Origin of the sequence: Pseudomonas sp. SC11, assembly GCF_047039205.1 — a bacterium.
Classification (GTDB): Bacteria; Pseudomonadota; Gammaproteobacteria; order Pseudomonadales; family Pseudomonadaceae; genus Aquipseudomonas; species Aquipseudomonas boreofloridensis.
Window position 1 is genome coordinate 342800 of the sequence record NZ_CP178183.1, and the last position, 112851, is coordinate 455650.

Consider the following 112851-nt stretch of genomic DNA (forward strand, 5'->3'; position numbering starts at 1 on the left):
CAGCGGTGGTCTCCGGGTCCAGTGCCGAGGTGGCCTCGTCGCACAGCAGAATCTGCGGGTCGTGCACCAGGGCGCGGGCGATGCCGACGCGCTGCTTCTGCCCGCCCGACAACTGCGCCGGATACACCCCATGTTTCTGTTCCAGCCCCACCAGCTCCAACAGCTCGCGGACCTTGCGCTGGCGCTCGGACTTGGCCACGCCGGCCACCTTCAGCGGCAGCTCGACGTTCTGGAACACGGTCTTGGCCGACATCAGGTTGAAGTGCTGGAAGATCATGCCGATGCGTCGGCGCAGCGCCACCAGTTGCGTTTCGTCGAACGGTGCAATGTCCACCTGGTCGATCAGCACGCGCCCATGGCTGGGTTGCTCCAGGCGGTTGATGGTGCGCAGCAGCGACGACTTGCCGGCGCCGCTGCGGCCGATGATGCCGAAGATCTCGCCACGGCGGATGTTCAGGTCGATGCCGTGCAGCGCCGGCTGGCGCTGGCCGGGGTAGGTCTTGGCCAGGCCGATGAAGCGCACGTGGGCCTGGTTCACGTCCGGGCGCAGCGCGTGCTCGCGCGCCCGGGCAGGTTCGCGGGGAGCCAGGGGCGCCCGCAGGGCGTTGGCGCTGCTCATCTCAACCCTCCCAGCCGGCCTGGTACAGGCTGCCATGGGCCTTGTCCAGGGCGGCGCGCACGGCCGGCGAATGCTGGTAGATATCGACGAACTTGGCCAGGCGTGGATCGTCCTTGCTCTGCGGACGGATCACGAACTGGATCACGTATTCCTTGTTCTCCAGGCCGTCGAACAGCAGCGCCGAGGTGGCGTCGAAACTGTTGGCCAGGCGGATGTAGGCCGGGTAGCCCTGCACCAGATCGGCATCGTCGTAGGCGCGCACCAGTTGCACGGCCTCGACCTGAATGATCTTGAGCTTTTTCGGGTTGTCGACGATGTCGGCTTCGGTGGCCTTGTAGCCCACGCCCGGTTTGAGGCTGATCAACCCGGCCTTGGCCAGCAGTTGCAGGCCGCGTCCGCTGTTGATCGGGTCGTTGGCGATGGCCACGCTGGCGCCGTCGGGCAGGTCGGCGAAGCGCTTGTAGCGCTTTGAGTACAGCCCGACGTTATTGATGATGCCCGGCGCGTAGGGCACCAGGTCGAAGCCGGCGGCGGCCTTGGCGTTTTCCAGGAAGGGGATGTGCTGGAAGTAGTTCACGTCGATGTCGCCGCTGTTGAGGCTGACGTTGGGCGCGATCCAGTCGCTGAATTCGATCAGCTTCACCTCGAGCCCTTGCTTGTGCGCTTCTTCGACCGCCGCTTCCAGGGGGATGGCGAACGCGGCGGTGGTGCCGATCTTCAGCGGCGGCTCGGCCAGGGCGGCGCTGGACAGGCCCAGGCTGAGCAGCAGGGCCACGGCGGGCCGGTAGAGTTTCTCAAGCATGGTGCAGGGCTCCGGTCGGGACAGGGTCGGGGAAGCGATGGCGGCTGCCGGGGTGATCGGCCGGCAGGTGCGCGCTGGGGCTGGCGAACAGCTTCTGGCGCAAGGTGCCGTCGGCATAGGCGGTCTTGTAGCGACCGCGACGTTGCAGCTCGGGAATCACCAGCTCGATGAAGTCTTCGTAGCTTTCCGGGGTGACGGTGCGGGTCAGGTTGAAGCCATCCAGGCCGGTCTCGTCGATCCAGCCGATCAACTGTTCGGCGACCTGCTCGGGCGAGCCCACCAGGGTCACGTAGCGCCCGCCCAGGGCGTGCTGCTGCAACAGACGGCGGCGGGTCCAGGTGCTGTCCTGAAGTATCTTGTTGGCCGACTGGATGGCGTTGCCCGGGCCGGCGTGGATCGGCTCGTCGAGGTCGAACGCGGCGAAGTCGATGCCCGTGGAGGCCGCGAAGTGCGCCACCCCGGCCTCGGCGCTGGCATGGCGCAGGTACTCGGCGTGCTTGGCGCGCGCTTCGGTCTCGGTGGCGGCAACGATCACGCTGATGCCCATGAACACCTTGATCGCCTGCGCATCGCGGCCCGCTGCCTGGGCCGCGGCGCGCACCTTGTCGACCTGGGCGCGGGTGCCGGCGTGGGTCTGGCCACCGATGAACACGCATTCGGCATGCTGCCCGGCGAAGCTCAGGCCCCGGCTGGAACTGCCGGCCTGGAACAGCACCGGCGTGCGCTGCGGTGAGGGCTCGCACAGGTGGTAGCCGTCGACCTTGTAGAACTCGCCGTGGTGCTCGACCTTGCGCACCCGTTCAGGCTGCGCGTAGACGCGCCGCTGACGGTCGGCGACCACCGCATCGTCGGCCCAGCTCCCTTCGAGCAACTGGTACAGCACCTCCAGATACTCGTCGGCCTGGTCGTAGCGCCGGTCGTGTTCGGGCTGTTGCGCCAGGCCCATGGCGCGGGCGGCACTGTCCAGGTAGCCGGTGACGATGTTCCAGCCCACGCGGCCCTTGCTCAGGTGGTCGAGGGTGGACAGGCGGCGGGCGAACAGGTACGGCGGCTCGTAGGTGAGGTTGGCGGTGAGGCCGAAGCCCAGGTGGCGGGTCACGGCAGCCATGGCCGAGACCAGTAGCAGCGGGTCGTTGACCGGTAGCTGGATCGACTCCTTGAGGGTGACGTCCAGCGAGTGGCCATAGACATCGTAGGTGCCGACGATATCGGCGATGAACAGGCCGTCGAACAGCCCGCGTTCGAGCAGGCGCGCCAGATCAGTCCAGTACTCGATGTCCTTGTAGTGGGTCGAGGTGTCCCGTGGATGGGTCCACAGGCCGTGGTTGATGTGGCCGACGCAGTTCATGTTGAAGGCGTTGAGCAGGATCTGCCTGGGCATCAGATCGTCCCTCGCAACGGCGGGTTTTCGCGGTTCAGGTAGTAGTTGCCGATGGCGTGGTACTTCCAGCGCACCGGATCGTGCAGGGTGTGCACCCGCGCGTTACGCCAGTGGCGGTCGAGGTTGTGCTCGGCCAGGGTGGCGCGGCTGCCGGCCAGCTCGAACAGGGTGCTGCCGGCCGCCAGGGAAATCTCGGTGCTGATCGCCCGCGCCTCGGCGACCGCAATGGAGGCGGCGGCCACCGAGTCGGCATTAGCGTCACGTTGGGCCCGGTCGAGGGCTTCGCCGGCCCGTTCCAGCAGGGCTTCGGCGGCATGCAGGCGAATGTTCAGGCGGCCGAAAGCATGCAGGGTGAGCGGGTCGGCCGAGGCCTGATCGACGCCGGAGTCGATCCATGGGCGGCTGTGCTGACGGACGAAGGCCAGGGCGTCTTCGACAGCGGCGCGGGCGATGCCGGTGTCGATGGCGGCGTGGAGGATCTGCGCCAGCGGTCCCACCGGGGTCGGCCGTTCGAAGGCGGACTGGAACGGCACGATGTCCTGGGCCTCGACGCGCACGTTCTCGAACAGTACCGAGCCGCTGCCGGTGGTGCGCTGGCCGAAGCCGCTCCAGTCGTCGATCACCTGCACGCCGGGGCTGTCGGCGGGGACGAACGCCAGTTGCTGCACGCCGTCGTCGTCGATCACCGAGGTGGGGATGCGCTGGGCGTAGAGCGCCCCGGTGGCGTAGAACTTGCGCCCGTCGATGCGGTAGCCGTCGCCGTCGCGGGTCAGGCGCGTGGTGCGGTCGTGGGCGGTGCGCGTGCCGAGTTCGGCCAGGGCGTTGCCGAAGCGTCGCCCGCCGAGCACCTCGGCGTAGAGGCGCTGCTGCTGCGCAGCGCTGCCGTTCACCCGCAGCACTTCGAGGGCATAGAAGTGATTCTGCGGAATCTGCCCGAGCGAGCTGTCGGCCTGGGCGATGCGGGCGATGACCTTGGCCAGGGTGACGTTGGACACCTGCGCGCCGCCGTAGGCCTTGGGCACGCTGATGGCCCACAGGCCGGAGCGGGTGAACAGCTCCAGCTCGGCGTGGGGCAGGCGCCGTTCGCGGTCGCGCAGGGCGCTGCCGCCTTGCAGGTGGCGGGCGAGGTCTTCGGCGACGGCCAGGGCCTGGGCGTCGCTGGTGATCAGGGATGTCGTCATGGGGGGCTCCGGGGCGGAGGGCCGCCAAAGCAGCCCTCGGCGAGCGATCAGATCCAGGAATGCCGCGCAGGCAGCGTGCCGTTGAGGTAGTAGGCGCCGACCGCGTGATACTTCCAGCGCACTGGGTCGTGCAGGGTATGCACCCGCGCGTTGCGCCAGTGGCGGTCGAGGTTGAACTCGGCCAGGGTGGCGCGGCTGCCAGCCAGTTCCAGCAGCTTCTCGCTGGCCAGCAGCGCAATCTCGGTGGTCAACACCTTGGCTTCGGCCACGGCGATGGAGGCACGGGCCGCGGCGGCGGCATCCACCGGCCCGGCATCGACCTCGTCCAGCACCTGTGCGGCCTTGCGCAACAGCGCCTCGGCGGCGTGCAGGTCGAGCTTGAGACGGCCGATGTCGGCGATCACGTAGAGGTCATCGCTGGCGCGCTCGACCTTGGCGTCGATCCAGGGCCGCGACTTGTGGCGTACGAAGTCGATGGCGTCGTCGATGGCCGCTTCGGCAATGCCGGCGTCGATGGCGGCCTGGATCAACTGCGAGGCGGCGCCCTGGATGTTCGGGCGCTCGCTCTGGCGCCAGTTGTCGATCACCAGGTCCGCCTCCACCGCGACATGCTCGAGCAGCACCGTGCCGCTGGCGGTGGTGCGCTGGCCGAAGCCGGACCAGTCGTCGACGATGCGCAGGCCGGGGCTGCCGCGGCGCACGAAGGCCAGGCGCTGGCGGCCTTCGTCGTCCAACGCCTTGACCGACACCCAATGGGCGAACAAGGCGCCAGTGGAGTAGAACTTCTCGCCGCTGAGGCGATAGCCGCTACCGTCGCGGGTCAGGCGTGCCTTGAGGGTGAGGGTGTTCTGCGTGTTGCGCTCGGGACCTGCGTTGCCGATGCGCCAGCCGTCCAGCACCGAGCGGTAGAGGCGGGCCTGCTGGGCCGGAGTGGCGGTGTCGCGCAGCAACTGCAGCAGACCGAACTGGTTCTGCGGGATCTGTCCCAGGGCCGGGTCGGCAGCGCTGATCAGGCGGAACACTTCGGCGAGGGTGACAAAGGATACGCCGGGGCCACCGAACGCTTTGGGCACGCTGATGCTGCCCAGGCCCGAGCGGGTGAACTGTTCGATTTCGGCCCACGGCAACTGACGCTGCTGATCGCGCTGCGCGGCCTGAGTCCTGGCGGTGTCGGCCAGTTCGCGGGCGGCCTGCAGCGCCTGGGCGTCGTCGCGCAGGATCGCCGCCGGCAGCAGCCGCGGCATGCTGTCGGTCTCGTGGTTCGATTGACTGTTGGCTTGGCTGGACATCAGTGCCGCTCCCTGGCGGCACTCGACGCCCCGAGCGGGGAGAGAGTGTGGCTGACCATTCCTGAACCTCACGAAGTGAATGCATCGCGTGCAGCTGATCGCGACGGATGAGTGCGGGTCCGGTGGTCCGGTGGATATACCTTATGCGCTTATAAAACCTTTATGAACTAACGCTTTGGAATATGCATAGAAGAGGGGCCTGGTATTCATCGCTGTGCGCGGGCGCCGCTCAATCGCTTGTAGGAGCGGCCTTGTGTCGCGATTGGGACCTCGCAACGGTCCCAGGTTTTCAGCTTCGCCGCTGCCATTGCCGGGACCGCTTTGCGGTCCAATCGCGACACAAGGCCGCTCCCACAAAAAACCGCGCTGGATTCTGGAAGTCATGCGCTGTAGATGAACAACAAACGCATGATTACCCGGTTCCGCCTGCCGTGCCCCGGAAATAAAGCGAGCGCAATCTCGGTGGGGGCCAACTGTCTTTCACCTACCACCGACCCGTGGTCTTGCTCAACTTCTTGGAGTCTGCACGCCCTCGTGGGAGCGGCCTTGCGTCGCGATTGGACCGCGTAGCGGTCCCATGTTTTCAGCTTCGCCGCTGCCATTGCCGGGACCGCTCTGCGGTCCAATCGCGACACAAGGCCGCTCCCACAAAAAGACGCGCTGGATTCTGGAAATCATGCGCTGCAGATGAGTAACAAACGCATGATTACCCGGTTCCGCATGCCGTGCCGAGGAAATAAAGCGAGCGCAATCTCGGTGGGGGCCAACTGTCTTTCACCTACCACCGACCCGTGGTCTTGCTCAACTTCTTGGAGTCTGCACGCCCGCGTGGGAGCGGCCTTGTGTCGCGATTGGACCGCGTAGCGGTCCCAGGTTTTCAGCTTCGCCGCTGCCATTGCCGGGACCGCTGTGCGGTCCAATCGCGACACAAGGCCGCTCCCACAAAAAGACGCGCTGGATTCTGGAAATCATGCGCTGCAGATGAGTAACAAACGCATGACTACCCGGTTCCGCATGCCGCGCCGAGGAAATAAAGCGAGCGCAATCTCGGTGGGAGCCAACTGTCTTTCACCTACCACCGACCCGCGGTTTTGCTCAAATTCATTGGCGTCTGCACGCCCTCGTGGGAGCGGCCTTGCGTCGCGATTGGACCGCGTAGCGGTCCCAGGTTTTCAGCTTCGCCGCTGCCATCGCCGGGACCGCTTTGCGGTCCAATCGCGACACAAGGCCGCTCCCACAAAAAGACGCGCTGGATTCTGGAAATCATGCGCTGTAGATGAACAACAAACGCATGATTACCCGGTTCCGCCTGCCGTGCCCCGGAAATAAAGCGAGCGCAATCTCGGTGGGGGCCAACTGTCTTTCACCTACCAACGACCCGTGGTCTTGCTCAGCTTCTTGGAGTCTGCACGCCCTCGTGGGAGCGGCCTTGCGTCGCGATTGGACCGCGTAGCGGTCCCAGGTTTTCAGCTTCGCCGCTGCCATTGCCGGGACCGCTTTGCGGTCCAATCGCGACACAAGGCCGCTCCCACAAAAAGACGCGCTGGATTCTGGAAATCATGCGCTGCAGATGAGTAACAAACGCATGATTACCCGGTTCCGCATGCCGTGCCGAGGAAATAAAGCGAGCGCAATCTCGGTGGGGGCCAACTGTCTTTCACCTACCACCGACCCGCGGTTTTGCTCAACTTCTTGGCGTCTGCACGCCCTCGTGGGAGCGGCCTTGCGTCGCGATTGGACCGCGTAGCGGTCCCAGGTTTTCAGCTTCGCCGCTGCCATTGCCGGGACCGCTTTGCGGTCCAATCGCGACACAAGGCCGCTCCCACAAAAAGACGCGCTGGATTCTAGAAGTCATGCGCTGTAGATGAACAACAAACGCATGATTACCCGGTTCCGCCTGCCGTGCCCCGGAAATAAAGCGAGCGCAATCTCGGTGGGGGCCAACTGTCTTTCACCTACCAACGACCCGTGGTCTTGCTCAGCTTCTTGGAGTCTGCACGCCCTCGTGGGAGCGGCCTTGCGTCGCGATTGGACCGCGTAGCGGTCCCAGGTTTTCAGCTTCGCCGCTGCCATTGCCGGGACCGCTTTGCGGTCCAATCGCGACACAAGGCCGCTCCCACAAAAAGACGCGCTGGATTCTAGAAGTCATGCGCTGTAGATGAACAACAAACGCATGATTACCCGGTTCCGCCTGCCGTGCCCCGGAAATAAAGCGAGCGCAATCTCGGTGGGGGCCAACTGTCTTTCACCTACCAACGACCCGTGGTCTTGCTCAGCTTCTTGGAGTCTGCACGCCCTCGTGGGAGCGGCCTTGCGTCGCGATTGGACCGCGTAGCGGTCCCAGGTTTTCAGCTTCGCCGCTGCCATCGCCGGGACCGCTTTGCGGTCCAATCGCGACACAAGGCCGCTCCCACAAAAAGACGCGCTGGATTCTGGAAGTCATGCGCTGTAGATGAACAACAAACGCATGATTACCCGGTTCCGCCTGCCGTGCCCCGGAAATAAAGCGAGCGCAATCTCGGTGGGGGCCAACTGTCTTTCACCTACCAACGACCCGTGGTCTTGCTCAGCTTCTTGGAGTCTGCACGCCCTCGTGGGAGCGGCCTTGCGTCGCGATTGGACCGCGTAGCGGTCCCAGGTTTTCAGCTTCGCCGCTGCCATTGCCGGGACCGCTTTGCGGTCCAATCGCGACACAAGGCCGCTCCTACTGGGCCGCTGAAGATTTCAGAACGCATCAAGACAGGGAGTTGCAAGGGGTGTTGCGCCACCTTGGTTCAGTCTTGCGCAGCGGCGGTGCCGAGGAACTTGCGCAGGAACTGGCGGGTGCGCTCGTGCTGCGGGTTGGCGAACAGCGCCTTGGCCTCGCCCTGCTCGACGATCACCCCCTGGTCGAAGAACACCACGCGGTTGGCCACGTCGCGGGCGAAGCTCATTTCGTGGGTGACGATGATCAGGGTGCGCTTTTCCTCCGCCAGGCCGCGGATGGTGGCCAGCACCTCGCCCACCAGTTCCGGGTCGAGGGCCGAGGTGGGCTCGTCGAACAGGATCACCTGCGGCTCCATGGCCAGGGCGCGGGCAATGGCCACTCGCTGCTGCTGACCGCCGGACAGGCGCCGTGGGTAGGCGTCTTCCTTGCCGGCCAGGCCGACCTTGGCCAGCAGTTGACGACCCAAGGCCACGGCCTGCTCGCGCGGGGTCTTCTTGACGATCACCGGCCCTTCGATGACGTTCTCCAGGGCGGTGCGGTGGGGAAACAGGTTGAAGCTCTGGAACACGAACCCGGCCTGCTGGCGCAGACGCCGAATGGCGCTTTGCTGAGCGCTGAGCGGGCGTGCGGCATCGATGTCGATGTCGCCGATGCGAATTCGCCCCGCATCGGGCGTCTCCAGCAGGTTCAGGCAGCGCAGGAAGGTGGTCTTGCCCGAGCCGCTGGGGCCGATGATGGCGATGACTTCACCGGCGGCGACGTTCAGGTCGATGCCCTTGAGCACGGTCTGGCCCTTGAACTGCTTGGTCAGGCCCTCTACGACGATCATCTTCAGTGCTCCTGGTCATGCTGGTTGACGCGCGCTTCCATGCGGTTCTGGAAGTAGGCCAGGACGCTGCAGAGGATCCAGTAGATCATCGCCACGGCCAGGTACATGGTGAACACTTCGAAGGTGCGCGCGGTGATCAACTGCGCCTGGCGGAACAGCTCCGGCACCTGGATGGTCGCGGCCAGGGCGGTGTCCTTGACCAGCGAGATGAAACTGTTGCCCAGCGGCGGCAGGGCGGTGCGCATGGCCTGGGGCAGGATCGCCCGGCGCATGGCCTGGGTGCGGGTCATGCCGATGCTGGCCGCCGCCTCCCATTGGCCCCGGTCGATGGAGGAAATGGCGGCGCGCAAGATCTCGCAGATGTACGCCGCCATGTTCAGCGACAGGCCGATCAGCGAGGCGGGGATCGGATCGAGCTCGATGCCGATCTGCGGCATGCCGAAATAGATCACGAACAACTGCACCAGCAAGGGCGTGCCGCGGAAGAACGAGACGTAGAGCCGCGCCAGCCAGTCCAGCGGCAGCATCTTCGACAGGCGCATCAGCGCCAGGGCGAAGCCCAGCACCAGGCCGAAGAACATACCGCCGACGCTGAGCAGCACCGTGTAGCCCGCGCCCTTGAGCAGGAAGGGCGCGGAGTCGATCACCAGTTGCAGGGTCTCAGGCATCATTGAGTGACATCGGCACCGAAGTATTTCTCGGACAGCTTGGCCAGCGTGCCGTCAGCCTTGAGTGTTTCCAGGGCCTTGTCGATTGCCGCGAGCAGCTCCGGTTCGCCCTTGCGCAGCGCTACGCCGGACTCCAGGCGCGAGAAGGCAGCGCCGGCCAGTTGCGTGTCCTTGGCCTTCTGCGCGTACTCCAGCGCCGCCAGGCGGTCGATCAGGATGGCGTCGATGCGGCCGTTGCGCAGGTCGGCGAACTTGCTTGGATCGTCTTCGTAGGTGCTCACGTCGGCCTTGGGCACGTCCTGCTTGACCCACTGTTCATAGTTGGTGCCCAGACCCACGCCAACCTTCTTGCCCGCCAGGTCCTGGGCGGTCTGGATGTTCAACTGCTCGGCCTTCTTCTTCAGCACCAGCGCCTGGATGCCGGAAACGGTGTAGGGCTCGGAGAAGTCGTACTTCTTCTTGCGTTCTTCGGAGATGGTGACCTGGTTGATCACCACGTCCAGGCGCTTGGATTCCAGCGCGGCGAGGATGCCGTCCCACTTGGTCGGCTGAACCTTGGCTTTGACCCCCAATTGCTTGGCCAGGAGCTCGGCCAGTTCCACTTCGAAGCCCGCCAGCTTGCCGTTTTCGTCGACGAAGCTGAACGGTGGGTAGGTGCCTTCCAGGCCGACATTGATCACGCCTTTTTCCTGGATGGTCTTCAGTTCCTCGCCGGCGAAGGCGGCGTTGAACAGGCCGGCGCCCAGCAGGAGGGCCAGGCTGGCGTTCAGAAGAGGCTTGGTGAGTCGAGTCATGGCTGTTCCCGCACTGTTGTTAGAGTAGGTGGCGACTATAGGGGTGAGCCGTTAGCTCGGGAAATACTAAAAACGAAGCTGTTATTCCGTTGCGCTATTGAGCTGCGCACCGGCGCTGCGGCACTCGGCGCAGAATGGAATAAAGCGGTGTTTTTTCCAAGGGAAGAATTGCCGTAGAGTGATTCGCCTATCATCTGCGCCGATTCATCCGGCCGCCGCCAGCCAGGAGACCACCGTGAGCGAACATCCTTCCACCGGCCATTGGCAATTGCCGACCATCGTCAGCGAGCTGCGCCAGGCCCGTGACCAGTGGCGCAGCCGCAATGGGCGCTGCAGCAACAAGCAGGGCGGTCGCGAGCTGCCGTCGCGCGAGGCGGTGCGCGAGATCCTCGAACAGTTGTGCGGCGCGCTGTTTCCCATGCGCCTGGGCCCGGTGGACCTGCGCGAGGAAAGCGAAGACTTCTATGTCGGGCACACCCTGGATGCCGCGCTCACCTCGCTGCTGACCCAGGCGCGCCTGGAGCTGCGCTATGCGGCGCGGCACGGCACTGTCGACGTCGAGGATGTCGACGCCCATGCCTTGAGCCTGATCCAGGGTTTCGCCGCTGCCCTGCCGCAGATGCGTGTGCTGCTCGACACCGACGTGCTGGCGGCGTATCACGGCGACCCGGCGGCGCGCAGCGTGGATGAGGTGCTGCTGTGCTATCCCGGCATCCTGGCGATCATCCATCACCGTCTGGCGCACCACCTGTACAAAGCCGGCCTGCCGCTGCTGGCGCGGATCAGCTCGGAGCTGGCGCACTCGGCTACGGGCATCGACATTCACCCCGGCGCGCAGATCGGCCCGAGTTTCTTCATCGACCATGGCACGGGCGTGGTGATCGGCGAGACGGCGATCATCGGCGAGCGGGTGCGTATCTACCAGGCGGTGACCCTGGGCGCCAAGCGTTTCCCCAGCGACGAGTCTGGCACCCTGCACAAGGGCCTGGCGCGGCATCCGATCGTCGAGGACGACGTGGTGATCTACGCCGGTGCGACCATTCTCGGGCGCATCACCATCGGCAAGGGTTCAACCATCGGCGGTAACGTCTGGCTGACCCGCAGCGTGCCGGCCGAGAGCAATATCACCCAGGCCAACTTGCAGTTGGATTGTCAGGACAAGCAGTGAGGGATCAGCGGTTCCTGTGGCGATGTGCCTGGAACTGCTGGCGAAAAAGCAAGGTCAATCACTCGCCCGGTCAGCGGCCAACGGTCGCATCGAAGCTCGAACCGTGTTTAACTTGAACGCTTGTTCAATTTAAAACGCTGGTCCGCTGCCGGTGTTCAACAGGAGGATTCCCTTTGCTGAACCCGTTCAACCCGAACCTTTTCACCGCTGTCGAGGTGCGCCGTCCATGAGTGCACCGACCACTTCCCTTGCCAACGGCAAGGTCCGCATGAACCCGCCGGTGTTCTATTTCGCGGCAAGCTTCATCCTTATCTTCGGTCTCGTCGTCATCGCCAACCCCCAGGCGGCGGGCGACTGGCTGCTGGCCGCGCAGAACTGGGCGGCCAACACGGTCGGCTGGTACTACATGCTGGCCATGACCTTGTACTTGGTGTTCGTGGTGGTCACGGCCGTGTCCGGCTACGGCAAGATCAAGCTCGGCGCCGACCATGACGAGCCCGAGTTCAGTTACCTGTCCTGGGCCGGCATGCTGTTCGCCGCCGGCATCAGCATCACCTTGTTCTTCTTCTGCGTGTCCGAACCGCTGACCCACATGCTACAGCCGCCCCAGGGCGAAGCGGGCACGGTCGAGGCCGGGCGCCAGGCCATGCAGATCCTGTTCCTGCACTGGGGCTTGCACGGCTGGGGCGTATTCGCCTTCGTCGGTATGGCCCTGGCGTACTTCGCCTACCGCCACAACCTGCCGTTGGCGCTGCGCTCGGCGCTGTATCCGCTGATCGGCAAGCGCATCAACGGGCCGATCGGCTATGCGGTGGACGGCTTCGGCATCATCGCCACGGTGTTCGGCCTGGGCGCGGACATGGGCTTCGGCGTGCTGCACCTCAATTCCGGCCTGGATTACCTGTTCGGCATCGACCACAGCCAATGGGTGCAGGTGCTGCTGATCGTGCTGATGATGGGCGCGGCGGTGGCCGTGGCGGTCGCCGGGGTGGAGAAGGGCGTGCGGGTGATGAGCGACATCAACCTGTTCCTGGCCTGCGCGCTGCTGCTGTTCGTGCTGTTCGCCGGTCCCACCCAGCACCTGTTCAATACCTTGATCCAGAACCTGGGCGACTACCTGGGCGCCTTGCCGCGCAAGAGTTTCGACGTCTATGCCTACGGCGAGAACCGTGACTGGCTGGGCGGCTGGACGGTGTTCTACTGGGCCTGGTGGATTGCCTGGTCGCCGTTCGTGGGGCTGTTCATCGCGCGCATCTCGCGCGGGCGCACCATCCGTGAATTCGTCTTCGGCGTGCTGCTGATTCCGCTGGGCTTCACCCTGGCCTGGATGTCGATCTTCGGCAACAGCGCCCTGGACCAGGTCATCAATCACGGCATGACCGCGCTGGGCCAGTCAGCCTTGGACAACCCGTCCATGAGCCTGTACCTGCTGCTGGAAACCTACCCCTGGAGCAAGACGGTGATCGCCGTCACCGTGTTCATCAGCTTCGTGTTCTTCGTCACCTCCGCCGACTCCGGCACCGTGGTGCTGTCGACCCTGTCGGCCAAGGGCGGGGACGCCGACGAAGACGGCCCGAACTGGCTGCGGATCTTCTGGGGCGCGATGACCGCGCTGGTCACCAGTGCGCTGCTGTTCGCCGGTAGCATCGATTCGCTCAAGTCGGCGGTGGTGCTCACCTCGTTGCCGTTCTCGTTGATTCTGCTGTGCATGATGTGGGGGCTGCACAAGGCGTTCTACCTGGAGAGCCAGCGGCGCATCGCGCAGATGCACTCCCTGGCGCCGTTCGCCCAGACCCGCCGTGGCCGGGGTGGCTGGCGGCATCGTCTGAGCCAGGCGGTGCACTTCCCATCGCGCGACGAGGTGTACCGCTTCATGGACGACGTGGTGCGTCCGGCGATCGCCGATGTGACCGAGGTGTTCGAGCAGAAGGGGCTGACGCTGATCACCCAGGACGACCCGAGCCATGACAACGTCAGCCTGAAGGTCGGCCACGGCGAGGAACAGCCGTTCATCTACCAAGTGCAGATGCGCGGCTACTTCACCCCGTCCTTCGCCCTGGGCGGGCTGGGCGCGCAGGAATTGAAGAACCGCCGTTACTACCGCGCCGAGGTGCACTTGGCCGAGGGCAGTCAGAACTACGATCTGGTCGGCTACAGCAAGGAGCAGATCATCAACGACATCCTCGACCAGTACGAACGGCACATGCAGTTCCTGCATCTGGTCAGGTAGCACGCGGCGTTGTCGTGGTGAAGGCCTGCGCGGGTCGAGGGTGACCTGCGCAGGTGTTCAGAACGGCGCATCCCCGAGAATCGTCGCGCGGTGCATCACCCGCCGCTGCGGCCGGTAATCGTCCACCGCGTAGTGCTGGGTCACGCGGTTGTCCCAGAACGCCACATCCCCCTCCTGCCAGCGCCAGCGGATGCTGAACTCCGGCCGCGTGGCGTGGGCGAACAGCAGCCTGAGCAGCGCCTCGCTCTCGTGTTCGGCCAGTTCGTTGATGCGCGTGGTGAAGCCTTCGTTGACGAACAGCGCCTTGCGTCCGCTGACCGGGTGGGTACGCACCACCGGGTGCGACAGCGGCGGATGATTGCGCCGGGTGGCTTCCCAGCGTGCCAGGTCCTCGGCTGTGCTGCCGAAGCGCTCCAGCGGAAACGAGCGGGTGAAGTCGTGGGTGGCGCTGAGGCCGTCGAGCAGTCGCTGCAACGGTGCCGACAGTGCCTCGAACGCGGCGATGCCGCTGGCCCACAGGGTATCGCCGCCATAGGCGGGCACTTGCTTGGCGCTGAGCACCGCGCCCAGCGCCGGGGTCGGCAGAAAGGTCACTTCGGTGTGCCAGACGGCGTTGTCGCGCACGTCGGTGACCGCCGTGTCGAGGATCAGCACCTGGGGCGTTTCTGGCACGTTGGGGTAGATCGGGTGGATGTGCAGGTCGCCGAAGTGCGCGGCAAAACGCGCCTGCTGCGCCGGGGTGATGAATTGCTTGCGAAAGAACAGCACCTGGTGCTCGAGCAAGGCCTGTTCGAGGGTATCGCGCTGCTCGGGAGGGAGCTCGCGCGACAGGTCGATGCCGTCGATCTGGGCGCCCAGCGCCGGGCTGAGGGGAGTGAGGGTCAGGCTCATGTCGGGGCTCGCTATGCAGGGGGCGAAGGTCAGTGGCTCTGTCCGTGCCAGGGCACCAGGCGGCGTTGCAGGGCGCGCAGGCCCATTTCCAGGGCGAAGGCGATCAGCGCGATGAGCACGATGCCGAGCACCACCACATCGGTGACCAGGAACTGCGCGGCCGACTGCACCATGAAGCCCAGGCCGCGGGTGGCGGCGATCAGTTCGGCGGCGACCAGGGTCGACCAACCGACGCCCAGGCCGATGCGCACGCCCGTGAGAATGTCGGGCAGGGCGCTGGGCAGGATCACATGGCGAATCAGTTGCGCCCGGCTCGCCCCCAGCGACTGCGCGGCGCGCAGCCGCGCTGGATCGACGGTGCGCACACCGGTGGCCGTGGCGATGGCGATCGGGGCGAAGATCGCCAGGTAGATCAGCAACACCTTCGACAGCTCGCCAATGCCGCACCAGATCACGATCAGCGGCAGATAAGCCAGTGGCGGGATGGGCCGGTAGAACTCGATCAGCGGGTCGAGCACGCCGCGCGCCACGCGGTTGCAACCGATGGCGACGCCGACCGGAATGGCCGTCAGCGTGGCCGCCAGCAGGGCGGCGCCGATGCGCCCGAGGCTGGCGCTCAGGTGCTGCCACAGGCTCATGTCCATGTAGCCCTGGGTCAGCAGCACCCAGCCCTTGGCCAGAATATCGCCGGGCGACGGCAGGAACAGCGGCTCGACCCAGCCGGCGGCCGTCACCAGCCACCAGGCCAGTAGCAGACTGGCCAGGGTCAGGGCGCTGATCCAGCGAGTCGACAGCGCACGTCGTGGGTTGACGGTGGGCGACGCCGAGGCGTGCGCTTTGCCGGTGACCGGCAGCTCCAGCGTACTCATGCGGACTCCTCGCGGTGCACACCGCGTTGGGCGAACACGCGCGACAGCACGTGCTCGCGGGTTTCGATGAAGCGCGGGTCGGACTTGATCGCCCGTGCCGATTCGCCAGCGGCGTAGCGCTGGCCGAAGTCCAGTTGCAGGCGCTCGACCACCCGTCCCGGATTGGGCGCCAGCAGAATCAGGTCGCTGGCCAAGAACACCGCTTCTTCGATGTCATGGGTGATCAGCAGCACCGGCTTGGCCGTGCGCTGCCACACCTGCAACAACAAGGTCTGCATCTGCTCGCGGGTGAAGGCATCGAGGGCGCCGAACGGCTCGTCCATCAGCAACAGCCGTGGGTCGGCGGCCAGGGCGCGGGCCAGGCCGACGCGCTGTTTCTGGCCGCCCGAGAGTTGCCAGGTGCGCCGCTCGGCGAACCCGGCCAGGTCGACCAGGGCCAGCATCTCGCGGGCCTTGGCTTCACGTTGTGCGCGGGGAATGCCGGCCAGTTCCAGGCCAAAGGCGACGTTGCCGAGCACGGTCTGCCAGGGCAGCAGCGCGTCGTCCTGGAACACCACGCCACGGTCGGCGCCGGGGCCGCGCACGGGTTGGCCATCGAGGGTGATGCGCCCGCCGCTGGGCGCGACGAAACCGGCGATCAGGTTCAGCAGCGAAGTCTTGCCGCTGCCCGAGGGGCCGAGCGCGACCAGCAGTTGGCCGGGGGCCAGGGTCAGGTTGATGTCATCCAGCACCGGGGTGCTGGCGCCGGGGTACTGTGCGCTGATGCGCTCCAGTTCGAGCAAGGCCATGGCGGGCTCCGATTGGCGCCGCGTGGCGCCTTCAACTGATCAGTCGGGCAGGTACTGGGCGGTGACGTAGGGCGCGTAGTCCGGCAGCACCGCCTCGACCTTGCCCTGTTCCTTGAGGAAGGCCGCGGTGTGGCTGAGCGCCTCGGTGCTGGGCGCGCCCAGCAGGGCCTTCTGCTCGGCGGCCAGCGGGTAGACGTTGCCTTGCAGCAGGCCAGGGATGTCGGTGGCCTTGGCCCCGGACAACTTGGCCAGCGCGTTCACGTTGTGCGCATCGGCCAGCCAGGCTTGCGGATCCTTGCGATAGTCGGCGTAGGCGTCGAGGGTGACCTGGGCGAAGGATTTGACGATTTGCGGGTGCTGCTCGGCGAAGTCCTTGCGCACGATCCAGGCGTCGAAGGTGGGCGCGCCTTTTTGCGCCAACTCGCCGGAGGTGATCAGCACCTTGCCGGTTTCCTTGGCCACGCCCAGGGCCGGATCCCAGACATAGGTGGCGTCGATGTCGCCGCGCTTCCAGGCGGCGATGATCGCCGGCGGTGCGAGGTTGAGGATCTGCACCTTGGCGGGGTCGATGTTCCAGGCTTTCAGCGCCGCCAGCAGGCTGTAGTGCCCGGTGGAGACGAAGGGCACGGCGACCTTCTTGCCGATCAGATCCTGCGGGGTATCGATGCCCTGGCGCGCGACCAGTGCCTCACCGGCGCCGATCTGGGTGGCGATCAGGAAGGTCTGCACCGGCACCTTGCGGGTGGTGGCGGCGGCCAGCGGGCTGGAACCCAGGTAGCCGATCTGCACGTCGCCGGAGGCCACGGCGGCGATGATGTCGGCGCCGTTGTCGAACTTGCGCCAATCGATGCTGGCGTGGCTGGCCTGTTCGTAGCGACCGGCGGCCTGGGCTACCTTGGCCGGATCGACGGTGGTCTGGTAGGCCACGGTCACGTCGGCAGCCTGGGCGAGACCGCACAGGCTGCCGAGCAGCAAAGTGGCGAACAGGCGCGGCAGGGCAGGGGATGGCATGGGCGAACCTCGCGTCAAGCTGGAAAGAATGACGGCGAGCCTAAATGATCTAAGAATTCAAAAATAAATAACTTTTAAGAATTAGCTTAGGCAGCAATTTTTTGTGCTCGAAGCGGTCATCGAGCCCTTGTGAAATTTTCGTGAAAGGCTAAGCTCTGACGACTTTTGTTCGAATGTGACAGGCAAAGGTTTGCACATAACCTTCAGCGATCAGCCGTCGCGCCGATACAACAAAAGCAGCTGAAGGTTCCATCGTTATTCCGTAATAATCTGATCGTTTCACAAAACGGTCATTTTGGATTTATAGGATTGTCATTATCCTGTAGCGCAGGAAGCCTTAGACCAAAGTCGTGTAATACCCGGTAACGATTGACTTACCGGTCACACCTTGGTGCTAAATCGCTTACCCGGGGTGAGTGGGGCATGAAGATCCCACCGCCTGGAGAGTACAAAAATTAGAACGTAGAGGAGCAAAGCATGTACAAGTCCAGCCTGGCCCTGGCCGTGGCAGTGGGGGTTCTCGCCCAACAAGCAGGCGCCGCCGGCTTCATCGAGGACAGCAAACTGTCCGTCAGCTCGCGCACCATGTACTTCAACAACGACAACCGTGATGGCGGTGCCGACAACCGTGAGTCGGGTCAGGGCTTCAAGCTCGACTACATCTCCGGTTTCACCCAGGGCACCGTTGGCTTCGGCGTCGACGCCCAGGCACTGTGGGGTATCCACCTCGACGGCGGCCGTGGCAAGCACCCGGACAACAGCAGCTTCTTCCCGAGCGACAGCGACGGTTCCTCTGCCAGCCAGTGGGCACGCCTGGGCGCCAACGCCAAGGCCCGCTTCTCCAAGACCGAAGTGCACTTCGGTAGCGCCCTGGCCCCGAACCTGCCGATCCTGGTCTCCAACGACGGTCGTCTGCTGCCACAGACCTTCGAAGGCGGCACCATCCAGTCGAAAGAAATCGACAACCTGACCATCAACGCCGGTCAGCTGACCCACGCCATGGGTCGCGCGTCGAGCAACCGTACCGGCCTGTCGGTCAACGGTGCCACTGCCGACAGCAACAAGTTCCGCTTCGGTGGTCTGGACTACAAGCTCACGCCTGACCTGACCCTGCAGTACTACTACTCGAACCTGGAAGACTTCTACAAACAGAACTTCCTGGGCGCCACCCACGTCTTCAAGATCGCCGACGACCAGTCGTTCAAGACCGACCTGCGCTACTTCGACAGCAGCAGCGACGGCCGCAACGGCAAGGGCGGCGGCTACAACTTCAACAACAACGGTGGCTATGCCAAGACCCCGGGCGAGGTCGACAACAAGACCTGGTCGGCGATCTTCACCTATACCCTGGGTGGTCACGCCTTCCTGCTGGGTCATCAGCGCGTCAACGACGACGGTGGCTTCGTCTGGCTGAACCAAGGCAGCGTTCGCGACGGCAACGGTCGTCCGGAAGGCGCCGGCGGTTCCAGCTTCTACCTGTTCACCGACAGCATGATCAACCAGTTCGCCAAGGCCGGTGAGAACACCACCTTCGGTCAGTACTCCTACGACTTCGCACGTCTGGGCGTACCGGGCCTGAAGGCTTCGGTTTCTTACCTCAAAGGCGAAGACGGCAAGAACGCCAACGGCAACGGCACCTTCAGCGAGTGGGAGCGCGACGCGCGCATCGACTACGTGATCCAGCAAGGTACCTTCAAAGGCCTGGGCGCCACCCTGCGTCACGGTGTCTACCGTGGTACTGGCACCAGCTCGCTGGCCGACCAGGACCAGACCCGCTTCATCGTCAACTACACTTACAACTTCATGTAAGTCGTAGCGACACCCAAGAAGCCTCGCACCCAGCGAGGCTTTTTTATGCCGGCGATTCGATGTGCAAAATAGTTATAAATAAATCGTGATCTATTCTTTTTGTTTTTGTTCGGAAGCAGGCACAGTCGATCCTAGAAGGCCAGACATGCACAGGAGCCGCTTCCATGAGCCTCAAACTTGGCGACATCGCCCCCGACTTCGAACAGGATTCCAGCGTCGGCACCCTGCGCTTTCACGAGTGGCTGGGCGACAGTTGGGGCGTGCTGTTTTCGCACCCGGCCGACTTCACCCCAGTCTGCACCACCGAGCTGGGCCTGACCGCCAAGCTCAAGGATGAGTTCGCCAAGCGCGGCGTCAAGGCCATCGCCTTGTCGGTGGACCCGGTCGATTCGCACCACAGGTGGATCGAGGACATCAACGAAACGCAGAACACGGTGGTGAATTTCCCGATCATCGCCGACGCCGACCGCAAGGTGTCGGACCTCTACGACCTGATTCACCCCAACGCCAGCGATACCCTCACCGTCCGCTCTCTGTTCGTGATCGACCCGAACAAGAAGGTGCGCCTGACCATCACCTATCCGGCCAGTACCGGGCGCAATTTCAATGAGATCCTGCGGGTGATCGACTCCTTGCAACTGACCGACAGCCACAAAGTGGCCACGCCGGGCAACTGGCAGGATGGCGACGACGTGGTGATCGTGCCCTCGCTCAAGGACGAGGAGGAAATCCGCCAGCGCTTCCCTAAAGGGTATCGCGCGGTGAAGCCTTACTTGCGCCTGACGCCGCAACCCAATCGCTGAATTCTCGTTGCACTGCTCTTAGCTATGCAGGGTACTCGGGCCGTTTCGACGGCCCTTTTTTATGGGTAAGTTTCAGTGAAAGTGGTCGCGCACCGCTGTTGTCGTATATCAGATAAAAGAATAAACAAATGAAAAAATATGATTTATGGATATATGACATCGAGTGCTAATGTCGCAGTCATCCCAAGGGGTCCTCCCCGGAAATCCATTCAAGGAATCGTTCAGATGCTGGTTGTTTCAATAGGCGGCAGCCCCAGTACACGATCACGTTCCGGCGTGCTGCTCGAACAGTCGCGCCAGTGGTTGCAGGATCGCGGCGTGGAAGTGGTGACTTTCCAGGTGCGGGAATTCCCTGCCGAAGACCTGCTGCATGCGCGCTTCGACAGCCCCCAGGTACAACACTTCCAGCAACTGGTGGCCCAGGCCGACGGCCTGATCGTCGCCACGCCGGTGTACAAGGCTTCCTTTTCCGGCGCGCTGAAGACGCTGCTCGACCTGCTGCCCGAGCGCGCCCTGGAACACAAGGTGGTGTTGCCCATCGCTACCGGCGGCAGCATCGCCCACATGCTGGCCGTGGACTATGCCCTCAAACCCGTGCTGTCGACGCTCAAGGCGCAGGAAACCCTGCAAGGGATCTTCGCCGACGACAGCCAGGTCGCCTACGCCGACGCCAGCCAGCCTGCGCGCCTGACCGAGCCCCTGCAGGCGCGCCTGCTGGACTCGCTGCAGACCTTCCACGCCGCCCTGGCCCGACGGCCCAGGCCGCTGGCGCCGGGCGTACTCGAAGAACGCCTGATCAGCGCTCGCTGGAGCATCTGAACCCGCTTCACCGTTTCGCCACCTTACTCGCCCGTCAACGAGGCAAGCAGGTGCAACCCGAACCTCATTCGCACAGGAGAGCGCCATGCGCACCGTCCTTTTGCGTCGTGGTCTGGTCGCCCTGTTCGCGGCGGCCGTGACTTTCGGCGTCATTACCCAAGCCCAGGCCGATACCCTGCGTATCGGCTATCAGAAATACGGCACCCTGGTGCTGCTCAAGGCCAAGGGCGCGCTGGAAAAGCGCCTGGCCGAGCAAGGTATCGACGTGCAATGGACCGAGTTCCCCGGTGGGCCGCAACTGCTCGAAGGGCTGAACGTCGGCTCCATCGACTTCGGCGTCACCGGCGAGACCCCGCCTGTCTTCGCCCAGGCTGCCGGCGCCGATCTGCTCTACGTGGCCTACGAGCCGCCCGCCCCGCACAGCGAAGCGATCCTGGTGGCCAAGGATTCGCCGATTCATTCGGTCAAAGAACTCAAAGGCAAGAAGGTGGCCTTGAACAAGGGCTCCAACGTGCACTACCTGCTGGTGCGCGCCCTCGAAGACGCCGGTTTGAAGTACAGCGATATCCAGCCGGTGTACCTGCCGCCCGCCGATGCCCGCGCCGCCTTCGAGCGCGGCAGCGTCGATGCCTGGGTGATCTGGGACCCTTACCAGGCTGCCGCCGAGCAGCAATTGCAGGCCCGTACCTTGCGTGATGGCGAGGGTCTGGTCGACAACCACCAGTTCTATCTCGCCACGCGAGACTTCGCCACGCGGCACCCGGCCGTGATCGGCACGCTCATCGAGCAAGTCCGCGAAGTGGGCCAATGGGCCCAGGCCAACCCGCAGCAGGTCACCGATCAAGTCGCGCCGCTGCTGGGCCTGCCGGCGGACATCACGCTCACCTCGGTCAAGCGCCAGGGCTACGGCGCCGCGCCGCTGAGCCCCGACGTGGTCGCCGCGCAACAGAAGATCGCCGACACCTTCCAGGCCCTGAAGCTGATTCCCAAGCCCTTGAGCATCAAGGATGTGATCTGGACCCCGGCAGCCAAGGTCGCCAGCGCGCCCTGAACCCTGATACGCGCGCCGTAGCGTCGTTACGGTGCCGGCCCCTTTTGAGGAGACCACTCCAATGAGTCTGAACATTTTCTGGTTCCTGCCCACCCACGGTGACGGCAAGTACCTGGGCACCACCGAGGGCGCCCGCGCCGTCGACCACGGCTACCTGACCCAGATCGCCCAGGCGGCCGACCGCCTCGGTTTCGGTGGCGTGCTGATCCCCACCGGTCGCTCTTGCGAGGACTCCTGGCTGGTGGCTGCGTCGCTGATTCCGGTGACCCAGCACCTGAAGTTTCTCGTGGCCCTGCGCCCAGGCATCATTTCGCCGACCGTGGCGGCGCGCCAGGCGGCAACGCTGGATCGCCTGTCCAATGGCCGCGCGCTGTTCAACCTGGTGACCGGCGGCGACCCCGACGAGTTGGCCGGAGACGGCCTGCACCTGAACCATCAGGAGCGCTACGAGGCGTCGGTGGAGTTCACCCGTATCTGGCGCAAGGTGCTCGAAGGCGAGGTGGTCGACTATGACGGCAAGCACCTGCAGGTCAGAGGCGCCAAGCTGCTCTACCCGCCGATCCAGCAACCGCGCCCGCCCCTGTATTTCGGAGGCTCGTCCGAGGCCGCCCAGGACCTGGCCGCCGAGCAGGTCGAGCTGTACCTGACCTGGGGCGAGCCGCCTTCGGCCGTGGCCGAGAAGATCGCAGCGGTGCGCGAGAAAGCCAAGGCCCAGGGCCGCGAAGTGCGCTTCGGCATCCGCCTGCATGTGATCGTGCGGGAAACCAACGCTGAGGCCTGGGACGCCGCCGAGCGGCTGATCTCGCACCTGGACGACGACACCATCGCCCGCGCCCAGGCTTCGCTGGCGCGCTTTGACTCGGTCGGCCAGCAGCGCATGGCGGCGCTGCACAAGGGCCGGCGCGACAACCTGGAAGTCAGCCCCAACCTGTGGGCCGGTGTCGGCCTGGTGCGCGGTGGTGCCGGCACTGCGCTGGTCGGCGACGGCCCAACAGTGGCAGCGCGGGTGCAGGAATACGCGGACCTGGGCATCGATACCTTCATCTTCTCCGGGTATCCGCACCTGGAGGAGTCGTATCGTGTCGCCGAGCTGCTGTTCCCGCACCTGGACGTGCAGCGCCCGGAGCCGGCCAAGGCGGGCGGTTACGTGAGTCCGTTCGGCGAGATGGTGGCCAACGACATCCTGCCCAAATCCGTGTCGCAGAGCTGAGGGGGCGCCTGATGAGTCGTGCAACGTCCTCCACCTTGAGCCAACGCCTGGCGCCTTGGGCGCTGCCGGTGCTGCTGCTGGCGGTATGGCAACTGGCGGTGAGCGCCGGCTGGCTGTCCACGCGCATCCTGCCCGCCCCGAGCGCGGTGGTGGCCGCCGGGGTCGAACTGGTGCGCAGCGGCGAGCTGTGGACCCACCTGGCGATCAGCGGCTGGCGCGCTGCCGTAGGCTTCGTCATCGGCGGCAGCATCGGCCTGGTGCTGGGCTTCATCACCGGATTGTCCAACTGGGGTGAACGCCTGCTCGACAGTTCGGTGCAGATGATCCGCAACGTGCCGCACCTGGCGCTGATCCCCCTGGTGATCCTGTGGTTCGGCATCGATGAGTCGGCGAAGATCTTCCTGGTCGCCCTGGGCACCTTGTTCCCGATCTACCTCAACACCTACCACGGCATCCGCAACGTCGACCCGGCCCTGGTGGAGATGGCGCGCAGCTACGGGCTGTCGGGCTTCGCCCTGTTCCGTCAGGTCATCCTGCCCGGCGCGCTGCCGTCGATCCTGGTCGGCGTGCGCTTCGCCCTGGGGTTCATGTGGCTGACCCTGATCGTCGCCGAAACCATTTCGGCCAACGCTGGGATCGGCTACCTGGCGATGAATGCCCGAGAGTTTCTGCAAACCGACGTGGTGGTGCTGGCCATCGTCCTGTACGCCGTGCTCGGCAAGCTCGCCGACCTGGCTGCACGCGGGCTGGAACGGGTCTGGCTGCGCTGGCATCCCGCTTACCAAGTGGCCAGGAAGGAGGGCGCATGAGCGTGCTCGAGAAGCAACCGCCGCACCTGCTGCGCGGCATTCCGTTGGCGGCCCGGGGCCTGCGCAAGGCATTCGGTCAGCGTGAGGTGCTGCGGGGCATCGACCTGCACATCCCGGCCGGCCAGTTCGTTGCCATCGTCGGGCGCTCGGGCTGCGGCAAGAGCACCCTGCTGCGCTTGCTGGCCGGCCTCGATCAACCCAGTGCTGGCGACCTGCTGGCCGGCGCGGCGCCGCTGGAGCAAGCGCGCGAAGAAACCCGCCTGATGTTCCAGGACGCCCGGCTGCTGCCGTGGAAGAAGGTCATCGACAACGTCGGCCTTGGCCTCAAGGGCGATTGGCGCCCGCGCGCATTGCAGGCGCTGGCGCAGGTCGGTCTGGCGGACCGTGCCCATGAATGGCCCGCCGCATTGTCTGGCGGACAGAAGCAGCGCGTGGCCTTGGCCAGGGCGCTGATCCATCAACCGCGTCTGCTGCTGCTCGACGAGCCACTGGGTGCGCTGGATGCCCTGACCCGGATCGAGATGCAGCAACTGATCGAGCGCCTCTGGCGTGAGCACGGCTTTACCGTGCTGCTGGTCACCCACGACGTCAGCGAGGCGGTCGCCGTGGCCGACCGGGTGATCCTGATCGAGGACGGTGAGGTCGGTCTGGACCTCGCCGTCGACCTGGCAAGGCCCCGGGCGCGAGGTTCGCAGCGCCTGGCCTTGCTGGAAAGCGCAGTGCTCGACCGTGTCCTTTCGGTACCCGGCACCCCGCCGGCACCGGAACCTGTCGCACCTCTGCCCACGCAATTGCGTTGGGCTCACTGAACCCCCGAAGCCAAAAAGAAGGAAGCATCCCATGACCATCAAAGCGATCAACGTACGCAACCAGTTCAAGGGCACCGTGAAAGAAATCCTCGAAGGTCCGGTCTTGTCGGAAATCGACGTGCAGACCGCCTCCGGTATCGTCACTTCGGTGATCACCACGCGTTCGGTCAAGGAGCTGGAACTGCAGGTCGGCAGCGAGGTGATCGCCTTCGTGAAATCGACCGAGGTGTCCATCGCCAAGCTGTGATGCGGGTATCAGGGGCCGCGACGCGGCCCCAGTACTTCAGAAGATACGCTTGGCCAGAAACGGGGGCAGGTAAAGCCCCAGATACGCCTCGAACACCCGCTGGGCCTCCTCGGCCATGCGCGGGGTGATCGCTTCGTGCAACTGCACCGAGCGCGCGTACACCCGATCACTCAACTCCATCGCCAAGGCGAACACATCGACATCCGCCGGCATCACCGGCAGGTGGAAATGCTGGTCGAACACCTTGTGCATCAGCTTGCCCAGCTCCATGTCGTGCTGTCGGTCGGCCTGCACCACTTCGCTCAGTCCATGCTGCGCCAGGATCAACTGCCGCGCGGCGGCGTCCTCGTGATAGATGGCGAGCATGCGCTGCTCGACCAAGCGGGACAGTTCATGCCAGGTGGCGAACCCGTGGCTGTCGATGGGGGCGTTCAGGGCCTCGCGAAAGGCCCGGTGCACATCGGCGGTCAGGGCTTCGAGCAACGCCGGCACGCTGGCGAAGAAGTGATACACCGACGAGGGCGGGATCTGCGCCCGCTCGGCCACGCTGTAGATCGACAGGGCGCCAACGCCGCCGTCGGTCAGCAGTTCGCGCGCCGCGGCGAGGATCGTGGCGATCCTCGCCTGACTGCTGGCGCGCGGTTTGCGGGCGACGGCGGCGCGGCTCATCAGTTGCTGATGGCCAGGATGCTGGCCTGGTAGGCGCCGACGAACAGGTCGAAGTCACCCACTTCCTGCTGCTCCAGGCGCGACTGCTCGGCCAGCGAATCGCGCGCCAGGGTTTCGAACGCTTGCTGGCGTTCGGCTGGCAGCGGCTGCTGGCGGAAGTTGTCGGCGTGCAATTGGCTCTGGCGCAGGGCGAACTTGACGAAGGACTCGTCGTGTTCGGTCATGCGCGCCAGCACTTGGGCGGACGGAGTGAGCTCCGGGTCGTCGACCTTGGCCTGCTGCTCGGCCAGGGCTGTGGCGTGTTCGTCGCTGCCGTGGGCGCGGTCGAGCAGTTCGGCCAGTTGCCCGATGCGGCCGAGCAGCTCGCTGGCCCACGCTTTGAGCGTGATCGGCTGGCCGTCACGCTGCAGTTCCAGACCTGGTCGGCGACCTTCCTTGACCACACTGAGGAAGTTGCCTGAGCACTGGTTGCATTCGCCGTTCTCCAGTTGCGGACTCTCGTCGAGGGCGCAGAACAGCAGGAAAGCGTCGAGAAAGCGCGCTTCGGTGAGGTCGATGCCCACCGGCAGGAACGGGTTGATGTCCAGGCAGCGCACTTCCACGTACTGCACGCCACGCGCGGTCAGGGCCTGGATCGGCCGCTCGCCGGTGTAAGTGACACGCTTGGGGCGGATGTTCGAGTAGTACTCGTTTTCGATCTGCAGGATGTTGGTGTTCAACTGCACCCATTCGCCGTCGACATGGGTGCCGACCTCGACATAGGGCGGGTAGGGCGTGCCGACGGCCTTGCGCAGGCTGTCGGTGTAGCTGGCCAGGTTGTTGTAGCACGGCGTCAGGCCGGCCTGGGCATTGCTCTGATAACCCAGGTCGCTCATGCGCAGGCTGGTGGCGTAAGGCAGGTACAGGGTCTCGCCGTCCAGCTCTTCGAGCTGGTGCGCACGGCCACGCAGGAAGCCTTTGTCCAGGGCCGGCGAAGCGCCGAACAGGTACATCAGCAGCCAGCTGTAGCGCCGGAAGTTGCGGATCAGGGCGATGTAGGCGGCCGACTGGTAGTCGCGGTCGCTTTCGGCGCTGGCCTCGTCCTCGCGCAGTAGGGGCCAGAGCGCTTCGGGCAGCGAGAAATTGTAGTGAATGCCGGCGATGCACTGCATGGTGCGGCCGTAGCGCAGGGCCAGGCCCTTGCGGTACACGTGCTTGAGCCTGCCGATGTTGGAGGTGCCGTACTCGGCGATCGGAATGTCTTCCTCGGCCGGCAGCGCGCAGGGCATCGACGGGCTCCACAGGTACTCGTCGCCCAGTTGGGTGTAGACGAAACGGTGGACCTGCTCGAGGTTGTCGAGCACCTCGGCCGGGTCGGCCAGCGCCGGAGTGATGAACTCCAGCAGCGACTCGGAATAATCGGTGGTGATCTGCTCGTTGGTCAGCGCCGAACCCAGGGCTTCGGGATGCGGGGTCTGGGCCAGACGGCCTTCGGCGGTCACCCGCAGGCACTCGCGCTCGATGCCGTGCAGGCACTGCTTGAGCAGCGGGAGGTGGTTGCCGAGCAAGCTCAGGCGGCGATTGAGGAGGTCGCTCAAGGTGTATTCCTTCACGCGTCGGTCGCCCCGATATGGGGGTAGGGATGACGGTCTACAAGGGTAGGTACAAAGGAACTGGCGTTGTCGCCTGGTTTACGCGGTTCCAGTGATGCAACCGGGGCTTTGCGTGGGCCCTGCGCGCCTTAGGCGCGAAGGGCTGGCAAGCGACCCCAATAGCTCGATGCCAGCAACATACCGCAGTTAACCTTTTGTGAGCTAGAGAACCGCGAAGGTTCCCTGCGCCTTGGCCACTCGCTTGTCGCCCTGGGTTACGTCGGCGTCGACCACCAGGGTGCGGCGCCCGGCATGGATCACCCTGGCCGTGCACAGCACCTCGCCGTCGCTGACGGCGCGCAGGTAGTTGATCTTGCACTCGATGGTTACGCTCTGCTGGTCGAAGCCATGGCTGGCCGAGCAGGCCAGGCCCATGGCGATGTCGACCAGGCTGAAGATCGCCCCGCCGTGCAGCTTCTGGCCGCGGTTGCGCAGCGGTGGCGTCAGCGCCAGGGCCACCGTCGCCACACCCGTTTCCAGGTGCTGCAGACGGCAGCCCAGCAGTTGGCTGAAGGCGCTTTCGACGTATTCCCGAGGCACCTCCATCATTTCTTCTTCAACTGCTTGGCGTTGGCGAACAGCGCCGCCATGGCGTTGTTCGCTGGCTCTGCGCTGACGGTTTCACGCGGGCGCGGGGCCTGCTGTGGGCGGCTGCCGCTCTTGTCGCCCTTGCCGCGTGCGCCGCCACGCTGGCCTTCGACTTTCTCGCCCGGGGTGTCGCCCATGCGCATGGACAGGCCGACGCGTTTGCGCGGGATATCCACTTCCATGACCTTGACCTTGACCACATCGCCCGCCTTGACCGCCTCGCGCGGGTCTTTGACGAACTTCTCCGACAGCGCCGAGATATGCACCAGGCCGTCCTGGTGCACGCCGATGTCGACGAACGCGCCGAAGTTGGTGACGTTGGTCACTACGCCTTCGAGGATCATGCCCGGCTCCAGGTCCTTGAGGTCTTCGACGCCGTCCTGGAAGGTGGCGGTCTTGAACTCCGGGCGCGGGTCGCGGCCGGGCTTGTCGAGCTCCTGCAGAATGTCGGTGACGGTGGGCAGGCCGAAGGTCTCGTCGGTGAAGGTCTTCGGGTCCAGGCGCTTGAGGAAGCTGCTGTCGCCGATCAGCGAGCGGATGTCGCGGTCGGTGCCGGCGGCGATGCGCTGCACCAGTGGATAAGCTTCCGGGTGCACCGCCGAGGCATCCAGCGGGTCGTCGCCGTTCATTACGCGCAGGAAGCCGGCGGCCTGTTCGAAGGTCTTCTCGCCGAGGCGGCTGACTTTCTTCAATGCCGCGCGGGTGGCGAACGGGCCGTTGGCATCGCGGTGCGCGACGATGTTCTGCGCCAGGGTGGCGTTGAGGCCGGAGATGCGCGTGAGCAGCGCCACCGAGGCGGTATTGACGTCCACGCCGACGGCGTTCACGCAGTCCTCGACCACCGCGTCCAGGCCGCGCGCCAATTTCACCTGCGACACATCGTGCTGGTACTGGCCGACACCGATGGATTTAGGATCGATCTTCACCAGCTCGGCCAGCGGGTCTTGCAGGCGGCGGGCGATCGACACGGCGCCACGGATCGACACGTCCAGGTCAGGGAATTCACGGGCGGCCAGCTCGGAGGCCGAATACACCGAGGCGCCGGCTTCGGACACCATGACCTTGGTGATCTTCAGCGCCGGGTATTTCTTGACCAGCTCGGCCACCAGCTTGTCGCTCTCGCGGCTGGCGGTGCCGTTGCCGATGGCGATCAGCTCTACCGAGTGCTTGGCGCACAGCGCGGCCATGATCGACAGGGTGCGGTCCCACTCGTTCTTCGGGGCGTGCGGGTACACGGTGGTGTAGTCCAGCAGCTTGCCGGTGGCATCGATCACGGCGATCTTGCAGCCGGTGCGCAGGCCCGGGTCGAAGCCCAGGGTGGCGCGCGGCCCGGCCGGGGCGGCCAGCAGCAGGTCGTGCAGGTTGTGGGCGAAGACGTTGATCGCCTCGCCCTCGGCGTTGTCGCGCAACTCGCCGAACAGGTCGGTCTCCAGGTGGGTGTAGAGCTTGACCTTCCAGGTCCAGCGCACCACCTCGCCGAGCCATTTGTCGGCCGGACGACCGCGGTTCTCGACACCCACGTGCTGGCCGATCATCACCTCGCAAGGGTGCAGGGTGCCCGGCAGTTCCTCGCCGACCTTCAGCGAGGCGCTCAGCACGCCCTCGTTGCGGCCACGGAAGATTGCCAGGGCGCGGTGCGACGGGGCGTTGCGCAGCAGTTCGTCATGGGCGAAGTAGTCGCGGAACTTGGCGCCTTCTTCTTCCTTGCCCGGCACCACGCGTGCGGTGAGCACCGCTTCGTGCTTGAGGAAACCACGCAGCTTGTCGAGCAGGGCGGCATCTTCGGCGAAGCGCTCCATGAGGATGTACTTGGCGCCTTCCAGCGCGGCCTTGACGTCGGCCACGCCCTTGTCGGCATCGACGAAGCGTGCTGCGTGTTCTTCCGGATTCAGTTGCGGGTCGTCGAACAGGCTGTCGGCCAGCTCGCCGAGGCCGGCTTCCAGGGCGATCTGGCCCTTGGTGCGGCGCTTCTGCTTGTACGGCAGGTACAGGTCTTCGAGGCGGGTCTTGGTGTCGGCCAGGGCGATCTCGCGGGACAGTTCGGGAGTGAGCTTACCCTGTTCCTGGATGCTGGAAAGGATGCTGGCGCGGCGCTCGTCGAGTTCGCGCAGGTAACGCAGACGCTCTTCCAGGTGGCGCAGTTGCGTGTCGTCCAGGCTGCCGGTCACTTCCTTGCGGTAACGGGCGATGAAGGGCACGGTCGAGCCTTCGTCCAACAGGCCTACGGCCGCTTCCACCTGTTGTGGGCGTACGCCCAGTTCCTCGGCGATACGGCTGTTGATGCTGTCCATGAGAACCACCTGACAAATGTGAATGCATGAGGCCGCGGCGGCACTTTTAGCCCGACGGCGCTGGATGAAAGCGGCGCATTATACCGATCGCGTCCGGCTTGCGGTGATAGCGCTGGGCCATGCGCGTGGCGGGGAAGTGGCGCCGGGGGAAAAATCTGCTAACAATGCACACGGCACGCGTTGCAATGGCTACGCCATAATGCGCGGCGATCTCAGAGGAGTTATTGATGACCAGCACCGCAAGCAATGCTGAAGGCGAAAAGATTCTCATCGTGGACGACGATCCGGGGCTGAGCAGCCTGCTGGAGCGTTTTTTCACCAGCAAGGGCTTCCGCGCCCGTGCCGTGCCCAACGTCGAGCAGATGGACCGCCTGCTGGCCCGTGAAGTCTTCAACCTGGTGGTGCTCGACCTCATGCTCCCTGGCGAGGACGGCCTCTCCGCCTGCCGCCGTCTGCGCGCGGCGAACAACCAGATTCCGATCATCATGCTCACCGCCAAGGGCGATGAGCTCAGCCGCATCAAAGGCCTGGAACTGGGCGCCGACGACTACCTGGCCAAGCCCTTCAACCCTGACGAGCTGGTGGCGCGGGTCAAGGCGGTGCTGCGCCGTCAGGCGCCGAGCGTGCCCGGGGCGCCGGGCAGCGAGGACGAGGTCGTGACCTTCGGCGACTACGCCTTGTCGCTGGCCACGCGCGAGCTCACCCGTGGCGACGAAGTGCACATGCTCACCACCGGCGAGTTCGCCGTGCTCAAGGCGCTGGTCATGCACGCCCGCGAGCCGCTGACCCGCGACAAGCTGATGAACCTGGCCCGTGGCCGCGAGTGGGACGCGCTGGAGCGCTCCATCGACGTGCAGATCTCGCGCCTGCGCCGGATGATCGAGCCCGACCCGTCCAAACCCCGGTACATCCAGACGGTATGGGGTGTGGGCTACGTCTTCGTGCCGGATGGAAATGCCGGCAAATGAGCCTCTGCCATGACGCGGCAGGGCGACCCGCAAGGGTCGCCCTGTTTTCGTCTGTGGTCGCCGGCCTTCCTGTTCCCGCTTCGCAGCAGTGCTCCTGATGAAAACGCCCCTCTGGTTTCCGCAAAGCTTCTTCGCCCGCACCTTGTGGCTGGTGCTGATCGTCGTGCTGTTCTCCAAGGCTCTGACCCTGGTTTATCTATTGATGAACGAGGACGTGCTGGTCGATCGCCAGTACAGCCACGGCGTGGCCCTCACCCTGCGCGCCTACTGGGCGGCAGACGAGGAAAACCGTGACCAGATCGCCGAAGCGGCCGGGCTGATCCGGGTCACCGGCGCGGGCGTGCCCGAAGGCGAACAGCATTGGCCTTACAGCGAGATCTACCAGCGGCAGATGCAGGCCGAGCTGGGCGAGGACACCGAAGTGCGCCTGCGTGTGCATGCCCCGCCCGCACTGTGGGTCAACGCGCCGAGCCTGGGCCCGGGCTGGCTGAAGGTGCCGCTGTACCCGCATCCGCTGCGGGGCCAGAAAATCTGGAACGTGCTCGGCTGGTTCCTGGCGATCGGCCTGCTGTCCACGGCGTCGGCCTGGATCTTCGTGCGCCAGCTCAACCAGCCGCTCAAGCGCCTGGTGTTCGCCGCCCGCCAGTTGGGTCAGGGCCGCAGCGTGCGCCTGCCCATCAGCGATACACCCAGCGAGATGACCGAGGTGTACCGTGCCTTCAATCAGATGGCCGAGGATGTCGAGCAGGCCGGGCGCGAGCGCGAGCTGATGCTGGCGGGGGTCTCCCATGACCTGCGCACGCCGCTGACCCGGTTGCGCCTGTCGCTGTCGCTGATGGGCAACGAGAGCGAGTTGAGCGAGGACATGGTGCGCGACATCGAAGACATGGACGCCATCCTCGACCAGTTCCTGGCGTTCATCCGCGACGGCCGCGACGAGCCGGTCGAGGAAGTCGACCTGGAGCACTTGATCCGCGAAGTGGTCGCGCCCTACAACCAGCCTGAGGAGCGGGTGCGGCTGTGCCTGGAGCCGATCCCGCCGTTCCCGCTGCGGCGCGTCTCGCTCAAGCGCATGCTCGGCAACCTGATCGGCAATGCCCTGCACCACGCCGGGCAGGGTGTGGAAGTGGCGGCTTACGTGTCGGGCGACCAGAGCGCGCCCTATGTGGTGCTCAGTGTGCTGGACCGCGGTGCCGGTATCGAGGAGTCCGAGCTAGAAACCATCTTCAACCCGTTCATCCGTGGCGATCGCGCACGCGGTGGCAAGGGGACAGGCCTGGGGCTGGCGATCGTCAAGCGTATTGCGGCGCAGCATGGCGGCAATGTGGAGTTGCGTAACCGCTCCGGCGGGGGCATCGAGGCCCGCGTGCGCCTGCCGCTGGGCCTGTTGTTGCCGCGCAACGCGGTGTGAGGCGGGTTCGCGGCCTGCGCCGCGAACCCTGTGGATCAGCCCTTGCCCTTGGTGCGGGTCTGATTCGGCCCGCCATGTTTCTCCAGATGCTCGATGATCATCCCGGCCACGTTCTTGCCGGTGGTGACCTCGATGCCTTCCAGGCCCGGTGACGAGTTCACCTCCATCACCAGCGGCCCGTGGTTGGAGCGCAGGATATCCACACCCGCCACGCTCAGGCCCATGACCTTGGCCGCGCGTATGGCGGTCATGCGCTCTTCGGGGGTGATCTTGATCAGGCTGGCCACGCCGCCTCGGTGCAGGTTGGAGCGGAACTCCCCTGGCTTGGCCTGACGCTTCATCGAGGCGATCACCTTGTCGCCCACCACGAAGCAGCGAATGTCGGCGCCGCCGGCTTCCTTGATGTACTCCTGGACCATGATGTTCTGCTTGAGACCCATGAACGCCTCGATCACCGACTCGGCGGCCTTGGTGGTCTCGCACAGCACCACGCCGATGCCCTGTGTGCCTTCGAGCACCTTGATCACCAGCGGGGCGCCGTTGACCATCTGGATCAGGTCGGGAATGTCGTCAGGCGAGTGGGCAAAGCCGGTGACCGGCAGGCCGATGCCGCGCCGTGACAGCAACTGCAGCGAGCGCAGCTTGTCCCGCGAGCGGGCGATGGCCACCGACTCGTTGAGCGGATAGACCCCCATCATCTCGAACTGGCGCAACACGGCGCAGCCGTAGAACGTGACCGAGGCGCCGATGCGCGGGATTACCGCATCGAAGCCCTCCAGCGGCTTGCCACGGTAGTGGATCTGCGGCTTGTGGCTGGCGATGTTCATGTAGGCGCGCAAGGTGTCGATCACGACCATCTCGTGACCGCGCTGGATGCCGGCTTCGACCAGCCGGCGGGTGGAATACAGACGCGGATTACGCGAAAGCACGGCGATCTTCATGCAGCACCTGTGACAGGGGGGAGGGTGGCCACGAAGGCCGGTTTGTCCTGGACGTACTTAAGGCCCGGGTTCACTACCAGTTGACCGTGCACCAGCGCCTTCGATCCCAGCAACAGTCGGTAGCGCATGCTCTTGCGACAGGCCAGGGTGAACTCCACCTCCCATACCCGATCGCCCAGTGCCAGCGGCGTGCGGATCACATAGCGGGTCTGGGCGTGGCCGTTGGAGCTCTTGATGGTCTTCATGGTCACCAACGGCGCCTCGCAGCGGCGGTGGCGCAGTTGCACCACCGAGCCCAGGTGCGCGGTGAAGCGCACCCAGGGTTGGCCATCGCGTTCGAACGGCTCGATGTCGGTGGCATGCAGGCTCGAGGTGCTGGCGCCGGTGTCGATCTTGGCGCGCAGGCCTGCCAGGCCGAGGTTGGGCAAGGCGATCCATTCGCGCAGGCCAATCACTGTCAGATGATCAAATGTTTTCAATTAGCACAGCCTGCGAACGAGGTGGTGAACTGTAAGCATCACACGGACTTTTTGCATCCGACAGCTACGGTAGTACAGTTCGGTTAAAGACAGAATTCGAGGTACAGAGATGGCACAAAAGTCGGAAGAAGACGACAAGGTACGCCTGGACAAGTGGCTGTGGGCGGCGCGCTTCTACAAGACCCGCGCGCTGGCCAAGGCGGCCATCGAAAGTGGCAAGGTGCACTGTCGCGGCGAGCGTTGCAAGCCGGGCAAGGAACCTCGGGTGGGCGATGAATTCGTGCTGCGCACCGGATTCGATGAAAAGACCGTGGTGGTCAAGGCGTTGTCGCTGGTACGGCGCGGCGCGCCTGAGGCGCAGACCCTTTACGAGGAAACCGCCGAGAGCCTGCAGCGTCGTCAGCAGGCGGCCGAGCTGCGCAAGGCGGGCGCGGTGGGGATGACCACCGATGGACGGCCGAACAAGAAACAGCGCCGGCAGATTCATCAGTTGCAGGGCAGTTTCGACTAGGCGATTTCACCCGTGCGGTCAGCCGCGCCGTTGGCTTGGCGCGGTTGACCGACAAAACGCGGTTCAGGCGCCGCGAATCACGCTCATGCGTCCAATCAGCGGCAGCTTGCCCAGCAGTCGGAACAGCGGCGCGGTCCAGCGCAACAGCGCCGTGCTGGCCTTGGCCGCCAGCGGCGTGTGTACGGTCCAGCCCAGTGCCAGCACGGCCATGCCCAGCCCGCCGACGTAGTCGTCCTGGCCCCAGTGCGCGCCGGCCACCAGCCGTGGCAGCATGAACAGCGTGGCCAGGGCCCAGATCGCCAGGGCTTGGACCAGGCGTCGGCTGAACAGGCTCATGAACAGTGCCCAGAGCAGCAACACCGAGGCGTGATCGCCTGGGAAGCTCTTGCTCGACCGGTCCTTCAGTTCCCAGTGTTCTTCCAGGTGCGGGTAGTACTGGCTCAGGCGCACGGCGTCGTCGAACACGATCGACGGGCTGTCATGCTGCCAACCGGATGCATCGACCCACTTGGAAAACAGCGCGCGCACCACCACTAACAGCAGCAGGCTGACGAAAAAGCCGAAGAATGCCTGGCGAACCTGAACGGCCTTGAACACCCAGTCGCCCTTGATCAGCAAGGCGAGCAGGATCAGGCCGACGACGATATCGAAGGGCCGCAGGCTGCCCACGGTCCAGATCCAGCGCCACACGGCGTTGTCGGCCAATGGCGTGTTGAGGCTGCGGAACAGCCACTCGTCGAAAGTCAGAAACAGGATCTGGCCAAACGGCCACAACCAGAAACACAGTAGTGCAATAGGCAGAAGGGTGCAGAATGCCAGTGGTCCCCAGGACCACCTTGATTGGAACAGTGGCCGATTATCCATAAAATACCTCGATCGCCAGCTTGAGTTCAGCGCCTTGTGGGCGCTTTCGACGGGCCTTTGTAGGCTCTTGCAATCATTTTGTCATCCTTTTCAGAATATTCAGATAGCCGGGAAACCATGAGCGATTTACCTGACACCGATTTCACCCAACGCTTCCTTTTCGAAGACCGCGACGTGCGTGGCGAATGGGTCTCCCTCGACCACAGCTACGGCGAAGTGCTGGCGCGTCATCCCTATCCGCAGCCGGTCGCCACGCTGCTGGGTGAACTGATGGCCGCCACCTCGCTCCTGGTCGGTGCACTCAAGTTCGACGGCTTGCTGATTCTCCAGGCGCGCTCGCAAGGGCCTATCCCGCTGCTCATGGTCGAGTGCTCGGGCGAGCGCGACATCCGCGGCATGGCCCGCTACGAGGCCGACCAGATCGCCAACGAGGCCGGCCTCGCCGAGCTGATGCCCGACGGTCATCTCACGCTGACCATCGACCCGATCAAAGGCCAGCGCTATCAGGGCACCGTCGGCCTGGATGGCGCGAACCTGTCCGAGTGCTTCACCAACTACTTCGTGCAGTCCCAGCAGTTGAACACCCGCTTCTGGCTCGATGCCTCCGCCGGCAAGGCCCGTGGCCTGTTGTTGCAGCAGTTGCCGCGCGATCGCCAGCCCGATGACGAAGCGCGTGACGAGAGTTGGCAGCATGTAGTGGCCCTGGCCAGTACCCTCAAGGCCGAGGAGTGGGCGCTGGACAACGAAACCCTGCTGCACCGCCTCTATCACGAGGACGCTGTGCGCCTGTTCGATGTCGAGCCACTGCGCTTCAGTTGCAGTTGCTCCCGAGAGCGCTCCGGTAATGCCTTGGTCAGCCTCGGCGAGGCCGATGCCAAGGCGCTGGTCGAGGAATGTGGCGGCACGGTGGAAATCGATTGCCAGTTCTGCAACGAGCGCTATCTCTTCGATGCAACCGATGTAGCGCAATTGTTCGCTGGCGGTGGCACGGACGGGGCATCAGAAACTCTCCACTGAAACGCTTCATCACAGGAGATTCTCCTGTCTAACTGCGCAAAAGCGCAGATACGACAGGAGGGGCCTACTTTTTTTGGGCGTTTCTGGCATAATCCGGCCACTTTTTTAGCTGTAGTAGTTTGAAACAGACCACTACAAAACGTTTGGAGCACTCGGCCTCGGGCCGGATGGGGTATCTCATGACGCAAGCCAACAACACCGTGTACACCGACCTGAGCGTCGACGAGCTGGTGAAACAAGCGCTGTCTCGCAAGGAAGGCGTGCTGGCCGATACTGGCGCACTGGTCGTGGAAACCGGTCACCGCACCGGTCGTTCGCCCGCTGACCGCTTCATCGTCGATGAGCCGAGCACCTCTGCCGCCATTGCTTGGGGCCCGATCAACCGCAAGTTCCCGGCCGACAAGTTCGATGCCCTGTGGGACCGCGTCGAGGCGTTCAACAACGCCCAGGAACACTTCGTTTCCTACGTGCACGTCGGTGCTGCCCAAGAGCACTACCTGCCGGTCAAGATGACCACCCAGACCGCCTGGCAGAACCTGTTCGGCCGCTGCCTGTTCATCACCCCGGAAGACGGCCAGTTCAACCCGGCCGGTCGCGACCAGTGGCAGGTGCTGAACGTCGCCAATTTCGAGTGCGTGCCCGAGCGTGACGGCACCAACTCCGATGGCTGCGTTATCCTCAACTTCGCCCAGAAGAAGGTGCTGATCGCCGGCATGCGCTACGCCGGCGAAATGAAGAAGGCCATGTTCTCGGTGCAGAACTTCCTGCTGCCGGCTGCTGACGTACTGCCTATGCACTGCGCCGCCAACATTGGCGAAGCAGGCGACGTGACCCTGTTCTTCGGCCTGTCCGGCACCGGCAAGACCACCCTGTCGGCCGACGAAAGCCGTTACCTGATCGGTGACGACGAGCACGGCTGGGGCGAGGGCGTCGTTTTCAATATCGAAGGCGGCTGCTACGCCAAGTGCATCGCCTTGTCCGAGAAGAACGAGCCGGTCATCTGGAAAGCCATCAAGCACGGCGCAGTGCTGGAAAACGTGGTCATCGACGAAGCCGGCCATGCCGACTACGCCGACGTCAGCCTGACCCAGAACAGTCGCGCCGCCTACCCACTGGAGCACGTCGCCAAGCGCTCCGAGGCCAACCAGGGTGGCGAGCCGAATGCCGTCATCTTCCTGACCTGCGACCTGACCGGCGTGCTGCCGCCTGTGTCGATCCTGAACAACGAGCAGGCGGCCTATCACTTCCTGTCCGGCTACACCGCGCTGGTCGGTTCCACCGAAATGGGCTCGGGCAGCGGCATCAAGTCGACCTTCTCCACCTGCTTCGGCGCGCCGTTCTTCCCGCGTCCGGCGGGTGAGTACGCCGAGCTGCTGATCAAGCGTATCAAAGGCTTCGGCTCCAAGGTCTACCTGGTCAACACCGGTTGGACTGGCGGTGGCTATGGCGTTGGCAAGCGTTTCAGCATCCCCACTACCCGTGCCGTGATCGCTGCGATCCAGAGCGGCGCGCTGATCGGTGCCGAAACCGAGCACCTGGACATCATCAACCTGGACGTGCCGAAGGCCGTCCCGGGCGTCGACACCGAACTGCTCAACCCACGCAACACCTGGGCTGACCCGGCGGCCTACGACGAGGCCGCCAAAGGCCTGGCCAAGCTGTTCACCGAGAACTTCAAGAAGTTCGACGTCTCCGACGCCATCAAGGCGGCCGGTCCGCAGTTGTAAGCGCGTTCGACGCGACGAAGAGCCGCCCCTCGGGGCGGCTTTTTTGTGACTGGCGAGGGCGCTGCGCGTGCCTCTGGAGTGTCTTCGGGCAAATGTGGGAAGCTTGTTTTCCCGCCACCCGCTTTGGATACCCCATGACCGAGTCCATCCAGCGCAGTGCCTTCTCGCATTTCCACCCCATCCTCACCCGCCCGCAGGACAACGACCACAACGGCCACATGGCCGGCTCCACCGTGCATGCCCTGTTCGAAACCGCCATCCAGGCTTTTCTGGTCGAGCAGGCCGAACTCGACCTGCGTGAAGGCGAGCTGGCGGCGTTGGTGGTCAGTTCGGCGGCCGATTTCTTCGCCTTGCCAGGCTTCCCCGATGTGCTCGAAGTGGCGCTGGGTGTCTCGCGCCTGGGTGGCAGCACCGTCGAGTTCCGTCTGGCACTGTATCGTCCGGGTGAGTCAGAAGCCTGCGCGATGGGCCGAGTGGTGCAAGTGTTCGTCGAGCGCGCCACGGGCCGTGCTGCACCGCTGCCCGAAACCCTGCAATTGATCCTGGCCGGGTTGTCGCTCAATCGTTGAGGCAGATGATGCCCTCGCGGACGGCGAACAGCACCAGTCCGGGGACATCGTGGATCTGCAGGCGGTGCATGATCTGCGAGCGATGGGCTTCGACGGTCTTGACGCTCAGGCCCAGGCCATCGGCGATCGAACGGGTGCTTTCGCCCCGCGCGATCAGGCGCAGGATTTCCAGTTGGCGTGGGGTCAGCGGAGCCTGTGCCGGGCTGGCCGGGCGCTTGCGGTTGTGCTTGAGGGCCTGGCCGATGACCATCGGCAGCACCGTCGATGACAGGTACTGACCGCCACTGCGCAAGGTCTGCAAGGCCTGTTCGAATTCGCAGACCGTAGCGCTTTTGAGCAGGAAACCCTGTGCCCCGAGCTGCAGGCAGTTCATCACATGCTCCAGTTCCGAGCGCGCTGACAGCATCAGCACGCGGCTGCCCGGTACGCGGATGAACAGCTCTTGCAGCACTTGCTGGCGGTTCAGGGTGTCGCTGTTCATGTCCAGCACGACGATTTCCGGCCGCAGCTTTTCCGCCAGGGCCACGGCGCTCATGGCATCGCTGGTGTCGGCTACGACGGCGTATTCCTTCTTCTGTTCGAGCAGGGCGCGCAGGCCGGCGCGGAAAAGGGGCGAGTCGTCGGCAAGCAGGATTCGGCAAGGCATGGGTCAAGGCCTGTTTCGCAAGGGAAGGGGGGCGGCAGGCCTGCTCGATCCACAAGCGCACTGCCGCGCGGGAGCGCGACCAGTCCTTGTCTGCCGTTCGATGCGGCAGTGCTGTTCATCATAAGCGTTCGAACACTGACGGCAGTATCGGCCGCAGTGGCAGGTCCAGGCCGTGGATGCTTTCGCTGTGACCGATCATCAGCAGCCCGCCGGGGCGCAAGTGGGGCATCAGGCGCAGCAGCACATCGGCCTTGCATCGCTTGTCGAAACCCGCGAGCAGATTGCGCAGCAGGATCGCATCGAACTCACCCAGCTCATCCGGCAATGGCTGGATCAGATTGATGAGCTCGAAGCGTACCCGCTCCCGCAGACCGGAGGCGATCTGTAGACGACTGGCAGGGGGCTCGGCACCACACAGGCAGTAGCGGCCCATCCAGCCGGGAGGGAAATAGCGTGCCTGGGACAGGTCGTAGCGGCCACGGGCGGCCTGTTGCAGCAAGCCACTGTCGTAGTCGCTGGCCAGGACTTCCCAGCCGGTCGGTACGCTCTGGTCGGCCACCATGGCCAGGCTCCAGGCTTCCTCGCCACTGGCGCAGGCGGCGCTCCACAGACGCGGTGGATGATCCAGGCTCGGCAGCCAGCGGAACAGATGCTCGAAGTGGCGGTGTTCGCGGAAGAAATAGGTGTCGCGGGCGATCAGCAGGCTCAACAGCAACGCCTGTTCGGCGGGCTGTTCGTCGACGCGTTCGAGATAGGCGTCGAAGCTGGTCAGGCCGTAGTGTTGAAGGCGTGATTGCAGGCGACTGGCGACCACCGCGCGGCGCTCGTCGGCCAGGCGATAGCCCGTGGCCTGGCAGACCCGCTGACGGATACGCTCGAAGCAGGCCTGGTCCAGTGCTGGAGGGCAGGTGGCGTCCGTCATCCTAGGGCCTCCCCGGGGCCGGGCTGGCATGTTGGATCGACGATGCTCGTGCGCATTCCCTGCGTCCCGTGTTCTGATGGCGGATGGGAAATCATATCCAGTGACTCTCGGCCTCCATATCGGGGAGGCCCCTAAGCCCTGGCATTTGCCCAAACGCAAAGACCTCGCCGGGTGAGGGCGAGGCCTTAGGTGTCAGGCGTAGGGCGTGGCGTGTATCAGTGCCGGCCGTGGCGCCCGTGCTTGCGGTGGCCGTAGTGGCGATCACGAGGGCCGTGGTCCCAGTGACGACGGTCGTCGCGGCGGTAGCGGCGATCGTCCTGGTCGGCGCGATTGCCCATGTAGTTGCCCAACGCGCCACCGGCGCCGCCGCCGGCCGCTGCGCCCACCAGGCTGCCGGTGCTGCCGCCCAACTGGCGACCCACCACGTTACCGCCCGCTGCGCCCAGTGCGCCGCCGATGGCCGCTTCACCGCGCTGGCGTTTGTCGGCGCCGACGGCGCTGCCCGCTGCACCACCCAAGCCCGCACCAATGGCCGAGCCGGTGTTGCCGCCGATGGACTGGCCGACCACCGAGCCGAGTACCCCGCCCAATGCGCCGCCAACGCCGGCTTCGGTGGTACCGCCGGCCATGGCAGCGCCGCTGAGCAGGCCGAGAGACAACAACAGAATCGAGGAGTACTTCTTCATCAACAGAGCCTCATAGGGATGACGAGGCGGAATTTGCCGCTCGAAGCGGGGGCTGGCAACGGAAATCCGACGATTGGCACGAGTTGTACACAATCTTCTAAGTTGTTGATTTGCGTATGAAACTTTGTGCTTTTTCGGCAGTCCTAGATTACTTCACGTGCCTCGTTCAGCACCGATTCGGCACTGCGTCGTCTGCACTGCGCGAGGTGGCCTGACGATACTGGCGTGGGGTGAAGCCGGTCAGTTGCTTGAACTGACGACTGAAGGCGCTGTGATCGGTGTAGCCGCACGCCATCGCCACCTCGGTGATCGGCCTGTCGCTCAGCAACAGCCGATGCGCCTGCTCCAATCGCGCCTTGTGGATCATCTGCCGCGGTGTCAGGTGGAACACCCGTTTACAGTAGCGCTCCAGTTGGGCCACGGAGATCCCAGCGATGCGGGTCAGCTCGCGCAGGCTGATCGGCTGATGGAAGTGCCTGCGGATATGCTCGTCCACCGCCGCCAGGCGTCGATAGGCGGGGTGGCGGTCGGCAGCGGCCTGCAGGTCGACCGAAATGCCCACCAGGCCGATGATCTCATCCAGATGATTGTAGAGCGGGCGCTTGTGGGTCAGGCACCAGCCCGGCTCGCGGCTGCCGTACAGGTGCAGCTCCAACTGGTCCTCCAGCACCCGACCCTCCTGCAACACCCGCCGGTCCTGCTCGGTATAGCCCGGCCCCAACTGCGCCGGGAACACCTCGGCGCTGGTCTTGCCCAGCAGTGGCTGCAGGCGCTTCAAGCCGCAACGCTGCACCAAGGTGCTGTTGGCCAGCACATAGCGTGCTGCCGGATCCTTGATGAAGATCGCTGCGTTGGGGATGGCGTCGAGGATCGGCAGCAGCAGCGACACGCCCGCCAGCAAGGCCTCCAAGGTGGCCGGGCGGGACTGCTCGAGAGACTGGTACAGGGTGGCCAGTGGCAGATCGTTCATCGGTCGATTCTTGGTTGAAGAAAAGGGTCGCATCCGGCCTGCTCGGGCATTCGCCTGAAGCACGCAGACCTGTCGAGGTGCGATCGACAGCCTAGTCGCGGCCCGCCCAGGCACGCCAGCGTTTCAGCCGACTGTGCCGATATCGTCATCGCATCTGCCGAAAACCATCAAGAAGCCAGCCCGCGCTCGGTTCACTCTGTTACTGCGCAACGCCGCCCTGCGTTCAGCACGATCGCGGCGCCTAGCCGCCTCGGGTGACATCAGACCTGCCTATCCAATAACCAACAACAAGGCGCAACCATGTCAGGCAAATTCAAGAAACAGTTATCCCTGCTGGACCTCACGTTCATCGGCCTCGGCGCGATTTTCGGCTCCGGCTGGCTGTTCGCCGCCAGCCATGTCTCGGCCATCGCCGGCCCAGCCGGAATTTTCTCCTGGCTGCTGGGTGGTTTCGCCGTGCTGCTGTTGGGCATCGTCTATTGCGAGCTGGGCGCCGCCCTGCCACGGGCGGGCGGCGTGGTGCGTTATCCGGTGTACTCCCATGGGCCGCTGCTGGGTTACCTGATGGGCTTCATCACCCTGATCGCCTTCTCCAGCCTGATCGCCATCGAAGTGGTCGCCTCACGCCAGTACGCCGCTGCCTGGTTCCCGGGATTGACCAAGACCGCTTCCAGCGATCCCACCGTGTTGGGCTGGCTGGTGCAGTTCGCCTTGCTCGCGCTGTTCTTCTGGCTCAATTACCGCAGCGTGAAAACCTTCGCCAAAGCCAACAACCTGATCAGCGTGTTCAAGTTCATCGTGCCGCTGCTGGTCATCGGCGTGCTGTTCACCTTCTTCAAGCCCGCCAACTTCCAGGTCCAGGGATTCGCGCCGTTCGGCCTCTCCGGTGTGGAAATGGCGGTGTCGGCCGGCGGCATCATCTTCGCCTACCTGGGCCTGACCCCGATCATCTCGGTGGCCAGCGAAGTGAAGAATCCCCAGCGCACTATCCCCATCGCCCTGATTCTGTCGGTGCTGCTGTCCACGGCCATCTACGCCCTGCTGCAATTGGCCTTTCTGGGCAGCGTACCGACCGAGATGCTGGCCAACGGCTGGGCCGGGATCACCCGCGAACTGGCGCTGCCGTACCGCGATATCGCCCTGGCCCTGGGCGTAGGTTGGCTGGCCTACCTGGTGGTGGCCGACGCAGTGATCTCGCCCAGCGGCTGCGGCAACATCTACATGAACGCCACGCCCCGGGTGATCTACGGCTGGGCGCAGACTGGCACCTTCTTCCGCTACTTCACCCGCATCGACGCACAGTCCGGCATCCCGCGTCCGGCCCTGTGGCTAACCTTCGCGCTGTCGGTGTTCTGGACCCTGCCTTTCCCGTCGTGGGAAGCGCTGATCAACGTGGTCTCGGCGGCGCTGGTGCTCAGCTACGCCGTGGCACCGGTGAGCGTGGCCGCGCTGCGTCGCAGCGCCCCGCAGATGCCACGCCCGTTCCGGGTCAAGGGCATGGCGGTGCTCGGCCCGCTGTCATTCATCATCGCGGCGCTGATCGTCTACTGGTCCGGCTGGAGCACGGTGTCCTGGCTGCTGACGCTGCAGATCGCGATGTTCGTGCTGTACCTGCTGTGCCGCCGTTTCGTCCCCACCGAGCACCTGTCGCTGGCTCAGCAGGTGCGCTCCTCGGCCTGGCTGATTGGCTTCTACGCGATCACCTTGCTGCTGTCGTGGCTGGGCAGCTTCGGCGGCCTGGGGGTGCTCGGCCACCCGCTGGACACCGTCGTCGTCGCTGTCTGTGCGCTGGGAATCTACTACTGGGGCGCCGCCACGGGCGTGCCGGCCGCCTTGGTGCGCCTGGAGGGCGATGACGAAAGCGAAAGCGCTGCCGACACCGTCACCGGCCCGCCTGCCACCGCTGCGTTCTCCTGACCTTCGCCACGGACCTTGCCCATGAAACGACTCCACATCATCGATTCCCACACCGGCGGCGAACCGACCCGCCTGGTCATGCAAGGCTTTCCCGCCTTGCACGGGCGCAGCCTGGCCGAGCAGCGCGACGAGTTGCGCGAACGGCACGATCACTGGCGCCGCGCCTGCCTGCTCGAACCGCGCGGCAACGACGTGCTGGTCGGCGCGCTGTACTGCCCGCCGGTATCGCCTGACGCCACCTGCGGGGTGATCTTCTTCAACAACACCGGCTACCTGAACATGTGCGGCCACGGCACCATCGGCCTGATTGCCTCGTTGCAGTACCTGGGCCTGATTGGCACAGGTCTGCACAGGATCGACACGCCGGTCGGCCAGGTCAGCGCCACCTTGCACGAGGACGGTGCCATCACCGTCGGCAACGTGCCGTCCTACCGTTATCGCCGCCAGGTGGCGGTGACGGTGCCGGGGCATGGCGTGGTGCACGGCGACGTCGCCTGGGGCGGCAACTGGTTCTTCCTGGTCTCCGAGCATGGTCAGCGTCTGAAACTGGACAACCGCGAGGCGTTGACCGCCTACACCTGGACGATGCTCGAAGCGCTGCAGGCGCAGGGCATCACCGGCGAGCAGGGCGCGCCCATCGACCATGTCGAGCTGTTCGCCGACGACCCCCATGCCGACAGCCGCAACTTCGTGATGTGCCCCGGCAAGGCCTACGACCGCTCGCCCTGCGGCACCGGCACCAGCGCCAAGCTGGCCTGCCTGGCGGCGGACGGCAAGCTGCAGCCCGGTCAGGTCTGGACCCAGGCCAGCATCACCGGTAGCCAGTTCCACGGCCGCTACGAGCCGCATGGCGAGGGTATTCGCCCGTTCATCACCGGCCGCGCCTACCTCACCGCCGACAGCACCCTGCTGATCGACGAGCACGACCCGTTCGCCTGGGGCATCTGACCCCGGTTTCTTCTTCCACTGAACAGCCTCAGGAGCAATCACAATGACCGACAACATTTTCAGCGGCACCATGCCCGCGCTGATGACCCCCTGCACGGCCGACCGTACACCCGACTTCGACGCCCTGGTGCGCAAGGGCCAGGCGCTGATCGAGGCGGGCATGAGCGCCGTGGTCTACTGCGGCTCCATGGGCGACTGGCCGCTGCTGACCGAAGCCGAACGCCAGGAAGGAGTGGCGCGCCTGGTGGCCGCGGGTATTCCCACCATCGTCGGCACCGGCGCGGTGAACACCCGCGAGGCGGTTTCCCATGCTGCCCACGCGGCGAAGGTCGGGGCCGCTGGCCTGATGGTCATTCCCCGGGTGCTGAGCCGCGGCGCCTCGCCGACCGCCCAGAAGCATCACTTCTCGGCCATTCTGGCGGCCGCACCGGCGCTGCCGGCGGTGATCTACAACAGTCCTTACTACGGCTTCGCCACCCGCGCCGAGCTGTTCTTCGAACTGCGCCGCGCGTTCCCCAACCTGATCGGCTTCAAGGAGTTCGGCGGCGGTGCCGACCTGCGTTACGCCGCCGAACACATCACGTCCCAGGATGACCAGGTGACGCTGATGGTCGGTGTCGACACCCAGGTGGTGCATGGCTTCGTCAACTGCAACGCCACGGGTGCCATCACCGGCATCGGCAATGCCTTGCCACGCGAAGTGCTGCAGTTGGTCAGTCTCAGCCGTGCAGCCGCCAAGGGCGACGCCCGTGCCCGTCGCCAGGCCCGTGAACTGGAGTCGGCGCTGGCCGTGCTTTCGTCGTTCGACGAGGGCTGCGACCTGGTGCTGTATTACAAGCACCTGATGGTGCTCAACGGCGACCGCGAGTACAGCCTGCACTTCAACGAAAGCGATGAACTGAGCCTCGCCCAGCGTCACTACGCCGAACAGCAGTACGCGCTGTTCCGCACCTGGTACGCCAACTGGTCGGCCGAGCAGAACCTCGCCTGAGCCCGCCCTGGGCTGCCTCGCGGCCCGTTTTCCCCTTCATTGAATGTTCAGGAGACGCCATGAGGCTCACCGGTAACCTGCTGCTCGGCCAGACCTCGACACCCGGCGTCGGCGCTGCCGTTCACGCCATCAACCCAGCCACGGCCCAGCCTCTGGAGCCGGCCTATCCCGGCGCCAGCCGTGAGCAGGTGGCCCAGGCCTGCGCGCTGGCCGAGGCTGCGTTCGACACCTATCGGGAAACCACGCTCGAGCAACGGGCGCTGTTTCTCGACGCCATCGCCAATGGCCTCGAAGCGCTGGGCGATGAGCTGGTCGAACGCGCCGTCGCCGAAACCGGCCTGCTCGAGGCGCGCATTCAGGGTGAGCGCGGGCGCACCTGCCAGCAACTGCGCCTGTTCGCCCGCGTGGTACGCGCCGGCGAATGGCTGGACGTGCGGATCGATCCGGCGCTGCCCGAGCGCCAACCGTTGCCGCGTCCGGACCTGCGCCAGCGCCAGGTGGCACTCGGTCCGGTGGCAGTGTTCGGCGCCAGCAACTTCCCCCTGGCCTTCTCGGTCGCCGGTGGCGACACCGCCTCGGCCTTGGCTGCCGGGTGCCCGGTGGTGGTCAAGGCCCACGGCGCCCATCCAGGCACCAGCGAGCTGGTGGGTCGTGCGCTGGCGCAGGCGGTGAGCGATTGCGGGCTGCCGGAGGGCACCTTTTCGCTGCTCTATGGCGCGGGGCATGAGGTGGGCATCGCGCTGGTCAGCGACCCGCGCATCAAGGCGGTCGGTTTCACCGGCTCGCGCACCGCGGGCATCGCCCTGTGCCGGGCGGCCCAGGCGCGTTCGGAGCCTATTCCGGTGTACGCCGAGATGAGTTCGATCAATCCGGTGTTCTTGTTCGAGGCGGCATTAGGCGCACGGACCGACGCGCTGGCACAGGGTTTCGTCGCCTCCGTGACCCAAGGCGCCGGACAGTTCTGCACCAACCCCGGACTGGTCATCGCCCGCCAAGGCCCCGACGTGCAGCGCTTCATCGACGCGGCCAGTGCGCAATTGCGTCAAGTCGCAGCGCAGACCATGTTGACCCCGGCTATCCACCAGGCCTATGAGACCGGCGTTGGCCGGTTGCGCGCCCATCCCCAGGTGCAGGCCGTCGCCAGTGGGCTGGCCGTGGAGAGACCGACTCAGGGCCAGGCCCAGCTGTACGTCACCCAGGCCGACGCGTTTCTGGCCGACCCTGGGCTGGCGCACGAGGTATTCGGCGCGGCGTCGTTGCTGGTGGTGTGCCGTGACGATCGGCAAGTGCATCAAGTGGCCGAGCGGCTGGAAGGGCAGTTGACCGCCACGCTGCATCTGGACGCGGCCGATATCGACAGCGCCCGCCGCCTGTTGCCGGTGCTGGAGCGCAAGGCCGGGCGGATTCTGGTCAACGGCTGGCCGACCGGCGTGGAAGTCTGCGATGCCATGGTCCATGGCGGGCCGTTCCCGGCCACCTCCGATGCCCGCACCAGCTCGGTGGGCAGCGCCGCGATCCTGCGCTTCCTGCGCCCGGTGTGCTACCAGGATGTGCCCGATGCCTTGCTCCCCCAGGCGTTGCAGCAGGGCAATCCACTGAGGCTGAGGCGCTTGCTCGACGGCAGACGGGAAGCGTGAGCATGAATCAGCCGCTGGATACCGATATCGCGGTGGTGGGGGCAGGCATCGTCGGGGTCGCCTGCGCCCTGCAACTGGCTCGTCAGGGGCGCCGGGTGATGTTGATCGATCGTCAGCCACCGGGCATGGGGGCCTCGTATGGCAACGCCGGGCACCTGGCCAGCGAGCAGGTGTTTCCCATCGCCGACTGGTCGATCTGCAAGCGTCTGCCGGGCATGCTGCTGGACCCGATGGGCCCGCTGCGCCTGGACTGGAAATACCTGCCCAAGGCGCTGCCGTGGTTCGCCCGGCTGTTGCTCAACCTGCGTCCGGCACCCTACCAGCGCACGGTGGCCGGCCTGCGTCGGCTCAACCAAGGCAGTCTGTCAGCGTGGCAGCGATTGCTGGCCTCGATCGGGCAGGGCGAGCTGTTCCAGGGCGACGGCTCGTTGCTGGTGTACGAGCGGCCCGAGTCGCTGCAACCCCTGGTCGCCCTGCGCACGCGCATGCAGGCGCAGGGGGTGCCGGTGGACCTGTGGTCGGCCGAGCGCTTGCACGAGACGGCGCCGCAGTTGAGCGACAGGCTGCTCGGTGGCTTGTTCTTCCCCAACACCGGACATTTCGTCGATCCGTATCGGTTGCTGCGTGCGCTGTTCGACGCGGCCCTGGCCCACGGCGTGCGCTTCCTCCAGGCCGAGGTCCATGGTGGACAGGTGCACGCCGAGCAGGTCCAGTTGAGCGGCGACCACGGCAGGATCGCGGCCCGACAGGTACTGATCTGCTGCGGTGCCCATTCGGCCCACCTGACGCAGGTATTGACCGGCCAGCGGGTGCCGTTGGACACCGAACGCGGTTATCACCTGATGTTGCCGAACGAGCGGCAGCGCCTGCCCGTGGCGGTCACGTCCTGGGAGCGCCGCTTCATCATGACGCCCATGGAAGGCGGGCTGCGGCTCGCGGGCACGGTGGAATTCGCCGGGCTGCAGGCGCCGCCCAACCTGCCCCGCGCTTGGCAGTTGCATCGGTTGAGCCAAGGCCTGTTCCAGCGTGAGTTGTCTACCGAAGGGGCGACTCCGTGGATGGGCATGCGGCCTTCGCTGCCCGATTCCCTGCCGGTGATCGACCGCGTCTGCGCGGGCCGCGTGTTGCTGGCCTTCGGGCACCAGCACCTGGGCTTGACCCAGGCCGCGCTGACAGCCGAGTGGGTGGGCCGTCTGGCCGATGAAGCCGCTGGCCCGGAAATGGCAGCCTATCGGCTGAATCGCTTCTGAAACGACGCGGCCGCGCGACCCATGAGGACAGCGCGGCCGCAGTCGATAGCGCGCAGGTCAGGCCACGCGAATGATCTGGCCGTTTTCGCGTGCGGCTTCCAGCCGGATGGCGATGAACTTCGACGTCGGCGTGTGGCTGCCGTCGCCGATACTCTCCAGCGGCACCAGCGGGTTCACCTCAGGGTAGTAAGCCGCCGCCTGGCCTGCCGGAATATCGAAGGCCAGCAGGGTGAAACCGTGCACACGGCGCACGTGCTCATCGCCCCACAGCGACACGATGTCGACCTTCTGCCCCGGTTTGAAGCCCAGGCGGATGATGTCGGCCTCGTTGGCGAACAGCACCTCGCGCTGGCCGCGCACGCCGCGATAACGGTCGTCCAGGCCATAGATGGTGGTGTTGTACTGATCGTGCGAGCGCATCGATTGCAGGATCAGGTCCGGCAGTTGGCCGCTGGCGCGTACGCGCTCGTCGAGCAGGCTGTCCGGCAGCAGGTTGGCCCTGAAGTTGGCGCGTCCGGTGGTGGTCTTCCACTGCCGTTCGCCGGCGCTGTTGCCCAGGTAGAAACCACCCGGCTGGTGCAGGCGCTGGTTGAAATCGGTGAAGCCGGGAATGGTGTCGGCGATCAGGTCGCGGATGCGGTCGTAGTCGGCCACCATCCAGTTCCAGTCCACCGGATGGCTGCCCAGCGTGGCGGCGGCGATGCCGGCGATCACCGCAGGCTCGGAACGCATCTGCCGCGACAGGGGGCGCAACTGGCCGTTGGAGGGGTGAACCATGCTGAACGAGTCTTCCACCGTCACCGCTTGTGGGCCTTCGCCTTGCATGTCGATGTCGGTGCGCCCCAGGCATGGCAGGATCAGCGCCTGCTGGCCGTGGATCAGGTGGCTGCGGTTGAGCTTGGTGCTGATGTGCACGGTCAGTGCGCAGTTGCGCAGCGCCTGGGCGGTGCGCTCGGTGTCGGGCGTCGCCTGGGCGAAGTTGCCGCCCAGGCCGATGAACACCTTGGCCCGACCTTCGAGCATGGCGTGGATCGCCTCGACCGTGTTGTGGCCGTTGCTGCGCGGGACCGGGAAGTTGAAGCGCCGCTCGATGGCATCGAGCAGGGCCACCGGTGGGCGCTCGTTGATGCCCATGGTGCGGTCGCCCTGCACGTTGCTGTGGCCACGCACCGGGCACAGGCCAGCGCCCGGCTTGCCGATGTTGCCGCGCAGCAGCATCAGGTTCACGATTTCCTGGATGGTCGGCACCGAGTGGCGGTGCTGGGTGATACCCATGGCCCAGCACATGATCACGCGCTTGCCCTTGCAGTACATGCGCGCTGACAGCTCGATATCGTCAAGCGTCAGGCCTGACTGCTCGACGATCTGCGCCCACGGCGTGGCCTCGACCACGGCCAGGTACTCGTCCACGCCCTGGCCATGCTCGGCGATGAAGGCGTGGTCGAAGATCGCTGGCTCGCCCTTGGCCTGGGCCTCGCGTTCCCATTGCAGGAGGAACTTGGCCATGCCGCGCAGCAGCGCCATGTCACCACCCAGGGCCGGGCGGAAGAACGCGGTGTTGGTCGGGCGGTCGCTGTTGAGCAGCATTTCCAGCGGGTGCTGCGGGTGCTGGAAGCGCTCCAGGCCACGCTCCTTGAGCGGGTTGACACAGACCACCTGGGCGCCGCGCTTGACCGCATCACGCAGCGGATCGAGCATGCGCGGGTGGTTGGTGCCGGGGTTCTGGCCGAGCACGAAAATCGCGTCGGCATGCTCGAAATCGTCGTAGGTGACGGTGCCCTTGCCCACGCCGACGCTCTGGCCCAAGGCCACGCCGCTGGCCTCATGGCACATGTTCGAGCAGTCGGGGAAGTTGTTGGTGCCGTAGGCGCGCACGAACAACTGGTACAGGTAGGCGGCCTCGTTGCTGGCGCGCCCGGAGGTGTAGAACTCGGCCTGATCCGGCGATTCCAGCGCCTTGAGGTGTTCGGCGATCAGCGCGAAGGCGGCGTCCCAGTCGATTGGCCGGTAACGGTCGCTGGCCGGCTCGTAGACCATCGGCTCGGTCAGTCGGCCCTGGTACTCCAGCCAGTAGTCGCTCTGCTCGAGCAGTGCGCTGACGCTATAGCGGGCGAAGAAGGCGGCGTCCACGCGGCGCTTGGTCGCTTCCCAGTTGACCGCCTTGGCGCCGTTCTCGCAGAACTTGACCATGCCGCTTTCCGGCGAGTCGCCCCAGGCGCAGCCGGGGCAGTCGAAGCCGCCATGCTGGTTGGTCTTGAGCAGGGCGCGAATGTTCTTCAGCGCGTTGTCGCTGCCGACCCAGGCCTTGGCCACGCTGCGCAACGCGCCCCAGCCACCGGCGGCGCCGTGGTAGGGCTTGTAGCGAGGGCTGGAAGCAGGGGCGTTGTCTGGAACTTTCTCGTAGGAGGTCACGGCTTTACGACTCCGCCGCGGGGCTGAACACCCGCGGTGCGCTGTGTTTGGGCAGATGGATGAGGTTGAGGTTGTGCTGGCGCGCCCACTGCAGTGCAAGGCCTGTGGGCGCAGAAAGACTGACCAGGGTCTGGATGCCGGCGCGCAGGACTTTCTGGATCAATTCCAGGCTGCAGCGGCTGGTGACGATGGCCAGGCCGCCCTGGGTGTCGATGCGCTGGCGCAGCAGGGCGCCGATCAACTTGTCCAGGGCGTTGTGTCGACCAATGTCTTCACGGCCCAGCAGCAGTTCACCGTTGCGGTCCATGAACAGCGCGGCATGCACCGCGCCACAGTGCTGGCCGAGCGGCTGGAAGGCGTCGATGCGTCGGCGCAGATCGTCCAGCCACTGCACCGGCGGCAGCGGCGCGCCGGGCAGGCGTTGCAGCGCTGGCAAGGCCTGCTCCAGGGCTTCGACGCCACACAGGCCGCAACCGCTGGTACCGGCCAACTGGCGGCGCTGGTCCTTGAGGTTCCAGAATGCGCGGCTGGAGATTTCGACATCGGCGTACAACGCCGAGCCGCTACCGGAGAGCTTGACGTCGTAGATGTCTTCGAGGTTGGCGACGATGCCGCTGCCGATGCTGAAGCCGACGGCGAAGTCTTCCAGATCGGTCGGGCTGACCAGCATCACCGCCTGGTTCAGGCCGTTGTAAACGATGGCCAGGGCGACTTCTTCGGCCAGCGGCGTACGCTCGCCCGTCTGGTCGGACAACTGGACATAATCGTAGGTGTTGCTGGCGGCGGGCAGGGACAGGGGTGTTGAGGCCGCGCAGACCGGAGGCTTGCTGTTCATCGGGACGGATCACCGGCGGCTGGTATACGCATACAAGCCTAGTGCCAGTGGCTGTGCGGCGTCTAATCGTTAGGTTCTATACCGTGATAGGCCGCGTCGATTGGTCGCAGCAGGCGCCCAGGGAATTCCTCGCCTAGACTGAACCGTTCCGAGCACTCATCTACCAAGGAGCACGTCATGAGCCTGTTCAGTTTCGTCAAGGAAGCCGGCGAGAAGTTGATCGATCTGCTGACCCCTGGCAATGCCAATGCCGAGGAACAGTTGAAGAAGCACGTGCAAAACGTGGGGCTGGGCAATCCGAACATCACGGCCTCGGTCGAGGGCGACAAAGTCATTCTCAAGGGCGAAGTGGCGAGTCAGGAAGAGAAGGAGAAGATCATCCTGGCGGCGGGCAACATTGAAGGTGTGGCCTCGGTGGAGGACCAGATCACCGTCAGCGGTGCGGCCGACAAGGCGGCGCGGTTCGTTACGGTGGAGAAGGGCGATACGCTCAGTGCCATTTCCAAGCGGGTGTATGGCGACGCCAACAAGTACCAGAAGATCTTCGAGGCCAACAAGCCGATGCTGTCGGACCCGAACAAGATCTATCCAGGGCAGGTGCTGCGCATTCCCGACTGAGCCGCGCGCGGTGGTCTTCGCGGGGTCGCCCGCGAAGCGTCCGTCACAGGCCCTGTAACAACGCCCGATAATCCTCGACTGCAGCGAATTCCTGCGTATCGCGCTCTGCTGCGCGGCTGTCGGGCTGGCGCACCGCCAGCAGATGGCCAACGCCGAACCGACCTGCGCTGCGCAGGATCGACAAGGTGTCGTCGATGAACAGGCTGCGCGCTGGCTCGAAGTCGATGTCGGCGCGCAGGGCGTCCCAGAACTGCGGGCTCTCTTTCGGGTAGCCGTAGTCGTGGGAGCTGATCATCCGCTCGAAGTAGGGCGCCAGCTCGATGCGTTCGAGCTTGAGCGACAGCGAGTCGCGGTGGGCATTGGTGATCATCACCACGCGCTTGCCGGCCTGGCGCAGCGCGGCCAGGAAGGTGTCGGCGTCCGGGCGCAGGGCGATCAGGTCGGCGATTTCGCGCTTGAGCTCACGGATCGGCAGGCGCAATTCGCGGCTCCAGAAATCCAGGCAATACCAATTCAGCGTGCCCGCATGCTGCTCGAACAGCGGGCGCAGTTCCAGTTCGGCCATCGCCCGGCTCACGCCGTGCAACTCGGCGTAGCGCTGGGGCAGGTGGTCGAGCCAGAAGCGATTGTCGTAGTGCAGGTCGAGCAGGGTGCCGTCCATGTCCAGCAGGACGGTGTCGATGGCGGACCAGGGCAGAACAGGCATGGGAAACTCTCGTCAGGTCGGCAAGCCACGGTATAGTAACCCGTTCATGCCAAGGAGCCGCACCCATGCGCCAGAAACCCACCGTCCTCAGTCGCGAGATCGTCGCCAGCAGTCGTTTGTTCCGGGTCGAAGCGGTGCAGTTGCGTTTCTCCAACGGCAACGAGCGCACCTACGAGCGCCTGGTCGGTCGCGGCAACGGCTATGGCGCGGTGATGATCGTGGCGCTGATCGATGCCGAGCATGCGCTGTTGATCGAGGAATACTGCGGCGGCACCGACGAGTACGAGCTGTCGTTGCCCAAGGGCCTGATCGAGCCGGGCGAGGACGTGCTGGCCGCCGCCAACCGCGAGCTCAAGGAAGAAGCGGGTTTCGGTGCGCGTCAGTTGGAACACCTTACCGAACTGTCGCTGTCGCCCGGCTACATGAGTCAGAAAATCCAGGTGGTGCTGGCCAGCGACCTGTACGAGGAACGCCTGGAGGGCGACGAGCCCGAGCCAATGCGCGTGGACAAGGTCAACCTGCGCGAACTCTCGGCCCTGGCCACCCATCCGCAGTTCAGCGAGGGGCGCGCCCTGGCGGCGCTGTACCTGACCCGCGACCTGCTGATCCAACGGGGGCTGCTGAGCGCATGAACGATCTGCAACTGATGCACGAAGCGGTGACCCTGGCCCAACGCGCGGGCGAGGCGATCCTGCCGTTCTGGCGCACCGACGTCGCGGTCAGCAACAAGGCCGACGATTCGCCGGTCACGGCCGCCGACCTGGCCGCGCACCGCATCATCGCCGATGGCCTGCACGCGCTGGCGCCGCACATCCCGGTGCTGTCCGAGGAAGACTGCGACATCGCCCTGGCCGTGCGCGAAGGCTGGACGCGCTGGTGGCTGGTCGATCCGCTGGATGGCACCAAGGAGTTCATCGCTGGCAGCGAGGAGTTCACCGTCAACATCGCCCTGTTGGACAAAGGCGAGGTGGTGTTCGGTGTGGTGGCGACGCCGACCAATGGCCGCTGCTACTTCGGCGGGCGCGACCTGGGCGCCTGGCATCTCACGGCGGGCGGACTGACCCGGGCGATTCGGGTGCGCACCGCAGCACCGGCCGACGCGCGTTTCACCGTGGTCGCCAGCCGTCGCCACACCAGCCCCGAACAGGAGGCGCTGCTGGCCTCGCTGGGCGCGTCGGTCGGCGAGCTGGCGTTGGCGAACATCGGCAGCTCGTTGAAGTTTTGCCTGCTCGCCGAGGGTCTGGCGGACTTCTACCCCCGCCTGGCGCCGACCTCGCAGTGGGACACGGCAGCGGCGCAGGGCGTGCTCGAAGGGGCGGGCGGCGAGGTCATCGATCTGGCGGGTCAGCCGTTCCGCTACCCGCCGCGCGAGTCATTGCTCAATCCCTTCTTCCTGGCGCTGCCCAGTGACGCCGAGTGGCGCGACGCGCTGCTGGGGTCGATCCTCGAGCCGTGAGGCAACCTGCTTTCTACCGGTGCAGTACGTATTGGCCGCTGAACACCACAGCGGCTGCTTCGCTGCCCTGGTTGGCGACCGTGGTCTGCAACGTCAGCCGCGCCCGGCCGCGCCGCTGATACAGCGCCAGGAAACGTTGCCAGTCCTTGTCCGGCGGCGCCTCGCAGCAGGCCACGGCGGTGCCGGTGACCGGTAACGGATAACTGATCTGCCCTTCCTGAATGACGATATGCCCATCGTCGATGCCCTGCTCGCGCAAGCGCAGGTGCAGCCAGCCCCAACCCGCCAGCACCGCCGCGCAGTAGAGACTGCCGCCGAACATGGTGCTCTTGTGGTTGACGTTGGGTGCCAAAGGCAGCGTCAAGCGCAGGCGCTGCGCCTGCCAGTCGAGCACCTGCAGGCCCATCTCGGCGGTCAGCGGAATATCGTGGTGCAAGATCTGTTGCAGGTACTGGCTGTCGCGGCTCATGGGCGCGTTTCCTCGTGGTCGTCATGGCCGCCGCTGCCGTCGGCGAAGCTCAGGCCATGTTTGCGCAGCTTGTCGTGCAGGGTCTTGCGTGGAATGCCCAGGGCCTCGGCCAGGCTGCGCATGGAGCTGTGCGGCTGGCTCAGCTCGGCGGCGATGAGCGAGCGCTCGAACTGCTCGACCTGCTCGCTCAGCGTGCCACTACGCTGAGGTTCGGCGCTGGGGCTGGCAGCGCTGGCCTGCTCGTCCAGGGCCAGCTCCAGGCCCAGGGCGAAGCGCTCGGCGGCGTTCTGCAGTTCGCGCACATTCCCCGGCCACTCGTGGCGCAGCAGCAACGCGCGTTGCGCCGGTTGCAGGGTGTGCGCCGCCAGGCCGTGGCGCTGGCTGGCGGCATCGGCGAAATGCTGGAACAGCACCAGGATGTCGTCGCCGCGCTCGCGCAGTGCCGGAATGCGCAGCGGCGCGACGTTCAGGCGGTAGTACAGGTCGGCGCGGAAGCGCCCCTGATCGGCGGACTGGCGCAAGTCCTCCTTGGTCGCGGCGATCACGCGGATATCCAGCGGGATCAACTGGTTGCCGCCCAGGCGCTCGACTACGCGCTCTTGCAGCAGGCGCAGCAGCTTGACCTGCACATCCAGGCTCATGCTCTCGATCTCGTCGAGGAACAAGGTGCCGCCGTTGGCGAACTCGAATTTGCCGATGCGCCGTTTCTGCGCGCCGGTGAACGCACCAGGCTCATGGCCGAACAGCTCGCTTTCGACCACCGATTCGGCCAGGGCCCCGGCGTTGATCGCCACGAACGGGCCGTCGCGACGGCTCGACAGGTCGTGCAGGGCGCGCGCCACCACTTCCTTGCCAGCGCCGGTCTCGCCGAGGATCAGCACGTCGGCGCGGGTGCCGGCCAGCGCGCCGATCTGCTCGCGCAGGCGCTGCATCTGCGCCGAATGGCCGACCAGCCGGGTCGACAGTTGCTGGCGGTCGCTCAGGGCCAGGCGCAGGCTGCGGTTGTCCAGCACCAGGCGGCGCAGGGCCAGGGCGCGGCGCACGCTGTCGAGCAGGGCATCGCTGGCGAACGGCTTTTCCAGGAAATCGTAGGCACCGGCGCGCATCGCCTGGACCGCCAGCGGCACGTCGCCGTGGCCGGTGATCAGCAGTACCGGCAGTTCGGCGTCGAGCCCGTGCAGTTGTTCGAGCAGTTGCAGGCCATCGATGCCCGGCATGCGGATATCGCTGACCACCACGCCGGGCCAGTCAGGCTGCAGGCGCGCGGCCAGGCCCTGGGCATCGGCCAGGGCGGCGACCTTGAGGCCGGCCAGGTCCAGGGTCTGGCTCAGGGCCTGGCGCAGGTGCGGATCGTCATCGACCAGGATGACCTGGATTTGGCTGTCGATCAGTGGCTCGGTCATGCCGAGGAATCCTCCGAGGGTTGCAGGTTGGCGCCCGGCGGCGCAACGCGCAGTTGCAGGGTCAGCAGGGCGCCGCCTTCCGGGTGGTTGCCCAGCAGCAGCTCGCCGCCCAGGGCGCGCATCAGGCTTTCGCAGATCGCCAGGCCCAGGCCCAGACCCTGGGTCCGGGTCTTGGTGGTGAAGAACGGTTCCTTGGCGTGTTCCAGGGCTTGGCGACTGAAGCCCGGGCCGTTGTCGCGGATGTACAGGTAGACGTTGCCATCGCGCTGTTCGGCACTGAGCCACAGGCGCCGCGGATTGGCTTTTTCGGTGAGGGCGTCGAGGGCGTTGGCCAGCAGGTTGCCGAGCACCTGGCGCAGGCGGGTTTCGCCGGCCTGCACCCACAAGGTCGCGTCGGGCAGGTCGCGGGTCAGTTCCACCGCCATCGCCCGGCGACGCTTGGCCAACAGCGCCAGGGCATCGTCTAGCGCCGGTTGCAGGGCCACGCTTTCCGGCGCATGGCGGTCGCGGCGGGCGAAGGCGCGCAGGTGCGCGATGATCGAGGCCATGCGCCCGGTCAGCTCGCCGATCAGCTTGAGGTTGCCACGGGCGTCCTCGGTGCGCTGGTGATCGAGCAGCACCTCGGCATTCTCGGCATAACTGCGAATGGCCGCCAGCGGCTGGTTGAGCTCGTGGCTGATGCTCGCCGACATGGTGCCGAGCACCGACAGCTTGCCGGCCTGGACCAGTTCGTCCTGGGCGCGCACCAGCTCCTGCTGCGCCTGCTCGCGCTCCAGCACCTCGTTCTTCAAGCGCGTGTTGAGCCATTCCAGGTCGGCGGTGCGCGCCACCACGCGGTTTTCCAATTCCTGGCGGCCACGCGCTTCCAGCTCGATGCGGTCCATGTAGTGACGCCGGCGCTGCATCACCAGCCCGGCCAGGAGCATGGTCACCAGCAGGGCGGCGGCGCCGATGGCCATGACCGTCTGCACCGAGCGATCGACCAGCATACGCGGCGCCAGAATGCTCACCTGCCAGCCGGTTTCCTGGATGTCGCGGGTCTGGGTCAGCCAGGCGTCGGGCTCCAGGTGCAGGGGCTGCGGTGCCTGGGTCGGATACGGCTGGATGGCGATCATCGCCGTGCGCTCCTGCTCGGTCAGCACGCGGGTGGCACGGAATCGCCATTCAGGACGCGAGGTGAGCACCACCACGCCGTTCTGGTCGGTCAGCAGCAGTTGTTCCGGCGTGCGCCCCCACAGGGTTTCGGTGTGGTCCAGGTCCACCTTGACCACCAGCACGCCCACCACCCGCTCTGCGTCACGCACGGCGGCGGCGAAGAAGTAGCCGCGCTTGGCCGAGGTGGTGCCCTGGCCGAAGAAGCGCCCCAGCCGGCCCTGCATCGCTTCGATGAAATACGGCCGGAAGGCGAAGTTGCGACCGACGAAGCTGTCACGCTTGTCCCAGTTCGAGGCGGCCAGGGTGTTGCCGCTGACGTCCATCAGGTACATCACCTCGGCGCCGGTCTGTTGGGTGATTTCGCGCAGCAGGCGATTGGCGTTGGTCACCGCCTCCAGGCGGAACGGGTCGGCCAGCACCCCGCGCAGGGCCGGCAGGTCGCCGAGGATCTGCGGCAGGGTTTCGTAGCGGTGCAGGGTGCCGAGCAGGTTGGCGACGTAGAGGTCGAGGGTCTGGCGATTCTGCGAGGCCAACTGGTCCTGGTAGTAACGTTCGGCCAGGTGGTGCAGGGGCCATAGCAACGGGGTCAGGCACAGCGCCAGCAGTGCCAGGCTGCGCCAGCGGGGACGTCGGGAAGGGGTCTGAATCGAGAGCATCGCCAAGTGCGCCAGAAGGATCTGACGCGATTATGCGCTAGTTCAGGCAGTCGTTCAGCGCCTGCTGCCAATGCGGCTGGCTGACGTGCCACTGCTGGGCCAGGCGCGAGCAGTCCAGCCGCGAATTCAGCGGGCGCCGCGCCGGGGTCGGGTACTCGCTGCTGGGAATCGGCAGCAACTCGGCGCAGGGCAGGCCGCGCGCTTGCAGGTGCGCGGCGATGGCCTGGGCGAAGCCGAACCAGGAGGTCTCGCCCTGGGCCGTGAGGTGATAAGTGCCCCAGGCGCCGGACTCGCCGGACTGCCAGCGTTCGATCAAGGCGCGGGTGCTGGCGGCGATAGTGCCGGTCCAGGTTGGGGCGCCGATCTGGTCGTCCACCACCTTCAATTGCGCGCGCTCCTGCAGCAGGCGCTGCATGGTCAGCAGGAAGTTGCGCCCGTGCAGCGAATACACCCAACTGGTGCGCAGGATGAGGTGTTCGCCGCCCACGGCGGTGATCGCCTGCTCGCCTGCCAGTTTGCTCTGCCCATAGACGCCCAGGGGATTGGGCGTGTCGGCTTCGGTGTAGGCGGCGGTCTTGCTGCCGTCGAACACGTAGTCGGTGGAATAGTGGATCAGCGGCGCCTTCAGGCGCGCGGCTTCCTCGGCCAGCACGCGCGGGCCTTCGGCGTTTATCGCGTAGGCCAGCTCGGCTTCGCTTTCGGCCTGGTCCACCGCCGTGTGCGCAGCGGCGTTGACGATCAGGTCCGGTGCTAGCCGACGCAGCGGCGCGCGCAGCGCTTCGGGTTCGGCCAGATCGAGCTGGTCGCGACCCAGCAGGTGCAGTTCGCCCAGACCGGCCAAGGCCCCGTGCAACGCTTGGGCGAGCTGGCCGTGGTGCCCGCAGACCAGAATCTTCATGGGAACAGCTCCGCGTCCTTCAGCAAAGGGCCGACCTGGTCCTTGGCCGAGAGCAGCGGGGCTCCCTGCAGTTGCCAGTCGATGCCCAGTTGCGGATCGTCCCAGCGGATGCAGCGCTCGGCGGCGGGGTTGTAGTAGTCGGTGGTCTTGTAGAGAAAGTCCGCCGACTCGCTCAGCACCACAAAACCATGGGCGAAGCCGGGGGGGACCCACATCTGGTGCTGATTGTCGGCCGACAGCCGGGCGCTGACCCAGTGTCCGAAGGTGGGCGAGCTGCGACGAATGTCGACGGCCACGTCCAGCACTTCGCCCTGGGTCACCCGTACCAGCTTGCCTTGAGGATTCTGCAGTTGGTAATGCAGGCCGCGCAGTACGCCGCGCTGGGAGCGTGAGTGGTTGTCCTGGACGAATTGGGTTTGCACGCCCGTGAGCTCGGCGAAGGCGCGGGCGTTGTAGCTTTCCAGGAAAAAGCCACGGCTATCACCGAATACCTTCGGTTCGATGATCAGAATATCGGGAATGGCGGTGCTGATAACGTTCATCGTGCTTCTTCAGCCAGCTTGCTCAGGTAGTGACCGTAGCCGGTCTTCTTCAGTTCATGTGCCTTGGCCAGCAGGCGCTCCCTGCAGATCCACCCCTTCTGGTAGGCGATTTCCTCCAGGCACGCCACCTTCAGGCCCTGACGGTGTTCGATGGTCTGCACGTACTGTGAGGCTTCCAGCAGGCTGTCGTGCGTACCGGTGTCGAGCCAGGCAAAACCCCGCCCGAAGCGCTCCACGCGCAGGTCGCCGCGTTGCAGGTAAGCGTTGGTGATGTCGGTGATTTCCAGCTCGCCGCGGGCCGAGGGGCGCACGCCCTTGGCGATCTCGACGACGTCGTTGTCGTAGAAATACAGGCCGGTGACGGCGTAATTGGAACGTGGCACGGCAGGTTTTTCTTCCACCGACAGCGCCTTGCCCTGCTCGTCGAACTCGACCACGCCGAAGCGCTCGGGGTCCTTGACCATATAACCGAACACCGTCGCCCCGCTCCGGCGGCTGACGGCGCGCTGCAACTGTTCGCTGAAGCCCTGGCCATGGAAGATGTTGTCGCCCAGGATCAGGCATACCGGGTCGCTGCCAATGAATGCCTCGCCGATCAGGAAGGCCTGGGCCAGACCGTCCGGCGACGGTTGCTCGGCATAACTGAGGTTGATGCCGAACTGGCTACCGTCGCCGAACAGCGCGCGGTACTGCGGCAGGTCCTGGGGGGTGGAAATCAGCAGGATGTCGCGGATGCCGGCGAGCATCAGCACCGAGATCGGGTAGTAGATCATCGGCTTGTCGTAGATCGGCAGCAGTTGCTTGGACACGCTCAGGGTGATGGGGTGCAGGCGAGTGCCGGAGCCCCCGGCGAGGACGATGCCTTTGGTCATGCGATCAGGTCCTTGAAGTCGGAATGGCCGAGGCGTTCGCCTTGATAGCTGCCGTCCTGCACATGCTGGCACCAGGACAGGTTGTCCAAGTACCACTGCACGGTCTTGCGCAGGCCGGATTCGAAGGTTTCCTGCGGCACCCAGCCCAGCTCGCGCTCGATCTTGCTGGCGTCGATGGCATAGCGCAGGTCATGGCCCGGGCGGTCCTGGACGAAGGTGATCAGGTCGGCGAAGTGGGTGATGTTGTCCGGGCGTTGTGGCGCAAGCTCGTCGAGCAGCGCACAGATGGCGTGTACCACATCGAGGTTCTTCTGCTCGTTGTGCCCGCCGATGTTGTAGGTCTCGCCCACCGTGCCAGCGGTCACCACGTTGACCAGCGCTCGGGCATGGTCCTCGACGAACAGCCAGTCGCGCACCTGCTGGCCGTTGCCGTACACCGGCAGTGGTTTACCCGCCAGGGCATTGAGGATCATCAGCGGGATCAGCTTTTCCGGGAAATGGTAGGGGCCGTAATTGTTCGAGCAATTGGTGATCAGCACCGGCAGCCCATAGGTGCGGTGCCAGGCGCGTACCAGGTGGTCGGACGCGGCTTTGCTGGCCGAGTAAGGCGAACTGGGGGCATAGGGCGTGGTTTCGCGGAACAGGTCGTTCTCGTCATGCAGGTCGCCGTACACCTCGTCGGTGGAAATATGATGGAAGCGAAACGCGGCACGTGCTTCGGCTGGCTGAGCGCTCCACCAGGCTCGGGTGGCCTCGAGCAGCGTATAGGTGCCGGTGATGTTGGTCTGGATGAATGCAGCCGGACCATCGATGGAACGGTCGACGTGGGACTCGGCGGCCAGGTGCATGATTGCCTGGGGTTGGAAGCGCTCGAGCGTAGCACTGACGGCGGCTTGATCGCCGATATCGGCCTGGACGAACTCATAGCGGCTGTCCTGGGCGATCGGCTGCAGCGACTCGAGATTGCCGGCGTAGGTGAGCTTGTCGAGGTTCAGCACCTGATGGTCGGTGTGGCCGATCAGGTGGCGGATCAGCGCCGAGCCGATGAAACCAGCACCGCCTGTGACGAGAATACGCATAAGGTGTCACTTTCCTGGAAATCAGTGGAAGCCAGTAGGGCGCAGCCCCGGTCGGGCAGCGTCTCGAGGCCGGCAAAGGCTTCATCATAGCGCGTACTGCGGGCGTGCAGTGACAGACTGCAGCGAGCCCCACTTGCGTCCCGGCGAGGGTGGTGGCGTCATAGGCGAAATCGAGGCCGAGGTTCGCACCATGCCGCTGCACACCCTGATCCACCGCTCCAGCCTGCCCCGCCCCCAGGTTTCCGAGACGCAGGCCCTCCAGGCCCTGCAGGCCTACTACGGTCTGCATGGGTCGCTGGTGCCTCTTGGCAGCCAGCAGGACGTGAATTTCCGGCTGGACAGCGATCAGGGGCGTTTCGTGTTCAAGCTTTGCCACGGCAGTTATGCACGAATCGAGCTGGAGGCCCAGCATGCGGCACTGGCCTACCTGCGCGAGCACGGCCTGCCGGTGCCGGCGGTGCGTGCGGCGTTGGACGGCAGCCGGTTGCTGGCCTTGCAGATCGGTGGCCAGGCCTTGCGCGGGCGCGTGCTCGAGTACCTCGACGGCCAGCCGCTGACGCGTGTGGCGCACCTGCCGCAGCACGTGATGGCTGAACTCGGTGCCTTGTGCGCCCAGGTGGGCAAGGCCCTGGCCGGCTTCGACCATCCGGGCCTGGAGCGCACCCTGCAGTGGGATCCGCGCCATGCCGGGGTGCTGATCGAACACCTGCTGCCGGTGATCAAGGACCGCGCCCACCGCGAGCGCGTGGCTGAAGTGGCCAGCCAGTCGCAGCGACGCCTGGCGCCCTTGGTCGGGCAGTTACCCAAGCAGGCCGTGCACCTGGACATCACCGATGACAACGTGGTGTGGGCGCTGGATGAGCACCTGCAATGGCAGGCGCGGGGGGTGATCGACTTCGGCGATCTGTCGCGCACCTGGCGCATCGCCGATTTGTCCGTCACCTGCGCGGCCATGCTCCAACATGCCGCTGGCGATCCGCTGCGCATCCTGCCGGTGGTCGCCGCCTACCAGGCGGTCAACCCGCTGAGCGAAGCCGAGTTGCGCGTCCTGTGGCCGTTGCTGCTGAATCGCTCGGCGGTGCTGGTGCTGAGCAGCGAGCAGCAACTGACGGTCGACCCCGACAACCAGTACATCCGCGACAACATCGCCCATGAGTGGGAGATCTTCAACACCGCCACCGCCCTGCCTGCCGCGCTGATGGAGGCGGCGATCCTGCACGCGGCAGGCATGGCAGCGCAGGCGCCGGACCTGGCCGGCTGCGCGCCGCTGCTGCCGAGCCTGGCGCGGGAGAAGGTCAGCCTGCTCGACCTCGGCGTGCTCAGCCCGCACTGCGACGCTGGCAATTGGCAACAGGCCGGCTTCGACCAGCGTCTGCTGCTCGCCCAGCCCGCGCCGGCCAGTACCCAGTACGGTCAGTATCGCCTGTCGCAGACCCACATCGACCGCCCGGACGAGCCGGCCACCTGTGCCCTGGGCGTGGAATTGAAGCTGTCCATCGGAACCTTGCTGCACGCGCCCCAGGCGGGCATCTGGCTGAGCACCGGCGATGGGCGCGGCTGTCTGAGCACGGCCCAGTGGGGGCTGTGGCTGAGCGGGCTGGAGCGCACGCCCGAGGACGGCGAGTCGGTGGAAAAGGGCCAGGTGCTCGGTTCCACCTGCGGCCTGCTCGGCGTGCAGCTTGCGCTGGACACCGACATTCAGCCGCCGTTTTTTGCCAGGCCGTCGCAGGCGGCCACCTGGCTGGCCTTGTGCCCGTCGCCGGCGGCGCTGCTTGGTTTCGACTGCGACGCCGAACCGCTGGCCGACTCCCAGGCCTTGCTGGCCCGTCGCGATGCGAGCTTCGCCCGCTCGCAGAAGCATTACTACACCCAGCCGCCGCACATCGAGCGGGGCTGGCGCAACTACCTGATCGACATGCAGGCTCGCTCGTACCTGGACATGCTCAACAACGTGGCCGTGCTCGGCCATGGCCATCCGCGCATGGTTGCCGAGTCGGCGCGGCAGTGGTCGCTGCTCAACACCAACTCGCGCTTCCACTACGCGGCCATCGCCGAGTTCTCCGAACGGTTGCTGGCGTTGGCGCCGCCTGGGTTCGACCGGGTGTTCCTGGTCAACAGCGGCACCGAGGCCAACGACCTGGCGATCCGTCTGGCCTGGGCCTACAGCGGCGGGCGCGACCTGCTCAGTGTGCTGGAGGCCTACCACGGCTGGTCGGTGGCCACCGACGCGATTTCCACTTCGATCGCCGACAACCCGCAGGCCCTGGAGACCCGCCCGGACTGGGTGCATCCGGTAGAGGCACCGAACACCTTCCGCGGACGTTTTCGCGGGCCCGACAGTGCGGCGGCCTACTTGCGCGATGTCGAGGCCAAGCTGGCCGACCTGGACGCGCGAGGGCGCCAACTGGCGGGGATGATCTGCGAGCCGGTGTATGGCAATGCCGGGGGTATCTCGCTGCCGCCGGATTACCTGCGCCAGGCCTACGCCCTGGTGCGCGCGCGTGGCGGGGTGTGCATCGCCGATGAAGTGCAGGTCGGCTACGGCCGTCTGGGCGAGCATTTCTGGGGCTTCGAAGAGCAGGGCGTGGTGCCGGACATCATCACCATGGCCAAGGGCATGGGCAACGGCCAGCCGTTGGGCGCGGTGATCACCCGGCGTGAGATCGCCGAGGCGCTGGAGGCCGAGGGCTACTTCTTTTCCTCGGCCGGTGGCAGCCCGGTGAGTTGCCGCATCGGCATCGCGGTGCTCGACGTCATGCGCGACGAGGGGCTGTGGGACAACGCCCGCGAGGTGGGCCGGCATTTCAAGTCGCGCCTGCAAGCGCTGGTGGACAAGCACCCGCTGGCCGGTGCGGCCCATGGCTCGGGGTTCTACCTGGGGCTGGAGCTGGTCCGTGATCGTCACACCCTGGAGCCGGCCACCGAGGAAACCCTGCTGTTGTGCGATCGCCTGCGCGAACTGGGGATCTTCATGCAGCCGACCGGCGACCACTTGAACATCCTCAAGATCAAGCCGCCCATGTGCACTACGCGCGCCAGCGTGGACTACTTTGTCAACTGCGTGGATCAGGTGCTGGGGGAAATCACTGAATTCATGTCGATTAATATCGGCTAACTAAACGTCTAATTCATTATTTTAGGCTTTAGTACCCTTTAAATACCGATTTGCATCGGATAAATTGGGCGGCATCCGGCCATTCGTGGCCCGGGCTCGCCCCCAAATCTGCAGAGGCTTTCCATGAAGACCCTTGATTCGACTCCCCGCGCCGACGGTTTCCACATGCCCGCCGAGTGGGCGCCACAGACCCAGGTGTGGATGGTGTGGCCGGAGCGTCCGGACAACTGGCGTCAGGGCGGCAAGCCCGCGCAGGCGGCCCATGTGACCCTGGCCAAGGCCATCGCCCGCTTCGAGCCGGTCACCGTGGCGGTGTCGGCTGGGCAGTACGGCAACGCCCGTCGTCAGCTTGAGCTGCCGAACATCCGTGTGGTGGAAATGAGCAGCGACGATGCCTGGGTGCGCGACACCGGCCCGACCTTCGTCATCGACGACCATGGCGAAGTGCGTGGGGTCGACTGGGGCTTCAACGCCTGGGGTGGCTTTGACGGCGGTCTGTACGCGCCGTGGAACCGTGACGAAGAGCTGGCCGCCAAAGTCATGGAAATGGAGCGTTGCCAGCGCTATCACACCGAAGGCTTCGTGCTCGAGGGCGGCTCGATCCATGTCGATGGCGAGGGCACGCTGATCACCACCGAGGAGTGCCTGCTCAATCGCAACCGCAACCCGCACCTGAGCCGCGAGCAGATCGAAGAGGTCCTGCGCGAGCAGTTGGCGGTGCAGACCATCGTCTGGTTGCCCGAGGGGCTGTACAACGACGAGACCGACGGCCACGTCGACAATTTCTGCTGTTACGTGCGTCCAGGCGAAGTGTTACTGGCCTGGACCGATGATTCCAATGACCCCAACCATGCCCGTTGCCACGCCGCCTACGAGGTGCTGAAGAACACCCGCGATGCCAAAGGGCGCGAGTTCGTGGTGCACAAGATGCCCATTCCTGGACCGCTTTATGCCACCGAAGAAGAATGCGCCGGCGTCGACCAGGTCGCCGGCAGCCAGCCGCGCGATCCCTCGGTGCGCCTGGCCGGATCCTACGTGAACTTCCTGATCGTCAACGGCGGCATCATCGCGCCCAGCTTCGACGATCCAGCCGACGCCCGCGCCAGAGCGATCCTCACCGAGCTGTTCCCCGATCACGAGGTGGTGATGATCCCCGGCCGTGAGCTACTGCTGGGTGGCGGCAATATCCACTGCCTGACCCAGCAGCAGCCGGCGCCGGTCAAGCGCTGAGCCGGCCTCCACCCTGCCAGGGACGGTGCTGATCGAGCGTCGCTCGCGATGATCGACCAGCACCCTGGCACAGCTCTTGTATCGCATTCAGCCGGATGGTTCAGGCAGGGGGCCACACCCCCGTTCTGTAACATTCACCCGGTAGTTTGGCCGCTCACGCCTCCAGGGAGTACGTGTCGAAATGAATGCAGCAAGTGAGTCGGCTATGTCCCCCGTGGCGATCGATCACGAATCGCTCAAGGTGTTGGCGCAGTGGTTGAAGCACCATGGAAGCCTCCGGGTCAGGAAGACCGATCCACGCCGCCTTCTGGATGCGCGATACCCGCAGGGATTGCTCAGCGACGCAGAGCTCGACGCGCTCGCCGCTGTCTGGCACTGACCGCCAGCCCGGTATCGCGACGGCAAACGCCACCGTTCACACGGTGGCGTTTGTTTTTCAGCCGGCCAGTTCCGTGGCCTCGTCCTCTTCGAAGCCGCGCATCGCTCGCCCGACCAGCAACGGGTCGGGGGCGTGGGCGACGCTGTGGTCCTTGTCCGGATAGTCCAGGGCGTGGAGGAAGTGGCGGATGCAGTTGAGTCGGGCGCGCTTCTTGTCGTCGGACTTGATCACGGTCCAGGGCGCATCGGCGGTGTCGGTGTGGAAGAACATGGCTTCCTTGGCCGCGGTGTAGTCGTCCCACTTGTCCAGCGACTTGATGTCGATGGGCGACAGCTTCCAGTGCTTGAGCGGATCGTCACGGCGCGAGATGAAGCGGCGCAGCTGCTCTTCGCGGTTGACCGAGAACCAATATTTGAACAGCAGGATGCCGCTGTTGCACAGCATGCGTTCGAGGTCGGGGGCTTGGCGCATGAACTCCAGGTATTGCAGCGGCGAGCAGAAGTCCATCACCCGCTCGACGCCGGCGCGGTTGTACCAGGAGCGGTCGAAGAACACCATTTCCCCGGCGGTGGGCAGGTGCTGGATGTAGCGCTGGAAGTACCACTGGCCCTTTTCCTGTTCCGAAGGCTTTTCCAGCGCCACGATGCGTGCGCCGCGTGGGTTGAGGTGTTCCATGAAGCGCTTGATGGTGCCGCCTTTGCCGGCCGCGTCGCGTCCCTCGAACAACACCACGATGCGCTGGCCGGTGTCCTTGGCCCAGCTTTGTACCTTGAGCAGCTCGATCTGCAGCGCGTGCTTGGCCTTTTCGTACTCCTGGCGGCGCATCCGTGTGGCGTAGGGATAGCTGGCCGGCAGGCGGGCGCTGGTGCTGTCTTCGTTGCTGCCCTTGCGGGCGGTGGCCACTTCCAGTGCGGCAGGCTGTTGGCTGATGCGGGTGATGGTCGCTTCGGGCTTGCGCTTGCGGGCGCGAGCAGTGCGCGCGGGTGTGGGCGTGGCAGAGGCGGTGGGTGCGGGGAGGGGAAGAGGTGCGTCGTCGCTCATGGAGATCCTTGCGGGAATCGGGGGTCCATGGCGTAGCTTAGGGGGATGCGGAGGATGGCGGTTTGACATTGATCAAACCCGGCAGCCAAATCCCAGGCAACAAAAAACCCGCACTGGGCGGGTTTCTTGTGTCGCTTCGGGTAACTTTGCAACCACCCGATGCTTAATGGTGGTGCCCAGAGACGGAGTCGAACCGCCGACACGAGGATTTTCAATCCTCTGCTCTACCGACTGAGCTATCTGGGCGACGGGGCGAATTAAAAAGGTTTTCAGTTCTTGCGTCAACGACTTTTTGAAAAAATTTTAAATTAATTCCGTCGCTTACGGCCGTTGCCTGTTTTTTGTACAGACGTTGGCCGTGCTCGGGCTCAGGCGCTCGGTGGCACGTAGCCTTCAGCCTGGGCGTAGTCCTCGCCAGCGAAGAACTTGTCCATCTCCGCCTGGAGAAACTTGCGGTCCTCGCCGTTCATCATGTTCAGGCGCTTCTCGTTGATCAGCATGGTCTGGTGCTTCTGCCACTCGTCCCAAGCCTTCTGCGAGATGTGTTCGTAGATGTCCTGGCCCTTGGCGCCCGGGTAGGGCGGGCGCGGCAGGCCGGGCAGCTCTTCGTTGTACTTGCGGCACTTCACGGTGCGGGTCATCGGGACTCTCCTGCAATCAATGCGTCGGCCGCGCGGGCCAGCAGTTTCTTCACTGGGGCGGCGAGGCCCAGGCGCGGCGGGGTGGCGAGGTTATACCAGAGCCAGTCGGGCTCGGCCACGTGCGGTCCGAGCGAGTCCACGCGGACCAGCCAGGGCTCGATCGCCAGTTGGAAATGGCTGAAAGTGTGGGTCAGGCCTTGCAGCGCCTGGCGTTCGGTCATGCGCAGGCCGTGCTGGTAGGCGAGGTCGTCGAGCTGCTCCAGGCTGTCCAGCTCCGGCAGGCTCCACAGACCGCCCCACAGGCCGCTGGAGGGGCGGCGGTAGAGCAGGATGGCGCCTTCGTGGTTGGTCAGCAGCGGCATCAGCGCCCGGCGCTGGGGCAGGGCTTTGCGCGGCTTGGGTTCGGGGTAGCGCTTTTCCTCGCCCAGCAGGTGCGCTTCGCAGCCGCGCTGCAGCGGGCAGATCAGGCAACTGGGCTTGGAACGGGTACACAGCGTGGCACCCAGGTCCATCATCGCCTGGGTGTAGTCGTTGACCCGCGTCGTCGGCGTGAAGCGCTCGGCCGCCATCCACAGGGCATTGGCGACCTTTGGCTCGCCGGGGTAGCCGCCTTGCGCGGTGAACCGCGCCAGCACGCGCTTGACGTTGCCGTCGAGGATCGGCGCGCGCAGGCCCATGCTGATACTGGCGATGGCACCGGCGGTGGAGCGGCCGATGCCGGGCAGTTCGGTGAGCTGGGCGACGCTGCGCGGGAATTCGCCCGCGTGCTCGGCGACGACGATCTGCGCCGCCTTCTGCAAGTTGCGCGCACGGGTGTAGTAACCCAGGCCCGTCCACAGGTGCAGCACTTCGTCTTCGGGCGCCTCGGCCAGCGCCTGCACGGTCGGCAGCGCCTGCATGAAGCGGTCGAAGTAGTTGAGCACCGTGCTCACCTGGGTCTGCTGCAACATGATTTCCGACACCCACACCCGGTACGGGGTGATGCCCTGTTGCCAGGGCAGGTCGTGGCGGCCGTGCTGGTCGAACCACTCCAGCACGGCGCTGGAGAACTGCTGGGGGCTCATCGTTTGAACAGCCCCTTGAGCGCGTCCTTCAATTCCGGGCTGACCTTGTCGCCGAGCTTTTCATCGAGCTTCTCGTCGATCTTGTCTTTCAGGCGATTGCCGGCCAGCTTGGCGGCGACCTTGCCCAGGCCGTCCTTGTCCAGGCGGCAGGCCTTGGCGCCCAGCTCCAGCGGGCCGCGGCAGCGCAGCGGCAGCTCGACGCCGACGTAGCGCTCGTTGACCTGGCAGGCCGGGTCGGGCATGGCCCGCTGATCGCCCTCGACCAGTACGCCGATGCCGTAGTCCATGCCCAGCACGCGCAGGTCCACGTCGCCATGGCCGTTGACGGTCAGGCCTGGGATGCGCACCTTCAGGTCCGGGTTGCTGGCCACGCCGTTGCGCACCACCAAGGTGCCGCGCAGTTCCTGGAACGGCGTGTCCTTGGCCCGTGGCTCGCCGCTGAGCTGCTTGCGGTTGAGGGTGGCGATGGCCTGGCACAGCTGCTGTTCGAGGTTGGCGTTGACCAGCACGCCATCGGTGATGGTGAAGCTGGCATTGCCATTGAGCGTATCGACCAGTGCTTTCTGGCTGTTGCCGCTGGCAGTGAGGTCGCTGGACAGGGTCAGCAGGCCCTTGACCGGCGAGGCCTGATCTGGCGTGTTGCGCTTGATGAAGTGTTCGACCGGTACGCGGGTGATCTGCGTGTTGACGCCCAGTTGCGGCACGGCCGGGCGCACGTCGACCGTGCCCTTGGCCTCGAAGCTGCCGTTGTACAGGCCGCCGCGCAGGGTCTGCAGAGTCAGCAGGCCGCCTTGGCCGGAGGCTTGCAGATGAGCGTCGGTGATCGGCAGCTTGTCCAGGGTCAGGGCGCCGAACGACAGGTCGGCTTGCAGGTCCAGGGCACGCAGGCGATCGACCGGCAGCAGCTTGTCGGTGCTCCAGGCCACTTGGGTGGGTGCGCTCGGCAGCGGCGTGGAGCCGGCCCCGGCGACTGCCGTGGCTTCCTGCTGCTGCACCTCGGCCTGACGCGCGGCCTTGGCATCTTTGGCCTCCTCGCTCTTGGCCGGCAGGTAGCGGTCGGCGTCGAACTTGTCGCCCTTGAGCTGCACGCGCAGCGCCTGCTTGGCGAAGTCTTCGATGGCGACGCGGCCGGTGAAGCTGCTGTCATCGAGTTTCACCGCCAGGTCTGGCAGGGCGATGGCGGTTGGCGAACCTTCCAGGCGGGTGACCAGTTCGAGCTTGGCGAAGGCGTTCGCATCGGCGGTGGCCGGCAGCGGATGGCCGATGCCGTCGAGGAAGGTGCGCAGGTTGAATTGGGCGATGGACAGCGCGCCGCTGATCTGCGGGGTGCTGCTCAGGTCGCGCAGGTTCAGCTCGCCGAGTGCACGCAACTGGTTGGCCGAGACCTTGAGGCCGGTCCAGGAGGCGACGTTGGCGCCCAGGTCGGCCAGTACCTGGCCCTGGGCGGCGAAGGTCACGGTCTTGCCGGCGGTCGGCTCGCCCGAGGTTTCGCCGGACAAGCGCATGTCTTCGAGGCTATAGCGCTTGAGCTTGCGATCGAAGCGCAGATCGCCGACCAGCTCGGTGCGCGCCTTGATGTTCGGTTCGCTGGCGCTGACGAAGGCACTGGCTTTGATCGGTGTGCTGACGCCGTCATGCACGGGACCGGTGCTCAGTTGGATGCTTTCGGCGCCATAGCTCCTGCCGCTCTGTTCGTCGGTGAACTGCACTCGCGCGTTGTTCACGGTGAGGCTGTCGATGTCCAGCTTCACGGCGCGTTCGTTGGCATCGCCCTTGGCTGGCGCGGGCGCTTCGCTCGGCTCGGCCGTGGCCGTCGGGGCGCTGGCGTTCTGCTCGGGCAGCGGCTTGCCGATGTCCTCCCAGTTGCCGTGGCCGTGCGGGTCGCGCACCAGGGTAAGGTTCAGGCCTTCGACGCGCACGTCGCTCATCTGCACCTCGCGGCGCAGCAGCGGCAGGACGCGCACCGACAAGCCGAGCATCTGCAGGTCGGCGAACGGCTGCTTGGGGTTGTTCAGCGTGGCGATGCTCGCCTCATGCAGTTCCAGGCCCAGCCAGGGGAACAGGCTCCAGCCGATGTCACCGTTGAGGGTCAGCTCGACGTGGGCCTTCTTGCGGGCCAGCTCGCGGATTTCGTCTTTGTAGTCGTTGGGATCGAAGAGGTGGGTCAGGGCGAAGCCCAGCGCCACGATGATCAGCAACAACCCGAGAAGTCCAAGCCCCAGGATTTTGCCGAACGCTTTCATGGGCGAGTCCTTGTAGTCCGATGGATGAATTCGAGCGGCAGAGTATAGCGCCGTGCGCGCCGCTTCTGAGTAACTGACGCGCGATAGGGGGCGTTTGCCATGAAAGGGCTTCGACAGCGTCGCCCGACACAGTTCCGTTCGAAGACTGCCCAGCCTGATCGGACGCAAACGCTTGCGCACGAAATCACGGGGCGAGCAGATTTATGAAAAATAATGATGTCAGTTTGATCTCGCCGTCACTTTATGCTGGTAACCTTGCCTCGCTTCCGGAGTGTCCGCGACCGATTGTCGCGGGGCAGTGATGCCGAAAACGGCGCGTAATTCGCCTTGTGTGCCGCGAAACGCCAGGGAAACGATCCGTAAGCACTGACAATTCATATAAGGATCGAATCCATGACAAGCAGCAACACGACAGGGGCGGCGCCAGGCTTCCTGTCCAAGGAGCGCATCATCGCCCGCCCGGGCTTCAACCGCTGGCTGGTACCCCCGGCGGCATTGGCTATCCACCTGTGCATCGGCATGGCCTACGGCTTCTCGGTGTTCTGGCTGCCGCTGTCGCAAGCCATCGGTATCACCGCACCGGTGGCCTGCTCGCCCGACCTGGGCTTCATCGCCCGTCTGTTCAGCGCCGACTGCGACTGGCAGATCTCGATGCTGAGCTGGATCTACACCCTGTTCTTCGTCTTCCTCGGCTGCTCGGCCGCCGTGCTGGGCGGCTGGCTGGAACATGCCGGTCCGCGCAAGGCTGGCCTGGTCTCGGCGCTGTGCTGGTGTGGCGGCCTGGTGATTTCGGCCATCGGTATCAAGACCCATCAGCTGTGGATGATGTGGCTGGGGTCGGGTGTGATCGGCGGTATCGGCCTGGGGCTGGGCTACATTTCGCCGGTTTCGACCCTGATCAAGTGGTTCCCGGACAAGCGCGGCATGGCCACCGGCATGGCGATCATGGGCTTCGGCGGCGGCGCGATGGTGGGTGCACCGCTGGCCACGGCGCTGATGGGGCACTTCGCCAACGGCCAGGAAGTGGGCGTGTGGCAGAGCTTCATCGCCATGGCGGCCATCTATTTCGTGTTCATGACCGCAGGCGCCCTGGCCTACCGCGTGCCGCCGACCGGCTGGAAACCCGAGGGCTGGACGCCGCCGGCGAAGAAAGCCAACGCCATGGTCACCGACCGTCACGTGCACGTCAGTGTGGCCTGGAAAACTCCGCAGTTCGCCCTGGTGTGGCTGGTGCTGTGCCTGAACGTGTCGGCCGGTATCGGCATCCTCGGCATGGCTTCGCCTCTGCTGCAGGAAGTGTTCGGCGGCAAGTTGCTGGGCAACGACCTGAGCTTCAGTGAGCTCAATGCCGCGCAACTGGCGCAGATCGCCGCCATCGCCGCGGGCTTCACCGGCTTGCTGAGCCTGTTCAACATTGGCGGGCGCTTCTTCTGGGCGTCGTTCTCCGACTACATCGGGCGCAAGAACACCTACTTCGCCTTCTTCGCCTTGGGCGTGGGCCTGTACACGCTGGTGCCGAACATGGGCCACATCGGTAACGTCGCGCTGTTCGTGGCGGCGTTCTGCATCATCCTGTCGATGTATGGCGGCGGTTTCTCGACCGTTCCGGCCTACCTGGCCGACCTGTTCGGCACGCAGATGGTCGGCGCGATCCACGGCCGCCTGCTCACCGCCTGGGCGGCGGCCGGCGTGCTCGGCCCGGTGCTGATCACCTACCTGCGTGAGGCGCAGTTGGCGGCCGGCGTGCCGCGCGCCGCTGCCTACGACATGACCTTGTACATCCTCGCCGGCCTGCTGGTGCTGGGCTTCATCTGCAACCTGCTGGTGCGTCCGGTGGCTGACAAGTACTTCATGACCGATGCCGAGCTGGCCGCCGAGCGCGCGCTGAGCCACGACAAAGGCGCCGACGGGGCCAAGTCGCTGGAATGGCACGCCGCGCCGGGCAGCCTGCCGCTGGTGCTGCTGGCCTGGGCGGTGGTGGTGATTCCGCTGGCCTGGGGCGTGTGGGTCACCTTGCAGAAGACCGCGGTGCTGTTCCACTGAGGCCGATGACAGCCGGCTGATGGCTGGCTGCGATGGCCCTATCGCGGGGCAAGCCCGCTCCCACAGGTTCTGCACTGTGGGGGCGGGCTTGCCCCGCGATGCATTTACGGCGTCGCCACACGTCATCCGCGTTTCAAGCCGGCGCGTTCTGGGCCTATAATGCAGCCCTTTTCGCCCAATGATTTTGCGGAGCTGGTGATGGTCGAACGTAAGGCTTCCGTCGAGCGCAATACCCTGGAAACCCAGGTCAAGGCCTCGATCAACCTGGATGGCAGCGGCAAGGCCCGATTCGATATCGGCGTGCCTTTCCTTGAACACATGCTCGACCAGATCGCCCGGCACGGGCTGATCGATCTGGACATCGAATGCAAGGGCGACCTGCATATCGACGATCACCACACCGTCGAAGACGTCGGCATCACCCTCGGCCAGGCGTTCGCCAAGGCCGTCGGCGACAAGAAGGGCATCTTTCGCTATGGCCATGCCTACGTGCCGCTGGACGAAGCGCTGTCGCGCGTGGTCATCGACTTCTCCGGCCGCCCGGGCCTGCAGATGCATGTGCCGTTCACCCGCGCTTCGGTCGGCGGTTTCGATGTGGACCTGTTCCAGGAGTTCTTCCAGGGCTTCGTCAACCACGCGCTGGTCACCCTGCACATCGACACGATCCGCGGGCACAACACCCACCACCAGATCGAAACCGTGTTCAAGGCCTTCGGCCGCGCCCTGCGCATGGCCGTGACGCTCGACGAGCGCATGGCCGGTCAGATGCCTTCGACCAAGGGATGCCTGTGATGCAGACCGTCGCCGTCATCGACTATGGCATGGGCAACCTGCACTCGGTGGCCAAGGCCCTCGAGCACGTGGGCGCCGGCAAGGTGCTGGTCACCAGCGACGCGGCGGTGATCCGCGAGGCTGACCGCGTGGTATTCCCCGGCGTGGGCGCAATCCGCGACTGCATGGCCGAAATCCGCCGCCTGGGCTTCGACGCCCTGGTGCGTGAAGTCAGCCAGGACCGTCCGTTTCTCGGCATCTGCGTGGGCATGCAGGCGCTGCTCGAACACAGTGAGGAAAACGAAGGCGTCGATTGCATCGGCCTGTTCCCTGGCCAGGTGCGGTTCTTCGGCAAGGGCCTGGAGGAAGACGGCGAGCACCTGAAGGTGCCGCACATGGGCTGGAACGAAGTCAGCCAGTGCGTCGACCATCCGCTGTGGCACGACGTGCCGGACCGCGCGCGTTTCTACTTCGTGCACAGCTACTACATCCAGGCCGGCAAGCCGGGCCAGGTGGTCGGTCGAGGCCATTACGGCGTCGACTTCGCCGCCGCACTGGCCGACGGCTCGCGCTTCGCCGTGCAGTTCCACCCGGAAAAGAGCCACACCCATGGCCTGCAATTGCTGCAGAACTTCGTGGCCTGGGACGGGCGCTGGTAAACCCACAGCTTCAAGCTTCGAGCTGCAAGCACCCAGCAGGAGCGCGCAGCTCGAACAACCGCGTGCAAGCTTGTCGCTTGAGGCTTGCAGCTTGTGAATTTTGAGGAACACACATGCTGATCATCCCCGCTATCGATCTGAAGGACGGTGCCTGCGTGCGCCTGCGTCAAGGCCGCATGGAAGACTCCACGGTGTTCTCCGATGACCCGGTGAGCATGGCTGCCAAATGGGTCGAGGGTGGCTGCCGCCGCCTGCACCTGGTCGACCTCAACGGCGCCTTCGAAGGCCAGCCGGTCAATGGCGAGGTGGTCACTGCCATCGCCAAGCGTTATCCGACCCTGCCGATCCAGATCGGCGGCGGTATCCGTTCGCTGGAAACCATCGAGCATTACGTCAGGGCCGGTGTCAGCTACGTGATCATCGGCACCAAGGCGGTCAAGCAGCCCGAGTTCGTCGCCGAGGCCTGCAAGGCCTTCCCCGGCAAGGTCATCGTCGGCCTGGATGCCAAGGACGGCTTCGTCGCCACCGACGGCTGGGCCGAGGTCAGTTCGGTGCAGGTCATCGACCTGGCCAAGCGTTTCGAGGCCGACGGCGTCTCGGCGATCGTCTACACCGACATCGCCAAGGACGGCATGATGCAGGGCTGCAACGTGCCCTTCACCAAGGCCCTGGCTGAAGCCACCTCGATCCCGGTGATCGCCTCGGGCGGTATCCACAACTTGGGTGACATCAAGGCGCTGCTGGACGCCAAGGCCCCCGGCATCATCGGCGCCATCACCGGCCGTGCCATCTACGAAGGCACTCTCGACGTCGCCGAGGCCCAGGCCTTCTGCGACAACTACTAAGAGCTGCAAGCTACAAGCGGCAAGCTGCAAGATGGAGAGCGCTATGCGAGCCGCTTGCAGCTTGAAGCTTGAAGCTTGCCGCTGCCTTCAGGAGCCTGACCCATGGCTTTAGCCAAACGCATCATCCCTTGCCTGGACGTGGACAACGGCCGGGTGGTCAAGGGCGTCAAGTTCGAGAACATCCGTGATGCCGGCGATCCGGTGGAGATCGCCCGGCGCTACAACGAGCAGGGCGCCGACGAGATCACCTTCCTCGACATCACCGCCAGCGTCGATGGTCGCGACACCACGCTGCACACCGTCGAGCGCATGGCCAGCCAGGTGTTCATCCCCCTGACCGTCGGCGGTGGCGTGCGCAGCGTGCAGGACATCCGCAACCTGCTCAACGCCGGGGCCGACAAGGTGTCGATCAATACCGCTGCGGTCTTCAACCCGGAGTTCGTCGGGGAAGCGGCCGATCGCTTCGGCTCGCAGTGCATCGTCGTCGCCATCGACGCCAAGAAAGTCTCGGGCCCCGGCGAAGTGCCGCGCTGGGAGATCTTCACCCACGGCGGGCGCAAGCCGACCGGGCTCGATGCCGTTGAATGGGCGAAGAAAATGGAAGCGCTGGGGGCGGGGGAGATCCTGCTGACCAGCATGGATCAGGACGGCATGAAGAACGGCTTCGACTTGGGCGTGACCCGTGCCATCAGCGATGCGCTGGGCATTCCGGTGATCGCGTCGGGTGGTGTAGGCAACCTGCAGCACTTGGCCGACGGCATTCTGGAAGGGCATGCCAGCGCGGTGCTGGCGGCGAGTATCTTCCACTTCGGCGAGTACACGGTGCCGGAGGCCAAGGCCTACATGGCTTCGCGCGGTATCGTGGTGCGCTGATTCAGTGAAGCGGGCCGCCAGGCGGCCCAATCGCAGGGCAAGCCCGCTCCCAGTGGCGGGTGGGAGCGGGCTTGCCCCGCGATGGCTTCAACCGTGGTTCTTGCCCAGCAACGCGTGGTACAGCTCGGTGTCGCCGAGGATGCCGACCACCTTGTCGTTCTCCTGCAACACCAGCTTGTTGCCGGTGTGATAGCGGATCTGCAGCGCCTCGCGCATGCCGATGTCTGCATGCACCAGGGTCGGCCTGCGACCGAGGCTTTCCACGTCTTGACCCGGTGCCCAGTTCTGCAAGTCCAGCCCGTTCTGCCCCTGACGTGCACGTTGCAGCGAACCGCCTTCGCCCAGGTCCAGCCACGAATCGCCGCTGGGGTCCAGGCACACCGAACCGTTGATCCGCTTGCAGTCGTTGACGCTGCGCATCAGGCTGCGGCCGCACAGCACGTTGAGTGGGTTGGTGTGGGCGACGAAGGTGCGCACGTACTCGTCGGCCGGGTTGAGCACGATCTCTTCGGGCTTGCTGTACTGGATGATCCGACCGTCCTTCATGATCGCGATACGGCTGCCCAGTTTCAGCGCCTCGTCCAGGTCGTGGCTGACGAAGACGATGGTCTTGCTCAGCTTGCGCTGCAACTCCAGCAGTTCATCCTGCAGACCTTGGCGGATTAGCGGGTCGAGTGCCGAGAAAGGTTCGTCCATCAGCAGGATGTCGGCATCCATCGCCAGTGCCCGGGCCAGGCCCACGCGCTGCTGCATGCCGCCGGACAGTTCGTCGGGCTTCTTGTTGCGCCACTGGGTCAGGCCCACCAGCTCGAGTTTCTCGTCCACCAGCTTGCGCCGCTCCTTCTCGGGGCGGCCCTGCATTTCCAGGCCGAAGCTGATGTTCTCGCGCACCGTCAGCCAGGGCATCAGGGCGAACTTCTGGAACACCATGGCGATGCGCTTGGTGCGCATCATCTTCAGTTCCGCCGGGGTGCAGTGGGCAATGTCGATGTGCTTGCCTTCGTGCTCGACGAACAGCTTGCCGCGGCTGACGGTGTTCAGGCCGTTGATGCAGCGCAGCAGGCTCGACTTGCCCGAACCGGACAGGCCCATCAGCACGCAGATCTCGCCCTTCTGGATGTCCAGGTTGGCTTTTTCCACGCCGACCACCAGGCCGGTCTGCTTGAGGATCTGCTCGCGGGTCTTGCCTTCGTCGAGCAGCGCCAGCGCTTCGCGCGGCTTGGTGGAGAAGATGACATCGACATCTTCGAAGCGAATGATGCTCATGCTTCACTCCTTGCCGGCTGTTCCGGTTGCTTGCAGATACGGTCGAGCATGATCGCCAACAGCACGATCGCCAGGCCCGCTTCGAAGCCGAGCGAGATGTCGGCGGTGTTGAGTGCGTTGACCACAGGCTTGCCCAGGCCATCGGCGCCGACCAGCGCGGCGATCACCACCATCGACAGCGACAGCATGATGCACTGGGTGACCCCGGCGGCGATGCTGGGCATGGCGTGGGGCAGTTCGATGCGCGTGAGCAACTGGCGGCGCGAGCAGCCAAAGGCTTTGCCGGCGTCCATCAGTTCCTGCGGTACGTCGCAGATGCCCAGGTAGGTCAGGCGAATCGGCGCGGCGATGGCGAAGACCACGGTGGAGATCAGGCCGGGTACCACGCCCAGGCCGAACAGGGTCAGGGTCGGGATCAGGTAGACGAAGGTGGGGACGGTCTGCATCAGGTCCAGCACCGGACGCATGGCGGTGTAGAACATCGGCTTGTGCGCGGCGACGATGCCCAGCGGCACACCGATGGCCACGCAGACCACCGTGGCGAAACTGACCTGGGCGAGGGTCTCCATGGTTTCCTGCCAGTAGCCCAGGTTGAGGATCAGCAGGAACGACACCGCGACGAACACGGTCAGCGCCACTTTGCGCTGAATCAGGTGCGCCAGGGCGGCGAAAATGGCGATGAGCACGAGTGGATTGAACCAGGTCAGCGTACTGGTGACGCCGTGGATCATGAACTCCAGCCCTTGGGCGATGGCATCGAAGTAGTTGGCGCCATGTTGGGTCAACCACTCGACGAATGAGGCCATGTACTGCCCCAAAGGTATTTTCTGATCGATAAGCATGATAGCGAGCTTCCACCTGCAAAGATTGAAATCAGTCCGGGACGTCACGGTGGCGTCCCGAGGTAGTGCCTAATGGCCGTTGGCGACCATTACTGCTATTGCGTATTTCATTGTTATTGCGTGAGCTTGGCCTTGGCCGCCTCCAGGCCCGGTTTGCCATCCACGGTGGTCACGCCCGCGAGCCAGGCATCCAGCTTGCCAGGGTTGTCCTTGATGAAGCGCTTGGCGGCGGCGTCGGGTTTCATCTTGTCGTCCAGGACATAGCCCATCATGGTGCTCTCGTCCTTGAGATCGAACACCAGGTTCTTCAGCAACTGGCCGACGTTGCTGCACTGCTCGGTGTATCCCTTGCGGGTGTTGGTGTAGACGGTGGCCTTGCCGAAGTCGGGACCGAAGTAGGCATCGCCGCCGGTCAGGTACTGCATCTTGAAGCGGGTATTCATCGGGTGGGGTTCCCAGCCGAGGAAGACGATGGCCTCGTTCTTGCGCTGGTCCTTGTCGACCTGGCTGAGCATGCCCGCTTCGCTGGACTGGACGATCTTGAAACCGGCGTCCTTCAGGCCGAAGGCGTTGTCGTCGATCATCTTCTGGATGGTGCGGTTGCCATCGTTACCCGGCTCGATGCCGTAGATCTTGCCGCCCAGTTCCTGCTTGAACTTGGCGATGTCGCTGAAATCCTTCAGGCCCTTGTCGTACAGGTACTGCGGCACGGCCAGGGTGTACTTGGCGTTCTCCAGGTTGGCGCGCACGGTCTCGACGGTACCGGCGTCGCGGTACGCCTTGATGTCGTTTTCCATGGTCGGCATCCAGTTGCCGAGAAACACGTCCAGGTCTCTGCCGTTGGCCAGCGACTTGTAGGTCACCGGTACCGAGATCATGGTGGTGTGGGTCTTGTAGCCCAGCGCCTCGAGGACGGCGCTGGTGGTGGCGGTGGTCACGGTGATGTCGGTCCAGCCGACGTCGGAAAAGCGAACCGTCTGACATTGCTCGGGTTCGGCGGCCTGGGCCAGCACCGGGGCTGCGAGCAACGCGGCCAGTAACAGCGAGGGCGAAGCGTTCATGGGTGGACTCCTGTGATTTTTTCTTCGGGTTCGCGCAGTACGCCAGTCCTTTCTCGGGGGCTGATCGTCCGGGCCTGCAGAGGGCAGGTTGCGAGGCCGTGCAATACGAGTCGCTTTCGATAATCCACCAGCGTTCGGCAATCGCCTACTGGTGGAGTCGTAACCAGTGCAGGACAGGTCGCATCCAGTACGGGCAATGTCGTTTACGGATTTTTCCCTCCCCGAGGCCGCGCAATTGCGTCATCGGCTCGCCTGAAAGCGGCCAGACAGTGGCCATCCCTACAGGGCGCTGCCGGACAAAATCAGGTCGGTTGCAGACGGCGAAGGCTGGGTTAAAACCCCGATCATGCGTGCATTCGCGGCACCCGCCGCCCTCAGCCTAGCAGCTGGCTGCGCCGCCACCTGGCGCGCAGGAACAAGCCCATCAAGAGGTGATTCGACAATGGCCATCAGCGTGTTCGACCTGTTCAAGATCGGTGTCGGGCCTTCCAGCTCGCATACCGTCGGCCCCATGCGCGCCGCCGCGCTGTTCGTCCAGGGGCTGCGTGAGCGCGGCGAACTGGAGCAGGTGAGACGCGTCGAGGTGCGCCTGTACGGCTCGCTGTCGGCCACCGGTATCGGCCATGGCACCGACAACGCCACGATCATGGGGCTGATGGGCGAATGGCCCGACTCCATCGACCCGACCCAGATCACCCCGCGTATCGCCGACCTGCGCGAAACCGGCACGCTGCTGCTGGACAATCGCCTGCCCATCGACTTCGTCTGGGCCCGCGACATGCTGCTGCTCGACGAGAACCTGCCGTATCACCCGAACGCCATGACCCTGGTCGCCGAGGGCACCGCCGGTGAGCTGCACCGCGACACCTACTACTCGGTCGGCGGCGGCTTCGTGGTCGATGCGCAGCAGGCCGCCAGTGGCGTGCTGGATGCCGACCAGACCGTGCTGCCCTACGACTTCAACAGCGCCGCCGAGCTGCTCCGGCTGTGCAAGCAAAACGACATGCGCGTGTCGCAATTAATGATGGAGAACGAAAAGGTCTGGCGCAGCGAGGCGGAGATTCGCGCCGGTCTGCTCAAGCTGTGGCAAGCCATGCAGGAATGCGTGAACAACGGCCTGAAGTACGAAGGCACGCTGCCCGGTGGGCTCAACGTGCGGCGCCGTGCGGCCAAGCTGCACCGCAGTCTGCAAGAGATCGGCAAGCCCAACGTGATCGGCTCGACCATGAGCGCCATGGAGTGGGTCAACCTGTTCGCCCTGGCGGTCAATGAAGAAAATGCCGCCGGTGGGCGTATGGTCACCGCGCCGACCAACGGTGCGGCAGGCATCATTCCGGCGGTGCTGCACTACTACATGCGCTTCTCCGACGCGGTGGACGAGTCCAACGTGGTGGACTTCTTCCTGGGGGCGGCGGCGGTGGGCATCCTGTGCAAGAAGAACGCCTCGATCTCCGGCGCCGAAGTGGGCTGCCAGGGCGAGGTCGGTTCGGCGTGCGCCATGGCCGCCGCTGGGCTTGCCGACGTGCTCGGCGCCACCCCGGCGCAACTGGAGAACGCCGCCGAGATCGCCCTGGAGCACAACCTCGGGCTGACCTGCGACCCGGTCGGCGGTCTGGTCCAGGTGCCCTGCATCGAGCGCAACGCCATCGCGGCGGTGAAAGCCATCAACGCCGTGCAGATGGCCCTGCGCGGTGACGGCGAGCACTTCATCTCCCTCGATCACGTGATCCGCACCATGCGCGACACCGGCGCCGACATGCACGACAAGTACAAGGAAACCTCGCGCGGCGGTCTGGCCGTCAACGCCATCGAGTGCTGATGCGCCGATCTGGCCCTTTCCTGGCCGCTGTGCTGCATCGTTGTGCAGCGGCCAACGCTGACCGACCGTCGGCTGTCGCTATCGAGCGTGTCATTGTCGGTGACACTCATGGATGTCGCTTCTGAGCAACCTTCCCACATGTGCTACCGAATTGCTCAGCCGTTACACGCAGAGGCGCTGGCACGCTGCTTTGCGTTCTATGACCAACTCCTACAGAAAGGCCCTACAAGACGCACGGTAACGTCGTTTTTAGGTTTTTTTGGATAGCCGTTCAATTTCAGGCACGGCGTTTGCGTGGAGTTGGGTATAGCCCCCGCACAAGGATAGGGGGCAATAACAAGAAAACGGTGCCCGCCTGAGGCACACCCTGCATTTGTGTGAGGAGAAATCGCGATGACGTCGTACACCTCCGGGCCAACCCAGAACCGCACAGCTCCACAGTCCATCGGGTTTCTCCTTCTGGACAACTTCACCCTCATTTCCCTGGCGTCGGCGGTCGAGCCGCTGCGCATGGCCAACCAACTGTCCGGGCGCGAGCTGTATCGCTGGCACACCCTGACCGTGGATGGCGGACAGGTCTGGGCCAGCGACGGTCTGCAGATCACGCCCGATGCGGCGATGCACAGCGCGCCGCCCATCGACACGGTGATCGTCTGCGGCGGCGTTGGTATCCAGCGCGCAGTCACCCGTGAACATGTGACCTGGCTGCAGGCCCAGGCCCGCCAGTCGCGCCGTCTGGGCGCGGTCTGCACCGGCAGTTGGGCGCTGGCCTGTGCCGGTCTGCTCGATGGTTTCGACTGCAGCGTGCACTGGGAATGTCTGGCTGCGATGCAGGAAGCCTTCCCGCGGGTCAACATGAGCACGCGCCTGTTCACCCTCGACCGCAACCGCTTCACCAGCTCCGGCGGCACCGCGCCGCTGGACATGATGCTGCACCTGATCAGCCGCGACCACGGCCGTGAGCTGTCGGCAGCCATCTCCGAAATGTTCGTCTACGAGCGCATTCGCAACGAGCAGGATCACCAGCGCGTGCCGCTCAAGCACATGCTCGGCACCAACCAGCCGAAGCTTCAGGAAATCGTCGCGCTGATGGAGGCCAACCTCGAGGAGCCGATCGACCTGGACGAGCTGGCGGTGTACGTCAACGTGTCGCGTCGTCAGCTCGAGCGCCTGTTCCAGAAGTACCTGCACTGCTCGCCGTCGCGCTACTACCTGAAGCTGCGACTGATCCGGGCGCGGCAACTGCTCAAGCAGACGCCGATGTCGATCATCGAAGTGGCGTCGGTGTGCGGCTTCGTCTCCACGCCGCACTTCTCCAAGTGCTACCGCGAATACTTCGGCATTCCGCCGCGTGACGAGCGCGTCGGTTCCAACACCGCGCAGCAGGTGGCGATGATGCCGATTCCGCAGGCCATGGCGCTGTCGCCGCATAGCGGCCCGATGGCGGCGCTGAGCCAGGCGCGCAACGAGTCGACCTTTGCCAGTGTGAGGCTCTGAGCGGGCGCAGGTCTTATCGCGGATGATGTGCCGCGTCGATAAGGCCTGCGCCGAGCGCGCGGCTAGCCGCGCTGACTGAACTGCGCCAGCGCCGGCAGTAACTGCTTGTCGATGGCCTGGCGCACGGCCGGCAGGATCGTCGCGCTGCCGGTGTACATCTGCTCCACCATCCCCTTGAGCGCGCGTGCGTTGGGCTCGGTCAGCCCACGCACCGCCGCTTCGCAGGCTTGCTCGGCGCTGGCGCCGGCAGGAATCTCGAACCCGCGTGCGCGCAGGTGGCCCAGCAAGTCGTCCTGATCGATCAAATCGGCATGCATCATGGTGAAGGTCCTAGTCTGCGGTCAGTGATGACCGATTCTGTGACCACCACGACAGGCCCGCAAGCACAGCGCGTGGCGATGGCTGCCATGACTAAGAACAGGTCGTTTCCGGCTAAATCCATCCCCGTGGAAGTCAGCACACTGGACTCATTCACGGCACCGAGGGTTTGGTCACCCTCACTCTGGCACAGTGGATGTTGCTCGCTCTCTGCCCCGGATGCTCACGGCTTCCGGGGCTTTTTTTGCGCGCGCCAGCGCGGCTCACGGCGGGCTCGGCAGGCCCATCACGCGCCCGACATAGTCCATCGGCGGCAGGTCGACCTGCTCAGCCACCAGCCGTTGCAGCGACGCCACGCTGTGCTCACCGAACGGCGCCGACTTCGGCCCCGCCAAGTCCACATGCAGCAGCATCTGCTCACTGGCCGCCAGCGCGCCGTCGAAGTCGGCGCGGTGCAGGCTGTGGTAGAGATGCAGGCGCTTGCGGTCGAAGCCGATGATCTGCGTCTGCACCCACACCTCGGTGCCGAGCTTCACCTCGTGCAGGTAATTGATGTGCGCCTCCAAGGTGAACAGCGAGTGCCCGCTCTGCCCGCGACTGTCGGCATCCAGACCGATGCGCGCCATCAGCGCATCGGTGGCGTAGCTGAAGATCAGCAGGTAGTAGGCGTCGCGCAGGTGCCCGTTGTAGTCCACCCAGTCCGGCTGGACCGTGGTGCGGTAGGTGAGCAGTACCGTCATCGATTTCTCCTCAGTCGCCGAAGGCCATGCCGTGGGCGGTCTTGCTCTGCTTCACCGCGTCCAGCACCGCCAGCAGGGTGTCGTCGCGGTAGCGCTCCAGCGCAGCGATGCTGTGCTCGCCCAGTTGCTCGGTGGTGCCTTCGACCACATCGTCGATCAACCGCTCGGTGAGCTCCGGGGCAGGCAGGTACGTCCAGGGTAGCTTGAGCGCCGGGCCGAACTGCGCCATGAAGTGACGCATGCCTGCATCGCCCCCGGCCAGGGTGTAGGTGAGGAAGGTGCCCATGAACGACCAGCGCAGTCCGGCGCCGAAGCGGATCGCATCGTCGATCTCGCCGGTGCTGGCCACGCCGTCGTTGACCAGGTGCAGGGCTTCGCGCCACAGCGCTTCGAGCAGTCGGTCGGCGATGAAGCCGGGCACTTCCTTGCGCACATGCAGGGGGCGCATGCCCAGTGCGCTGTACACCGTCCTGGCGGCGTCGATGGCGCTGGCGTCGGTGTGCCTGCCGCCGACGATCTCCACCAGCGGCAGCAGGTACACCGGGTTGAACGGATGGCCGACCACGCAGCGTTCCGGGAAGGTGGCGGTGGCGTAGAAGTCGCTGGGCAGCAGGCCCGAGGTGCTGGAGGCGATGATCGCCTCAGGCTTGGCGGCGGCGCTGATGCGTGCGTGCAGCTCGAGCTTCAGTTCCAGGCGCTCGGGCGCGCTTTCCTGGATGAAGTCAGCGTCGCGCACGCAGTCTTCCACGCTGGCCACGACGCGCAGACGGTCCTGACTGGCGCCGGGGGCCAGGCCCTGTTTTTCCAGGGCGGGCCAGGCATTGGCGATGCGCTTGCGCAGGGCCTGCTCGGCGCCGGGTGCCGGGTCCCAGGCGATCACGTCCAGCCCGTGGGCCAGCGCACGGGCGACCCAGCCGCTGCCGATGACGCCGCTGCCGAGCGCGGCGAAGGTCTTGATCTCGGTGATGTAAGGCATGTGCTGCAACTCCTGGAACACGGCTCAGCGGCGCTTGAGGTTCATTTTTTCGCGGCCTTCGGCCGGGGTGAGCACGCGCGCGCCGAGGCGCGAGATGATCTCCGTCGCGCGCTCGACCAGTTGCCCGTTGCTGGCCAGTACGCCGCGGTCGAGGTAGAGGTTGTCTTCCAGGCCCACCCGCACGTTGCCGCCGAGCAGCACCGCTTGCGCGGCCATGGGCATCTGCATGCGACCGATGCCGAAACCGGCCCAGGTGACGTCGGCTGGCAGGTTGTCGACCATGGCCTTCATGGTGGTGGTGTCGGCCGGGGCGCCCCAGGGAATGCCCAGGCACAGTTGGAACAGGGGATCGTGCAGCAGGCCTTCCTTGATCATCTGCTTGGCGAACCACAGGTGGCCGGTGTCGAAGATTTCGAGTTCGGCTTTCACCCCCAGCTCGGTGATGCGCTTGGCACCTGCGCGCAGTTGGGCCGGCGTCGATACGTAGATCGAATTACCGTCGCCGAAGTTGAGGGTGCCGCAGTCCAGGGTGCAGATTTCCGGCAACAGCGCCTCGACATGGGCCAGGCGTTCCAGCGGGCCGATCAGGTCGGTGCCGGTGCCGAACGCCATGGGGTTCTCGTCGGGGCCGATTTCCAGGTCGCCACCCATGCCGGCGGTGAGGTTGACGATCACGTCCACGTCGGCCTCGCGGATGCGCTCCATGACCTCGCGGTACAACGCGACGTCGCGGCTGAAACGGCCTGTTTGTGGGTCGCGCACGTGGCAGTGGACCACGGTGGCACCGGCCTTGGCCGCCTCCACGGCCGCGGCGGCGATCTGCTTGGGGGTGACAGGGACCAGGTGGCTCTTGGCGGCGGTGTCGCCGGCACCGGTCAGGGCGCAGGTGATGATGACGTCATGGTTCATGGCGGGGCCTTGGGTTCGATGTGCTGGGATTCGAGGTGAAGGTGTCGCGAGCGCATTGCAGGCGGGGCGCGCGGCGCCCCACGCGGTTCAGTTGGCGCTGAGCTTGAGGTGCTCTGCCGCTGGCTGGCCATCAAAGGTGGTCACGCCTTCGAGCCAGCGGGCCTTGTCCTGGGGGTGGTCCATGAGCCACTGGCGCGCCGACACCAGCGGGTCTTTATGATCGAGCAGCGGCTGCATCATGCGGCTCTCGTCCTCGGCACTGAAGGTCAGGTTGGCCAGCAGGCGGCTGGCGTTCGGGCAGCGCTGGGCGTAGTCGGGGGCGGTGACGGTCCATACCGTGGCGCGGCCCTCGTCCGGGCCGAGCGCGTCCTGGCTGTCGCCCAGGTAGACCATGTCGAGGTTGACGTTCATCGGGTGCGGCTTCCAGCCGAAGAACACCACGGCCTCCTTGCGTCGCACCGCGCGGTCCACGGCGGCGAGCATGCCGGCTTCGCTGGACTCCACCAGCTGGAACTTGCCCAGGCCGAACTGGTTCTTGGCGATCATCGCCTTGATCTGGGTGTTGGCGCCGGAGCCGGGTTCGATGCCATAGATCTTGCCTTTGAGCGCCTTCTCGAAGGTGTGGATGTCGGCGAAGGTCTTCAGGCCCTGGTCGGCCAGGTACTTGGGCACCGCGAGGGTGGCGCGGGCATCTTCCAGGCTGGGCTTTTCCAGCACCTTGAGCTGGCCCGCCTCGATGAACGGGGTGATGGTCTGGGTCATGATCGGGTTCCAGTACCCCAGGAACATGTCCAGGCGCTTGTCGCGAATGCCCGCGAAGATGATCTGTTGCGAGGCGCTGGTCTGGGCAGTCTGGTAGCCCAGGCCGTCGAGCAGCACCTGGGCCATGGCACTGGTGGCGATGACGTCGGTCCAGTTGACCACGCCCAGGCGCACGTTCTTGCAGACCGCAGGTTCTGCAGCGAAAAGCGGGGTGACCAGGGTGCTGCTCAGGGCGAAGGACAACAGGCTGCGGCGGATCAAGCGATGCATGGTGGCTCTCCATCGGCAGTGCGTATTGTTATGGGATCCGGCCTCTGCGGGCCGTGGGAAAAACGTTACGCCCATGGCACAGTGGGCAATCGCACGCTGGCGACCAAGAGTTGCACTGCAGCGACCATCCATCTCCCAGGAGTCAGCGATGCCGGACACCATCCAGTTTCTGCTCTTGCCAGGGTTTTCTGCGCTGGGCTTCATCAGTGCGCTGGAGCCATTGCGGGTGGCCAACCGCTTTCGCGGTGCGCTGTATCGCTGGCGGGTGCTGAGCCTGGACGGCGGGCCGGTGCAGGCCAGCAATGGCATGTCGGTCAATGCCGACCTGGCGCTGGCCGACAGCGAGCGTGGCGCGATGCTGTTGGTGGTGGCCGGTTTCGAGCCGCTGGCTTGCCACGGGCCGGTGTTGCAGCAGGCGCTGCGGCGGGTCGAGCACGAGGGCGGCATCCTCGGGGGCATCGACACCGGCGCGGTGGTGCTGGCCGAAGCTGGTCTGCTCGACGGTTACCGCGCCACCTTGCACTGGGAGGCGCTGGAGGCGTTCAAGGAGCGTTATCCACGCCTGCAGGCCACCCAGGAATTGTTCGAGATCGACCGCCGGCGCATCACCTGCGCGGGAGGCACTGCGTCCATCGACTTGATGCTCGATCTGATCGCCCAGGCCCACGGCAGCGAACTGGCGATCCAGGTGTCGGAGCAGTTCGTGCTCGGGCGCATCCGCCCACGCCAGGACCACCAGCGCATGGAAATCGCCACGCGCTACGGCATTCGCAACCGCAAGCTGGTGAAGGTGATCGGCGAGATGGAGCGCAATACCGAGCAGCCGCTGGACACCCTGGCGCTGGCCGAGACGATTCAAGTCACCCGGCGCCAATTGGAGCGCCTGTTCCGCGTGCACCTGGACGACACGCCGCGCGGTTTCTACCTAGGCCTGCGCCTGGACAAGGCACGGCAACTGCTGCGCCAGACCGACATGGGCGTGCTGCAGGTGGCGGTGGCGTGCGGCTTCGAGTCGGCGTCGTATTTCACCCGTTGCTACAGAGCCCGCTTCGCCCAGTGCCCACGGCAGGACCGCCTGGTGCGGGCGGTGTCCGCGTTGGCCTGAACCGGGCAGGGGCGGGTTCAGGCTGGACATTCACTGCTGCCCGATGGACTGCAGGTACTCCGAGCGCTCGTCGCTGCGCTGTGCCAAGCAGGTGTTCCAGGCGGCCTCGAAGGCCTTGCTGCCGGGCTTCTCGGCGTAGGTCTCGACCTTGCAGTCGGCGTCACGCAGTTGTGCCCAGAGCTTCTGCGCCGCGTCCATGCGCGCCGTGAGCGCGCTGGCCTTGTCGTTCTCGTCGGCGTACTGATCGCGGATGCGCTGCAGCAGGTCGTCGTAGGCCGACTTCAGCTCGCGCTCGGCCGTCTGCTTGTTATAGGTCGCGCACGCATAGGCCTGCTGGTCGTTCTCGACGCTGTCGCAGGGCGTGCTGTCTTCCTCGGCGGCCTGGGCGCCCAGCGCCACGCACAGCAGGACCAGCCATGCCTTTGATTTCATCCGTTTTCTCCTGAACAGACTGACGAATCGTCAGGGATTCTCGCTCAGCCTCGGGCTGGGTGATAGGGGGTGCGAAAAATGTTCATCGACCGCCCTTGTCGAGACTCGCTCTCATCGACCAACGGCAGGCCAGAGCGTGCCGTTCGCCGCCTTGACGCTTTCGGCAAACCCCCTGTCGTTTTTGCACCGAGGCGACACAGGCCGCAGGCATATGCTGGCCCCAAACCGCCGGCACCTGGTTCGGCGCGACCCATTACAAGCCTCACGATAAAAGGGGACAGCCTGATGAGCCCAGCCGAATTACACGCCGACAGCATCGTCATCGATGGCCTGATCATCGCCAAGTGGAACCGCGAGCTGTTCGAGGACATGCGCAAAGGCGGCCTGACCGCGGCCAACTGCACCGTGTCGGTCTGGGAAGGCTTCAAGGCGACCGTCGACCAGATTGCCGCCAGCCAGAAGCTGATCCGCGAGAACGGCGACCTGGTGATGCCGGTGCGTACCACCGCCGACATCCGCAAGGCCAAGGAGCTGGGCAAGACCGGCATCCTCTTCGGCTTCCAGAATGCCCACGCCTTCGAAGACCAGATCGCCTACGTCGAGATCTTCAAGCAACTGGGCGTGGGCATCGTGCAGATGTGCTACAACACCCAGAACCTGGTGGGCACCGGCTGCTACGAGCGTGACGGCGGGCTGTCGGGCTTCGGTCGCGAGATCGTCGCCGAGATGAACCGCGTGGGCATCATGTGCGACCTGTCGCACGTCGGCTCCAAGACCTCCGAAGAAGTCATCCTCGAATCGAAGAAGCCGGTGTGCTACTCGCACTGCCTGCCGTCGGGCCTCAAGGAGCACCCGCGCAACAAGTCCGACGAGGAACTGAAGTTCATCGCCGACCACGGCGGCTTCGTCGGCGTGACCATGTTCGCGCCGTTCCTGGCCAAGGGCATCGACTCGACCATCGACGACTACGCCGAAGCCATCGAATACACCATGAACATCGTTGGTGAAGACGCCATCGGTATCGGTACCGACTTCACCCAGGGCCACGGCCAGGACTTCTTCGAGTACCTGACCCACGACAAGGGCTACGCCCGTCGCCTGACCAACTTCGGCAAGATCATCAACCCGCTGGGGATCCGCACCGTCGGCGAGTTCCCCAACCTCACCGAGACCCTGCTCAAACGCGGCCATTCCGAGCGCGTGGTGCGCAAGATCATGGGCGAGAACTGGGTGAACATCCTGAAAGATGTCTGGGGCGAATAAGCCGCTCTCCAAGCCTGCAAGCCCCGGCCAATAACGCTGGGGCATCCAACACAAAAAATTCTGGAGTTAAGTTTCCATGGCCAAGATCGCCCCGCAATTGCCCATCGAAGTCGACAGCGAGACCGGTGTCTGGACCAGCGACGCCCTGCCGATGCTGTACGTGCCGCGCCACTTCTTCGTCAACAACCACATGGGCATCGAGGAAGTGCTGGGCGCAGACGCCTACGCTGAAATCCTCTACAAGGCCGGCTACAAATCGGCCTGGCACTGGTGCGAGAAAGAAGCCGAGTGCCACGGCCTGGAAGGCGTCGCGGTGTTCGAGCACTACATGAAGCGCCTGAGCCAGCGTGGCTGGGGCCTGTTCGAGATCCAGGACATCGACTTGGACAAGGGCACCTGCAGCGTCAAGCTCAAGCACTCCGCGTTCGTGTACGTCTATGGCAAGTGCGGCCGCAAGGTCGACTACATGTTCACCGGCTGGTTCGCCGGTGCCATGGACCAGATTCTCGCTGCCCGCGGCAGCAAGATCCGCACCGTGGCCGAACAGGTCTACGGCGGATCGGAAGAAGGCCACGAAGATGGCCTGTTCATTACGAAGCCGTTGTAAGCCGGAGAGAGCGTCATGGCATTCGAAGCAATGTTCCAGCCGATCCAGATCGGCAAGCTGACCATCCGCAACCGCGTGCTCAGCACCGCGCACGCCGAGGTCTACGCGACCGACGGCGGCATGACCACCGATCGCTATGTGAAGTACTACGAAGAGAAGGCCAAGGGCGGCATCGGCCTGGCCATCTGCGGCGGTTCCTCGGTGGTGGCCATCGACAGCCCGCAGCAGTGGTGGGCGTCGGTCAACCTGTCCACCGACCGCATCATCCCGCACTTCCAGAACCTGGCCGACGCCATGCACAAGCATGGCGCCAAGATCATGATCCAGATTACCCACATGGGTCGTCGCTCGCGTTGGGACGGCTTCAACTGGCCGACCCTGATGTCGCCGTCCGGCATCCGTGAACCGGTACACCGCGCCACCTGCAAGACCATCGAGGTGGAAGAGATCTGGCGCGTGATCGGCAACTACGCCCAGGCCGCGCGCCGGGCCAAGGAAGGTGGCCTGGACGGCGTCGAGCTGTCGGCGGTGCACCAGCACATGATCGACCAGTTCTGGAGCCCGCGCGTCAACAAGCGGACCGACGAGTGGGGCGGCAGCTTCGAAGGCCGCATGAAGTTCGGTCTGGAAGTGCTCAAGGCGGTGCGCGCGGAGGTCGGCGACGACTTCTGCGTGGGCATGCGTATCTGCGGTGACGAGTTCCACCCCGATGGCCTCAGCCACGAGGACATGAAGCAGATCGCTGCGTACTACGATGCCACCGGCATGCTCGACTTCATCGGCGTGGTGGGCTCGGGGTGCGACACCCACAACACCCTGGCCAACGTCATCCCGAACATGAGCTACCCGCCAGAGCCGTTCCTGCACCTGGCCGCTGGCATCAAGGAAGTGGTCAAGGTACCGGTGCTGCACGCACAGAACATCAAGGACCCGAACCAGGCCACGCGCATTCTCGAAGGCGGCTACGTGGACATGGTCGGCATGACCCGTGCACACATGGCCGACCCGCACCTGATCGCCAAGATCAAGATGGGTCAGATCGACCAGATCAAGCAGTGCGTCGGCGCCAACTACTGCATCGACCGTCAGTACCAAGGTCTGGATGTGCTGTGCATCCAGAACGCCGCGACCTCCCGTGAGTACATGGGGGTGCCGCACATCATCGAGAAGTCCACCGGGCCCAAGCGCAAGGTGGTGGTGGTCGGTGCCGGCCCTGCCGGTATGGAAGCCGCGCGCGTCGCTGCCGAACGTGGCCACGACGTGACCGTATTCGAGAAGCGCGAGCAGATCGGCGGGCAGATCACCATCGCCGCCAAGGCGCCGCAGCGTGACCAGATCGCCGGTATCACCCGCTGGTATCAACTGGAGTTCGCCCGCCTGAAGGTGGACCTGCGTCTGGGCACTGCGGCGGATATCCCAACCATCCAGGACCTGCGTCCGGACATCATCGTGCTGGCGGTGGGCGGTCATCCGTTCGTCGAGCAGAACGACCATTGGGGCGCTGCCGAAGGGCTGGTGGTGAGCAGTTGGGACGTGCTCGACGGCAAGGTCGCGCCGGGCAAGAACGTGCTGGTGTACGACACCATCTGCGAATTCACCGGCATGTCGGTGGCTGACTTCATCGCCGACAAAGGCAGCCAGGTCGAGATCGTCACCGACGACATCAAGCCGGGTGTGGCCATGGGCGGCACCACCTTCCCGACTTACTACCGCAGCATGTACCCCAAGGAAGTGATCATGACCGGGGACATGATGCTGGAGAAGGTCTACCGCGAAGGCGACAAGCTGGTGGCGGTGCTGGAGAACGAATACACCGGGGCCAAGGAAGAGCGGGTGGTCGACCAGGTGGTGATCGAGAACGGCGTGCGTCCCGACGAGGAGCTGTACTACGGCCTCAAGGACGGGTCGCGCAACAAAGGCCAGATCGACATCGAAGCCCTGTTTGCGATCCAGCCGCAGCCAATCCTCAGCCAGCCGGGCGAAGGTTACCTGCTGTACCGCATCGGCGACTGCGTGGCCCAGCGCAACGTGCACGCGGCGATCTACGATGCCTTGCGCCTGTGCAAGGACTTCTGAAGCAGCGGCAAGCTTCAAGCTGCAAGCTGCAAGGAGAAGCGCCCACTGTGGGCTTCACTTGCAGCTCAGCTTTTGGGAGTTGCTTGGGAATGATTCTGTAACGCAGCGGTGGACTGCAAGATACACGCACGAAGCAGGGGCGACGCCGCTTCTTCTTGCCGCTTGTAGCTTGCAGCTTGCAGCTCAAAGGTGCCTGCCATGTTGAACACCCTTCTACCCATCCTGCTGTTCGCCGCGCTCGGCCTGGCCGTGCTCGGCGCCGTGCGTCGTGTGAGCATGTGGCGTCGTGGTCGGCCTGCGAAGGTCGATCTGATCGGCGGCCTGCTGGCCATGCCGCGCCGCTACCTGGTGGACCTGCACCACGTGGTCGAGCGCGACAAGTACATGTCCAAGACCCACGTCGCCACCGCCGGTGGTTTCGTGCTGTCGGCGCTGCTGGCGATCCTGGTGCACGGCTTCGGCCTGCAGAGCAAGATCCTCGGCTACGCCCTGCTGGTGGCCACGGTGATCATGTTCAGCGGCGCCATCTTCGTCTTCAAGCGTCGCCTGAACCCACCTTCGCGCCTGTCCAAAGGCCCGTGGATGCGTCTGCCCAAGAGCCTGCTGGTGTTCGCCGCGAGCTTCTTCATCGCCACCTTGCCGGTGGCGGGTATCCTGCCGGCCAACACCGGCGGCTGGGTGATGGTCGGCATTCTCGGCCTGGGCGTGCTGTGGGGCGTGTCGGAGCTGTTCTTCGGCATGACCTGGGGCGGGCCGATGAAGCACGCCTTTGCCGGTGCCCTGCACCTGGCCTGGCACCGCCGCGCCGAACGTTTCGGCGGCGGGCGCTCCACTGGCCTCAAGCCGCTGGACCTGGAAGACCCGAGCGCGCCGCTGGGCGTGGAAAAACCGGTGGACTTCACCTGGAACCAACTGCTGGGCTTCGACGCCTGCGTGCAGTGCGGCAAGTGCGAGGCCATGTGCCCGGCCTTCGCCGCTGGCCAGCCGCTGAACCCGAAAAAACTGATTCAGGACATGGTCATCGGCCTGGCCGGTGGCACCGACGCCAAGTTCGCCGGCAGCCCTTACCCCGGCAAACCCATCGGCGAGCACGGCGGCCATCCGCACCAGCCGATCGTCAACGGCTTGGTCGATGCCGAAACGCTGTGGTCGTGCACCACGTGCCGGGCCTGCGTCGAGGAATGCCCGATGATGATCGAGCACGTCGATGCCATCGTCGATATGCGCCGTCACCTCACCCTGGAGAAGGGCGCGACCCCGAACAAGGGGGCCGAGGTGCTCGACAACCTGATCGCCACCGACAACCCCGGCGGTTTCAATCCGGGTGGTCGGATGAACTGGGCGGCAGACTTGAACCTCAAGTTGCTCTCGGACGTGAAGACCACCGAGGTGCTGTTCTGGGTGGGTGATGGCGCCTTCGACATGCGCAACCAGCGCACCCTGCGCGCCTTCGTCAAAGTGCTCAAGGCCTCGGGCGTGGACTTCGCCGTGCTTGGCCTGGAAGAGCGCGACAGCGGGGACGTGGCACGTCGCCTGGGCGACGAGGCGACCTTCCAGCAGTTGGCCAAGCGCAACATCCAGACCCTGGCCAAGTACCAGTTCCAACGCATCGTCACCTGCGACCCCCACAGCTTCCATGTACTCAAGAACGAGTACGGCGCTTTGGGCGGCGATTACCAGGTGCAGCACCACAGCACCTACATCGCCGAACTGATCGCTGCCAAACGCCTGAACCTTGGCCAGCACAAGGGCGGCAGCGTCACCTACCACGACCCGTGCTACCTGGGGCGCTACAACGGCGAGTACGAAGCCCCGCGTGAAGTGCTCAAGGCGCTCGGTATCGAAGTGCGCGAGATGCAGCGCTCGGGCTTCCGTTCTCGCTGCTGCGGCGGTGGCGGCGGTGCGCCGATCACCGACATTCCCGGCAAGCAGCGGATTCCCGACATGCGCATGGACGATATCCGCGAAACCGAGGCCGAGCTGGTGGCGGTGGGTTGTCCGCAGTGCACCGCCATGCTCGAAGGGGTGGTCGAGCCCCGCCCACAGATCAAGGACCTGGCCGAGCTGGTCGCCGACGTATTGATCGAAGAACAAGCGCCAGCAGCGACCAGCAAACCGGCTGCGGCCAAACGTGAACCTGCGGAGGTGCACTGATGAGCGACATCGTCCGCCGCGACCCACGCGCCGAGTGGATCGCCCGTAACCGTCTGCATCCGTTGCACGCCGCGATGCAGACGCAACAGACCCGCTGGATGGGCCCCAACGGGCTCATGCGCAAGAACCCTCACGCACTGGCAGCCGGCTTCGTCGGCCCGGCCGGTCTCAAGCGTATCGACCGCAGCGGCGCCCAGCAGGGCACTGCCGGTGGCGCACGGCGCACGGCAGCGGCCGAGGTGCAGTTGCCGCTGCACCAGGTGGCCGATCCTGCCTTCTACATCACCGTGGTACCGGACATGGTCGGTGGCCGCCTGGGCAGTCACGACCGCGACCTGCTTGGCCTGGCCCGCAGCCTGGCCGGCAACGACGGCGCGGTGCTGGCCGTGGTGTTCGGTGAACACAAGGAAAGCAACTTCGCCAACGCCGGGGTGGACCGCTTGCTGGTCATCGAAGGCGATGCCTACAGCGGTTACGCCCCCGAACAGCTGGTTCAAGGCCTGCGTGCTGTGGATAACCAGTTCGCGCCGCGCCACTGGCTGTTGCCCGATAGCCGCACCGGTGGCGGCGAGTTGGGCCGACGCCTGGGCGCCGCGTTGGGTGAACGCCCGGCCACGCGGGTCTGGCAGATCAAGGACGGCCAGTGCATCGGCCGCGCCGGGGCCGGTCAGCAGGACCTGCAACGCGGCCTGCCGCGCCTGATCCTGGCCGCAGCCGAATGCGCCGACCCGGTCAGCGAAACCCGTCACGAAGCCTTGCCGGTGGCGTTGTCCACAGGCGTGGCCCGTAGCCTTTCGCGCATCGAGGACTTGGGGCCGGTGGCCGTGGATCCGGCGGCCATCGCCATGGCCGAGGCCGAGTTCATCGTCTCCGGTGGCAACGGGGTCAAGGACTGGGCGCTGTTCCACCAGGCCACGGCGGCGCTGGGCGCCACCGAAGGCGCTTCGCGGGTGGCGGTGGACGACGGCTTCATGCCGCGCAACCGTCAGGTCGGGGCGACCGGCACCTGGGTCACGGCGCGGGTGTACATGGCCGTGGGCATCTCCGGGGCCATCCAGCACCTGCAAGGCATCGGCGCCTGCGACAAAGTGGTGGCCATCAACATGGACCCTGGCTGCGACATGATCAAGCGGGCCGACCTGTCGGTGATTGGCGACAGTGCGGCGATTCTCAAGGCCCTGATCGAGGCTGTGGACAACTTCCGCAGCGGCGCTCAGCGCGACGCGGCATAAGGGCACGACATGAGTACGAAAGTCATCAGCCTGGTTTCCATCGGTGCCCACCCCAGCTCTGGTCGCGCCCGTCGCGCCGAGCAGGATTCGCGCGCCGTCGAACTCGGCCTGCAACTGGCAGGCAACGACCTGCAGGTGGTGCATGCCGGTAACCCCGCCGAGGAGGCGCTGCGCGGCTACCTGGGCATGGGCCTGGAACACCTGGACGTGCTGGAGCAACCCGCTGGCGCCGACGTGCTCGGCGTGCTCGGCGACTACCTGCGCGACGCCGGCGCCCAGTTGGTGCTGACCGGCAGCCAGGCCGAAACCGGCGAAGGCTCTGGCATGCTGCCGTTTCTCCTGGCCGAGAAGCTGGGCTGGCCGCTGGTGGTGGGGCTGGCCGAGGTGGAGTCGATCGACAATGGCACCGCGCAGGTGCTGCAAGCCTTGCCGCGCGGTCAGCGGCGTCGCCTGAAGGTGCGCCTGCCGTTGCTGGCCACTGTGGATAACGCTGCGCCCAAGCCACGGCAGAGCGCGTTCGGTCCGGCACGCCGGGGTGTGCTGGCGGCGCGCGATGTTGCGGTGGTAGAGGACGAGGTGTTGGACGGCGATGCCCTGCAACCGGCGCGGCCACGCCCCAAGCGCTTGAAAGTGATCAAGGCCAAGAGCGGTGCCGACCGTATGAAGGCGGCGACGGCCAAGGCCAGTGGCGGGGGCGGCAAGGTGCTCAAGGACGTTTCTCCACAGGAAGGCGCTGAAGCCATTCTCAAGCTGTTGGTGGAGGAGGGTGTGCTGCGCTGAGCCGCATCTGCCTGTGAATAACTCTGGGGCCGCTTTGCGGCCCTTTTTTGTGGCTTCGGGCCGCTCTCACGGGCTATTTAGTGGGTTTGCGCCATCTCGTGACGTGAAATCAGCGCAAAGGCCCCACCGCCTGCAAACTGTCCCCCGAAACTGTTCGCCAGCCTGTGAATAACGTGTTCGCTTGTTGCTCAAGCCCAGAGCGGACGAAGGCTGGAGGGCGATGATCAAAAAATGTACAGGTCTGTGCGTCATTCAATAGCCTGACTCATCTCGGACCCTCCGCAACTTTCCCACAATCGCTGTTCATCCCTCTGTGGATAATATGTTGGGCAAGCGCTGGAAGCCACGGTCGACGGGGCTTTCATAGATTAGGTCAAAAATTGATCAATCTGCTCGCGATCACCTCATAGCCCCCGAAATACAGGGCTTAGCGGGTATTATCCACAGCGCATTTGAAGCGTCATGATTCATGCCCACAGTTTCTGTTGGCGTCCCTGTGGACAAGGTGTTCGATAAACGCTGAAGCCCACGTGAATAAAGGCTTCCAAGGGTTTGATCAAATAATGATCAGTCGATTCGGGCTACATGGGTTTCGAGTATCCACAGGTTTCTTCTTTTAAAGCTGTGGATAACCTGTTCGCACCCTCTGTACAACACACAAAAACGCCACGGCTGATCACTCGGCCGTGGCGTTTTCAACAACCTCGCAGGTTTACTGCGACTTCACTTCCTTCAGGTACGGCGCAGGTTCCGCTCCCAGGTTGGCCAGCACGCGATCGCTGTACCAGTCGATGAAGTTGACCACACCGAACTCGTAGGTCTTCGAGTACGGGCCTGGCTGATAGGCAGTGGAGTTGATACCGCGCTGGTTCTCTTCGGCCAGGCGGCGGTCCTGGTCGTTGGTGGCGTCCCACACCTTGCGCATTTGCTCAGGGTCGTAGTCCACGCCTTCGACCGCGTCCTTGTGCACCAGCCATTTGGTGGTGACCATGGTTTCCTGGGCGCTGATCGGCCACACGGTGAACACGATCATGTGGTCGCCCATGCAGTGGTTCCACGAGTGCGGCAGGTGCAGGATGCGCATCGAGCCCAGGTCCGGGTTCTTGATCCGGCCCATCAGCTTCTTGCACGCCTGCTTGCCGTCCATGGTCATCGACACGGTGCCCTTGAGCAGCGGCATGCGCACGATGCGGTTACGCAGGCCGTGGCTCTTGTGCAGATACGGGATCTTCTCGGCGTCCCAGGCGGCGGCGGAGGCGGCCACGTGGTCCTTGAATTCCTGGCTGGCGCGCGGGTCGTTGGTGTCGTCCCACTCCAGCAGGGTCTTCAGCAGTTCCGGGTGCGAACCGTTGCAGTGGTAGCACTCGCGGTTGTTTTCCAGCACCAGCTTCCAGTTGGCCTTTTCCATCAAGGTGGTTTGCACCGCCACCTTGGCGTTCTCCATGTCGTACGGTTCCATGTAGTGGTCCAGCGTGGCCAGGAACTCGTCGATGGCCGGCGGGTTCTCCGCCAGGCTGATGAAGATGTAGCCGCCGGCCGTCTTCACGTTGATCGGCTTGAGGCCGTACTGATTCATGTCGAAGTCGGCGCCCATCTCGGTGCCGGCGAACAGCAGGCGGCCGTCGAGCTCGTAGGTCCACTGGTGGTACGGGCAGACCAGCTTGGCCACCTTGCCCTTGTCGCTGACGCACAGGCGCGAACCGCGATGGCGGCAGACGTTGTGGAAGGCGTGCACCTTGCCCTCGGCGCCACGGATCACGATCACCGGGTTCTTGCCGATCTGCAGGGTGAGGTAGTTGCCCTTCGCCGGAATCTCGCAGGTCATCCCCGCGATCAACCACTCTTTGTGGAAGATCTCCTGCATGTCGATCTGGAACAGGCGCTCGTCGCAGTAGAAGGGCTGCGGCAGCGAGTACGTGCGCTCGCGGGTCTGCAGCATCTCGGCGGTGGCCTTGCGTGCAGGTTCCAGTGGATCGCCCAGGCTCAGGGTTGCGGTGACGTCCATCGTTTTATCCTCAAGGCCGTTGTCGGCCGGCGAAAGGTGGCTAATCGTTGTTGTGTTTGCCGCAAGGCTATCAGCAGAAAAACAGCCGTTCTATTTGCGGTGGAGTGTGCGTTCGCGCCGTGGCCGGGCCATATCCATGGGCGACATGGCCGAATCGAATTCCGACGCCCCAACCCTTGTGTCTCGGGGCTGGTCGCGATAAGCACGCCGATGTCGCGGATGGGAATGTGCGACACATCGGGCTTGAGCATTATCGCAGCCATAAGAAAGCCGATAGTCGGCTGCTGGAGATGAACATGTCCGAAACCTTCCTCAATCCGGTCACCACCCAGACCTGGGCCAACGGCCGCCATATCGTGCGCTGCGTCAAGGTCATCCAGGAGACCTGGGACGTGCGCACCTTCTGCTTCATGGCCGACCAGCCGATCATGTTCTTCTTCAAGCCGGGCCAGTTCGTCACCCTGGAGCTTGAGATCGAAGGCAAGCCGGTGATGCGTTCGTACACCATCTCCAGTTCGCCGTCGGTGCCGTACAGCTTCTCGATCACCGTCAAGCGTGTGCCGGGCGGGCTGGTGTCGAACTTCCTCCACGACACCATGCATGAAGGCGCCGAGTTGCCGGTGCACGGTCCGGTCGGTCTGTTCAATGCCATCGACTACCCGGCGGCCAAGGTGCTCTACCTGTCCGGCGGTGTCGGCATCACCCCGGTGATGTCCATGGCGCGCTGGTTCTACGACACCAACGCCAATGTCGACATGGTCTTCGTGCACAGCGCCCGTTCGCCCAAGGACATCATCTTCCACCGCGAGCTGGAGCAGATGGCCTCACGCGTGCCGAACTTCAGCCTGCACATCGTCTGCGAGAAGCATGGTCTGGGCGAGCCGTGGGCGGGCTATCGCGGCTACCTGAACCAGCGCCTGATGGAGCTGATCGCGCCGGACTATCTGGAGCGGGAAATTTTCTGCTGTGGTCCGACGCCGTACATGAGCGCGGTCAAGCGCATGCTCGAAGCCGTGGGCTTCGACATGAAGAACTACCACGAGGAATCGTTCGGCGCCACGCCACCGGAGGCCAAGGCCGATGCCGTCGAGCATGCCGAAGCCGCCGCCGAGGCCCCGGAAGTGGACGCCGCCGACCTCAACCTGGTGGAGTTCATCGGCAGCGACAAGAGCATCCGCATCGCCCCGGGCGAAACGGTGCACGCCGCCGCGGCAAAAGTCGGCCTGATGATCCCCAAGGCCTGCGGCATGGGCATCTGCGGCACCTGCAAGGTACTCAAGCTGGGCGGTGAAGTGGAGATGGAGCACAACGGCGGCATCACCGAGGAAGACGAAGCCGAAGGCTACATCCTCTCGTGCTGCAGCGTGCCCAAGGGTGACGTGCGCATCGATTACTAGCCGCGCGTAGCGCGGCAGCCGCAAGCGACAAGCGACAAGCTGCAAGAAAAAGCAGGCTCTACACCGGCCCGCTTCTTCTTGCAGCTTGCCACTTGCAGCTTGCCGCTGCCGTCAGGTGCGGAAACGGGCAACCATGCTGTTGAGGTCGACGGCCAGGCGTGACAGTTCGGCGCTGGCCATCGTGGTCTGGTGGGCACCGGTGGCGCTCTGCACCGACAGATCGTTGATGTTCACCAGGTTGCGGTCCACCTCGCGGGCCACTTGAGCCTGCTCCTCCGCGGCGCTGGCGATCACCAGGTTGCGCTCGTTGATCTGGCCTACTGCACTGGCGATGGTGTCCAGCGCCAGGCCGGCGCCACGGGCGATGTTCAAGGTCGACTCGGCGCGTTCGGTGCTGGTGCGCATCGACTCCACCGCATGCTCGGTGCCGCCCTGGATGCTGCCGATCATCCGCTCGATTTCGCTGGTCGATTGCTGCGTGCGATGCGCCAGTGCCCGCACTTCATCGGCCACCACCGCAAAACCACGTCCGGCCTCGCCGGCACGCGCGGCCTCGATCGCTGCGTTCAGCGCCAGCAGGTTGGTCTGGTCGGCCAGGCCGCGAATCACGTCCAGCACCTTGCCGATATCGCGTGATTGCCCGGCCAGGTCTTCGACCAGACGGGCGGTGCTCTGCACGTCGCCGCTCATGCGCTCGATGGCGCTTACGGTCTCCAGCACCAGGTCGCGGCCGTCACCGGCCGAACGGCTGGCTTCGCCCGACGCCTCGGAAGTGCTCACGGCGTTGCGGGCCACTTCCTCCACTGCGCTGGTCATCTCGGTCACGGCAGTTGCTGCCTGCTGGATCTCGTTGTTCTGCTGGGCCAGGCCGCGGGCGCTCTCGTCGGTGACGCTGTTGAGCTCTTCGGCCGCTGAGGCGAGCTGGGTAGCGGAGCCGGAGATCTGCTGCAGCGTGTCGCGCAACTGCACCTGCATCTGGTCCATGGCCTGCAACAGGCGCGCGGCCTCGTCGGTGCCGGCGGTGTCGATGGCGTGGGTCAGGTCGCCTTTGGCGATCCACTCGGCGGCCGCCAAGGCCTGGTCGATCGGCTTGACGATGCTGCGGGTCAGCAGCAGGGCGAACAGCACCATCAGCACGGTGGCGACCACCAGCAACGCGATGACCAGCATGAAGGCACGGTCGTACTGCTGGGCGGCATCGGCGTTGGCCGAGCGGGTCTGGGTGGCGTTGAACTGAAGGAGCTTTTCCATGGCCTTGTTGATCTGCTCGGAGTTGCTCAGCAGGTCATGGTTGAGCAGTTCGCGCATCGCTTCGAGCTGATCGGCCTGGCTGTAAGCGCGCAGGCGCATTTCCAGTTGACGGTACTGGGCCAGGACCTGGCCGAGTTCGTCGAAGGCGGCACGCTCACCGGGTTCGAGAATCAACGGCGCATAAGCGTCGCGAGCCTTGTCGATCTGCGCGTTACGCTCGTCCATGAGGCGCAAGGTTTCGTCCTGCAGGTTGCGATCGACCATCAGGCGGTAGGAGAGGGTGCGCAGGCGCTGGTTGTTGGCGGTCAGTTCGTCGAGCAGCTTGATGCTGGGAATGTTGATCTGTTCGATGTTCACGCCCGCTTGACGGATATGCCCCATCTGCAGCAGTGAAAAAACACCCAGGCCCAGCATCAGCAAGCCTATGAGGGAAAAACCGAGAAGTGCGCGCGGCGCGATGTTCAGCGTACGTAGTGACATGACGTCGAGTCCGGAAGGATGGCTCGCGTCCATGCGAAAGAATTTGTCTTACAAACCTATCGGTAACGGACTACCAGTCTTTAGGATCGGCCAAAAAAATGAGCCTTCTACAATCGCTTGGACGGACGGGCGGTTGACCCAGGTCGGAACAAGACCCCGCTTACCCTGTCAATGTGCCGGAACGAGAGCCTTCGATCCTGATTTTTAATGGCGGGGGCGCATGCTTTTCTTTATCGTGTGCGCCCTTTGCAACAACCCGAGATAGACACATGTTGGAAGCTTCCCTGAATCAACTCGAGCAACTGGTCGCCGACCTGATGCACAAGAACGCGCAACTGACCGAGCAGAACCAGCAGCTCGACCAGGCACTGGCCCAGGCCAAGGAAGAAAATGAGACCCTGCAACTGTCGCTGATGGAGCAGGAAGAGCAGAACGGCGCCACCGCCGCCCGCATCCAGGCCTTGGTCGAGCGTGCCAGCGCAGGTGCCGTTAGCGCATGAGCCTGCACTCGCAGTCGATCAACGTGGTGTCGATCCTGGGCAGCGACTATTCGATCAAGGCGCCCGGAGGCCAGGAGGAAACCCTGGCGCAGGCAGTGCTTATGCTCAACACCGCCCTTAACGAGACCAAGCGTCAGTACCCGACCCTGATCGGTGACAAGCTGATGGTGCTGGCAGCCCTGAACCTGTGCTCGAAACAGGTGGAGTTGCAAAAGGAACACCAACAGACGCTGGAGCGAACCCAGGCACAGATCGATGCCACGGTGGACGCCATCGTCCGGACCATCGCCGAACAGTAAGAGCAGCACCAGCCCCCTGTAGGCGTTCGCGATGGGCTGCAAGGCAGCTCCAGCAATGTTGGCTGCGAAGCTGAGAACCCGGGGCCGCTGCGCGTCCCATCGAGGGCTATGCTTGCTCCTACGATGATGAAAATCTGCATGCCGAGTCTGTGGCACAAGCGTTCAAGCAGACATTACAAAAGCGACGTTGTCGCCAGCCATGGGGCAATTATTCGGACCGCGGTATTCAATACTGTTCGGCGCTCTACCAGTCACATCATCAGCGGCATGGGGTTCAATGCTCGATGACTGATGGGTGTGACTGCTATCGGAATGTGCTGGCCAAGAGAATCAACGGAATCCTCAAGATTGAGCGGCTGCTGAGTAGTTCCGAAGATTTAGAGCAAGCAAGGCAAAGGGATGACGAGGCCGTGCAGATCTGCAATATGGACTGGCCTCACAGGGCCTTGAAAAATAAAACGCCCGCTACGCTGTACCGGGCGTTTTAGGCCTGAGCAGGTGTAAACCTATTTCAGGATTAGACACTTGCGGACGTTGCATTTGTCACGGTGATAACCCAGTGAAACTCATGGCCAAACTCCCAAATTAACAGCCTATGGTCGATGTAGTACGAATTGCCATTGTATTCAACCAGTGTATGAGCGGGTGCGTTTTTGAACAGGTTTTGTGCAGCGGGATTAGACACGGTGTCTGAGCCACCAGGGTAATCGAGTTGGACGCTGAAGTTGAGCTTTTTGTGGGGAGCTGTTTTTGGGGTGTTGTCTTTGTTGTAAGTGAATGGTCCTTTGTCACTGATGATGTGAAACTCACTGTTTTCGCTTGAGTCACTGGATGAGTGGAAAGATGTTTGGGTTACAAAAACCATTTTGTCATTGACTTGAACATGGTCCCAAGGCTTGATGCGAAGAATTTCATCCAGCGTTTCGCCATTTTCAAACCTGTCTTGATGACCCGCAATTTTTACAATAGTGCTCATTTTAAAAACTCCTGGGTTGGGTGGGCTTGCAAGTGGACCCTACCGGAAGGAGGCGCGTCGTTGAACTGTTAAAAATGACAGTTTCAAATTGAGACTGGTTGCGTGAAATGGCGTCCATGGAGCAACGAAAAGGGCCGTTTGACGACCCTTTTCAAGCACGGTTGTTCAGCTCGGCAGCTTTTCGACATCGATGATGCTATGGATGTCCGCCGCCAGTTCACGCACCCGCTGTTCCTCGGTATCCCACGAGCACATGAACCGCGCCCCGCCGCTACCGATGAAGGTGTAGAAGCGCCAGCCTTTGGCGCGCAGTGCCTCGATGGCGAACTCCGGCAGTTGCAGGAAGACCCCGTTGGCCTCCACCGGGAACATCAACTCGACCCCCGGCAGATCACTGACCAGCGAAGCCAGCAACTGCGCGCACTGGTTGGCGTGCTCGGCGTGGCGCAGCCAGGCGCCGTCTTCCAGCAGCCCGACCCAGGGCGCGGAGAGAAAACGCATCTTCGACGCCAACTGTCCGGCCTGCTTGCAGCGGTAGTCGAAGTCTTCGGCCAGCTCGCGGTTGAAGAACAGGATCGCTTCGCCCACGGCCATGCCGTTCTTGGTCCCGCCAAAACACAGCACATCCACGCCGGCCTTCCAGGTCAGCTCGGCCGGCGAACAGCCGAGGAACGCGCAGGCGTTGGCAAAGCGCGCACCGTCCATGTGCAGGTTCAAGCCCAGGTCCTTGCAGGTGGCGCTGATGGCCTTGAGTTCTTCGGGGCGGTAGACGGTGCCGACTTCAGTGGCTTGGGTGATGGTCACCACACGTGGCTTGGGGTAGTGGATGTCCTGGCGCTTGAGCGCCACTTCGCGAATCGATTCGGGGGTCAGCTTGCCACCGACGCTGGCGGCGGTGAGCAGCTTCGAGCCGTTGGAGAAGAACTCCGGCGCGCCGCATTCGTCGGTCTCCACGTGGGCGGTCTCGGAGCAGATCACGCTGTGGTAGCTCTGGCACAGCGACGCCAGGGCCAGCGAGTTGGCGGCGGTGCCGTTGAAGGCGAAGAACACCTCGCAGTCGGTTTCGAACAGCGTGCGAAAGTGCTCGGCGGCGCGCTCGGTCCATTGGTCGTCGCCGTAGGCGCGCTGATGGCCCTGATTGGCCTGCGCCATGGCCGTCCAGGCTTCGGGGCAGATGCCGGAGTAGTTGTCGCTGGCAAATTGTTGGCTCTTGTCTGTCATGGCAGGTCCTGTAAACCGTGGGCACCCCGGTACTGTAGCGAAGTTTCTGGTCAGGGCTATAGCGGTGTTGGTGCGGGGAACCGTTGCGAGCAGGCGATTGACGCTGTCCGTAAACAAAAACAGGAAGCCTCTTTCAGATGTGTAAGAAGTTTCTTTCAGAGATTAATTAAAATAATCAGACGTAGGTTTTTTGAGCGCTTCTTAGAGGGTTCGCATTTGACGAATTCTAATTTCTCTCCAAGTATCAATAGGCCGGCGACGGCACTTCCATAATGATTCTGTATTGGAGAACACTCATGATCGAAGCATCTGAGGTGGCTGAGTTCTATGAAGTTAAACCTACAGTAGTTGATGGCCAAGTTGTGCATGCCAACGCATTCATTGCCATGATGGAAACCACGCAGGATAGGCTTGGCCGGGCCTTTGACTCATTGGCTTACTTGGCCGGCATAAAATCTGCAGCGGCGCAAGATCACTATAAAACGCTCGACACATCCAGTTTGCAATCGCTGCTGCGCAGCGCGCAGGAGGCTGGCTTGAGTGCCCGGGTAGTGGCTATCTAAAAAGTTGCCAGGCGTCGAGAGGCGCCTGGCTTTTTTTGGGAGGTGGCCCATGCAGGCCGAATGTGATGCGATGAACGCACGGATGAATATCCAAGGTTTACAGTGGTTCGACCGCTGGCGTCTGGGCAATGGCAGTACCGAGTCATTCGTGGTGCCGTTCGCCACGACCCGCCCGGTGAATATTGTCACCCACGGGCAAGCGCAATTCGACTATGGGCAATTCGGTATTCATCTGGCGCAGCAAGATGTTCTGACATTTCTGGGCGATACGCATAAGGTCATTCACGCCAAGTTCATCGACTGCCGAAACGCGTCGCCTACGTTCAGGGCCTCGCTGTCTCTACGGTTTTCACCTGCTTCCAGCAGGACACTGGTCATTCCGCCCGGTGTGGCCCATACGTTCAGCGGGTTGGAGGGTGTGTCGACGCTTAATGCCTATGACGTATTCCTGCCGCCCTTGGCGTCGCTCCTGCAACCGACTCTCGGCTGGACGCCTGAACACGACATCGTCAATCTCCCCCTGGACACTGATCCTGCGACCGTGGAGGGGGTGACCCCGATGTGCGAGCCTGCCGCGAACCGGGTGTACTACCAATTAGCAGTGTTGCAACGCTCGATCATGTCCGCCGGCGAGGTGTCCCACGCGGAAACCCGGCAGTTCATCCTGGACACTGGCGAGCACGTCCAGCTCATGTTGCAACCTGTCGTGAGTCCCGCAACAGAGGCTTCGAGCTTTCCCGTGTCACGTATTCACGGGGTCGAGTTCAAGCGGCATGGATCGGTACGTACTGGTGAACATAGCCGTATCGTTCCGGTCATGGGACCGTCGCCTTTCTACATCGTCGATCATGGGACGCAACCCTACAGCTTCGACTCGTTCGGCATCCATCTCGGGCAGGAAGACCACCTGACCTTCCTGGGTTCACCCAGCCAGTCGATCAGGTTGAAGCTGGTGGATGTGCGCGCAGGCTCTCCTACCCTGCATCAGGAAGAGTGGCATGAGTTTCGTCCGGATCCTGAAATGGAGCTGATCATTCCCTGCGGGGTAGCGCATGCGCTGTTCGACATGACCCACGTGTTCACCCTGAACCGCCCGGTGTTCTACCTCGATGATGCCAACGCCTATGAGCCGGGTAACGATGTCATCGACTGGCCGTTGAGTGCTAGGCCTTACCCTGTACTGACGCCCAACTCGACGCTGGCTTCGCTGGGCTATCTGGAAGCGCTGGCCGAGGTGCAGAAACGGCTCGCCGCGATCGCGCCAGCAGCCCAGACGCCCAAGGCGGTGCTGGTGACCGACCAGGTGACCGGGCGGCAGGTCAAGGTCATCCTGACCCAGGCCGCGCGCGCTGCGTCGGAACCATGACCCGCTCGCTGTCACTGCTCCTGCTGCTGGTCCTTAGCGCCGACGCCTTGCTGGTGTTCCTCCTGCCGGTGATGGTCTACGCCCATACCGCCAGCCTGGCGTGGTCGGGCCTGGCATACGCCATGACGTGGCTGCCCCGAATAGGGGTGACGCCGCTGGTCGGCCGCTCCATCGACCGCTGGGGTGTGCGCAAGGTCTCGGTGCTGTCGGATGTGCTGAAGTGTGCAGGGTGCCTGTGCGTGGTGCTGATGCTCAGTGCGGCGCCGGACGCTTTGACCGTGACGCTGCTCGGCGGACTGTTGAGTGGGTTGGTCGCGATCGGCAATGCGCAGAGCCTGATTGCCTACGAAAAGATGATCGCCCTGGTCAGCCGCGACGTGGATCGGGATGTGAACCTGCTCTGTCGCATCGATCAACTGGCAATGGTCACCGGGCCGCTGTGCGGATTCCTCTGCTACGCCGCTGGCGTTGAAGCCTTGTTGCTGCTTGCGGCTGTGCTGTATGTCAGCAACGCCCTGTGCTACGCCTTTAGCCGGGTGGTGCCGGACAATCGCGGCAAAGGTGCGCCCGACGCCACAGCGCCTGGGCCGGGCAACCTGAAGCTGATCCTGTCGACGCCGGTGCTGGTCAGCTCGGTGGTCCTGGCCGTCGGCAACAATGCCTTCGACGGACTGGTGGAGGCGGGCGCGGTGAGTTTGATCGACCGTGCCATGCAGTTGCCCATCGAGTACTTCGCCTTCGTCGATGTCTGCGCGGGAATCTGCGGGGTGGCCGCGACCTTGCTCTACCCGCGCCTGGCCGCCGCCGTGCCGGCGCTGCGGCTGTTCAGTGCCGCGGCGCTGCTGACGGTGCTGGCCAGTGCCCTGATGATCCTGTCCCAGGCCTACTTGCCTGGTTTTCTCGTGCTGTACGCCCTGAACATCGCCGGCAAGGTGTTCATGACCAACTTCTGTCGTGGCCTGCGCATTCGCCTGGTGCCGGTCGAGCGCCTGGCGAGTGTGTCCTCGCTGATGGTGTTGATGAACCAGGCCGTGCTGCCTGTGGTGGGCGTGACCCTCTACCTGCTCGGCGAACAGGCGCGCAGCCTCTCTGTTCTGCTGCTCGCGGCCATTGCCATCAGCGTGCTGGGGGCCTGGAAGGTTCGCGCTCAGGCGGGCTCGCGACCGGTAATCGATCCCTCGCCCTGCATGCCTGTCGATGGGCGATGAAGCAATGTCGTAAACGCGCCATTGCAAGGCGCGCGCAGGCATCTGTGTACAACGGCCCGGCCATACCATCGCCGCAAAGGGTCATTGAACCCTCCCAACAAAAAATGATCGCTGCCGGGAGAGACACGATGTTCAGCAAGCAAGACCAGATCCAGGGTTACGACGACGCACTGCTGGCGGCGATGAATGCCGAGGAACAGCGCCAGGAAGATCACATCGAGCTGATCGCCTCGGAGAACTACACCAGCAAGCGTGTGATGCAGGCCCAAGGCAGCGGCCTGACCAACAAATACGCCGAAGGCTATCCAGGCAAGCGTTACTACGGCGGCTGCGAGCACGTCGACAAGGTCGAGGCGCTGGCCATCGAGCGCGCCAAACAGCTGTTCGGCGCCGACTACGCCAACGTCCAGCCGCACTCCGGCTCGTCGGCCAACGGTGCCGTGTACCTGGCGCTGCTGCAGGCCGGCGACACCATCCTGGGCATGAGCCTGGCCCACGGCGGTCACCTGACCCACGGCGCCAAGGTGTCGTCCTCGGGCAAGCTGTACAACGCCGTGCAGTACGGTATCGACACCAACACCGGCCTGATCGACTACGACGAGGTCGAGCGCCTGGCCGTCAAGCACAAGCCGAAGATGATCGTCGCCGGCTTCTCGGCCTACTCCAAGACCCTCGATTTCCCACGCTTCCGCGCCATCGCCGACAAGGTCGGTGCGCTGCTGTTCGTCGACATGGCCCACGTCGCCGGTCTGGTTGCCGCTGGCCTGTACCCGAACCCGATTCCCTTCGCCGACGTGGTCACCACCACCACCCACAAGACCCTGCGCGGTCCACGTGGCGGCCTGATCCTGGCCAAGTCCAACGAAGAGATCGAGAAGAAGCTCAACGCTGCGGTCTTCCCCGGCGCTCAGGGCGGCCCGCTGATGCACGTGATTGCGGCCAAGGCCGTGTGCTTCAAGGAAGCGCTGGAGCCTGAGTTCAAGAGCTACCAGAAGCAAGTGATCGAAAACGCCCAGGCCATGGCCCAGGTGTTCATCGACCGTGGCTATGACGTGGTCTCCGGCGGTACCGACAACCACCTGTTCCTGGTCAGCCTGATTCGCCAGGGCCTCACCGGCAAAGACGCCGACGCTGCCCTGGGCCGCGCGCACATCACCGTCAACAAGAACGCCGTGCCGAACGACCCGCAATCGCCGTTCGTGACCTCGGGCCTGCGTATCGGCACCCCGGCCGTCACTACTCGCGGCTTCAAGGTCGCCCAGTGCGTGGCCCTGGCCGGCTGGATCTGCGACATCCTCGACAACCTCGGCGACGCTGACGTGGAAGCCGATGTGGCGAAGAACGTCGCGGCGCTGTGCGCAGATTTCCCTGTTTACCGCTGAGTGGAGTCCCACACCATGCAACGTTACTCGGGCTTCGGCCTTCTCAAGCACTCCCTCAGCCACCACGAGAACTGGCAGCGCATGTGGCGCACGCCGACGCCGAAAAAGGTGTACGACGTGGTCATCGTCGGCGGTGGCGGCCATGGCCTGGCCACGGCCTATTACCTGGCCAAGGAACACGGCATCACCAACGTGGCGGTGATCGAAAAGGGTTACCTGGGCGGCGGCAACACCGCCCGTAACACCACCATCGTGCGTTCCAACTACCTGTGGGACGAGTCGGCGCACCTCTACGAGCACGCCATGAAGCTGTGGGAGGGCCTGTCCCAGGACATCAACTACAACGTGATGTTCTCCCAGCGCGGCGTCTACAACCTGTGCCACACCCTGCAGGACATGCGTGACTCCGAGCGCCGCGTCAGTGCCAACCGCCTCAACGGCGTGGACGGCGAGTTGCTCAATACCGCCCAGGTGGCGGCCGAGATCCCGTACCTGGACTGCTCCAAGAACACCCGCTACCCGATCCTCGGCGCCACCGTACAGCGCCGGGGCGGCGTGGCCCGTCACGATGCCGTGGCCTGGGGCTATGCGCGTGCCGCCGACGCCTTGGGCGTGGACTTGATCCAGCAGACCGAAGTGACCGGTTTCCGCAAGGAAAACGGCGCCGTGATCGGCGTCGAGACCAGCAAGGGCTTCATCGGCGCCAAGCGCGTCGGCGTGGTCACCGCCGGTAACTCCGGACACATGGCCAAGCTGGCCGGCTTCCGCCTGCCGCTGGAGTCGCACCCGCTGCAAGCACTGGTCTCCGAGCCGATCAAGCCGATCATCGACAGCGTGATCATGTCCAACGCCGTGCACGGCTACATCAGCCAGTCCGACAAGGGCGACCTGGTGATCGGTGCCGGTATCGACAGCTGGGTCGGCTACGGTCAGCGCGGCTCGTACCCGGTGATCGAGCACACCCTGCAGGCCATCGTCGAGATGTTCCCCAACCTGTCGCGCGTGCGCATGAACCGCCAATGGGGCGGCATCGTCGACACCTCGCCGGACGCCTGCCCGATCATCACCAAGACCCCGGTCAAGAACCTGTTCTTCAACTGCGGTTGGGGGACGGGCGGCTTCAAGGCGACCCCGGGTTCGGGCAACGTCTTCGCTGCGAGCCTGGCCAAGGGCGAAATGCACCCGCTGGCCGCGCCGTTCTCCATGGACCGTTTCTACAACGGCGCACTGATCGACGAACACGGCGCTGCTGCCGTCGCCCACTAACCGGAGACACCGTCATGTTGTATATCTTCTGTCCCCACTGCGGCGAGCTGCGCTCCGAAGAAGAGTTCCACGCCTCGGGCCAGGCGCACATCGCCCGTCCGCTGGACCCCAACGCCTGCTCAGACCAGGAATGGGGCACCTACATGTTCTACCGTGACAACCCGCGCGGTATTCACCATGAGCTGTGGGATCACGTTGCCGGCTGCCGTCAGTACTTCAACGTCACCCGCAACACCGAGACCTACGAGATCCTGGAAACCTACAAGATTGGCGAGAAGCCGCAGGTCAGCGCCCGCGAACACACACCTGAGCGCTCGGCGGCCGTAAACGAACGGGGAGTCAACGTATGAGCCAGACCTATCGCCTCGCCAGCGGCGGCCGTATCGACCGCAGCAAGGTGCTGAACTTCACCTTCAACGGCAAGACCTACCAGGGTTATGCCGGCGACAGCCTGGCCGCTGCGCTGCTGGCCAACGGCGTCGACATCGTCGGGCGCAGCTTCAAGTACTCGCGCCCGCGCGGCATCATCGCGGCCGGTACCGAAGAGCCGAACGCCATCCTGCAGATCGGCGCCAGCGAAGCCACCCAGATCCCCAACGTGCGTGCCACCCAGCAGGCGCTGTATTCGGGCCTGGTGGCCACCAGCACCAACGGCTGGCCGAACGTCAACAACGACGTCATGGGCATCCTCGGCAAGGTGGGCGGCAGCATGATGCCGCCGGGCTTCTACTACAAAACCTTCATGTATCCCAAGTCGTTCTGGATGACCTACGAGAAGTACATCCGTAAAGCCGCCGGTCTTGGCCGGGCGCCGCTGCAGAACGATCCGGACAGCTACGATTACATGAACCAGCACTGCGACGTGCTGATCGTCGGTGCCGGCCCGGCGGGCCTGGCCGCTGCCCTGGCCGCTGCGCGCAGCGGTGCCCGGGTGATCCTGGCCGACGAGCAGGAAGAGTTCGGTGGCAGCCTGCTCGACACCCGCGAAACCCTCGACGGCAAACCCGCTGCCGAGTGGGTCGCCAGCGTGGTCAACGAGCTCGAAGGCCTGCCGGAAGTGACCCTGCTGCCGCGCGCCACGGTCAACGGCTACCACGACCACAACTTCCTGACCATTCACGAGCGCCTCACCGATCACCTCGGCGACCGCGCGCCGATCGGCCAAGTGCGCCATCGCGTGCACCGCGTGCGGGCCAAGCGCGTGGTCCTGGCCACCGGCGCCCACGAGCGTCCGCTGGTGTACGGCAACAACGACGTGCCGGGCAACATGCTGGCCGGTGCGGTCTCCACCTACGTACGCCGCTATGGCGTGGCGCCGGGCCGTAAGCTGGTGCTGTCGACCAACAACGACCATGCCTACCGCACTGCGCTGGACTGGCACGATGCCGGCCTGCAAGTGGTCGCCATCGCCGATGCACGCCACAACCCACGCGGTTCGCTGGTCGAGGAAGCACGTGCCAAGGGCATCCGTATCCTCACCTCCAGTGCCGTGATCGAAGCCAAGGGTAGCAAGCACGTCACTGGTGCCCGCGTGGCGGCCATCGATGTGCAGGCGCACAAGGTCACCAGCCCAGGCGAAACCCTCGAGTGCGACCTGATCGCCACTTCCGGCGGCTACAGCCCGGTGGTTCACCTGGCCTCGCACCTGGGCGGTCGCCCGGTGTGGCGTGACGACATTCTCGGCTTCGTGCCGGGCAATGCTCCGCAGAAACGCGAATGCGTCGGCGGCATCAACGGCGTGTACCCGCTGGGCGATGCCATTGCCGATGGCTTCGAAGGCGGCGTGCGCGCAGCCACCGAGGCCGGCTTCAAGGCCACCGTCGGCACCCTGCCGAAAACCGTGTCGCGCAAGGAAGACGCCACCGTGGCGCTGTTCCAGGTGCCGCACGACAAGGGCACCGCCCGTGCGCCCAAGCAGTTCGTCGACCAGCAGAACGACGTCACTGCTGCAGCCATCGAGCTGGCCACCCGCGAAGGCTTCGAGTCGGTCGAGCACGTCAAGCGCTACACCGCGCTGGGCTTCGGTACCGACCAAGGCAAGCTGGGCAACATCAACGGCCTGGCTATCGCCGCCCGTTCGATGGGCATCACCATCCCGCAGATGGGCACCACCATGTTCCGCCCCAACTACACGCCGGTGACCTTCGGCGCGGTAGCGGGTCGTCACTGTGGCCACCTGTTCGAGCCCGTACGCTTCACCGCCCTGCACGCCTGGCACGTGAAGAACGGCGCCGAGTTCGAGGACGTGGGCCAGTGGAAGCGTCCGTGGTACTTCCCCAAGGCCGGTGAAGATATCCATGCCGCCGTGGCCCGCGAGTGCAAGGCCGTGCGCGACAGCGTCGGCTTCCTCGACGCCTCGACCCTGGGCAAGATCGACATCCAGGGCGCGGATGCGCGCGAGTTCCT

Annotated in this window: 100 protein-coding genes, 1 tRNA gene and 2 pseudogenes (2 of these 103 only partly in view); 51 read left to right on the forward strand and 52 right to left on the reverse strand. The window is 64.7% G+C overall.

All coding sequences use genetic code 11. The features are described 5' to 3' along the window. The 8 genes from ACK2SD_RS01545 to tcyJ all read right to left on the reverse strand — a co-directional run. Positions 1–619 carry the 5' portion of a methionine ABC transporter ATP-binding protein gene (locus tag ACK2SD_RS01545; protein WP_412461191.1) on the reverse strand. The gene continues 491 nt to the left of window position 1, outside the view, so 619 of the gene's 1110 nt are visible here — the first part of the coding sequence; the start codon lies at positions 617–619; the stop codon falls past the left edge of the window. Between the two features lies 1 nt (position 620). After that, complete coding sequence (locus tag ACK2SD_RS01550) at positions 621–1421, reverse strand: MetQ/NlpA family ABC transporter substrate-binding protein (protein ID WP_295481240.1); 801 nt, start codon at positions 1419–1421, stop codon at positions 621–623. Next, positions 1414–2802, reverse strand: a complete 1389-nt coding sequence (locus tag ACK2SD_RS01555; RefSeq protein WP_412461192.1) for an LLM class flavin-dependent oxidoreductase — start codon at positions 2800–2802, stop codon at positions 1414–1416. Before ACK2SD_RS01555 ends, ACK2SD_RS01550 begins: the two co-directional genes overlap by 8 nt. Then, a complete protein-coding gene (locus ACK2SD_RS01560; RefSeq protein ID WP_116889706.1) occupies positions 2802–3983 on the reverse strand; it encodes an SfnB family sulfur acquisition oxidoreductase in 1182 nt (393 codons plus the stop codon). The genes ACK2SD_RS01555 and ACK2SD_RS01560 overlap by 1 nt, the downstream gene beginning before the upstream one ends. Positions 3984–4030: 47 nt before the next feature. Then, positions 4031–5272: an SfnB family sulfur acquisition oxidoreductase gene (locus ACK2SD_RS01565; protein ID WP_116889704.1), complete on the reverse strand. Its 1242-nt coding sequence runs from the start codon at positions 5270–5272 to the stop codon at positions 4031–4033. 2774 nt (positions 5273–8046) lie between these two features. Further along, complete coding sequence (gene tcyN / locus ACK2SD_RS01570; protein WP_039581458.1) at positions 8047–8808, reverse strand: L-cystine ABC transporter ATP-binding protein TcyN; 762 nt, start codon at positions 8806–8808, stop codon at positions 8047–8049. A 2-nt stretch (positions 8809–8810) separates the two neighbouring features. After that, on the reverse strand, positions 8811–9476 hold the full coding sequence (tcyL, locus tag ACK2SD_RS01575) for a cystine ABC transporter permease (RefSeq protein ID WP_412462374.1): 666 nt from the start codon (positions 9474–9476) through the stop codon (positions 8811–8813). Next, positions 9476–10270, reverse strand: a complete 795-nt coding sequence (gene tcyJ, locus ACK2SD_RS01580) for a cystine ABC transporter substrate-binding protein (RefSeq protein WP_412461193.1) — start codon at positions 10268–10270, stop codon at positions 9476–9478. Before tcyJ ends, tcyL begins: the two co-directional genes overlap by 1 nt. A gap of 235 nt (positions 10271–10505) precedes the next feature. Between tcyJ and epsC the strand changes: the two genes are divergently transcribed. Continuing rightward, a complete protein-coding gene (epsC, locus tag ACK2SD_RS01585; RefSeq protein ID WP_039581456.1) occupies positions 10506–11438 on the forward strand; it encodes a serine O-acetyltransferase EpsC in 933 nt (310 codons plus the stop codon). A 268-nt stretch (positions 11439–11706) separates the two neighbouring features. Next, entirely contained in the window at positions 11707–13668 is a 1962-nt protein-coding gene (gene betT, locus ACK2SD_RS01590; RefSeq protein ID WP_209435543.1) for a choline transporter BetT, read from the forward strand. 57 nt (positions 13669–13725) lie between these two features. Here the strand turns inward: betT and tauD are convergent, their stop codons facing one another. From tauD to tauA, 4 genes are read right to left on the reverse strand one after another with little or no spacing between them, the layout of a single operon-like run. Beyond that, on the reverse strand, positions 13726–14559 hold the full coding sequence (gene tauD / locus ACK2SD_RS01595) for a taurine dioxygenase (protein ID WP_412461194.1): 834 nt from the start codon (positions 14557–14559) through the stop codon (positions 13726–13728). A gap of 29 nt (positions 14560–14588) precedes the next feature. Next, positions 14589–15428, reverse strand: coding sequence for a taurine ABC transporter permease TauC (tauC, locus tag ACK2SD_RS01600; protein ID WP_412461195.1), 840 nt, complete (start codon positions 15426–15428; stop codon positions 14589–14591). Then, entirely contained in the window at positions 15425–16216 is a 792-nt protein-coding gene (tauB, locus tag ACK2SD_RS01605) for a taurine ABC transporter ATP-binding subunit (protein WP_029612871.1), read from the reverse strand. Before tauB ends, tauC begins: the two co-directional genes overlap by 4 nt. 39 nt (positions 16217–16255) lie before the next feature. Continuing rightward, positions 16256–17227, reverse strand: a complete 972-nt coding sequence (gene tauA, locus ACK2SD_RS01610) for a taurine ABC transporter substrate-binding protein (RefSeq protein ID WP_412461196.1) — start codon at positions 17225–17227, stop codon at positions 16256–16258. A 477-nt stretch (positions 17228–17704) separates the two neighbouring features. Between tauA and ACK2SD_RS01615 the strand changes: the two genes are divergently transcribed. The 8 genes from ACK2SD_RS01615 to ACK2SD_RS01650 all read left to right on the forward strand — a co-directional run bounded on the left by ACK2SD_RS01615 (position 17705) and on the right by ACK2SD_RS01650 (position 24784). Beyond that, positions 17705–19036: an OprD family porin gene (locus tag ACK2SD_RS01615; protein WP_412461197.1), complete on the forward strand. Its 1332-nt coding sequence runs from the start codon at positions 17705–17707 to the stop codon at positions 19034–19036. Positions 19037–19200: 164 nt separating this feature from the next. Then, positions 19201–19839, forward strand: a complete 639-nt coding sequence (locus tag ACK2SD_RS01620) for a peroxiredoxin (RefSeq protein ID WP_029612867.1) — start codon at positions 19201–19203, stop codon at positions 19837–19839. Between the two features lie 225 nt (positions 19840–20064). Further along, complete coding sequence (gene ssuE / locus ACK2SD_RS01625; RefSeq protein ID WP_039581437.1) at positions 20065–20658, forward strand: NADPH-dependent FMN reductase; 594 nt, start codon at positions 20065–20067, stop codon at positions 20656–20658. A gap of 85 nt (positions 20659–20743) precedes the next feature. After that, positions 20744–21709 carry a sulfonate ABC transporter substrate-binding protein gene (locus ACK2SD_RS01630; protein ID WP_039581436.1) on the forward strand — a complete coding sequence of 322 codons (966 nt, stop codon included), beginning with the start codon at positions 20744–20746 and terminating at the stop codon, positions 21707–21709. Positions 21710–21770: 61 nt separating this feature from the next. Beyond that, complete coding sequence (gene ssuD, locus ACK2SD_RS01635) at positions 21771–22919, forward strand: FMNH2-dependent alkanesulfonate monooxygenase (RefSeq protein WP_412461198.1); 1149 nt, start codon at positions 21771–21773, stop codon at positions 22917–22919. A gap of 11 nt (positions 22920–22930) precedes the next feature. After that, positions 22931–23728: an aliphatic sulfonate ABC transporter permease SsuC gene (gene ssuC, locus ACK2SD_RS01640; protein ID WP_039581432.1), complete on the forward strand. Its 798-nt coding sequence runs from the start codon at positions 22931–22933 to the stop codon at positions 23726–23728. After that, a complete protein-coding gene (gene ssuB, locus ACK2SD_RS01645; RefSeq protein ID WP_116889692.1) occupies positions 23725–24537 on the forward strand; it encodes an aliphatic sulfonates ABC transporter ATP-binding protein in 813 nt (270 codons plus the stop codon). Before ssuC ends, ssuB begins: the two co-directional genes overlap by 4 nt. Before the next feature lie 31 nt (positions 24538–24568). Next, complete coding sequence (locus tag ACK2SD_RS01650; protein ID WP_008095172.1) at positions 24569–24784, forward strand: TOBE domain-containing protein; 216 nt, start codon at positions 24569–24571, stop codon at positions 24782–24784. Between the two features lie 36 nt (positions 24785–24820). On the opposite strand, the gene ACK2SD_RS01655 is transcribed toward ACK2SD_RS01650, so the two are convergent. The 4 genes from ACK2SD_RS01655 to ACK2SD_RS01670 form a co-directional block, all read right to left on the reverse strand. After that, positions 24821–25453, reverse strand: coding sequence for a TetR/AcrR family transcriptional regulator (locus ACK2SD_RS01655; RefSeq protein ID WP_412461199.1), 633 nt, complete (start codon positions 25451–25453; stop codon positions 24821–24823). Further along, positions 25453–27030, reverse strand: a complete 1578-nt coding sequence (gene gshA / locus ACK2SD_RS01660) for a glutamate--cysteine ligase (protein ID WP_412461200.1) — start codon at positions 27028–27030, stop codon at positions 25453–25455. The genes ACK2SD_RS01655 and gshA overlap by 1 nt, the downstream gene beginning before the upstream one ends. Positions 27031–27246: 216 nt before the next feature. Continuing rightward, positions 27247–27630, reverse strand: a complete 384-nt coding sequence (locus tag ACK2SD_RS01665; RefSeq protein ID WP_029612862.1) for a PaaI family thioesterase — start codon at positions 27628–27630, stop codon at positions 27247–27249. Further along, positions 27630–29963, reverse strand: coding sequence for a Tex family protein (locus ACK2SD_RS01670; protein WP_412461201.1), 2334 nt, complete (start codon positions 29961–29963; stop codon positions 27630–27632). The genes ACK2SD_RS01665 and ACK2SD_RS01670 overlap by 1 nt, the downstream gene beginning before the upstream one ends. Before the next feature lie 227 nt (positions 29964–30190). On the opposite strand from ACK2SD_RS01670, the gene ompR reads away from it, so the two are divergent. Together ompR and ACK2SD_RS01680 are read left to right on the forward strand one after the other, a co-directional pair. Then, positions 30191–30931 (forward strand): two-component system response regulator OmpR, encoded by a 741-nt coding sequence (ompR, locus tag ACK2SD_RS01675; protein WP_412461202.1) that lies wholly within the window; start codon positions 30191–30193, stop codon positions 30929–30931. A 97-nt stretch (positions 30932–31028) separates the two neighbouring features. Beyond that, on the forward strand, positions 31029–32342 hold the full coding sequence (locus ACK2SD_RS01680; RefSeq protein ID WP_029612861.1) for an ATP-binding protein: 1314 nt from the start codon (positions 31029–31031) through the stop codon (positions 32340–32342). Between the two features lie 35 nt (positions 32343–32377). Here ACK2SD_RS01680 and rimK read toward each other — a convergent pair whose 3' ends face one another. Together rimK and ACK2SD_RS01690 are read right to left on the reverse strand one after the other, a co-directional pair. Further along, complete coding sequence (gene rimK, locus ACK2SD_RS01685; RefSeq protein WP_295481226.1) at positions 32378–33283, reverse strand: 30S ribosomal protein S6--L-glutamate ligase; 906 nt, start codon at positions 33281–33283, stop codon at positions 32378–32380. Then, on the reverse strand, positions 33280–33696 hold the full coding sequence (locus tag ACK2SD_RS01690) for an ATP-dependent zinc protease (protein WP_240327028.1): 417 nt from the start codon (positions 33694–33696) through the stop codon (positions 33280–33282). Before ACK2SD_RS01690 ends, rimK begins: the two co-directional genes overlap by 4 nt. Before the next feature lie 175 nt (positions 33697–33871). On the opposite strand from ACK2SD_RS01690, the gene ACK2SD_RS01695 reads away from it, so the two are divergent. Next, positions 33872–34273 (forward strand): RNA-binding S4 domain-containing protein, encoded by a 402-nt coding sequence (locus ACK2SD_RS01695; RefSeq protein WP_029612859.1) that lies wholly within the window; start codon positions 33872–33874, stop codon positions 34271–34273. A 63-nt stretch (positions 34274–34336) separates the two neighbouring features. Here ACK2SD_RS01695 and ACK2SD_RS01700 read toward each other — a convergent pair whose 3' ends face one another. Continuing rightward, positions 34337–35137 carry a phosphatase PAP2 family protein gene (locus ACK2SD_RS01700; protein ID WP_412461203.1) on the reverse strand — a complete coding sequence of 267 codons (801 nt, stop codon included), beginning with the start codon at positions 35135–35137 and terminating at the stop codon, positions 34337–34339. Between the two features lie 117 nt (positions 35138–35254). Between ACK2SD_RS01700 and hslO the strand changes: the two genes are divergently transcribed. The 3 genes from hslO (at position 35255) to ACK2SD_RS01715 (ending at position 38450) form a co-directional block, all read left to right on the forward strand. Next, complete coding sequence (gene hslO, locus ACK2SD_RS01705) at positions 35255–36154, forward strand: Hsp33 family molecular chaperone HslO (RefSeq protein ID WP_412461204.1); 900 nt, start codon at positions 35255–35257, stop codon at positions 36152–36154. 179 nt (positions 36155–36333) lie between these two features. Beyond that, positions 36334–37881 carry a phosphoenolpyruvate carboxykinase gene (locus ACK2SD_RS01710; RefSeq protein ID WP_412461205.1) on the forward strand — a complete coding sequence of 516 codons (1548 nt, stop codon included), beginning with the start codon at positions 36334–36336 and terminating at the stop codon, positions 37879–37881. Between the two features lie 134 nt (positions 37882–38015). After that, positions 38016–38450 carry an acyl-CoA thioesterase gene (locus tag ACK2SD_RS01715; RefSeq protein ID WP_029612856.1) on the forward strand — a complete coding sequence of 145 codons (435 nt, stop codon included), beginning with the start codon at positions 38016–38018 and terminating at the stop codon, positions 38448–38450. On the opposite strand, the gene ACK2SD_RS01720 is transcribed toward ACK2SD_RS01715, so the two are convergent. The 4 genes from ACK2SD_RS01720 to ACK2SD_RS01735 form a co-directional block, all read right to left on the reverse strand. After that, positions 38440–39096, reverse strand: a complete 657-nt coding sequence (locus tag ACK2SD_RS01720; RefSeq protein ID WP_029612855.1) for a response regulator — start codon at positions 39094–39096, stop codon at positions 38440–38442. The genes ACK2SD_RS01715 and ACK2SD_RS01720 overlap by 11 nt on opposite strands. A 118-nt stretch (positions 39097–39214) precedes the next feature. Next, entirely contained in the window at positions 39215–40018 is an 804-nt protein-coding gene (locus ACK2SD_RS01725) for a CheR family methyltransferase (RefSeq protein WP_412461206.1), read from the reverse strand. A gap of 215 nt (positions 40019–40233) precedes the next feature. Then, the gene (locus tag ACK2SD_RS01730; protein ID WP_039581397.1) at positions 40234–40704 is read right to left on the reverse strand and encodes a YMGG-like glycine zipper-containing protein; all 471 of its coding nucleotides are present in this window, start codon (positions 40702–40704) and stop codon (positions 40234–40236) included. Positions 40705–40870: 166 nt separating this feature from the next. Next, positions 40871–41674 carry a helix-turn-helix domain-containing protein gene (locus ACK2SD_RS01735; RefSeq protein ID WP_412461207.1) on the reverse strand — a complete coding sequence of 268 codons (804 nt, stop codon included), beginning with the start codon at positions 41672–41674 and terminating at the stop codon, positions 40871–40873. A 300-nt stretch (positions 41675–41974) separates the two neighbouring features. On the opposite strand from ACK2SD_RS01735, the gene ACK2SD_RS01740 reads away from it, so the two are divergent. The 5 genes from ACK2SD_RS01740 to ACK2SD_RS01760 are packed head-to-tail and all read left to right on the forward strand — an operon-like array spanning position 41975 to position 48417. After that, positions 41975–43591 carry an APC family permease gene (locus ACK2SD_RS01740; protein ID WP_412461208.1) on the forward strand — a complete coding sequence of 539 codons (1617 nt, stop codon included), beginning with the start codon at positions 41975–41977 and terminating at the stop codon, positions 43589–43591. A gap of 21 nt (positions 43592–43612) precedes the next feature. Continuing rightward, a complete protein-coding gene (locus ACK2SD_RS01745) occupies positions 43613–44539 on the forward strand; it encodes a 4-hydroxyproline epimerase (protein WP_412461209.1) in 927 nt (308 codons plus the stop codon). 43 nt (positions 44540–44582) lie between these two features. Next, on the forward strand, positions 44583–45530 hold the full coding sequence (locus ACK2SD_RS01750) for a dihydrodipicolinate synthase family protein (RefSeq protein ID WP_412461210.1): 948 nt from the start codon (positions 44583–44585) through the stop codon (positions 45528–45530). 59 nt (positions 45531–45589) lie between these two features. Next, entirely contained in the window at positions 45590–47167 is a 1578-nt protein-coding gene (locus tag ACK2SD_RS01755) for an aldehyde dehydrogenase (NADP(+)) (protein ID WP_412461211.1), read from the forward strand. A 2-nt stretch (positions 47168–47169) separates the two neighbouring features. After that, positions 47170–48417 (forward strand): NAD(P)/FAD-dependent oxidoreductase, encoded by a 1248-nt coding sequence (locus ACK2SD_RS01760; protein ID WP_412461212.1) that lies wholly within the window; start codon positions 47170–47172, stop codon positions 48415–48417. Between the two features lie 57 nt (positions 48418–48474). On the opposite strand, the gene ACK2SD_RS01765 is transcribed toward ACK2SD_RS01760, so the two are convergent. Continuing rightward, entirely contained in the window at positions 48475–50829 is a 2355-nt protein-coding gene (locus ACK2SD_RS01765) for an FdhF/YdeP family oxidoreductase (RefSeq protein WP_295481216.1), read from the reverse strand. A 4-nt stretch (positions 50830–50833) separates the two neighbouring features. Beyond that, positions 50834–51664, reverse strand: coding sequence for a formate dehydrogenase accessory sulfurtransferase FdhD (fdhD, locus tag ACK2SD_RS01770; RefSeq protein WP_039581379.1), 831 nt, complete (start codon positions 51662–51664; stop codon positions 50834–50836). 177 nt (positions 51665–51841) lie between these two features. Here fdhD and lysM point away from each other — a divergent pair, with 177 nt between their 5' ends. Further along, complete coding sequence (lysM, locus tag ACK2SD_RS01775) at positions 51842–52282, forward strand: peptidoglycan-binding protein LysM (RefSeq protein ID WP_304485374.1); 441 nt, start codon at positions 51842–51844, stop codon at positions 52280–52282. 43 nt (positions 52283–52325) lie between these two features. On the opposite strand, the gene yrfG is transcribed toward lysM, so the two are convergent. Beyond that, complete coding sequence (gene yrfG, locus ACK2SD_RS01780) at positions 52326–52988, reverse strand: GMP/IMP nucleotidase (RefSeq protein WP_039581377.1); 663 nt, start codon at positions 52986–52988, stop codon at positions 52326–52328. Between the two features lie 65 nt (positions 52989–53053). On the opposite strand from yrfG, the gene nudE reads away from it, so the two are divergent. Further along, positions 53054–53620 carry an ADP compounds hydrolase NudE gene (nudE, locus tag ACK2SD_RS01785; RefSeq protein WP_029612833.1) on the forward strand — a complete coding sequence of 189 codons (567 nt, stop codon included), beginning with the start codon at positions 53054–53056 and terminating at the stop codon, positions 53618–53620. Beyond that, positions 53617–54444 carry a 3'(2'),5'-bisphosphate nucleotidase CysQ gene (cysQ, locus tag ACK2SD_RS01790; protein ID WP_412461213.1) on the forward strand — a complete coding sequence of 276 codons (828 nt, stop codon included), beginning with the start codon at positions 53617–53619 and terminating at the stop codon, positions 54442–54444. The genes nudE and cysQ overlap by 4 nt, the downstream gene beginning before the upstream one ends. Before the next feature lie 13 nt (positions 54445–54457). On the opposite strand, the gene ACK2SD_RS01795 is transcribed toward cysQ, so the two are convergent. From ACK2SD_RS01795 to rfbB, 7 genes are read right to left on the reverse strand one after another with little or no spacing between them, the layout of a single operon-like run. Continuing rightward, positions 54458–54913 (reverse strand): YiiD C-terminal domain-containing protein, encoded by a 456-nt coding sequence (locus ACK2SD_RS01795; RefSeq protein ID WP_412461214.1) that lies wholly within the window; start codon positions 54911–54913, stop codon positions 54458–54460. Further along, positions 54910–56316, reverse strand: a complete 1407-nt coding sequence (locus ACK2SD_RS01800; protein ID WP_412461215.1) for a sigma-54-dependent transcriptional regulator — start codon at positions 56314–56316, stop codon at positions 54910–54912. The genes ACK2SD_RS01795 and ACK2SD_RS01800 overlap by 4 nt, the downstream gene beginning before the upstream one ends. After that, a complete protein-coding gene (locus tag ACK2SD_RS01805) occupies positions 56313–58127 on the reverse strand; it encodes a sensor histidine kinase (protein WP_412461216.1) in 1815 nt (604 codons plus the stop codon). The genes ACK2SD_RS01800 and ACK2SD_RS01805 overlap by 4 nt, the downstream gene beginning before the upstream one ends. Before the next feature lie 37 nt (positions 58128–58164). After that, a complete protein-coding gene (gene rfbD / locus ACK2SD_RS01810; RefSeq protein ID WP_412461217.1) occupies positions 58165–59025 on the reverse strand; it encodes a dTDP-4-dehydrorhamnose reductase in 861 nt (286 codons plus the stop codon). Continuing rightward, the gene (gene rfbC / locus ACK2SD_RS01815) at positions 59022–59567 is read right to left on the reverse strand and encodes a dTDP-4-dehydrorhamnose 3,5-epimerase (RefSeq protein WP_412461218.1); all 546 of its coding nucleotides are present in this window, start codon (positions 59565–59567) and stop codon (positions 59022–59024) included. Before rfbC ends, rfbD begins: the two co-directional genes overlap by 4 nt. After that, on the reverse strand, positions 59564–60439 hold the full coding sequence (gene rfbA, locus ACK2SD_RS01820) for a glucose-1-phosphate thymidylyltransferase RfbA (protein WP_412461219.1): 876 nt from the start codon (positions 60437–60439) through the stop codon (positions 59564–59566). The genes rfbC and rfbA overlap by 4 nt, the downstream gene beginning before the upstream one ends. Next, entirely contained in the window at positions 60436–61518 is a 1083-nt protein-coding gene (gene rfbB, locus ACK2SD_RS01825) for a dTDP-glucose 4,6-dehydratase (RefSeq protein ID WP_412461220.1), read from the reverse strand. The genes rfbA and rfbB overlap by 4 nt, the downstream gene beginning before the upstream one ends. 190 nt (positions 61519–61708) lie before the next feature. On the opposite strand from rfbB, the gene ACK2SD_RS01830 reads away from it, so the two are divergent. Both ACK2SD_RS01830 and aguA read left to right on the forward strand, forming a co-directional pair. Continuing rightward, positions 61709–64633 carry an aminotransferase gene (locus tag ACK2SD_RS01830; RefSeq protein ID WP_412461221.1) on the forward strand — a complete coding sequence of 975 codons (2925 nt, stop codon included), beginning with the start codon at positions 61709–61711 and terminating at the stop codon, positions 64631–64633. A 123-nt stretch (positions 64634–64756) separates the two neighbouring features. Further along, a complete protein-coding gene (gene aguA, locus ACK2SD_RS01835; RefSeq protein ID WP_412461222.1) occupies positions 64757–65863 on the forward strand; it encodes an agmatine deiminase in 1107 nt (368 codons plus the stop codon). 436 nt (positions 65864–66299) lie between these two features. Here the strand turns inward: aguA and ppk2 are convergent, their stop codons facing one another. The 5 genes from ppk2 to ACK2SD_RS01860 all read right to left on the reverse strand — a co-directional run bounded on the left by ppk2 (position 66300) and on the right by ACK2SD_RS01860 (position 71231). Beyond that, the gene (gene ppk2, locus ACK2SD_RS01840) at positions 66300–67283 is read right to left on the reverse strand and encodes a polyphosphate kinase 2 (protein ID WP_412461223.1); all 984 of its coding nucleotides are present in this window, start codon (positions 67281–67283) and stop codon (positions 66300–66302) included. A 170-nt stretch (positions 67284–67453) separates the two neighbouring features. Then, positions 67454–67529: transfer RNA gene (locus tag ACK2SD_RS01845), tRNA-Phe, on the reverse strand. A 122-nt stretch (positions 67530–67651) separates the two neighbouring features. After that, positions 67652–67924 carry an oxidative damage protection protein gene (locus ACK2SD_RS01850; RefSeq protein ID WP_029612825.1) on the reverse strand — a complete coding sequence of 91 codons (273 nt, stop codon included), beginning with the start codon at positions 67922–67924 and terminating at the stop codon, positions 67652–67654. Then, a complete protein-coding gene (mutY, locus tag ACK2SD_RS01855) occupies positions 67921–68988 on the reverse strand; it encodes an A/G-specific adenine glycosylase (protein ID WP_039581355.1) in 1068 nt (355 codons plus the stop codon). Before mutY ends, ACK2SD_RS01850 begins: the two co-directional genes overlap by 4 nt. Further along, on the reverse strand, positions 68985–71231 hold the full coding sequence (locus ACK2SD_RS01860) for an AsmA family protein (protein WP_412461224.1): 2247 nt from the start codon (positions 71229–71231) through the stop codon (positions 68985–68987). Before ACK2SD_RS01860 ends, mutY begins: the two co-directional genes overlap by 4 nt. A 393-nt stretch (positions 71232–71624) precedes the next feature. On the opposite strand from ACK2SD_RS01860, the gene ACK2SD_RS01865 reads away from it, so the two are divergent. From ACK2SD_RS01865 to hisF, 5 genes are all read left to right on the forward strand, one after another. Beyond that, positions 71625–73274, forward strand: coding sequence for an OFA family MFS transporter (locus ACK2SD_RS01865; RefSeq protein ID WP_039581349.1), 1650 nt, complete (start codon positions 71625–71627; stop codon positions 73272–73274). Positions 73275–73472: 198 nt separating this feature from the next. After that, positions 73473–74066, forward strand: coding sequence for an imidazoleglycerol-phosphate dehydratase HisB (gene hisB / locus ACK2SD_RS01870; RefSeq protein WP_039581346.1), 594 nt, complete (start codon positions 73473–73475; stop codon positions 74064–74066). Further along, positions 74066–74704, forward strand: coding sequence for an imidazole glycerol phosphate synthase subunit HisH (gene hisH, locus ACK2SD_RS01875; RefSeq protein ID WP_029612900.1), 639 nt, complete (start codon positions 74066–74068; stop codon positions 74702–74704). The genes hisB and hisH overlap by 1 nt, the downstream gene beginning before the upstream one ends. Before the next feature lie 113 nt (positions 74705–74817). Next, the gene (gene hisA, locus ACK2SD_RS01880; RefSeq protein WP_039581342.1) at positions 74818–75549 is read left to right on the forward strand and encodes a 1-(5-phosphoribosyl)-5-[(5-phosphoribosylamino)methylideneamino]imidazole-4-carboxamide isomerase; all 732 of its coding nucleotides are present in this window, start codon (positions 74818–74820) and stop codon (positions 75547–75549) included. Positions 75550–75651: 102 nt separating this feature from the next. Continuing rightward, positions 75652–76422 (forward strand): imidazole glycerol phosphate synthase subunit HisF, encoded by a 771-nt coding sequence (gene hisF, locus ACK2SD_RS01885; RefSeq protein ID WP_029612904.1) that lies wholly within the window; start codon positions 75652–75654, stop codon positions 76420–76422. An 87-nt stretch (positions 76423–76509) separates the two neighbouring features. Here hisF and choV read toward each other — a convergent pair whose 3' ends face one another. The 3 genes from choV to ACK2SD_RS01900 all read right to left on the reverse strand — a co-directional run bounded on the left by choV (position 76510) and on the right by ACK2SD_RS01900 (position 79591). Further along, positions 76510–77688 carry a choline ABC transporter ATP-binding protein gene (choV, locus tag ACK2SD_RS01890; protein WP_029612905.1) on the reverse strand — a complete coding sequence of 393 codons (1179 nt, stop codon included), beginning with the start codon at positions 77686–77688 and terminating at the stop codon, positions 76510–76512. Beyond that, positions 77685–78533, reverse strand: a complete 849-nt coding sequence (gene choW, locus ACK2SD_RS01895) for a choline ABC transporter permease subunit (RefSeq protein ID WP_209435542.1) — start codon at positions 78531–78533, stop codon at positions 77685–77687. Before choW ends, choV begins: the two co-directional genes overlap by 4 nt. Before the next feature lie 110 nt (positions 78534–78643). Beyond that, positions 78644–79591, reverse strand: a complete 948-nt coding sequence (locus ACK2SD_RS01900) for a choline ABC transporter substrate-binding protein (RefSeq protein WP_039581338.1) — start codon at positions 79589–79591, stop codon at positions 78644–78646. Positions 79592–80033: 442 nt separating this feature from the next. On the opposite strand from ACK2SD_RS01900, the gene ACK2SD_RS01905 reads away from it, so the two are divergent. Together ACK2SD_RS01905 and ACK2SD_RS01910 are read left to right on the forward strand one after the other, a co-directional pair. Continuing rightward, positions 80034–81410, forward strand: coding sequence for an L-serine ammonia-lyase (locus ACK2SD_RS01905; protein ID WP_116889651.1), 1377 nt, complete (start codon positions 80034–80036; stop codon positions 81408–81410). Positions 81411–81803: 393 nt separating this feature from the next. Further along, positions 81804–82907 (forward strand): GlxA family transcriptional regulator, encoded by a 1104-nt coding sequence (locus tag ACK2SD_RS01910; RefSeq protein ID WP_029615121.1) that lies wholly within the window; start codon positions 81804–81806, stop codon positions 82905–82907. A gap of 62 nt (positions 82908–82969) precedes the next feature. Here ACK2SD_RS01910 and ACK2SD_RS01915 read toward each other — a convergent pair whose 3' ends face one another. The 5 genes from ACK2SD_RS01915 to choX all read right to left on the reverse strand — a co-directional run bounded on the left by ACK2SD_RS01915 (position 82970) and on the right by choX (position 86882). Next, entirely contained in the window at positions 82970–83227 is a 258-nt protein-coding gene (locus tag ACK2SD_RS01915; RefSeq protein ID WP_029615122.1) for a hypothetical protein, read from the reverse strand. Between the two features lie 261 nt (positions 83228–83488). After that, positions 83489–83965: a thioesterase family protein gene (locus tag ACK2SD_RS01920; RefSeq protein ID WP_295481209.1), complete on the reverse strand. Its 477-nt coding sequence runs from the start codon at positions 83963–83965 to the stop codon at positions 83489–83491. A 10-nt stretch (positions 83966–83975) separates the two neighbouring features. Then, on the reverse strand, positions 83976–84941 hold the full coding sequence (locus ACK2SD_RS01925; protein WP_116889643.1) for an L-carnitine dehydrogenase: 966 nt from the start codon (positions 84939–84941) through the stop codon (positions 83976–83978). 24 nt (positions 84942–84965) lie between these two features. Then, complete coding sequence (locus tag ACK2SD_RS01930) at positions 84966–85850, reverse strand: 3-keto-5-aminohexanoate cleavage protein (protein ID WP_412461225.1); 885 nt, start codon at positions 85848–85850, stop codon at positions 84966–84968. 87 nt (positions 85851–85937) lie between these two features. Continuing rightward, on the reverse strand, positions 85938–86882 hold the full coding sequence (gene choX / locus ACK2SD_RS01935) for a choline ABC transporter substrate-binding protein (RefSeq protein ID WP_412461226.1): 945 nt from the start codon (positions 86880–86882) through the stop codon (positions 85938–85940). Between the two features lie 148 nt (positions 86883–87030). Here choX and ACK2SD_RS01940 point away from each other — a divergent pair, with 148 nt between their 5' ends. Beyond that, complete coding sequence (locus tag ACK2SD_RS01940; protein WP_412461227.1) at positions 87031–87987, forward strand: GlxA family transcriptional regulator; 957 nt, start codon at positions 87031–87033, stop codon at positions 87985–87987. Between the two features lie 30 nt (positions 87988–88017). On the opposite strand, the gene ACK2SD_RS01945 is transcribed toward ACK2SD_RS01940, so the two are convergent. Continuing rightward, positions 88018–88419 carry a lysozyme inhibitor LprI family protein gene (locus ACK2SD_RS01945; protein ID WP_039581316.1) on the reverse strand — a complete coding sequence of 134 codons (402 nt, stop codon included), beginning with the start codon at positions 88417–88419 and terminating at the stop codon, positions 88018–88020. 285 nt (positions 88420–88704) lie between these two features. Here ACK2SD_RS01945 and ACK2SD_RS01950 point away from each other — a divergent pair, with 285 nt between their 5' ends. The 6 genes from ACK2SD_RS01950 to ACK2SD_RS01975 all read left to right on the forward strand — a co-directional run bounded on the left by ACK2SD_RS01950 (position 88705) and on the right by ACK2SD_RS01975 (position 96531). After that, positions 88705–89682, forward strand: a complete 978-nt coding sequence (locus ACK2SD_RS01950; RefSeq protein ID WP_039581315.1) for a dipeptidase — start codon at positions 88705–88707, stop codon at positions 89680–89682. 76 nt (positions 89683–89758) lie between these two features. Then, on the forward strand, positions 89759–90289 hold the full coding sequence (locus ACK2SD_RS01955; RefSeq protein ID WP_021782648.1) for a DUF5943 domain-containing protein: 531 nt from the start codon (positions 89759–89761) through the stop codon (positions 90287–90289). Between the two features lie 15 nt (positions 90290–90304). After that, positions 90305–92365, forward strand: coding sequence for a dimethylglycine demethylation protein DgcA (gene dgcA / locus ACK2SD_RS01960; RefSeq protein WP_039581311.1), 2061 nt, complete (start codon positions 90305–90307; stop codon positions 92363–92365). A gap of 198 nt (positions 92366–92563) precedes the next feature. Continuing rightward, positions 92564–94519, forward strand: coding sequence for a dimethylglycine demethylation protein DgcB (gene dgcB, locus ACK2SD_RS01965; RefSeq protein WP_412461228.1), 1956 nt, complete (start codon positions 92564–92566; stop codon positions 94517–94519). Next, positions 94519–95751 carry an electron transfer flavoprotein subunit alpha/FixB family protein gene (locus tag ACK2SD_RS01970; protein ID WP_412461229.1) on the forward strand — a complete coding sequence of 411 codons (1233 nt, stop codon included), beginning with the start codon at positions 94519–94521 and terminating at the stop codon, positions 95749–95751. Before dgcB ends, ACK2SD_RS01970 begins: the two co-directional genes overlap by 1 nt. Positions 95752–95760: 9 nt before the next feature. Further along, entirely contained in the window at positions 95761–96531 is a 771-nt protein-coding gene (locus tag ACK2SD_RS01975; protein ID WP_317871375.1) for an electron transfer flavoprotein subunit beta, read from the forward strand. A gap of 712 nt (positions 96532–97243) precedes the next feature. Here the strand turns inward: ACK2SD_RS01975 and gbcA are convergent. After that, on the reverse strand, positions 97244–98536 hold the full coding sequence (gbcA, locus tag ACK2SD_RS01980; protein ID WP_029614882.1) for a glycine-betaine demethylase subunit GbcA: 1293 nt from the start codon (positions 98534–98536) through the stop codon (positions 97244–97246). Between the two features lie 296 nt (positions 98537–98832). On the opposite strand from gbcA, the gene gbcB reads away from it, so the two are divergent. After that, positions 98833–99933, forward strand: a complete 1101-nt coding sequence (gbcB, locus tag ACK2SD_RS01985; protein WP_029614881.1) for a glycine-betaine demethylase subunit GbcB — start codon at positions 98833–98835, stop codon at positions 99931–99933. A gap of 111 nt (positions 99934–100044) precedes the next feature. On the opposite strand, the gene ACK2SD_RS01990 is transcribed toward gbcB, so the two are convergent. Both ACK2SD_RS01990 and ACK2SD_RS01995 read right to left on the reverse strand, forming a co-directional pair. Then, positions 100045–100917, reverse strand: coding sequence for a methyl-accepting chemotaxis protein (locus tag ACK2SD_RS01990; RefSeq protein ID WP_412462375.1), 873 nt, complete (start codon positions 100915–100917; stop codon positions 100045–100047). A 30-nt stretch (positions 100918–100947) separates the two neighbouring features. Continuing rightward, positions 100948–101697, reverse strand: a pseudogene (locus ACK2SD_RS01995) (MCP four helix bundle domain-containing protein); the annotation flags it as partial. Between the two features lie 236 nt (positions 101698–101933). Here ACK2SD_RS01995 and ACK2SD_RS02000 point away from each other — a divergent pair. The 3 genes and pseudogenes from ACK2SD_RS02000 to ACK2SD_RS02010 all read left to right on the forward strand — a co-directional run. Next, the gene (locus ACK2SD_RS02000; RefSeq protein ID WP_029614877.1) at positions 101934–102164 is read left to right on the forward strand and encodes a hypothetical protein; all 231 of its coding nucleotides are present in this window, start codon (positions 101934–101936) and stop codon (positions 102162–102164) included. Next, the gene (locus ACK2SD_RS02005) at positions 102161–102463 is read left to right on the forward strand and encodes a cell division protein ZapA (RefSeq protein ID WP_412461230.1); all 303 of its coding nucleotides are present in this window, start codon (positions 102161–102163) and stop codon (positions 102461–102463) included. The genes ACK2SD_RS02000 and ACK2SD_RS02005 overlap by 4 nt, the downstream gene beginning before the upstream one ends. An 83-nt stretch (positions 102464–102546) precedes the next feature. Continuing rightward, positions 102547–102951 (forward strand): annotated as a pseudogene (locus ACK2SD_RS02010) (integrase core domain-containing protein); the annotation flags it as partial. A 29-nt stretch (positions 102952–102980) separates the two neighbouring features. On the opposite strand, the gene ACK2SD_RS02015 reads toward ACK2SD_RS02010, so the two are convergent. Together ACK2SD_RS02015 and ACK2SD_RS02020 are read right to left on the reverse strand one after the other, a co-directional pair. Beyond that, entirely contained in the window at positions 102981–103439 is a 459-nt protein-coding gene (locus ACK2SD_RS02015) for a hypothetical protein (RefSeq protein WP_412461231.1), read from the reverse strand. A 165-nt stretch (positions 103440–103604) separates the two neighbouring features. After that, the gene (locus tag ACK2SD_RS02020; protein WP_342650278.1) at positions 103605–104660 is read right to left on the reverse strand and encodes a low specificity L-threonine aldolase; all 1056 of its coding nucleotides are present in this window, start codon (positions 104658–104660) and stop codon (positions 103605–103607) included. Positions 104661–104956: 296 nt separating this feature from the next. On the opposite strand from ACK2SD_RS02020, the gene ACK2SD_RS02025 reads away from it, so the two are divergent. The 7 genes from ACK2SD_RS02025 to ACK2SD_RS02055 all read left to right on the forward strand — a co-directional run. Further along, positions 104957–105223 carry an XRE family transcriptional regulator gene (locus ACK2SD_RS02025; RefSeq protein WP_412461232.1) on the forward strand — a complete coding sequence of 89 codons (267 nt, stop codon included), beginning with the start codon at positions 104957–104959 and terminating at the stop codon, positions 105221–105223. A 49-nt stretch (positions 105224–105272) separates the two neighbouring features. Further along, a complete protein-coding gene (locus ACK2SD_RS02030) occupies positions 105273–106589 on the forward strand; it encodes a hypothetical protein (protein WP_412461233.1) in 1317 nt (438 codons plus the stop codon). After that, positions 106586–107797 (forward strand): MFS transporter, encoded by a 1212-nt coding sequence (locus ACK2SD_RS02035; protein ID WP_412461234.1) that lies wholly within the window; start codon positions 106586–106588, stop codon positions 107795–107797. The genes ACK2SD_RS02030 and ACK2SD_RS02035 overlap by 4 nt, the downstream gene beginning before the upstream one ends. A gap of 128 nt (positions 107798–107925) precedes the next feature. Further along, complete coding sequence (locus ACK2SD_RS02040; protein WP_412461235.1) at positions 107926–109179, forward strand: serine hydroxymethyltransferase; 1254 nt, start codon at positions 107926–107928, stop codon at positions 109177–109179. A 15-nt stretch (positions 109180–109194) separates the two neighbouring features. Continuing rightward, positions 109195–110445: a sarcosine oxidase subunit beta family protein gene (locus ACK2SD_RS02045; RefSeq protein ID WP_029615229.1), complete on the forward strand. Its 1251-nt coding sequence runs from the start codon at positions 109195–109197 to the stop codon at positions 110443–110445. Positions 110446–110459: 14 nt separating this feature from the next. Continuing rightward, positions 110460–110795: a sarcosine oxidase subunit delta gene (locus tag ACK2SD_RS02050; protein ID WP_039581290.1), complete on the forward strand. Its 336-nt coding sequence runs from the start codon at positions 110460–110462 to the stop codon at positions 110793–110795. Beyond that, positions 110792–112851 carry the 5' portion of a sarcosine oxidase subunit alpha gene (locus ACK2SD_RS02055; protein WP_412461236.1) on the forward strand. It continues 958 nt past the right edge of the window, so the window shows 2060 of its 3018 coding nt (coding positions 1–2060); the start codon lies at positions 110792–110794; the stop codon falls past the right edge of the window. Before ACK2SD_RS02050 ends, ACK2SD_RS02055 begins: the two co-directional genes overlap by 4 nt.

Coding starts and splice junctions, on each gene's coding strand:
- ACK2SD_RS01550 (WP_295481240.1), bottom strand. CDS start 1,421: ATGCTTGAGAAACTCTACCGGCCCGCCGTGGCCCTGCTGCTCAGCCTG.
- ACK2SD_RS01555 (WP_412461192.1), bottom strand. CDS start 2,802: ATGCCCAGGCAGATCCTGCTCAACGCCTTCAACATGAACTGCGTCGGC.
- ACK2SD_RS01560 (WP_116889706.1), bottom strand. CDS start 3,983: ATGACGACATCCCTGATCACCAGCGACGCCCAGGCCCTGGCCGTCGCC.
- ACK2SD_RS01565 (WP_116889704.1), bottom strand. CDS start 5,272: ATGTCCAGCCAAGCCAACAGTCAATCGAACCACGAGACCGACAGCATG.
- tcyN (WP_039581458.1), bottom strand. CDS start 8,808: ATGATCGTCGTAGAGGGCCTGACCAAGCAGTTCAAGGGCCAGACCGTG.
- tcyL (WP_412462374.1), bottom strand. CDS start 9,476: ATGCCTGAGACCCTGCAACTGGTGATCGACTCCGCGCCCTTCCTGCTC.
- tcyJ (WP_412461193.1), bottom strand. CDS start 10,270: ATGACTCGACTCACCAAGCCTCTTCTGAACGCCAGCCTGGCCCTCCTG.
- betT (WP_209435543.1), top strand. CDS start 11,707: ATGAACCCGCCGGTGTTCTATTTCGCGGCAAGCTTCATCCTTATCTTC.
- tauD (WP_412461194.1), bottom strand. CDS start 14,559: ATGAGCCTGACCCTCACTCCCCTCAGCCCGGCGCTGGGCGCCCAGATC.
- tauC (WP_412461195.1), bottom strand. CDS start 15,428: ATGAGTACGCTGGAGCTGCCGGTCACCGGCAAAGCGCACGCCTCGGCG.
- tauB (WP_029612871.1), bottom strand. CDS start 16,216: ATGGCCTTGCTCGAACTGGAGCGCATCAGCGCACAGTACCCCGGCGCC.
- tauA (WP_412461196.1), bottom strand. CDS start 17,227: ATGCCATCCCCTGCCCTGCCGCGCCTGTTCGCCACTTTGCTGCTCGGC.
- ACK2SD_RS01615 (WP_412461197.1), top strand. CDS start 17,705: ATGTACAAGTCCAGCCTGGCCCTGGCCGTGGCAGTGGGGGTTCTCGCC.
- ACK2SD_RS01620 (WP_029612867.1), top strand. CDS start 19,201: ATGAGCCTCAAACTTGGCGACATCGCCCCCGACTTCGAACAGGATTCC.
- ssuE (WP_039581437.1), top strand. CDS start 20,065: ATGCTGGTTGTTTCAATAGGCGGCAGCCCCAGTACACGATCACGTTCC.
- ACK2SD_RS01630 (WP_039581436.1), top strand. CDS start 20,744: ATGCGCACCGTCCTTTTGCGTCGTGGTCTGGTCGCCCTGTTCGCGGCG.
- ssuD (WP_412461198.1), top strand. CDS start 21,771: ATGAGTCTGAACATTTTCTGGTTCCTGCCCACCCACGGTGACGGCAAG.
- ssuC (WP_039581432.1), top strand. CDS start 22,931: ATGAGTCGTGCAACGTCCTCCACCTTGAGCCAACGCCTGGCGCCTTGG.
- ssuB (WP_116889692.1), top strand. CDS start 23,725: ATGAGCGTGCTCGAGAAGCAACCGCCGCACCTGCTGCGCGGCATTCCG.
- ACK2SD_RS01650 (WP_008095172.1), top strand. CDS start 24,569: ATGACCATCAAAGCGATCAACGTACGCAACCAGTTCAAGGGCACCGTG.
- ACK2SD_RS01655 (WP_412461199.1), bottom strand. CDS start 25,453: ATGAGCCGCGCCGCCGTCGCCCGCAAACCGCGCGCCAGCAGTCAGGCG.
- ACK2SD_RS01665 (WP_029612862.1), bottom strand. CDS start 27,630: ATGGAGGTGCCTCGGGAATACGTCGAAAGCGCCTTCAGCCAACTGCTG.
- ACK2SD_RS01670 (WP_412461201.1), bottom strand. CDS start 29,963: ATGGACAGCATCAACAGCCGTATCGCCGAGGAACTGGGCGTACGCCCA.
- ompR (WP_412461202.1), top strand. CDS start 30,191: ATGACCAGCACCGCAAGCAATGCTGAAGGCGAAAAGATTCTCATCGTG.
- ACK2SD_RS01680 (WP_029612861.1), top strand. CDS start 31,029: ATGAAAACGCCCCTCTGGTTTCCGCAAAGCTTCTTCGCCCGCACCTTG.
- rimK (WP_295481226.1), bottom strand. CDS start 33,283: ATGAAGATCGCCGTGCTTTCGCGTAATCCGCGTCTGTATTCCACCCGC.
- ACK2SD_RS01695 (WP_029612859.1), top strand. CDS start 33,872: ATGGCACAAAAGTCGGAAGAAGACGACAAGGTACGCCTGGACAAGTGG.
- ACK2SD_RS01700 (WP_412461203.1), bottom strand. CDS start 35,137: ATGGATAATCGGCCACTGTTCCAATCAAGGTGGTCCTGGGGACCACTG.
- hslO (WP_412461204.1), top strand. CDS start 35,255: ATGAGCGATTTACCTGACACCGATTTCACCCAACGCTTCCTTTTCGAA.
- ACK2SD_RS01710 (WP_412461205.1), top strand. CDS start 36,334: ATGACGCAAGCCAACAACACCGTGTACACCGACCTGAGCGTCGACGAG.
- ACK2SD_RS01715 (WP_029612856.1), top strand. CDS start 38,016: ATGACCGAGTCCATCCAGCGCAGTGCCTTCTCGCATTTCCACCCCATC.
- ACK2SD_RS01720 (WP_029612855.1), bottom strand. CDS start 39,096: ATGCCTTGCCGAATCCTGCTTGCCGACGACTCGCCCCTTTTCCGCGCC.
- ACK2SD_RS01725 (WP_412461206.1), bottom strand. CDS start 40,018: ATGACGGACGCCACCTGCCCTCCAGCACTGGACCAGGCCTGCTTCGAG.
- ACK2SD_RS01730 (WP_039581397.1), bottom strand. CDS start 40,704: ATGAAGAAGTACTCCTCGATTCTGTTGTTGTCTCTCGGCCTGCTCAGC.
- ACK2SD_RS01735 (WP_412461207.1), bottom strand. CDS start 41,674: ATGAACGATCTGCCACTGGCCACCCTGTACCAGTCTCTCGAGCAGTCC.
- ACK2SD_RS01740 (WP_412461208.1), top strand. CDS start 41,975: ATGTCAGGCAAATTCAAGAAACAGTTATCCCTGCTGGACCTCACGTTC.
- ACK2SD_RS01745 (WP_412461209.1), top strand. CDS start 43,613: ATGAAACGACTCCACATCATCGATTCCCACACCGGCGGCGAACCGACC.
- ACK2SD_RS01750 (WP_412461210.1), top strand. CDS start 44,583: ATGACCGACAACATTTTCAGCGGCACCATGCCCGCGCTGATGACCCCC.
- ACK2SD_RS01755 (WP_412461211.1), top strand. CDS start 45,590: ATGAGGCTCACCGGTAACCTGCTGCTCGGCCAGACCTCGACACCCGGC.
- ACK2SD_RS01760 (WP_412461212.1), top strand. CDS start 47,170: ATGAATCAGCCGCTGGATACCGATATCGCGGTGGTGGGGGCAGGCATC.
- fdhD (WP_039581379.1), bottom strand. CDS start 51,664: ATGAACAGCAAGCCTCCGGTCTGCGCGGCCTCAACACCCCTGTCCCTG.
- lysM (WP_304485374.1), top strand. CDS start 51,842: ATGAGCCTGTTCAGTTTCGTCAAGGAAGCCGGCGAGAAGTTGATCGAT.
- yrfG (WP_039581377.1), bottom strand. CDS start 52,988: ATGCCTGTTCTGCCCTGGTCCGCCATCGACACCGTCCTGCTGGACATG.
- nudE (WP_029612833.1), top strand. CDS start 53,054: ATGCGCCAGAAACCCACCGTCCTCAGTCGCGAGATCGTCGCCAGCAGT.
- cysQ (WP_412461213.1), top strand. CDS start 53,617: ATGAACGATCTGCAACTGATGCACGAAGCGGTGACCCTGGCCCAACGC.
- ACK2SD_RS01795 (WP_412461214.1), bottom strand. CDS start 54,913: ATGAGCCGCGACAGCCAGTACCTGCAACAGATCTTGCACCACGATATT.
- ACK2SD_RS01800 (WP_412461215.1), bottom strand. CDS start 56,316: ATGACCGAGCCACTGATCGACAGCCAAATCCAGGTCATCCTGGTCGAT.
- ACK2SD_RS01805 (WP_412461216.1), bottom strand. CDS start 58,127: ATGCTCTCGATTCAGACCCCTTCCCGACGTCCCCGCTGGCGCAGCCTG.
- rfbD (WP_412461217.1), bottom strand. CDS start 59,025: ATGAAGATTCTGGTCTGCGGGCACCACGGCCAGCTCGCCCAAGCGTTG.
- rfbC (WP_412461218.1), bottom strand. CDS start 59,567: ATGAACGTTATCAGCACCGCCATTCCCGATATTCTGATCATCGAACCG.
- rfbA (WP_412461219.1), bottom strand. CDS start 60,439: ATGACCAAAGGCATCGTCCTCGCCGGGGGCTCCGGCACTCGCCTGCAC.
- rfbB (WP_412461220.1), bottom strand. CDS start 61,518: ATGCGTATTCTCGTCACAGGCGGTGCTGGTTTCATCGGCTCGGCGCTG.
- ACK2SD_RS01830 (WP_412461221.1), top strand. CDS start 61,709: ATGCCGCTGCACACCCTGATCCACCGCTCCAGCCTGCCCCGCCCCCAG.
- aguA (WP_412461222.1), top strand. CDS start 64,757: ATGAAGACCCTTGATTCGACTCCCCGCGCCGACGGTTTCCACATGCCC.
- ppk2 (WP_412461223.1), bottom strand. CDS start 67,283: ATGAGCGACGACGCACCTCTTCCCCTCCCCGCACCCACCGCCTCTGCC.
- ACK2SD_RS01850 (WP_029612825.1), bottom strand. CDS start 67,924: ATGACCCGCACCGTGAAGTGCCGCAAGTACAACGAAGAGCTGCCCGGC.
- mutY (WP_039581355.1), bottom strand. CDS start 68,988: ATGAGCCCCCAGCAGTTCTCCAGCGCCGTGCTGGAGTGGTTCGACCAG.
- ACK2SD_RS01860 (WP_412461224.1), bottom strand. CDS start 71,231: ATGAAAGCGTTCGGCAAAATCCTGGGGCTTGGACTTCTCGGGTTGTTG.
- ACK2SD_RS01865 (WP_039581349.1), top strand. CDS start 71,625: ATGACAAGCAGCAACACGACAGGGGCGGCGCCAGGCTTCCTGTCCAAG.
- hisB (WP_039581346.1), top strand. CDS start 73,473: ATGGTCGAACGTAAGGCTTCCGTCGAGCGCAATACCCTGGAAACCCAG.
- hisH (WP_029612900.1), top strand. CDS start 74,066: ATGCAGACCGTCGCCGTCATCGACTATGGCATGGGCAACCTGCACTCG.
- hisA (WP_039581342.1), top strand. CDS start 74,818: ATGCTGATCATCCCCGCTATCGATCTGAAGGACGGTGCCTGCGTGCGC.
- hisF (WP_029612904.1), top strand. CDS start 75,652: ATGGCTTTAGCCAAACGCATCATCCCTTGCCTGGACGTGGACAACGGC.
- choV (WP_029612905.1), bottom strand. CDS start 77,688: ATGAGCATCATTCGCTTCGAAGATGTCGATGTCATCTTCTCCACCAAG.
- ACK2SD_RS01900 (WP_039581338.1), bottom strand. CDS start 79,591: ATGAACGCTTCGCCCTCGCTGTTACTGGCCGCGTTGCTCGCAGCCCCG.
- ACK2SD_RS01905 (WP_116889651.1), top strand. CDS start 80,034: ATGGCCATCAGCGTGTTCGACCTGTTCAAGATCGGTGTCGGGCCTTCC.
- ACK2SD_RS01910 (WP_029615121.1), top strand. CDS start 81,804: ATGACGTCGTACACCTCCGGGCCAACCCAGAACCGCACAGCTCCACAG.
- ACK2SD_RS01915 (WP_029615122.1), bottom strand. CDS start 83,227: ATGATGCATGCCGATTTGATCGATCAGGACGACTTGCTGGGCCACCTG.
- ACK2SD_RS01920 (WP_295481209.1), bottom strand. CDS start 83,965: ATGACGGTACTGCTCACCTACCGCACCACGGTCCAGCCGGACTGGGTG.
- ACK2SD_RS01925 (WP_116889643.1), bottom strand. CDS start 84,941: ATGCCTTACATCACCGAGATCAAGACCTTCGCCGCGCTCGGCAGCGGC.
- ACK2SD_RS01930 (WP_412461225.1), bottom strand. CDS start 85,850: ATGAACCATGACGTCATCATCACCTGCGCCCTGACCGGTGCCGGCGAC.
- choX (WP_412461226.1), bottom strand. CDS start 86,882: ATGCATCGCTTGATCCGCCGCAGCCTGTTGTCCTTCGCCCTGAGCAGC.
- ACK2SD_RS01940 (WP_412461227.1), top strand. CDS start 87,031: ATGCCGGACACCATCCAGTTTCTGCTCTTGCCAGGGTTTTCTGCGCTG.
- ACK2SD_RS01945 (WP_039581316.1), bottom strand. CDS start 88,419: ATGAAATCAAAGGCATGGCTGGTCCTGCTGTGCGTGGCGCTGGGCGCC.
- ACK2SD_RS01950 (WP_039581315.1), top strand. CDS start 88,705: ATGAGCCCAGCCGAATTACACGCCGACAGCATCGTCATCGATGGCCTG.
- ACK2SD_RS01955 (WP_021782648.1), top strand. CDS start 89,759: ATGGCCAAGATCGCCCCGCAATTGCCCATCGAAGTCGACAGCGAGACC.
- dgcA (WP_039581311.1), top strand. CDS start 90,305: ATGGCATTCGAAGCAATGTTCCAGCCGATCCAGATCGGCAAGCTGACC.
- dgcB (WP_412461228.1), top strand. CDS start 92,564: ATGTTGAACACCCTTCTACCCATCCTGCTGTTCGCCGCGCTCGGCCTG.
- ACK2SD_RS01970 (WP_412461229.1), top strand. CDS start 94,519: ATGAGCGACATCGTCCGCCGCGACCCACGCGCCGAGTGGATCGCCCGT.
- ACK2SD_RS01975 (WP_317871375.1), top strand. CDS start 95,761: ATGAGTACGAAAGTCATCAGCCTGGTTTCCATCGGTGCCCACCCCAGC.
- gbcA (WP_029614882.1), bottom strand. CDS start 98,536: ATGGACGTCACCGCAACCCTGAGCCTGGGCGATCCACTGGAACCTGCA.
- gbcB (WP_029614881.1), top strand. CDS start 98,833: ATGTCCGAAACCTTCCTCAATCCGGTCACCACCCAGACCTGGGCCAAC.
- ACK2SD_RS01990 (WP_412462375.1), bottom strand. CDS start 100,917: ATGGACCAGATGCAGGTGCAGTTGCGCGACACGCTGCAGCAGATCTCC.
- ACK2SD_RS02000 (WP_029614877.1), top strand. CDS start 101,934: ATGTTGGAAGCTTCCCTGAATCAACTCGAGCAACTGGTCGCCGACCTG.
- ACK2SD_RS02005 (WP_412461230.1), top strand. CDS start 102,161: ATGAGCCTGCACTCGCAGTCGATCAACGTGGTGTCGATCCTGGGCAGC.
- ACK2SD_RS02015 (WP_412461231.1), bottom strand. CDS start 103,439: ATGAGCACTATTGTAAAAATTGCGGGTCATCAAGACAGGTTTGAAAAT.
- ACK2SD_RS02020 (WP_342650278.1), bottom strand. CDS start 104,660: ATGACAGACAAGAGCCAACAATTTGCCAGCGACAACTACTCCGGCATC.
- ACK2SD_RS02025 (WP_412461232.1), top strand. CDS start 104,957: ATGATCGAAGCATCTGAGGTGGCTGAGTTCTATGAAGTTAAACCTACA.
- ACK2SD_RS02030 (WP_412461233.1), top strand. CDS start 105,273: ATGCAGGCCGAATGTGATGCGATGAACGCACGGATGAATATCCAAGGT.
- ACK2SD_RS02035 (WP_412461234.1), top strand. CDS start 106,586: ATGACCCGCTCGCTGTCACTGCTCCTGCTGCTGGTCCTTAGCGCCGAC.
- ACK2SD_RS02040 (WP_412461235.1), top strand. CDS start 107,926: ATGTTCAGCAAGCAAGACCAGATCCAGGGTTACGACGACGCACTGCTG.
- ACK2SD_RS02045 (WP_029615229.1), top strand. CDS start 109,195: ATGCAACGTTACTCGGGCTTCGGCCTTCTCAAGCACTCCCTCAGCCAC.
- ACK2SD_RS02050 (WP_039581290.1), top strand. CDS start 110,460: ATGTTGTATATCTTCTGTCCCCACTGCGGCGAGCTGCGCTCCGAAGAA.